The 110,714-nt window shown below is 70.8% G+C and carries 123 protein-coding genes and 2 pseudogenes (1 of these 125 only partly in view); 51 read left to right on the forward strand and 74 right to left on the reverse strand.

Annotated features, from left to right (window positions below; all coding sequences use genetic code 11):
* The 3 genes from N553_RS0103945 to N553_RS0103955 form a co-directional block, all read left to right on the forward strand.
* Positions 1–270: the 3' portion of a hypothetical protein gene (locus tag N553_RS0103945; protein ID WP_028045457.1), read on the forward strand. 1,842 nt of this gene lie to the left of the window's left edge; the window shows 270 of its 2,112 coding nt (coding positions 1,843–2,112); its start codon lies off the left edge, out of view; its stop codon occupies positions 268–270.
* 116 nt (positions 271–386) lie between these two features.
* Entirely contained in the window at positions 387–3,575 is a 3,189-nt protein-coding gene (locus N553_RS0103950; RefSeq protein WP_028045458.1) for a BTAD domain-containing putative transcriptional regulator, read from the forward strand.
* A gap of 41 nt (positions 3,576–3,616) precedes the next feature.
* Positions 3,617–3,946, forward strand: coding sequence for a YbjQ family protein (locus N553_RS0103955; protein WP_028045459.1), 330 nt, complete (start codon positions 3,617–3,619; stop codon positions 3,944–3,946).
* A 49-nt stretch (positions 3,947–3,995) separates the two neighbouring features.
* Here N553_RS0103955 and N553_RS0103960 read toward each other — a convergent pair whose 3' ends face one another.
* The 3 genes from N553_RS0103960 to N553_RS20955 form a co-directional block, all read right to left on the reverse strand.
* Positions 3,996–4,829, reverse strand: a complete 834-nt coding sequence (locus N553_RS0103960; protein WP_028045460.1) for an ABC transporter permease — start codon at positions 4,827–4,829, stop codon at positions 3,996–3,998.
* Complete coding sequence (locus N553_RS0103965) at positions 4,829–5,812, reverse strand: daunorubicin resistance protein DrrA family ABC transporter ATP-binding protein (RefSeq protein WP_028045461.1); 984 nt, start codon at positions 5,810–5,812, stop codon at positions 4,829–4,831. The genes N553_RS0103960 and N553_RS0103965 overlap by 1 nt, the downstream gene beginning before the upstream one ends.
* Before the next feature lie 90 nt (positions 5,813–5,902).
* A complete protein-coding gene (locus tag N553_RS20955) occupies positions 5,903–7,117 on the reverse strand; it encodes an MFS transporter (RefSeq protein WP_051639805.1) in 1,215 nt (404 codons plus the stop codon).
* A gap of 71 nt (positions 7,118–7,188) precedes the next feature.
* Here N553_RS20955 and N553_RS0103975 point away from each other — a divergent pair, with 71 nt between their 5' ends.
* Entirely contained in the window at positions 7,189–8,121 is a 933-nt protein-coding gene (locus tag N553_RS0103975) for a DJ-1/PfpI family protein (protein WP_028045462.1), read from the forward strand.
* Positions 8,122–8,169: 48 nt separating this feature from the next.
* Here the strand turns inward: N553_RS0103975 and N553_RS0103980 are convergent, their stop codons facing one another.
* From N553_RS0103980 to N553_RS0103990, 3 genes are read right to left on the reverse strand one after another with little or no spacing between them, the layout of a single operon-like run.
* On the reverse strand, positions 8,170–9,348 hold the full coding sequence (locus N553_RS0103980) for a hypothetical protein (RefSeq protein ID WP_051640002.1): 1,179 nt from the start codon (positions 9,346–9,348) through the stop codon (positions 8,170–8,172).
* A 26-nt stretch (positions 9,349–9,374) separates the two neighbouring features.
* The gene (locus N553_RS0103985; protein ID WP_028045464.1) at positions 9,375–10,016 is read right to left on the reverse strand and encodes a flavin reductase family protein; all 642 of its coding nucleotides are present in this window, start codon (positions 10,014–10,016) and stop codon (positions 9,375–9,377) included.
* Positions 10,009–11,094, reverse strand: a complete 1,086-nt coding sequence (locus N553_RS0103990) for an urea carboxylase-associated family protein (protein WP_028045465.1) — start codon at positions 11,092–11,094, stop codon at positions 10,009–10,011. Before N553_RS0103990 ends, N553_RS0103985 begins: the two co-directional genes overlap by 8 nt.
* Positions 11,095–11,211: 117 nt before the next feature.
* On the opposite strand from N553_RS0103990, the gene N553_RS0103995 reads away from it, so the two are divergent.
* Complete coding sequence (locus N553_RS0103995) at positions 11,212–11,892, forward strand: GntR family transcriptional regulator (RefSeq protein WP_028045466.1); 681 nt, start codon at positions 11,212–11,214, stop codon at positions 11,890–11,892.
* 30 nt (positions 11,893–11,922) lie between these two features.
* On the opposite strand, the gene N553_RS0104000 is transcribed toward N553_RS0103995, so the two are convergent.
* The 5 genes from N553_RS0104000 to dnaK form a co-directional block, all read right to left on the reverse strand.
* A complete protein-coding gene (locus N553_RS0104000; protein ID WP_028045467.1) occupies positions 11,923–13,089 on the reverse strand; it encodes an aminotransferase class V-fold PLP-dependent enzyme in 1,167 nt (388 codons plus the stop codon).
* A gap of 29 nt (positions 13,090–13,118) precedes the next feature.
* Complete coding sequence (locus tag N553_RS0104005; protein WP_028045468.1) at positions 13,119–13,535, reverse strand: heat shock protein transcriptional repressor HspR; 417 nt, start codon at positions 13,533–13,535, stop codon at positions 13,119–13,121.
* A gap of 2 nt (positions 13,536–13,537) precedes the next feature.
* Positions 13,538–14,506 carry a DnaJ C-terminal domain-containing protein gene (locus N553_RS0104010; RefSeq protein ID WP_028045469.1) on the reverse strand — a complete coding sequence of 323 codons (969 nt, stop codon included), beginning with the start codon at positions 14,504–14,506 and terminating at the stop codon, positions 13,538–13,540.
* Positions 14,507–14,576: 70 nt separating this feature from the next.
* On the reverse strand, positions 14,577–15,137 hold the full coding sequence (gene grpE / locus N553_RS20960; RefSeq protein WP_081844344.1) for a nucleotide exchange factor GrpE: 561 nt from the start codon (positions 15,135–15,137) through the stop codon (positions 14,577–14,579).
* A complete protein-coding gene (dnaK, locus tag N553_RS0104020) occupies positions 15,134–16,999 on the reverse strand; it encodes a molecular chaperone DnaK (protein WP_028045470.1) in 1,866 nt (621 codons plus the stop codon). The genes grpE and dnaK overlap by 4 nt, the downstream gene beginning before the upstream one ends.
* Positions 17,000–17,223: 224 nt before the next feature.
* Here dnaK and N553_RS0104025 point away from each other — a divergent pair, with 224 nt between their 5' ends.
* From N553_RS0104025 to N553_RS0104045, 6 genes are all read left to right on the forward strand, one after another.
* Positions 17,224–17,466: a hypothetical protein gene (locus N553_RS0104025; RefSeq protein ID WP_156043684.1), complete on the forward strand. Its 243-nt coding sequence runs from the start codon at positions 17,224–17,226 to the stop codon at positions 17,464–17,466.
* A gap of 269 nt (positions 17,467–17,735) precedes the next feature.
* Positions 17,736–18,206: a GNAT family N-acetyltransferase gene (locus N553_RS0104030; protein WP_197029901.1), complete on the forward strand. Its 471-nt coding sequence runs from the start codon at positions 17,736–17,738 to the stop codon at positions 18,204–18,206.
* Positions 18,207–18,480: 274 nt separating this feature from the next.
* Positions 18,481–18,834: a hypothetical protein gene (locus tag N553_RS24945; protein ID WP_156043685.1), complete on the forward strand. Its 354-nt coding sequence runs from the start codon at positions 18,481–18,483 to the stop codon at positions 18,832–18,834.
* 897 nt (positions 18,835–19,731) lie between these two features.
* Entirely contained in the window at positions 19,732–20,550 is an 819-nt protein-coding gene (locus tag N553_RS24090; RefSeq protein WP_051639806.1) for a DUF2599 domain-containing protein, read from the forward strand.
* 17 nt (positions 20,551–20,567) lie between these two features.
* Entirely contained in the window at positions 20,568–20,807 is a 240-nt protein-coding gene (locus tag N553_RS0104040) for a hypothetical protein (protein WP_156043686.1), read from the forward strand.
* Positions 20,808–21,252: 445 nt separating this feature from the next.
* On the forward strand, positions 21,253–21,738 hold the full coding sequence (locus N553_RS0104045) for a hypothetical protein (protein ID WP_028045474.1): 486 nt from the start codon (positions 21,253–21,255) through the stop codon (positions 21,736–21,738).
* Between the two features lie 80 nt (positions 21,739–21,818).
* On the opposite strand, the gene N553_RS0104050 is transcribed toward N553_RS0104045, so the two are convergent.
* Positions 21,819–22,028, reverse strand: a complete 210-nt coding sequence (locus N553_RS0104050) for a hypothetical protein (RefSeq protein WP_028045475.1) — start codon at positions 22,026–22,028, stop codon at positions 21,819–21,821.
* 425 nt (positions 22,029–22,453) lie between these two features.
* Positions 22,454–22,726 carry a hypothetical protein gene (locus N553_RS25290; protein ID WP_197029903.1) on the reverse strand — a complete coding sequence of 91 codons (273 nt, stop codon included), beginning with the start codon at positions 22,724–22,726 and terminating at the stop codon, positions 22,454–22,456.
* Between the two features lie 570 nt (positions 22,727–23,296).
* On the opposite strand from N553_RS25290, the gene N553_RS20975 reads away from it, so the two are divergent.
* From N553_RS20975 to N553_RS20980, 3 genes are all read left to right on the forward strand, one after another.
* The gene (locus N553_RS20975) at positions 23,297–24,142 is read left to right on the forward strand and encodes a CPBP family intramembrane glutamic endopeptidase (protein WP_051639807.1); all 846 of its coding nucleotides are present in this window, start codon (positions 23,297–23,299) and stop codon (positions 24,140–24,142) included.
* A gap of 166 nt (positions 24,143–24,308) precedes the next feature.
* Positions 24,309–24,458: a hypothetical protein gene (locus N553_RS24950; protein WP_156043687.1), complete on the forward strand. Its 150-nt coding sequence runs from the start codon at positions 24,309–24,311 to the stop codon at positions 24,456–24,458.
* Between the two features lie 86 nt (positions 24,459–24,544).
* The gene (locus tag N553_RS20980; protein WP_034620595.1) at positions 24,545–24,868 is read left to right on the forward strand and encodes a hypothetical protein; all 324 of its coding nucleotides are present in this window, start codon (positions 24,545–24,547) and stop codon (positions 24,866–24,868) included.
* 9 nt (positions 24,869–24,877) lie between these two features.
* Here N553_RS20980 and N553_RS24955 read toward each other — a convergent pair.
* The 4 genes and pseudogenes from N553_RS24955 to N553_RS25895 all read right to left on the reverse strand — a co-directional run.
* Positions 24,878–25,781, reverse strand: a protein-coding gene (locus N553_RS24955) for an IS5 family transposase (RefSeq protein ID WP_369796667.1) whose coding sequence is annotated in 2 segments (ribosomal slippage) — positions 24,878–25,417 and positions 25,419–25,781 — 903 coding nt in all. Because the reading frame shifts where the segments join, the coding sequence is not laid out codon by codon here.
* Between the two features lie 47 nt (positions 25,782–25,828).
* Positions 25,829–26,431, reverse strand: a complete 603-nt coding sequence (locus N553_RS24095) for a hypothetical protein (protein ID WP_156043688.1) — start codon at positions 26,429–26,431, stop codon at positions 25,829–25,831.
* Positions 26,432–26,522: 91 nt separating this feature from the next.
* A pseudogene (locus N553_RS24610) lies at positions 26,523–26,717 on the reverse strand (putative zinc-binding metallopeptidase); the annotation flags it as partial.
* Between the two features lie 94 nt (positions 26,718–26,811).
* A pseudogene (locus tag N553_RS25895) lies at positions 26,812–26,856 on the reverse strand (hypothetical protein); the annotation flags it as partial.
* A gap of 693 nt (positions 26,857–27,549) precedes the next feature.
* On the opposite strand from N553_RS25895, the gene N553_RS0104100 reads away from it, so the two are divergent.
* Positions 27,550–27,948 carry an MmcQ/YjbR family DNA-binding protein gene (locus N553_RS0104100; RefSeq protein WP_028045479.1) on the forward strand — a complete coding sequence of 133 codons (399 nt, stop codon included), beginning with the start codon at positions 27,550–27,552 and terminating at the stop codon, positions 27,946–27,948.
* A gap of 490 nt (positions 27,949–28,438) precedes the next feature.
* On the opposite strand, the gene N553_RS0104105 is transcribed toward N553_RS0104100, so the two are convergent.
* Positions 28,439–29,068, reverse strand: coding sequence for a hypothetical protein (locus tag N553_RS0104105; RefSeq protein ID WP_028045480.1), 630 nt, complete (start codon positions 29,066–29,068; stop codon positions 28,439–28,441).
* A 490-nt stretch (positions 29,069–29,558) separates the two neighbouring features.
* Between N553_RS0104105 and N553_RS20995 the strand changes: the two genes are divergently transcribed.
* Both N553_RS20995 and N553_RS0104120 read left to right on the forward strand, forming a co-directional pair.
* A complete protein-coding gene (locus N553_RS20995) occupies positions 29,559–30,233 on the forward strand; it encodes an ABC transporter ATP-binding protein (RefSeq protein WP_051639808.1) in 675 nt (224 codons plus the stop codon).
* Positions 30,233–30,919: a hypothetical protein gene (locus N553_RS0104120; RefSeq protein WP_028045481.1), complete on the forward strand. Its 687-nt coding sequence runs from the start codon at positions 30,233–30,235 to the stop codon at positions 30,917–30,919. The genes N553_RS20995 and N553_RS0104120 overlap by 1 nt, the downstream gene beginning before the upstream one ends.
* Before the next feature lie 550 nt (positions 30,920–31,469).
* On the opposite strand, the gene N553_RS0104125 is transcribed toward N553_RS0104120, so the two are convergent.
* The gene (locus N553_RS0104125; protein WP_081844348.1) at positions 31,470–31,883 is read right to left on the reverse strand and encodes a helix-turn-helix domain-containing protein; all 414 of its coding nucleotides are present in this window, start codon (positions 31,881–31,883) and stop codon (positions 31,470–31,472) included.
* A 79-nt stretch (positions 31,884–31,962) separates the two neighbouring features.
* On the opposite strand from N553_RS0104125, the gene N553_RS0104130 reads away from it, so the two are divergent.
* Both N553_RS0104130 and N553_RS0104140 read left to right on the forward strand, forming a co-directional pair.
* Positions 31,963–32,856, forward strand: a complete 894-nt coding sequence (locus tag N553_RS0104130) for an NmrA family NAD(P)-binding protein (protein ID WP_369796668.1) — start codon at positions 31,963–31,965, stop codon at positions 32,854–32,856.
* A gap of 291 nt (positions 32,857–33,147) precedes the next feature.
* A complete protein-coding gene (locus N553_RS0104140; RefSeq protein ID WP_028045484.1) occupies positions 33,148–33,837 on the forward strand; it encodes an NADPH-dependent F420 reductase in 690 nt (229 codons plus the stop codon).
* Positions 33,838–33,853: 16 nt separating this feature from the next.
* On the opposite strand, the gene N553_RS21000 is transcribed toward N553_RS0104140, so the two are convergent.
* Both N553_RS21000 and N553_RS0104150 read right to left on the reverse strand, forming a co-directional pair.
* Entirely contained in the window at positions 33,854–35,674 is a 1,821-nt protein-coding gene (locus N553_RS21000; RefSeq protein ID WP_051639809.1) for a sensor histidine kinase, read from the reverse strand.
* A complete protein-coding gene (locus N553_RS0104150; RefSeq protein WP_028045485.1) occupies positions 35,671–36,333 on the reverse strand; it encodes a response regulator transcription factor in 663 nt (220 codons plus the stop codon). Before N553_RS0104150 ends, N553_RS21000 begins: the two co-directional genes overlap by 4 nt.
* Positions 36,334–36,499: 166 nt before the next feature.
* On the opposite strand from N553_RS0104150, the gene N553_RS0104155 reads away from it, so the two are divergent.
* Positions 36,500–36,907, forward strand: coding sequence for a hypothetical protein (locus tag N553_RS0104155; protein WP_156043689.1), 408 nt, complete (start codon positions 36,500–36,502; stop codon positions 36,905–36,907).
* Between the two features lie 132 nt (positions 36,908–37,039).
* Here N553_RS0104155 and N553_RS0104160 read toward each other — a convergent pair whose 3' ends face one another.
* Positions 37,040–37,195 carry a hypothetical protein gene (locus N553_RS0104160; RefSeq protein ID WP_156043690.1) on the reverse strand — a complete coding sequence of 52 codons (156 nt, stop codon included), beginning with the start codon at positions 37,193–37,195 and terminating at the stop codon, positions 37,040–37,042.
* A 1,018-nt stretch (positions 37,196–38,213) separates the two neighbouring features.
* On the opposite strand from N553_RS0104160, the gene N553_RS24100 reads away from it, so the two are divergent.
* On the forward strand, positions 38,214–39,236 hold the full coding sequence (locus tag N553_RS24100; RefSeq protein ID WP_051639810.1) for a GNAT family N-acetyltransferase: 1,023 nt from the start codon (positions 38,214–38,216) through the stop codon (positions 39,234–39,236).
* Positions 39,237–39,465: 229 nt separating this feature from the next.
* On the opposite strand, the gene N553_RS0104175 is transcribed toward N553_RS24100, so the two are convergent.
* Together N553_RS0104175 and N553_RS21010 are read right to left on the reverse strand one after the other, a co-directional pair.
* The gene (locus N553_RS0104175; RefSeq protein ID WP_028045488.1) at positions 39,466–40,296 is read right to left on the reverse strand and encodes a deiodinase-like protein; all 831 of its coding nucleotides are present in this window, start codon (positions 40,294–40,296) and stop codon (positions 39,466–39,468) included.
* Positions 40,297–40,374: 78 nt separating this feature from the next.
* A complete protein-coding gene (locus N553_RS21010) occupies positions 40,375–40,968 on the reverse strand; it encodes a TetR/AcrR family transcriptional regulator (protein WP_051639811.1) in 594 nt (197 codons plus the stop codon).
* A 241-nt stretch (positions 40,969–41,209) separates the two neighbouring features.
* Here N553_RS21010 and N553_RS0104185 point away from each other — a divergent pair, with 241 nt between their 5' ends.
* The 3 genes from N553_RS0104185 (at position 41,210) to N553_RS21015 (ending at position 44,334) form a co-directional block, all read left to right on the forward strand.
* Positions 41,210–41,719 carry a hypothetical protein gene (locus N553_RS0104185; RefSeq protein ID WP_028045489.1) on the forward strand — a complete coding sequence of 170 codons (510 nt, stop codon included), beginning with the start codon at positions 41,210–41,212 and terminating at the stop codon, positions 41,717–41,719.
* A gap of 170 nt (positions 41,720–41,889) precedes the next feature.
* Entirely contained in the window at positions 41,890–43,122 is a 1,233-nt protein-coding gene (locus tag N553_RS0104190; protein WP_034620602.1) for an acyl-CoA thioesterase/BAAT N-terminal domain-containing protein, read from the forward strand.
* Positions 43,123–43,638: 516 nt separating this feature from the next.
* The gene (locus N553_RS21015) at positions 43,639–44,334 is read left to right on the forward strand and encodes a class I SAM-dependent methyltransferase (protein WP_231505156.1); all 696 of its coding nucleotides are present in this window, start codon (positions 43,639–43,641) and stop codon (positions 44,332–44,334) included.
* Between the two features lie 247 nt (positions 44,335–44,581).
* Here N553_RS21015 and N553_RS0104205 read toward each other — a convergent pair whose 3' ends face one another.
* Together N553_RS0104205 and N553_RS25765 are read right to left on the reverse strand one after the other, a co-directional pair.
* Entirely contained in the window at positions 44,582–44,968 is a 387-nt protein-coding gene (locus N553_RS0104205; RefSeq protein ID WP_028045491.1) for a hypothetical protein, read from the reverse strand.
* A 301-nt stretch (positions 44,969–45,269) separates the two neighbouring features.
* The gene (locus N553_RS25765) at positions 45,270–45,401 is read right to left on the reverse strand and encodes a hypothetical protein (protein ID WP_255346997.1); all 132 of its coding nucleotides are present in this window, start codon (positions 45,399–45,401) and stop codon (positions 45,270–45,272) included.
* Positions 45,402–45,683: 282 nt separating this feature from the next.
* Here N553_RS25765 and N553_RS0104210 point away from each other — a divergent pair, with 282 nt between their 5' ends.
* From N553_RS0104210 to N553_RS0104220, 3 genes are read left to right on the forward strand one after another with little or no spacing between them, the layout of a single operon-like run.
* On the forward strand, positions 45,684–46,025 hold the full coding sequence (locus N553_RS0104210; protein ID WP_028045492.1) for a helix-turn-helix transcriptional regulator: 342 nt from the start codon (positions 45,684–45,686) through the stop codon (positions 46,023–46,025).
* A complete protein-coding gene (locus tag N553_RS0104215) occupies positions 46,012–46,485 on the forward strand; it encodes an SRPBCC domain-containing protein (RefSeq protein WP_028045493.1) in 474 nt (157 codons plus the stop codon). The genes N553_RS0104210 and N553_RS0104215 overlap by 14 nt, the downstream gene beginning before the upstream one ends.
* Positions 46,482–46,931: an SRPBCC domain-containing protein gene (locus tag N553_RS0104220; RefSeq protein WP_028045494.1), complete on the forward strand. Its 450-nt coding sequence runs from the start codon at positions 46,482–46,484 to the stop codon at positions 46,929–46,931. The genes N553_RS0104215 and N553_RS0104220 overlap by 4 nt, the downstream gene beginning before the upstream one ends.
* 177 nt (positions 46,932–47,108) lie before the next feature.
* On the opposite strand, the gene N553_RS21020 is transcribed toward N553_RS0104220, so the two are convergent.
* Entirely contained in the window at positions 47,109–47,633 is a 525-nt protein-coding gene (locus N553_RS21020; RefSeq protein ID WP_051639812.1) for an SRPBCC domain-containing protein, read from the reverse strand.
* Between the two features lie 291 nt (positions 47,634–47,924).
* Between N553_RS21020 and N553_RS21025 the strand changes: the two genes are divergently transcribed.
* Together N553_RS21025 and N553_RS0104235 are read left to right on the forward strand one after the other, a co-directional pair.
* Positions 47,925–49,286 carry a ricin-type beta-trefoil lectin domain protein gene (locus tag N553_RS21025; protein WP_051639813.1) on the forward strand — a complete coding sequence of 454 codons (1,362 nt, stop codon included), beginning with the start codon at positions 47,925–47,927 and terminating at the stop codon, positions 49,284–49,286.
* A 101-nt stretch (positions 49,287–49,387) separates the two neighbouring features.
* Positions 49,388–50,995 carry a beta-1,3-glucanase family protein gene (locus tag N553_RS0104235; protein ID WP_028045495.1) on the forward strand — a complete coding sequence of 536 codons (1,608 nt, stop codon included), beginning with the start codon at positions 49,388–49,390 and terminating at the stop codon, positions 50,993–50,995.
* A 79-nt stretch (positions 50,996–51,074) separates the two neighbouring features.
* Here the strand turns inward: N553_RS0104235 and N553_RS0104240 are convergent, their stop codons facing one another.
* The 12 genes from N553_RS0104240 to N553_RS21035 all read right to left on the reverse strand — a co-directional run bounded on the left by N553_RS0104240 (position 51,075) and on the right by N553_RS21035 (position 60,428).
* Positions 51,075–51,530: a hypothetical protein gene (locus N553_RS0104240; RefSeq protein ID WP_028045496.1), complete on the reverse strand. Its 456-nt coding sequence runs from the start codon at positions 51,528–51,530 to the stop codon at positions 51,075–51,077.
* A gap of 84 nt (positions 51,531–51,614) precedes the next feature.
* Positions 51,615–52,070 carry a hypothetical protein gene (locus N553_RS0104245; RefSeq protein WP_028045497.1) on the reverse strand — a complete coding sequence of 152 codons (456 nt, stop codon included), beginning with the start codon at positions 52,068–52,070 and terminating at the stop codon, positions 51,615–51,617.
* The gene (locus N553_RS24105; RefSeq protein WP_051639814.1) at positions 52,051–54,060 is read right to left on the reverse strand and encodes a DNA/RNA non-specific endonuclease; all 2,010 of its coding nucleotides are present in this window, start codon (positions 54,058–54,060) and stop codon (positions 52,051–52,053) included. Before N553_RS24105 ends, N553_RS0104245 begins: the two co-directional genes overlap by 20 nt.
* Positions 54,061–54,062: 2 nt before the next feature.
* Entirely contained in the window at positions 54,063–54,356 is a 294-nt protein-coding gene (locus N553_RS0104255) for a hypothetical protein (RefSeq protein WP_028045498.1), read from the reverse strand.
* 7 nt (positions 54,357–54,363) lie between these two features.
* Positions 54,364–54,789 carry a hypothetical protein gene (locus tag N553_RS0104260; RefSeq protein WP_028045499.1) on the reverse strand — a complete coding sequence of 142 codons (426 nt, stop codon included), beginning with the start codon at positions 54,787–54,789 and terminating at the stop codon, positions 54,364–54,366.
* A gap of 328 nt (positions 54,790–55,117) precedes the next feature.
* Positions 55,118–55,909: a hypothetical protein gene (locus N553_RS0104265; RefSeq protein ID WP_028045500.1), complete on the reverse strand. Its 792-nt coding sequence runs from the start codon at positions 55,907–55,909 to the stop codon at positions 55,118–55,120.
* Positions 55,906–56,079: a hypothetical protein gene (locus tag N553_RS24960; RefSeq protein ID WP_156043692.1), complete on the reverse strand. Its 174-nt coding sequence runs from the start codon at positions 56,077–56,079 to the stop codon at positions 55,906–55,908. Before N553_RS24960 ends, N553_RS0104265 begins: the two co-directional genes overlap by 4 nt.
* Positions 56,080–56,195: 116 nt before the next feature.
* Positions 56,196–56,987: a hypothetical protein gene (locus N553_RS0104275; RefSeq protein ID WP_028045501.1), complete on the reverse strand. Its 792-nt coding sequence runs from the start codon at positions 56,985–56,987 to the stop codon at positions 56,196–56,198.
* Entirely contained in the window at positions 56,984–57,787 is an 804-nt protein-coding gene (locus N553_RS0104280) for a hypothetical protein (protein ID WP_034620605.1), read from the reverse strand. The genes N553_RS0104275 and N553_RS0104280 overlap by 4 nt, the downstream gene beginning before the upstream one ends.
* Entirely contained in the window at positions 57,784–59,160 is a 1,377-nt protein-coding gene (locus N553_RS0104285; protein ID WP_028045503.1) for a hypothetical protein, read from the reverse strand. The genes N553_RS0104280 and N553_RS0104285 overlap by 4 nt, the downstream gene beginning before the upstream one ends.
* Positions 59,157–59,438, reverse strand: a complete 282-nt coding sequence (locus tag N553_RS0104290) for a hypothetical protein (RefSeq protein WP_028045504.1) — start codon at positions 59,436–59,438, stop codon at positions 59,157–59,159. The genes N553_RS0104285 and N553_RS0104290 overlap by 4 nt, the downstream gene beginning before the upstream one ends.
* A 144-nt stretch (positions 59,439–59,582) precedes the next feature.
* Entirely contained in the window at positions 59,583–60,428 is an 846-nt protein-coding gene (locus N553_RS21035; RefSeq protein WP_051639815.1) for a helix-turn-helix domain-containing protein, read from the reverse strand.
* 174 nt (positions 60,429–60,602) lie between these two features.
* On the opposite strand from N553_RS21035, the gene N553_RS0104300 reads away from it, so the two are divergent.
* On the forward strand, positions 60,603–61,382 hold the full coding sequence (locus N553_RS0104300; protein WP_028045505.1) for an SDR family oxidoreductase: 780 nt from the start codon (positions 60,603–60,605) through the stop codon (positions 61,380–61,382).
* 80 nt (positions 61,383–61,462) lie between these two features.
* Here N553_RS0104300 and N553_RS24110 read toward each other — a convergent pair whose 3' ends face one another.
* A complete protein-coding gene (locus N553_RS24110; RefSeq protein ID WP_051639816.1) occupies positions 61,463–62,044 on the reverse strand; it encodes a hypothetical protein in 582 nt (193 codons plus the stop codon).
* 140 nt (positions 62,045–62,184) lie between these two features.
* Here N553_RS24110 and N553_RS0104310 point away from each other — a divergent pair, with 140 nt between their 5' ends.
* Positions 62,185–62,634: a hypothetical protein gene (locus N553_RS0104310; RefSeq protein WP_028045506.1), complete on the forward strand. Its 450-nt coding sequence runs from the start codon at positions 62,185–62,187 to the stop codon at positions 62,632–62,634.
* A 1,007-nt stretch (positions 62,635–63,641) separates the two neighbouring features.
* Here the strand turns inward: N553_RS0104310 and N553_RS0104315 are convergent.
* Positions 63,642–64,571 carry a threonine/serine dehydratase gene (locus N553_RS0104315; protein ID WP_028045507.1) on the reverse strand — a complete coding sequence of 310 codons (930 nt, stop codon included), beginning with the start codon at positions 64,569–64,571 and terminating at the stop codon, positions 63,642–63,644.
* A 98-nt stretch (positions 64,572–64,669) separates the two neighbouring features.
* Positions 64,670–65,584 carry an oxidoreductase gene (locus N553_RS0104320; protein ID WP_028045508.1) on the reverse strand — a complete coding sequence of 305 codons (915 nt, stop codon included), beginning with the start codon at positions 65,582–65,584 and terminating at the stop codon, positions 64,670–64,672.
* A gap of 95 nt (positions 65,585–65,679) precedes the next feature.
* Between N553_RS0104320 and N553_RS0104325 the strand changes: the two genes are divergently transcribed.
* The 6 genes from N553_RS0104325 to N553_RS0104355 all read left to right on the forward strand — a co-directional run bounded on the left by N553_RS0104325 (position 65,680) and on the right by N553_RS0104355 (position 70,299).
* The gene (locus N553_RS0104325; protein WP_028045509.1) at positions 65,680–66,258 is read left to right on the forward strand and encodes a TetR/AcrR family transcriptional regulator; all 579 of its coding nucleotides are present in this window, start codon (positions 65,680–65,682) and stop codon (positions 66,256–66,258) included.
* A 360-nt stretch (positions 66,259–66,618) separates the two neighbouring features.
* Positions 66,619–67,011, forward strand: a complete 393-nt coding sequence (locus tag N553_RS0104335; RefSeq protein ID WP_028045510.1) for a GntR family transcriptional regulator — start codon at positions 66,619–66,621, stop codon at positions 67,009–67,011.
* Positions 67,008–67,892 (forward strand): ABC transporter ATP-binding protein, encoded by an 885-nt coding sequence (locus N553_RS0104340; protein ID WP_028045511.1) that lies wholly within the window; start codon positions 67,008–67,010, stop codon positions 67,890–67,892. Before N553_RS0104335 ends, N553_RS0104340 begins: the two co-directional genes overlap by 4 nt.
* Entirely contained in the window at positions 67,889–68,905 is a 1,017-nt protein-coding gene (locus N553_RS0104345; RefSeq protein WP_028045512.1) for a hypothetical protein, read from the forward strand. Before N553_RS0104340 ends, N553_RS0104345 begins: the two co-directional genes overlap by 4 nt.
* Positions 68,906–68,963: 58 nt before the next feature.
* Positions 68,964–69,515, forward strand: a complete 552-nt coding sequence (locus N553_RS0104350) for a hypothetical protein (RefSeq protein WP_028045513.1) — start codon at positions 68,964–68,966, stop codon at positions 69,513–69,515.
* Positions 69,516–69,618: 103 nt separating this feature from the next.
* The gene (locus tag N553_RS0104355) at positions 69,619–70,299 is read left to right on the forward strand and encodes a YdeI family protein (RefSeq protein WP_231505157.1); all 681 of its coding nucleotides are present in this window, start codon (positions 69,619–69,621) and stop codon (positions 70,297–70,299) included.
* A 184-nt stretch (positions 70,300–70,483) separates the two neighbouring features.
* On the opposite strand, the gene N553_RS0104360 is transcribed toward N553_RS0104355, so the two are convergent.
* From N553_RS0104360 to N553_RS0104370, 3 genes are all read right to left on the reverse strand, one after another.
* On the reverse strand, positions 70,484–70,798 hold the full coding sequence (locus N553_RS0104360) for a hypothetical protein (RefSeq protein ID WP_156043693.1): 315 nt from the start codon (positions 70,796–70,798) through the stop codon (positions 70,484–70,486).
* The gene (locus tag N553_RS0104365; protein ID WP_156043694.1) at positions 70,795–71,616 is read right to left on the reverse strand and encodes a hypothetical protein; all 822 of its coding nucleotides are present in this window, start codon (positions 71,614–71,616) and stop codon (positions 70,795–70,797) included. Before N553_RS0104365 ends, N553_RS0104360 begins: the two co-directional genes overlap by 4 nt.
* A gap of 109 nt (positions 71,617–71,725) precedes the next feature.
* Entirely contained in the window at positions 71,726–72,199 is a 474-nt protein-coding gene (locus N553_RS0104370; RefSeq protein WP_028045517.1) for a MarR family winged helix-turn-helix transcriptional regulator, read from the reverse strand.
* Positions 72,200–72,290: 91 nt separating this feature from the next.
* Here N553_RS0104370 and N553_RS0104375 point away from each other — a divergent pair, with 91 nt between their 5' ends.
* Positions 72,291–73,172: an alpha/beta hydrolase gene (locus N553_RS0104375; protein ID WP_028045518.1), complete on the forward strand. Its 882-nt coding sequence runs from the start codon at positions 72,291–72,293 to the stop codon at positions 73,170–73,172.
* A 141-nt stretch (positions 73,173–73,313) separates the two neighbouring features.
* Complete coding sequence (locus N553_RS0104380) at positions 73,314–74,276, forward strand: NAD-dependent epimerase/dehydratase family protein (protein WP_028045519.1); 963 nt, start codon at positions 73,314–73,316, stop codon at positions 74,274–74,276.
* 85 nt (positions 74,277–74,361) lie between these two features.
* Here N553_RS0104380 and N553_RS0104385 read toward each other — a convergent pair whose 3' ends face one another.
* The 6 genes from N553_RS0104385 to N553_RS0104410 form a co-directional block, all read right to left on the reverse strand.
* Entirely contained in the window at positions 74,362–75,084 is a 723-nt protein-coding gene (locus tag N553_RS0104385; protein WP_051639817.1) for a phosphatase PAP2 family protein, read from the reverse strand.
* Positions 75,081–75,758: a phosphatase PAP2 family protein gene (locus N553_RS21050; protein ID WP_034620609.1), complete on the reverse strand. Its 678-nt coding sequence runs from the start codon at positions 75,756–75,758 to the stop codon at positions 75,081–75,083. The genes N553_RS0104385 and N553_RS21050 overlap by 4 nt, the downstream gene beginning before the upstream one ends.
* 157 nt (positions 75,759–75,915) lie before the next feature.
* The gene (locus tag N553_RS0104395; RefSeq protein WP_028045521.1) at positions 75,916–76,248 is read right to left on the reverse strand and encodes a YciI family protein; all 333 of its coding nucleotides are present in this window, start codon (positions 76,246–76,248) and stop codon (positions 75,916–75,918) included.
* Between the two features lie 52 nt (positions 76,249–76,300).
* A complete protein-coding gene (locus N553_RS0104400) occupies positions 76,301–76,759 on the reverse strand; it encodes an SRPBCC family protein (RefSeq protein WP_028045522.1) in 459 nt (152 codons plus the stop codon).
* Positions 76,752–77,102 (reverse strand): helix-turn-helix transcriptional regulator, encoded by a 351-nt coding sequence (locus N553_RS0104405; RefSeq protein ID WP_028045523.1) that lies wholly within the window; start codon positions 77,100–77,102, stop codon positions 76,752–76,754. Before N553_RS0104405 ends, N553_RS0104400 begins: the two co-directional genes overlap by 8 nt.
* A 148-nt stretch (positions 77,103–77,250) precedes the next feature.
* Positions 77,251–78,228 carry a YafY family protein gene (locus N553_RS0104410; RefSeq protein WP_081844352.1) on the reverse strand — a complete coding sequence of 326 codons (978 nt, stop codon included), beginning with the start codon at positions 78,226–78,228 and terminating at the stop codon, positions 77,251–77,253.
* A 33-nt stretch (positions 78,229–78,261) separates the two neighbouring features.
* Here N553_RS0104410 and N553_RS0104415 point away from each other — a divergent pair, with 33 nt between their 5' ends.
* Complete coding sequence (locus tag N553_RS0104415) at positions 78,262–79,269, forward strand: alpha/beta fold hydrolase (protein WP_081844353.1); 1,008 nt, start codon at positions 78,262–78,264, stop codon at positions 79,267–79,269.
* A 26-nt stretch (positions 79,270–79,295) separates the two neighbouring features.
* On the opposite strand, the gene N553_RS0104420 is transcribed toward N553_RS0104415, so the two are convergent.
* On the reverse strand, positions 79,296–79,637 hold the full coding sequence (locus N553_RS0104420) for a YciI family protein (RefSeq protein ID WP_028045526.1): 342 nt from the start codon (positions 79,635–79,637) through the stop codon (positions 79,296–79,298).
* Positions 79,638–79,907: 270 nt separating this feature from the next.
* On the opposite strand from N553_RS0104420, the gene N553_RS0104425 reads away from it, so the two are divergent.
* Positions 79,908–80,450 carry a hypothetical protein gene (locus N553_RS0104425; protein WP_156043695.1) on the forward strand — a complete coding sequence of 181 codons (543 nt, stop codon included), beginning with the start codon at positions 79,908–79,910 and terminating at the stop codon, positions 80,448–80,450.
* 88 nt (positions 80,451–80,538) lie between these two features.
* Here N553_RS0104425 and N553_RS0104430 read toward each other — a convergent pair whose 3' ends face one another.
* Positions 80,539–81,381: an HAD hydrolase family protein gene (locus tag N553_RS0104430; protein WP_028045528.1), complete on the reverse strand. Its 843-nt coding sequence runs from the start codon at positions 81,379–81,381 to the stop codon at positions 80,539–80,541.
* A 53-nt stretch (positions 81,382–81,434) separates the two neighbouring features.
* Positions 81,435–81,986, reverse strand: a complete 552-nt coding sequence (locus N553_RS0104435; protein WP_028045529.1) for a putative glycolipid-binding domain-containing protein — start codon at positions 81,984–81,986, stop codon at positions 81,435–81,437.
* A 182-nt stretch (positions 81,987–82,168) separates the two neighbouring features.
* On the opposite strand from N553_RS0104435, the gene N553_RS0104440 reads away from it, so the two are divergent.
* Positions 82,169–82,729 (forward strand): hypothetical protein, encoded by a 561-nt coding sequence (locus N553_RS0104440; RefSeq protein ID WP_028045530.1) that lies wholly within the window; start codon positions 82,169–82,171, stop codon positions 82,727–82,729.
* 31 nt (positions 82,730–82,760) lie between these two features.
* Here N553_RS0104440 and N553_RS0104445 read toward each other — a convergent pair whose 3' ends face one another.
* Entirely contained in the window at positions 82,761–83,048 is a 288-nt protein-coding gene (locus tag N553_RS0104445) for an isoamylase early set domain-containing protein (protein ID WP_231505158.1), read from the reverse strand.
* Positions 83,049–83,185: 137 nt separating this feature from the next.
* Positions 83,186–83,836 (reverse strand): hypothetical protein, encoded by a 651-nt coding sequence (locus tag N553_RS0104450; RefSeq protein WP_156043696.1) that lies wholly within the window; start codon positions 83,834–83,836, stop codon positions 83,186–83,188.
* A 208-nt stretch (positions 83,837–84,044) separates the two neighbouring features.
* Between N553_RS0104450 and N553_RS0104455 the strand changes: the two genes are divergently transcribed.
* Positions 84,045–85,181: an epoxide hydrolase family protein gene (locus N553_RS0104455; protein ID WP_028045533.1), complete on the forward strand. Its 1,137-nt coding sequence runs from the start codon at positions 84,045–84,047 to the stop codon at positions 85,179–85,181.
* A gap of 34 nt (positions 85,182–85,215) precedes the next feature.
* Here N553_RS0104455 and N553_RS0104460 read toward each other — a convergent pair whose 3' ends face one another.
* Complete coding sequence (locus tag N553_RS0104460) at positions 85,216–85,920, reverse strand: MBL fold metallo-hydrolase (RefSeq protein ID WP_028045534.1); 705 nt, start codon at positions 85,918–85,920, stop codon at positions 85,216–85,218.
* A gap of 177 nt (positions 85,921–86,097) precedes the next feature.
* On the opposite strand from N553_RS0104460, the gene N553_RS21055 reads away from it, so the two are divergent.
* Entirely contained in the window at positions 86,098–87,204 is a 1,107-nt protein-coding gene (locus N553_RS21055) for a DNA glycosylase AlkZ-like family protein (RefSeq protein WP_034620613.1), read from the forward strand.
* A 37-nt stretch (positions 87,205–87,241) separates the two neighbouring features.
* Here N553_RS21055 and N553_RS25900 read toward each other — a convergent pair whose 3' ends face one another.
* The 5 genes from N553_RS25900 to N553_RS0104490 all read right to left on the reverse strand — a co-directional run bounded on the left by N553_RS25900 (position 87,242) and on the right by N553_RS0104490 (position 91,430).
* Positions 87,242–87,637, reverse strand: a complete 396-nt coding sequence (locus tag N553_RS25900) for a DUF1232 domain-containing protein (protein WP_028045535.1) — start codon at positions 87,635–87,637, stop codon at positions 87,242–87,244.
* 187 nt (positions 87,638–87,824) lie between these two features.
* On the reverse strand, positions 87,825–88,946 hold the full coding sequence (locus N553_RS21060) for an NYN domain-containing protein (protein ID WP_156043697.1): 1,122 nt from the start codon (positions 88,944–88,946) through the stop codon (positions 87,825–87,827).
* A gap of 132 nt (positions 88,947–89,078) precedes the next feature.
* On the reverse strand, positions 89,079–89,735 hold the full coding sequence (locus tag N553_RS0104480; RefSeq protein WP_028045536.1) for a response regulator transcription factor: 657 nt from the start codon (positions 89,733–89,735) through the stop codon (positions 89,079–89,081).
* The gene (locus N553_RS21065; protein ID WP_051639819.1) at positions 89,732–91,006 is read right to left on the reverse strand and encodes a sensor histidine kinase; all 1,275 of its coding nucleotides are present in this window, start codon (positions 91,004–91,006) and stop codon (positions 89,732–89,734) included. The genes N553_RS0104480 and N553_RS21065 overlap by 4 nt, the downstream gene beginning before the upstream one ends.
* A 178-nt stretch (positions 91,007–91,184) precedes the next feature.
* Positions 91,185–91,430, reverse strand: a complete 246-nt coding sequence (locus tag N553_RS0104490; RefSeq protein ID WP_028045537.1) for a hypothetical protein — start codon at positions 91,428–91,430, stop codon at positions 91,185–91,187.
* A gap of 443 nt (positions 91,431–91,873) precedes the next feature.
* Between N553_RS0104490 and N553_RS0104495 the strand changes: the two genes are divergently transcribed.
* Entirely contained in the window at positions 91,874–92,698 is an 825-nt protein-coding gene (locus tag N553_RS0104495; RefSeq protein ID WP_028045538.1) for an SGNH/GDSL hydrolase family protein, read from the forward strand.
* 8 nt (positions 92,699–92,706) lie between these two features.
* Here N553_RS0104495 and N553_RS21070 read toward each other — a convergent pair whose 3' ends face one another.
* From N553_RS21070 to N553_RS25805, 7 genes are all read right to left on the reverse strand, one after another.
* Positions 92,707–94,383: a diguanylate cyclase gene (locus tag N553_RS21070; RefSeq protein WP_156043698.1), complete on the reverse strand. Its 1,677-nt coding sequence runs from the start codon at positions 94,381–94,383 to the stop codon at positions 92,707–92,709.
* A 188-nt stretch (positions 94,384–94,571) separates the two neighbouring features.
* Positions 94,572–95,243, reverse strand: a complete 672-nt coding sequence (locus N553_RS0104505) for a response regulator transcription factor (RefSeq protein ID WP_028045539.1) — start codon at positions 95,241–95,243, stop codon at positions 94,572–94,574.
* A complete protein-coding gene (locus N553_RS0104510) occupies positions 95,240–96,619 on the reverse strand; it encodes a sensor histidine kinase (RefSeq protein WP_231505159.1) in 1,380 nt (459 codons plus the stop codon). The genes N553_RS0104505 and N553_RS0104510 overlap by 4 nt, the downstream gene beginning before the upstream one ends.
* Before the next feature lie 73 nt (positions 96,620–96,692).
* A complete protein-coding gene (locus N553_RS0104515; RefSeq protein ID WP_028045541.1) occupies positions 96,693–97,535 on the reverse strand; it encodes an ABC transporter permease in 843 nt (280 codons plus the stop codon).
* Entirely contained in the window at positions 97,532–98,416 is an 885-nt protein-coding gene (locus tag N553_RS0104520) for an ABC transporter permease (RefSeq protein WP_028045542.1), read from the reverse strand. Before N553_RS0104520 ends, N553_RS0104515 begins: the two co-directional genes overlap by 4 nt.
* Entirely contained in the window at positions 98,413–99,330 is a 918-nt protein-coding gene (locus N553_RS0104525) for an ABC transporter ATP-binding protein (RefSeq protein ID WP_028045543.1), read from the reverse strand. Before N553_RS0104525 ends, N553_RS0104520 begins: the two co-directional genes overlap by 4 nt.
* A gap of 169 nt (positions 99,331–99,499) precedes the next feature.
* Positions 99,500–100,438: a cold-shock protein gene (locus tag N553_RS25805; protein ID WP_028045544.1), complete on the reverse strand. Its 939-nt coding sequence runs from the start codon at positions 100,436–100,438 to the stop codon at positions 99,500–99,502.
* A 274-nt stretch (positions 100,439–100,712) separates the two neighbouring features.
* Between N553_RS25805 and N553_RS21075 the strand changes: the two genes are divergently transcribed.
* Positions 100,713–101,312: an N-acetyltransferase gene (locus N553_RS21075; protein WP_051639820.1), complete on the forward strand. Its 600-nt coding sequence runs from the start codon at positions 100,713–100,715 to the stop codon at positions 101,310–101,312.
* Positions 101,313–101,323: 11 nt separating this feature from the next.
* Here the strand turns inward: N553_RS21075 and N553_RS0104540 are convergent, their stop codons facing one another.
* Both N553_RS0104540 and N553_RS0104545 read right to left on the reverse strand, forming a co-directional pair.
* Positions 101,324–101,563 carry a hypothetical protein gene (locus tag N553_RS0104540; protein ID WP_156043699.1) on the reverse strand — a complete coding sequence of 80 codons (240 nt, stop codon included), beginning with the start codon at positions 101,561–101,563 and terminating at the stop codon, positions 101,324–101,326.
* Positions 101,564–101,653: 90 nt separating this feature from the next.
* Positions 101,654–102,385: a ZIP family metal transporter gene (locus tag N553_RS0104545; protein WP_028045546.1), complete on the reverse strand. Its 732-nt coding sequence runs from the start codon at positions 102,383–102,385 to the stop codon at positions 101,654–101,656.
* A gap of 221 nt (positions 102,386–102,606) precedes the next feature.
* On the opposite strand from N553_RS0104545, the gene N553_RS0104550 reads away from it, so the two are divergent.
* The 3 genes from N553_RS0104550 to N553_RS0104560 are packed head-to-tail and all read left to right on the forward strand — an operon-like array spanning position 102,607 to position 105,262.
* On the forward strand, positions 102,607–103,437 hold the full coding sequence (locus N553_RS0104550) for a CPBP family intramembrane glutamic endopeptidase (RefSeq protein ID WP_028045547.1): 831 nt from the start codon (positions 102,607–102,609) through the stop codon (positions 103,435–103,437).
* 2 nt (positions 103,438–103,439) lie between these two features.
* On the forward strand, positions 103,440–104,591 hold the full coding sequence (locus tag N553_RS0104555; protein WP_028045548.1) for a sensor histidine kinase: 1,152 nt from the start codon (positions 103,440–103,442) through the stop codon (positions 104,589–104,591).
* Positions 104,588–105,262, forward strand: coding sequence for a response regulator transcription factor (locus N553_RS0104560; protein ID WP_028045549.1), 675 nt, complete (start codon positions 104,588–104,590; stop codon positions 105,260–105,262). Before N553_RS0104555 ends, N553_RS0104560 begins: the two co-directional genes overlap by 4 nt.
* 29 nt (positions 105,263–105,291) lie before the next feature.
* Here N553_RS0104560 and N553_RS0104565 read toward each other — a convergent pair whose 3' ends face one another.
* Positions 105,292–105,870, reverse strand: a complete 579-nt coding sequence (locus tag N553_RS0104565) for an isochorismatase family protein (protein ID WP_028045550.1) — start codon at positions 105,868–105,870, stop codon at positions 105,292–105,294.
* A gap of 109 nt (positions 105,871–105,979) precedes the next feature.
* Between N553_RS0104565 and N553_RS21080 the strand changes: the two genes are divergently transcribed.
* The gene (locus N553_RS21080) at positions 105,980–106,468 is read left to right on the forward strand and encodes a MarR family winged helix-turn-helix transcriptional regulator (RefSeq protein WP_051639821.1); all 489 of its coding nucleotides are present in this window, start codon (positions 105,980–105,982) and stop codon (positions 106,466–106,468) included.
* A 1-nt stretch (position 106,469) separates the two neighbouring features.
* Here the strand turns inward: N553_RS21080 and N553_RS21085 are convergent, their stop codons facing one another.
* Entirely contained in the window at positions 106,470–107,069 is a 600-nt protein-coding gene (locus N553_RS21085; protein WP_034621065.1) for a TetR-like C-terminal domain-containing protein, read from the reverse strand.
* Positions 107,070–107,277: 208 nt separating this feature from the next.
* On the opposite strand from N553_RS21085, the gene N553_RS0104580 reads away from it, so the two are divergent.
* Positions 107,278–108,249 carry a DUF5692 family protein gene (locus N553_RS0104580; RefSeq protein WP_028045551.1) on the forward strand — a complete coding sequence of 324 codons (972 nt, stop codon included), beginning with the start codon at positions 107,278–107,280 and terminating at the stop codon, positions 108,247–108,249.
* Between the two features lie 87 nt (positions 108,250–108,336).
* Here the strand turns inward: N553_RS0104580 and N553_RS21090 are convergent, their stop codons facing one another.
* Positions 108,337–110,574, reverse strand: coding sequence for a helix-turn-helix domain-containing protein (locus N553_RS21090; protein WP_051639823.1), 2,238 nt, complete (start codon positions 110,572–110,574; stop codon positions 108,337–108,339).
* Positions 110,575–110,714 lie beyond the last annotated feature (140 nt).

Below are 110,714 nucleotides of genomic sequence, written 5' to 3' on the forward strand. Positions count from 1 at the left end.
CGCAGCACCAACAAGCTCGACATCTTCGTCACCGACGTCGCCGGCAAGACGATGAGCGCGGCCTGGGAGCCGGGCTTCGCCGACGGCTGGCACGGCTGGTGGTGGATCAACGGGGGCCGGGGCGTGCCGGGAGCTCCCATCACCGCCGTCTCCCGCAGCACCGACAAGCTCGACATCTTCGTGGTCGGCACGGACAACCGCGTGTACACGGCCGCCTGGGAGCCAGGGTTCGCGGACGGCTGGCACGGTTGGTGGCGCATGGGCGCGTGAGCGAACAGGGCGGGCGTCGTCCGACGCCCGCCCTCTCGCTGGCCGGACCCGACTGCGCGGTCGACACCGCAGGTGGGGGCGCGACCCGACGCCCCGACCTAGGGGATGCTGTGCACGTGCAGATCACCACCCTCGGGGCGCTGGCCGTCGACGGCCAACCCGTCCGCGGGGAGCGGCTGGCCGCACTGGTCGGTGCGCTGCTCGACGCGCGCGGCCGCGTCGTGTCGTCGGCGGCCCTCGTCGAGCAGGTCTGGGAGGGCCTCCCGCCCGACGACGCCGGCGGTGCGGTTCAGGCGCTCGTCTCGCGTGCGCGCCGGCTGGGACTGCCCGTCGCTGGGGCACCCGGCGGCTACCGGTTGCCCACCGACGACCTGGACATCGACGCCGCACGGGTGGAGCGGCTGCTCGGTGAGGCTCGTACGGCCCTGCGCGACGGCGACCCGCGGACCGCGTACGAGCTGGCCGGCCGAGCCCGCCAGATCCTTCCCTCGGTCCCCGACCCGACCGACCCCCTCACCGAGCGGTTGGTCGCCGAGGCGGTGACCGTGCGCGCCGAGTCGGGCCTCGCGCTCGGAGACACCAGCGACGTCGTCGACGACCTGCGCCTGCGCGCACTGGGCACCCCGCCGGACGAGCCCCTGGTTGCGCTGCTGGTGCGTGTGCTGGCCGCGCAGAGCCGCGACGCCGAGGCGCTCGAGGTGGTCGACCGCGTGCGCACCGAGCTGGCCGACCGGTACGGCACCGACCCGTCGCCCGTCCTCGCCCAGGCGCACCTGGCGCTGCTACGCGGTGAGCTGGCCGCGACGACGTCACGCGAACCGGCCGCGACGCCCCCGCGGGTGCACCTTCCGGCCGCCTGGCGACGACCGGCGACCGCTCTCGTGGGTCGCGACGAGGAGGTCGCCGAGCTCGAGGCAGCGCTGACGAGCAGCTCGCTGGTCACGATCGTCGCGACGGGCGGCGCCGGCAAGACGCGGCTCGCCACCGAGGTCGCGCGCCGGGCGGCAGCCGCCGGCCGCTCCGTGCGGGTGATCGAGCTGGCCGGTGTGCGCGCACCCGCCGAGGTGCTGCCGACCGTGCTCGCCGCGATCGGTGGCGCGGACGTGACCGCCTCGCGCGTGGAGCTCGCCATCCCCCGGCAGCTGCACTCGCCCGAGGACCGGCTGCGGCTCGCGATGCAGGACATCGACGGACTGCTCGTGCTCGACAACTGCGAGCACGTGCTGGACGCGGCCGCGAGCGTCGTGGGTGACCTCCTGGCCGTGGCCGCGGACGACGTCGTGGTGCTGGCGACGAGCCGGGCGCCGTTGGGTCTGGTCGGTGAGGCCGTGCACCGCCTGCGGATGCTCCCCGACACCGACGCCCTGACCCTGCTGGAAGCACGGGCTCGCGCCGGACGCGCGGGTGTCGGCTGGGAGCCCCAACGGGCCCTCGAGCTGTGCCACCGCCTGGACAACCTGCCCCTGGCGCTCGAGCTCGCCGCGGCACGGCTGCGGTCCATGGCGGTCGAGGACGTGCTCGAGGGCTTGACGGACAGGTTCTCCCTGCTGGACGACGCCCTGCGCGGGCTGCCCGAGCGGCACGCCAGCCTGTGGGCGATGGTCGACTGGAGCCGCGAGCTCCTGGAGACCGCCGACCAGGATCTGCTGCAACGCGTGTCGGTCATCCCCGCCGCGTTCACGGCCGAGACCGCGATCGCCGTGGCCGGGACCCAGCCGCACATCGTGCGTCGCGGGCTGGCGACGCTCGTCGAGCAGTCCCTGCTGTCGCTCGACGACCACGACTCTGGCGTCGTGCTGTACCGGATGCTCGAGACCGTCCGCGAGTACGGCGAGGCGCGGCTGGACGCCGCCGGCGAGCGCCCTGACGCGATGACCGGCCTCGTCCGCTGGGCCGGCATCGAGGCCGGCAAGCTGTCCGACAAGTTCGTCGGGCCCACCCAGGTCGCCGCGTTCGAGCGGTGCGCTCAGCAGCAGGAGTCGTTCCTCGCGGCCTTGCGCTGGGCGCTCGAGCACGACGACGAGGTCGCCCCCGTGCGGATCGCCGCCGCCCTGTTCCACCTGTGGAGCGTGCGCGGGGCGCACCTGGAGGTGCTCGAGTGGGCGCACCAGATCCTCAGGTCGTACGACCCTGCCGCGCGCAGGCGGTCCGCCCTGTACCTCGGCGCCGCGTCCGGACGCCCGCTGCCGGACGCCGACCGGGTCGCCATGACGTGCCTGTTCGCGGCCGTCAACGGCGGTGTCTCGGAGTCGTTCCGGATCGCGGCGCTGGCCGGGCGGGCCACCAAGCGGGTCATGACGGACCGCCCTGAGCAGGTCTCTCCACGCGCGAGCGCCTTGGCAGCGCTGCTGCCCGGCCTGGCGACCAACGACATGTCGCTCGCGCTCGGGGCGGCCGACCGGATGATCGCGAACGACGACCTGTACCTGCGAGGGCTGGGCCTGTTCATGCGGGCGGCGATCCGTGAGAACGCGGGTGACCCGAGCATGTCCAGCGACGACGCGCGCGAGGCGTACCGGGCGTTCGAGGCGGCTGGTGACCACTGGGGCATGGGGATGGCCGCGCAGGGCGCCGGACAGTGGGCCGGTGCACGCGGAGAGCCCGACGCCGAGGAGTGGCTGCTGCGCAGCGTCGACCACCTGGAGGTCGTCGGCGCCCAGCACGACGTGCGCAGCATCAAGGTCCTGCTCGACGTGCAGCGTGCGCTCGCGGGTGACGAGAGCGCGGTCGAGCGGCTGCGCGAGGTCACGTCGTCCGAGCAGGTCGAGGACATGGACATCGCCCAGGCCCACCTCGGGCTGGCACACGTCGCCTGGGCGGCCGGGGACTTCGACGACGCCATCGCGAACGCGGAGGCCGCCACAGCACTCATCGGCGCCGGGGCGGTCGGTCCGCCGCAGGCACGCATCCTGTTCCGCGTCGCGGCTGCCGTGGTGCACCTGCGCTCGATCGGCCTGGGCCGTGCCGACGACCGGGGTTCCGAGCAGCGCGCGCTCGAGCTGCTGGAGCTGGCGGGGCAGGACGCGCAGACCATGGTCGACATGCCCGTGCTCGGCTCGTACGCGCTGGGCGTCGCCGAGCTCGCCGCCCACCGTGGCCGGACCGCGGACGCTCGCGAGCTGTGGTCGCTCGGCATCCGGCTGGGCGCGAACCTCGCGATGCTGTTCCAGCTCGGGCTCGGCTCCACGCTGGCGAGCACCCTCGGCGACGACGACGCCCGCGAGGAGACCCTGGCGCTGTGGCGGGACCGCCCCGGTCCGGAAGTGGCTGCACGTATCCGCGAGCTCGGTCCCAGCATCGTCTGACTACGCTCGGCCCAACATCCGCTCGCCTCAAGGGGAACAGCATGAGCTTCCTGGTCTCGACGATGAACGACGCACCCGGGTACCGCGTCCAGACGATCCTCGGCGAGGTGACCGGCCTGACCGTGCGCGCACGGAACATCGGCACGCAGATCGGCGCCAGCTTCAAGGCGGTGGTCGGCGGTGAGCTGCGCGGCCTCACGAAGCAGCTGCAGGAGAGCCGGGACGAGGCGATGCAGCGGATGGTCGAGGCGGCGATGGCCCGTGGAGCCAACGCGGTGCTCGCCATGCGGTTCGACGCCAACGAGGTGAGCCAGGGCTACCAGGAGATCGTCGCCTACGGCACAGCCGTGGTGATCGTCCAGGCGGTCTGACAGCACGAAGGCGGCCACCCGAGGGTGGCCGCCTTCGTCGTCGGAAAGGTCAGACCTTCTTGCGGTACGCCCGCAGGGCCAGCGGCATGAACACCACGACCAGACCGAGGCACCACAGCAGCGTGTAGTAGACGCTGTTGCCCATCGGGGCCCCGAGGAAGAAGCCGCGCATCGCGGCGACCAGGTGCGTCAGCGGGTTCCACTGGACGAACGTCTGCATCCAGCTGGGCAGCGACGCCGTCGGCACGAACACGTTCGACGCGAAGCTCAACGGCATGATGATCAGGAACATGATGCCCTGCACGGCGCCGGACGTCCGGACCTTCATCCCGACGAAGACAGAGACCCAGCTGAGCGACAGTGCGAACAGGATGGCCAGCAGGCAGCCCGCAACGGCGCTCAACGGGTCGGTGGTGATCCGGAAGCCCATCAGGTACCCGACCACGAACGTCGAGACGATGACCACGACGTAGCGGACCACGTCACCGATGACGGCACCGACCAACGGCGACGCCCGCGGGATGGGCAGGGACTTGAAGCGGTCGAAGATGCCCTTGTCCAGGTCCGTGTTCAGGTTGACGCCGATGGCGATGGCGCCCTGGGCGATCGTCTGCGCCAGGATGCCTGGCAGCAGGAACTGCAGGTACGTCGTGGTGTCCCCAGCGACCGCGCCTCCGAAGATGTAGACGAAGATCACCAGGAAGATCGCCGGCTGGAGCGTGACGTCGATGAGCGCCTCGGGGGTGCGCATCGTCTTGATGAGGCTGCGCTTGGCCAGCGACATCGAGTGCCTCACCAGCGGCAACGGCCGCTTCTTGACGGCAGTCGCCGTCGACGGGGCATTCGGCGCGATGGCGCTGCGGGGAGTGGTTGCCGTGGTCATCACGCCACCTCCTTCTTGTCTGTGACGCTTGTGTCGTCCGCGGACGCGGTCCGACCGGTGAGTGTGAAGAACACCTCGTCGAGGCTGGGCAGGTGCAGGGAGAGCTCGGTGACGCCGATACCGACGCTCGCCAGGCGGGACACCGTGGCGGTCAGCGCGGAGTCGTCTGCCACGGGGACCGCGAGGACGCCCTTGCGGATCTCCTCGGCGCGGCCGTCGGAGGACACCTGCGCCAAGATCGTCGCGGTCTCCTCGAGGCGGGTCAGGTCGGAAGGGCGGACCTCGAGGGTCTGGCCGCCGACGACGCGCTTGAGGCCGTCGGGGGTGTCGTGCGCGATGACGCGACCGTGGTCGATGACCGTGATCTCGTCGGCCAGCGCGTCGGCCTCCTCGAGGTACTGCGTGGTGAGCAGGACGGTCGAGCCCTCGTTGACGAGCGTGCGCACGACGTCCCACATGTCCTCGCGCTTGGACGGGTCCAGGCCGGTGGTCGGCTCGTCGAGGAAGATCACGTCGGGCCGTCCGACGAGGCTCGCCGCCAGGTCGAGGCGGCGGCGCATGCCACCGGAGTACGTCTTGGCGGGCCGGTCGGCCGCCTCTGTGAGGTCGAACCACTCGAGCAGCTCGGTGGCGCGGGCACGGGCGTTCGCCTTGCCCAGGTCCAGCAGCATGCCGAAGAGCTGCAGGTTCTGGCGGCCGGTCAGGTCCTCGTCGACGGACGCGTACTGGCCCGTGAGGCCGATCGACTGGCGGACCTTAACGGCGTCCTTGACGACGTCGTGGCCTCCGATACGGGCGGTGCCCGCGTCGGGGGTGAGCAGGGTGGACAGGATGCGGACCGCCGTCGTCTTGCCGGCGCCGTTGGGGCCGAGCACGCCGAGGACGGTTCCGCGAGCGACGGCGAGGTCGACGCCCTGAAGCGCCTTCGTCTCGCCGAAGTGCTTGACGAGGCCGTGGGCCTCGATCACCAGGTCTGTTGTCATGCCTCGAAGCCTCACCGACGTCGCTGACAGCGGGCCGACACGGCGCTGACACGATCCCGAAGGTCCCGTGTCGGCCCGTGTCGGCGCGTGTCAGCCCGACACGGCACCGGCCTTCTGACGCGGCGCACGACGTGCGGCGAGCAGCGTCGCGGCGACGACAGACGCGACCGCGACCGCGATGCCCAGACCTTGCCAACCGCCGCCGGTGGCCAGCGCTCCGGCGCTCACGGCGCCGATCACCTGGACGGTCGTCGCCGTCAGCTCCGCGATCGGTTGGACGCGTCCGCGCTCGGCGGGGCGGTAGGAGGCGGTGACCAGGGCGCTCCCGCCGCTGGAGGCGAGGTTCCAGCCGACGCCGACGAAGAACATGGCGGCGAGGAAGGCCCAGGAGTCCATGCTCACGGCCGCGGAGAGCCCGGCCACCGCCAGCACCAGCGCGCCGATCAGGGCGATGCGGCGCTCGCCGACCCGGCCGATCCATCGGGCGACCACGAACCCCGGCGCGAACATGCCGACCATGTGCAGCTGGACGCTGAACGCCGCCTCGCCCTCGGAGTGGCCCATCGACATCCCGGCGATCGGTCCGGCGGTCATCATGGACGTCATCGAGACCGCCGCGAGCGCGACCGCGCCGACGCCGAGGAGCAGGCTTGGCTGACACCAGAGGACCTTCCGCGGGCGCGCGTCGCCTCCTGTCGTCGTCGTCTTCGGGGCGGCCAGCGTCGCGAGCGAGTCGGGCATGGTCGCGTTCCAGATCGCCGCAGCACCTCCTGCCAGCGCGACCAGGACGTACGACATGACGTACGGGGTGCTCGTGAACCCCCCGACGGCGGTGGCGAGGAACGGTCCGACGAGTGCTGCGACCAGTCCGCCGGCCAGCACCGTGCTGACCGCACGGGCCCGCTCGGTCGGGTTCGACTCCGCTGCGGCGTACCGGTAGTACCCCGCGCCGGCCTGGTACACGCCGATGAGGGCGGTGCCCACACAGAACAGCCAGAAGGCGTGCTGCTGGACGGCGAGCGCCGAGACGAGTCCCGCCGGGACCGCGACCGCGGCCGCGGCCGTGAACACCCGGCGGTAGCCGGCCCGACCGATCCAGCGGGACAACGCGAACGTCGTTGTCGCGGCGACCAGCGGGATGAGGCTGAACGGGAGCGTCGCGAGCGCGCGGGTGGGGGCGAGGTGCGCTCCGACGATGCCCGTGAGGGTCAGGTCGACCGACATCCCGAGGACGTAGAGGGCCTGGGCGGGGACGAGTCGCCGGGTGAGGGCGCGGTGGTCGGCTGCGGTAGCTGTCAGGGTCACGCGTTTATGCTCGCTGACCTGCACGTTCATGAGCCATCGGCAGGAATGCCAATATGCGATAGATTCCCGCCATGAAGGTGGCGGTGCTCGCTCTCGACGGCGTCCTGGCCATGGAGGTCGGGATGCCGTTCCAGATCCTCGGTCGGCTGCCGGAGCTCGGCTACGAGCTGACGCTCTGCGGCGAGCAGGCCGGTCCCGTCCTCACCTCCGGCGGCTACCCCGTGGTCGCGTCGGCCGACCTCACGTTCGTCGCGACCGCCGACACGGTGGTCGTCCCCGCGTTCCTCCGCCCGGAACGCGACTTCCCCGCACCCGTCCTCGACGCGCTGCGCGCGGCGCACGCCTCGGGCGGCCGAGTGGTCTCCATCTGCGCCGGAGCGTTCGCCCTCGCCGCCGCCGGGCTGCTGGACGGCCGGCGCGCGACGACCCACTGGGTGTTCACCGAGGAGCTCGCCGCGCGCTACCCGGCGGTGACGGTCGACCCGGACGTGCTGTACGTCGACGAGGGGGACATCGTTACCGCGGCCGGTGTCGCCGCGGGGATCGACCTGTGCCTGCACCTGGTGCGGGTGGACCACGGCGCGGCCGTCGCCAACGAGCTGTCGCGTCTCATGGTCGCGGCGCCCCACCGCGACGGCGGCCAGGCGCAGTTCATCGAGCGGTCGATGCCCGTTGCCGCCGACACGTCCCTGGCATCGACACGCGCGTGGGCGCTCGCACGACTCGCCGATCCGTTGACCGTCGCGTCGCTGGCCCGGCACGCGCACCTGTCCGAGCGCACGTTCGCCCGCCAGTTCGTCGCCGAGACCGGCACCACTCCCCTGCGTTGGCTCGTCGCGGCGCGCGTGGACCGCGCCCGTGAGCTGCTGGAGACCAGCGACTGGGGCGCCGACCGGGTGGCCGCCGAGTGCGGCCTGGGCACCGCCGCGAACCTGCGCGTGCACTTCCGGCGCGCCGTCGGCGTGAGCCCGTCCGACTACCGCCGCTCGTTCGCGGCGTCGTGACGCGCAAACGCCCGCACCCCGGGTCGGGGTGCGGGCGCCTCGCTCGGGCTACTCCGCCGGAAGGGCGATCGTCGGGTCGAGGAAGTCGTTGGTGTAGAGGTCGGTGGCCTTGAGGCCCTCGACGGGTGCGGTGCCGTCCTTGGTCAGGATCGGGGTCGTGATGTCCATGATCTTCTGGATCCGCCCCTCGTCGAAGCTGCCGAGGATCCCGTCCGGGGCGTTCGCCACGATGCCGAGGTCGATCTGCTGCTTGGTGCCGTCGTCGGCCTGGCCGGCGTCGTAGACCCAGCCGTTGTTGAACTCCGTCACGGTCTTGACGATGAGGGCGTTGACCGGTGCCGGGTCAGCGAAGTAGTCGACGGTGGACTGCTGGACGAGCGGGACCAGCTTCTTCAGGCAGTCCGCCTGCCCTGTGACGTCGGCCTCGCGCACGGACAGCGCGACCGCGTACAACGGGTACCCGGTGTCGGCGATGAGCTGGTAGTCGACCGGCTTGTTCCACGAGGGCAGCTGGTTGGCGTAGACGTACGGCTCGTCGGTGGCGAAGCCCTGCTGTGCGTCCTTGCCCTGCGCGGCGACGAAGTTGGCGGGCGTGCCGTCATAGGTCCCGTCGATCTGGTCCGGCCTCAGCTGGCCGGACCCCGTCAGGTACTCCATCCAGGTCGCACCCGCGAAGTAGCGGACGAACGCCTCGGTGTCCGCCAGGTCGCTGATCTTGTGGACGTCGGGGTAGGTCGCCGGGTCCCACATGATCATCCAGGGCGCCTTCTCGAATGTCGCGAAGACCGCCGTGGTGGGCAGCGCGGCCGAGTTCTGCACGGACTCGTCGGTGTTCACCCAGCCGAGCAGCACGTCCTTGTCCGCGTACATCTGCGACGGGACCGTCTGGAACCCGATCGCCGGGCCACCCGAGCGGATCTCCACGTCAACGCCCGTGTAGGCGCCCTCGGCGTACAGCGGACCGCGGACGACCTTCGCGTTGGCGTCGATCGTCGGGTCCGGTCCGAGCAGCTGGTACAGGCCGCCCTGCTCGGCCTGCGGGTTCCAGTCCGTCTGGATGACGACCTTGGCGGGACACACACCGCTGAGGTCGACCGAGCCGATCGGCGTACCGCTGCTCGCGGAGGACTCGGACTCGGCGGCTGTGGAGCCACCGCAGGCTGCGAGGGAGAGCGTCACGAGGCCGGCGAACACGGCCGCACCAACGCGCTGGCGGGAGGTTGTCATGGTGATGCTCCTCATTGTGGGGGTTGTCAGAGCTGGTCGATGTCGGTCGCCTGGACGGGGGTCCCGGTGGCGTCCGACGCAAGGGAGAAGCGGTTCTCGGTGGTGACGTAGAAGCTGGCGCCAAACCGGCCGACCGGGTGGAAGTCGGCGAGCGCCACACGCCACAGGTCGGTGTCGACGAGCCCGTCGGCGGCGTGCAGGTGGCGGATCCGGCCCAGGTAGAGCTGCCGGCTCGTCGTGAGGATCCGTTCGTGGACCGTGCACTCGAATGCGACGGGCGCCTCGGCGATCCGCGGGGGTCGCACCCGATGGGAGGGAGTCGCCGTCAGCCCGACGGTCGCGAGCTCGTCGACGTCGGACGGGTAGGACCGTCCGCACTCGTGCATGCGTGCGGCCATCGGCTGGTCGGGGATGTGCACGACGAACTCGCCCGTGGCGTCGAGGTTCGCTGCCGTGTCCTTCTGGGCGCCGTCCTCGAGCCGGTTGATGCTGATCATGAGCAGCGGCGGGTCCTCGCCGACCATCCCGAACATGCTGAACGGCGCGGCGTTGACGATGCCGTCCTCGCTCATGGTGGTCACCAGGGCGATTGGGCGCGGCACGATCAGCGACGCCATCAGCTTGTACCGCTGGTAGGACCCGAGGTCGTCGAAGTCGATCTCAGCCATGCGATGCCACCCACCAGCTGAGCAGGACGTCTCGCAGCGCGTCACCCTCGTCGGCGTAGCGCTCGCGGTCGTGGAGTGCTTTGAGACGAAGCACGTCGGTCTCGTCCAGCTCGACCGGCAGGTCGACGAGGCGCACCGGGGTCCGCGCGAAGGCGGGCTGGTAGTCCGGGTCCTTTGCGAGGCGCCGTTCGGTGCGGATCTCCGACTGGCGGAAGTCGGCGGGCGTGCGCTGCGTCGCATAGGACCGCAGGGGCGGGACGGCCGCGATCTCCTGCCGGGTGGCCGTCTGGACCGAGACCCGGACGGGGTTCAGTGAGAAGTTGCTGGTGCCCATGATGTCGTTGCCGCAGACGTTGGGGACTGCGAGCACGTCCACCAGGGCGAGCAGCTCCACGTGGTCACCGGGTGCCGTGGACTGGCGCAGGATCTCAGGCATACCGTCGACCACGCGCGTCGCCATGAACAGGTTGAACGAGTCGTGCACGTCATCCGGGGTGAGCCCGTACTCGCGCTGCGCCTCGGCCTGGATGTCCGCGCAGTTCGTGTGCTCTGCGAAGCCGTGGATCGACTCGTACATGTTCGCGCTGCACCGCGGGAACAGTGTGTCGTTGATGCCGGCCGTGTCGGTCTGCAGGTACATCAGTGCCCGCTCGCGCGGCGGAGCGGACCACAGGAACGAACCCGCGCTCGGGTTGGTGCCGTGCAGCGTCCGCGTCCGGCCCACATGCATGAACTCCCGGTAGTCGTGCAGGTTGAACACGTTGAGGTCGACGCACTGGTCGCCGGTGACCTGCTCCACGCGCAGCACCTGACCGGCCCGCACCTCGAATGCCTTGCCGGTCCCGGCCTCCAGGACGGTCTGCTGCAGAATCGTCGTCTCGTCGGCCGCGTCGATGCCGTCCCACCACTGCCACGGCTGGCCGGTCGTGCGTGGGTGTGCCCGGCGGATGACGCCGTCGGCGGTCTCGCGCAGAGCGAGCCGGACGAGCGCCGGTGCGTCGGGCGCCTCGTCGGCGCCGAGCGAGGCGGTGACGAGCTCGAGCTGCTGGTCCGTCAGGCGGAGGGTGATGTGCCGCATGGTTTCCTCTCGTATACGGAAGTGACGCTAGTTCGTATACAAAGAGTCGCGGTTTCGTATCCGTCAATTGTTCGTTGCCATCGCGTTTCGTCGGCTGAGGACGTATACCGTGACGACATGGACCGACCCGCTGACCGCGCCAACGCCGCCTTCCTGAGCCTGCGGTCCGCGATCGTCGAGGCCGCGCTGCCTCCGGGCACCCGGCTACCTGAGGATCTGCTCGCGCAGCAGTACGGAGTCAGCCGCACCTTGATCCGGGGCACGCTCGCACGCCTCACGGCGGCAGGCCTCGTCGAGACGGGCAAGGCGAAGTCCGCCCTGGTGGCCAACCCGTCCCTGACCGACGCGAAGGAGACGTTCGAGGTGCGGCGCTGCCTCGAACGGGAGGCCGTCCGCCGGATCGCGCAGGGCTGGCAGCCCTCGATGGGCGACGTGCTGGGCGCGCACGTCGCCCGTGAGCTCACGGCCACAACGTCGCCCAACCCGCAGGTCTCCGGGCGGCTCGGGGCCGAGTTCCACATCCTGCTCGCCAAGCTCAGCGGCAACGCGCTCCTCGAGCGCTACCTCAGCGAGGTCATCTGGCGCTGTGCGCTGATCCTCGCGGTGCACGGCCGCGACCACGACCAGCGGGGCTCGGTCGACGAGCACCAGCGGTTGGTCGACCTCATGGCGGCCCGCGACGCCGACGGCGCCGAGGTGCTGATCGTCCAGCACGTCGCCGCCGTCGAGGAACGCACCCTCGCGGGCGTCGGCCGGGACGGCCACCTCGACCTGACCGCGGTGCTCAGCAGGTACTGAGCACCGTCCCGCGGCTGGATGGCGTCACCATCAGCGCAGGACGTCGAGCAACCGGTCCAGCTCGTCGTCGCTCGTGTAGTAGTGCGGCGACGCACGGACCACCTCGGTCAGACCGCGGGCGCCGAAGTCGAGCTGGGCAGACGACACGCGAGTGACGCTCACGTTCACACCTGCGCGGGCACCGGCCGCGCGCACCTCGTCGGCGGCGCGGCCGTCAACCGTGAACGTGACGATGCCCGAGCGGCGCAGGCCCTTGTCGCGGACCGTCACGCCGGGGATCGCCGCGAGGTCCGAACGCAGCCTGGCGGCGAGGGTGGTGACCCGCTCCTCGATGGCCGACATGCCCACCGACAACGCATAGTCGGCGGCCGCCCCCAGGCCCAGGACGTCCGCGATCGACCGCTCCCACGTCTCGAACCGCAGCGCGCTCGGCACGGGGGCGTACGTGGTGGGAGACGTCCAGACGGCCGCACCCAGACCGAGGACCGGCGGCACGAGCCGCTCGGTGACCGCACGCGACGCGTACAGGAACCCGGTGCCACGCGGGCCCCGCAGGAACTTGCGGCCCGTCGCCGCGAGCAGGTCACAGCCGATGGCCGTCACGTCGAGGTCCAGCTGGCCCACGGACTGGCACGCGTCGAGCAGGTAGACCGCGTCCGTCTGCCGGGTCAGCGCACCCACCTCAGCCGCAGGGTTGACCACCCCGCTCCCCGTCGGCACGTGCGTCAGGGCCACCAGGGCGACGTCGTCGTCGAGCGCGTCCTCGAACGCGTCGAGGTCGATCTGCCCGTGCTCGTCGTCCTCGATCACCTGGAGCCTCGTACCGCTGCGCTCGCACGCCTGCAGGAGCGCGATCGCGTTGCTGACGTACTCGGTGCGCGCGGTGAGGATGCGCTGGCCGGCCTTCAACGGCACCGACGAGAACGCGACGTCCCAGGCCACCGTCGCGCTCTGCACGAGCGCGATCTCGTCGCGGTCGGCGTGGAGCAGCCTCGCGACCGAGTCGTACACCGCCTCGACGCGTTCGGTGGCCTCGGCCTCGGCCTCGTACGGCCCGATCTCGGCCTCCCGGCGCAGGTGGGCGACCACCGTGTCCGTCACGACCTGCGGTCGCAGGGCTCCGCCCGCGTTGTTCAGGTGGGCGACGTGCTCGACGCCGGGGGTGTCGTTGCGGACTCGGTCCAGATCGATCGTCACACGGGGATTCTAGGAGGCGTGACCAGCGGTTACGCACGCCCGGAGGGACGCCACAGGACGACTGCGGCACGCTCCGACGGACCCGCCGGGCGCCGGCTGCGGGCCCGGTTGACGGCGACGTCGCCGGTCGGGTCGGCGGTGAAGACGCGTCGACCGGGGTCGACGAACGCCCGCAGGTACTCGACCTGTCGCCGTAGCCCGTCGATCTCCAGCTCGAGCTCGAGGATGCGCTTGATCCCCGCGAGGTTCACGCCCTCGTCCTGCGACAGGCGCTGGACCTCGCGCAGCGTCGCGATGTCCCGCAGCGAGTACCGCCGCCCCCGTCCGCTCGCGCGGCTCGGGGTCACCAGACCGAGGCGGTCGTACTGACGCAGCGTCTGCGGGTGCATCCCGGCCAGCTCGGCGGCGACCGAGATCACGTAGACCTTGGCGTCGTCCGCGGCCACGGCTACTTCCTCGCCGCGTCCAGCAAGCCGGCGCGCACGTCCTCACCCGAGGTCGCGATGCCGAACGCCTGGACCGCCTCGCGTGCGGCATGGGAGAGCCGCTGAGGTACCACGACCTGCACCGTGACCAGCAGGTCGCCGGTGCTCTTCGACGTGACGACACCCTTGCCCTTGACGCGCAGCACGCGCCCGGAGGGCGTGCCCTCGGGCACCTTCACGCGGACCTTGCCACCGTCGAGCGTCGGAACCTCGATCGTCGCGCCAAGCGCAGCCTCGTCGAACGCCACCGGCACGGTCAGGCGCAGGTTGTCGCCGTCGAGCGAGAAGACGGGGTGCGGCGTGACGTTGACCGTGACCACGAGGTCACCGGGTCCCAGATCGCCCGGCCGTCCCTTGCCGCGCAGCCGGATCTTCTGACCGTCGCGGACGCCTGCCGGGATGCGCGCGTTGACCGTGCGCCCTTCGACGTTCAACGAGACCTGCGACCCCTCGACGGCCTGCCGGAACGGCATGGTGACCGACGCGGACAGGTCGGCACCGGCCTGTGCACGCTGAAAACCGGCACCGCCACCGTTGCCGAACAGCCCGCCCAGCAGGTCCTCGAACCCGCCGCCGCCACCCTGCGAGTACCGGACGCGGCCACCACCTGGGGCACCGCCGCCCCCGAACATCCCGCCGAACACGTCCTCGAAGCCGCCGTTGGCACCGCGACCGCCCGAGGTGAAACGGGCACCGCCGGCCATGGCACGCAGCTGGTCGTACTGCCCACGCTGCTCAGGGTCCGACAGGACCGCGTACGCCTCGCCGACGTCCTTGAACCGGGCCTCCGCCTTGGCGTCCCCGGGGTTGTGGTCCGGGTGCATCTCACGGGCGAGCTTGCGGTACGCCTTCTTCAGCGCGGCAGCGTCAGCGTCCTTGGGGACGCCGAGAACCGCGTAGAAGTCCTTCTCGAGCCAGTCCTGACCAGTCACGACGCCTCCTTCCAGATGATCCGTAGCGCCCGAGCAGACACACGGTCTGCTCGGACGCTACAGGCGGGTTTTACGCCTCGGGGTCCACCACGGCGACGCGGGCCGCGCGGAGCACCCGGTCGGCCGTGCGGTAGCCGGGCTGGAGCACCATCTGCACGGTGGGCTCGCTCACCTCGGTGGAGTGCGAGTGCATGAGCGCCTCGTGCACCGCCGGGTCGAACGCTTCACCGGCCGCGCCGTAGCGGGTCACCCCGAACCGACCCAGGGTCGACTCGAGCTTCTCCGCGATCGACGCGAACGGACCCGTCAGGTCACCGTGCTGGCGGGCCAGCTCGATGTCGTCGAGAACCGGGATGAGGGCCTCGACGATCGTGTGCGCACCCCGCTCCTGTGCCGCCAGGGCGTCGGCCTTGGACCGCTTCACGAACGACGAGTACTGCTGCTCGAGGTTGTAGTAGGCCGCCTTGGACCGCTGGAGCTCGTCAAGACGCTCCGCGGCGATCCGCTCGGCCTCGACCAGCCCCTCCAGGACGACCTCCTCCTCCGCGTTCTCCGCGATGGACTCGGCCTCGGCCAGGACCTGCTCCTCAGGAGTCAGGTCCTCGCCGTTGCCCTCGGTGGACGACGTCACTTCGCAGCCGCCTCGTCCTCTTCGTCGACGATCTCGGCGTCGACGACGTCCTCGTCGCTCGCGGACGAGGTCGGGGCCTCGTCGGACGACGGGGTGCCGTCGGCCGTGTTGTTCGCCGAGTACAGCGCCTCGCCGATCTTCTGGCTCGTGGTGAGCAGGGCCGAGTGCTTGGCCTTGACCTCGTCGAGGTCCGTGCCCGCCAGCGCGGTCTTCAGCTCGCCGACGGCGGCCTGGACCTCGGTCTTGACGTCGTCGGACAGCTTGTCCGCGTTGTCCACGAGCAGCTTCTCGGTCGAGTAGACGAGACCCTCGGCACCGTTGCGCACCTCGGCCTCCTCGCGACGCGCCTTGTCCTCGGCGGCGTGCTCCTCGGCCTCGCGCACCATGCGCTCGATGTCCTCCTTGGGGAGGGCCGAGCCGCCGGTGATCGTCATCGACTGCTCCTTGTTGGTGCCGCGGTCCTTGGCGGACACGTGCACGATGCCGTTCGCGTCGATGTCGAAGGTGACCTCGATCTGCGGGACGCCACGCGGAGCCGGCGCGATGCCGGTCAGCTCGAACGTGCCCAGCGGCTTGTTGTCCCGCGCGAACTCGCGCTCGCCCTGGAACACCTGGATCAGCACGGACGGCTGGTTGTCCTCGGCCGTCGAGAAGATCTCGCTGCGCTTGGTCGGGATGGCCGTGTTGCGCTCGATGAGCTTGGTCATCACGCCGCCCTTGGTCTCGATGCCGAGGCTCAGCGGGGTGACGTCGATGAGCAGGACGTCCTTGCGGTCGCCCTTCATGACGCCGGCCTGCAGCGCGGCACCGACGGCGACGACCTCGTCCGGGTTGACGCCCTTGTTGGGCTCCTTGCCGCCCGTGAGCTCGGTGACCACCGTCGTGACGGCGGGCATGCGGGTCGAGCCGCCGACGAGCACCACGTGGTCGATCTCGGAGAGCTTGATGCCCGCCTCACGGATGACGTCGTTGAACGGCTTCTTGGTCCGGTCGAGCAGGTCCTGCGTCATCTGCTCGAACTGGGCGCGGCCGAGCTTGGTGTCCAGGTGGACCGGGCCGTTCTCGCTCATCGACAGGTACTGCAGCGAGATGTTCGTCGTCGTCGCCGACGACAGCTCCTTCTTGGCCTGCTCGGCAGCCTCACGCAGACGCTGCACGGCGATCTTGTCCTTGGCCAGGTCGACGCCCGTGGAGTTCTTCACCTCGGCGACCAGGAAGTCGACGATGCGCTGGTCCCAGTCGTCGCCACCGAGGCGGTTGTCACCGGACGTCGCGCGGACCTCGATCGTCGAGAAGCCGTCGTCGTCCTTGCCCACCTCGAGCAGCGACACGTCGAACGTGCCACCACCGAGGTCGAAGACGAGGATGAGCTCGTCCTCCTTGCCACGCTCCAGGCCGTAGGCCAGGGCGGCCGCGGTGGGCTCGTTGATGATGCGCAGGACGTTGAGGCCCGCGATGGCGCCTGCGTCCTTGGTGGCCTGGCGCTCGGCGTCGTTGAAGTACGCCGGGACGGTGATGACGGCCTCGGTGACGGGCTCGCCCAGGTAGGCCTCCGCGTCACGCTTGAGCTTGGAGAGCACCCGCGCGCTGATCTCCTGCGCGGTGTACTTCTTGTCGTCGATGCTCGCGGACCAGTCCGTGCCCATGTGGCGCTTGACGGACGTGATCGTGCGGTCGACGTTGGTGACGGCCTGGCGCTTGGCGATCTCGCCGACCAGAACCTCACCGGTCTTGGAGAACGCGACCACCGACGGCGTCGTGCGCGACCCCTCGGCGTTGGCGATGACCGTGGGCTCGCCGCCCTCGAGGACTGCCACCACGGAGTTCGTGGTGCCCAGGTCGATGCCGACTGCTCGTGCCATGTGAGTGCCTTCTTTCGTGTGCTGCTGGGGTGTGCTGGGTGCTCGCTCTTGAGTCCGGCTCGCTCAAGTCTGCGCCTGCTTGGAGGCTTGCGCAAACTCAGATAGTCAAACTTGAGTCTGCATGGCTCAACTCTGCGCGGCGCAGATCCATTCCCAGCAGCGACACCCGGGGCTCACACCGGATGGTGTGGTGTGGGTCCGCTCGGAGGCGCCGCCCTCCCGCCGTGATGAGTTCCTGCTGCGGCCAGTCCCTGCTGCGGCGGCTGCCGCCCGCCGCAGCGACGCTCGGGGCGCTCGGGGCGCTCGGGGCGCTCGAGGCGCTCGAGGCGCTCGAGGCGCTCGAGGCCGGCATGACGCGCGCCGGGGCCGACGTCGATCGTCTCCTCGGCCGCAACGTGAGCCGGAACCGCGCCTTCGACACCGCGCTACTCGCCACCGTCGACGACACTGCCGGTGGGCCGATGTAGGGAGGGCGCCCGGCCGGGTGTCGGCCGTCCGGTCGCCAACGGTCGACGCCAATCGGGACCTACTCGCATCGCGCCCACAGCCGCAACTGGCGAGGGTCCGGACAACGCCCTGGTCGCGTGCGACCTGGGTCAGGTAGTCCGAGTAGGAGCTGTCACCGTCGGTCACCAGGATCAGGACCTTGGCCCGGCCGACGCCCGCGGAGGCCTCGAGCTCGAACAGCCGATCCGAAGCGACGCAGAGTTCTCCTGCAGACCTAGGGTTGGAGATCGTGTTCACCATCGAGGCCCTGACCCCCCGGGCGCCCAGCGCGCATGTGATCATCCGGTCCTACATGTTCGAGCTCGCATCCCGGCACTACGGTCGGCCCGCAACTCCGGCCGAGGTGGATCAGGCTCTCCGCGATGAGCCGTACGACGACCTGACTGGGGCGACCGGCGTGCTCCTTGTCGCGATGCACGACGGCGAGCCAATCGCGTGCGCAGGCGCCCGGTTCGGCGGCGCCATCGCTGAGCTGACCAAAGTCTTCACCCTGCCGGAGTATCGCGGTCAGGGGTGGGGAAAGCGCCTGGTTCGGGAGGCCGAAGATGTCTGCCGGGCTCGCGGCGCACACACGGTCCGTTTGGATACACGGCGTGATCTCGTCGAAGCGCACGCACTCTATGAAAGTCTCGGTTTCACTCGTGTGGAGGCTTTCAACGACGACGCGTATGCCGAGGTCTGGTACTCGAAGTTCCTTTGAGCGGGTGGCTTGTCATGAGCAAGATGGGACCCGAGCGTGGGGCGGGCGGGGGCGACGGCTCGACCACTCGCCGCCGCTCCGCACTTGCCCGCAGACAGCATCCGCGCCCCGCCACTGAAGTGACATCTAAGGGGGTCGCGACCGTGAAGCGCGCCACCGCCGGAAGCCTTCAGGCCGGCTGGATGCGACGGCTGGTCAATTGACGCCTGATAGCATCAAGAAACTGGATGCACCTCGCAAAGTCGCCTACCCCTGTCCTCAATGAGGTTAAAGAATGAGAATTTACAGCTCCAAGCCTGACGGAAACGAATCTGCAGATCTTGAGCCGGCCCGCTACTTCAATCTCGCGCTAACACAGATTAAAGAAATTAGCGAATGGATGACCACCGCCGATCAGGGTGCTCAACCATTGTTGGTTCATCTTGACATGTTTCTGCATATTTCAACGAAGTATCCAGATATGGCGGAGCGGCGGCTCCGAAACCTAGAAATCGCCGGAGTGAGGGAAGTATTCTTCGATTGGTATGAGCGATGCCAAAAGAAAATCCCAAGCCAATTCCGGTCCGAGATCAAGGAGTCCGCAACAGAAATCTTTGACAGGCTCGAGAAGGTTGCAAATGGCGGGTGATCAGTGCAGGAGCACCGAGTTGAGCTCGAGGATGGGGCGGTCATGAGGTTCTGGACCTGGTGAGCACATGCTGGTCGTGCGCTGGCTACCGACGATGCGCGCCCGGACGCGTTCAGCTCTGAAGTCGTGCCTGCGCTTGAGGACCTGGACCAAGCGTTCTCGACCGGCGTGATCATCGGTGTCGCCACTGGCGGCACAGCAGAGCGCACGATCGCCCTCTCGTACGACGCAGACCCGGAACGACGGGCACTCGGCGAACGCTGGCTCGCCGCCGCACCGGCCGCGGACGCCCAGGTCGACTTCATGGTGTTCCCCGGGTCCGCTTGGCGAACACCACGCCGGGGTGGCGAGTTCTCTCGCGTCCGCGCGGGAGAGTCGCCGAACTCGCTTGTCGAAACAGCGCGGACCCGAGGATCTGGACAACTAGGTGAGACAACACCGCTCTCGCCTGGTTGTCCGGCCGCAGGTGGGGACCTCGGAACTCGGACAACTCCGACGAGTTCCTACACCGGAGCCGTTCCAGCAGCGGTACGGCAGCAGGTGTGGTGGTGGTGGCACGTGACCAGACCGGACGGGCCGGCCAGCGAGGGCTGCAGCCACGCCCACTTGCATCTCGAAGCACGGACAGCGCCCCGGCCGTACGGCGCGCCCAAGGCAAGGTGTGCCGCCATTTCCCCTGAAAGAGGACATCCATACGTCGATCTGCGGTCCCCGCTGCAATTCCCTTCTCCCTTCTCCCTTCTCCCTTCTCCCTTCTCCCTTCTCCCTTCTCCCTTCTCCCTTCTCCCTTCTCCCTTCTCCCTTCTCCTCACGACCGCGCTGGCGTCCGGCGCGCAGGCGGACGCGACCGATGCGACCGACTCAGTCGCCGAAGCCGTCGCCGCCGTCGCGCCCGTCGTGGCCGACGTCGTCGTCCCGCATGCCGAAGGCACAGCGCTCGAGGCCACGTCCGCCCACGTCGACATCTCGGTGCCGGTGGAACCCGAGGCCCTGATCACGCTCGACGACGACTCTGTCGGCAGCTCGCCGATCGGTATCGCACTACCCGACGAGCTCGAGGTCTCGGCCGGTCTGGTCGCCGATGACGGAACCGTCGTCTACTCCGACGCCGACGGTGGCACGGAAGCCGCCGCCCAGATCCTCGAGGACGGGTCCGTGCGGATCCAGACGGTGATCCCGGACGCCACCGCGAGCCACGAGTACACCTACGAGCTCGACGTCCCCGTCGGCTCGTCCCTGACCGCGCAACCGGACGGAAGCGTCGAGGTGAGCGGCCCGGACGGTGCGTTCCTTGCCGGGATCGTCGCCCCGTGGGCGAAGGACGCGAACGGGAATGACCTACCGACGTCGTACCGGGTCGAGGGCACCTCGGTCGTGCAGGTCGTCGACTTCGATGCCACGACGGCATTCCCCGTCGTAGCGGACTCGTGGTTGTTCGTCGACCTGATCTCGAAGGTGACGCGCGTGAACACCACGTTAGGCGTGTCGTACCAGGTCGCCCCCACGGCCTACGGCCGCGTCGCGCCCGAGGCGGCTCTCTGGGCGACCTGGACGGAGGCCGTCAGCAAGGGTGTGCCGAACCGGCAGAACCTGCAGGAGCAGCTCATCTGCCACCCCATGACCTACGTTGCTCGGATCAAGTCCACCTGGAACGTGGATACCTGGCGCCCGACCGTGGGCCTCGCGCGGACCATCGCAGCGAAGTGCAACCCGTAGCCGTGGAGGAGACAACCGTGCCCGCACCTTCCCGAACTCGCCTGTTGCGAGCCACCGCAGTGCTGGTCGGGCTCGGCGGCCTCCTGCTCGTGATCCTCGCTGCCGTCGAGGGCTACCAGACCGGCGTGAGCGCCGACGAGCAGGGGACCGTCGGGCAGATCACGGCTCTCGAGGTCGGCAGTGTGCTGGTCGGTGGCGCGCTCGTCGTCGTTGCGATCATCCAGCTCGTGGCCCTTCGGGCGCCCGAGCACCGCTGAGCACGCGCCTCGGGGACCGCATCGTTCGTCGGTGCGGTCCCCGGGGGTCGGGGGCTCAGCGGACGTCGACGCCTTCGGCGACCCTGGGCACCGCTTTCCCACCGTCTCGTATCGGGTCGCTCACCTCGAAGACCTCGGCCTGCCCGACCACACGGCCGTCGGAATCTTGGCCTGTAGACCAGTTGAGACAAGTCGTTCCAGCTGCAGGCCACGGCGTCGCCCGCCGGACAAGTCTGATGAGTTCCTACAGCGTCCACAGCCCACACCGCAGCAGCCGGGCGGCGCGGGAGTTGTGGTCTGTTCCTCCCGTCACCGGATCAGGGCGTCGTCGGCAGCTTGGTGGGTCATTGCCAGCGTGATCCGGGAGACGCCTTCCGGCAGGCCGGATGTGAAGGTGCCGGCGGATCAGCCGGTGATGCGAGGTGCGCGACGCCATGATGAGGGCGTGACTGAGACTGCCCCGACGTTCGACACCCTCAGCCTCGAGGCCCGCCGTGATCTTCCGCCCCAGGTTGAGGCAGCAGTTCAGGAGGCCGGCCGATGTGTCGTCGTGTCGGCGTCCAGCGCGGAACGCATCATGGCGTACCTCGTTGCGGCGCCCGAGCACCGCTGGGTGGAGGTGTTCGAGCTCGGGGACCCGTCGACCGGGTGGGACGGCCCGACGGTCGCCCTCGCCAGGCGCTACCGCTTCCTCGCCGACCGCGTCTTCCACGACCGCACGAGCTACTTCAGCGAGGACGAAGACGACCCCGGTGTCATCACGGACTCCATCATCTATTCGGAGCCCCACCGGGGTACGCGCCGGATCGCGACGACCGCCCGAGGTGTGGTGATGGAACACGTCTCCGAGAACAGCGACACTTCTCAGCAGTACGCGCCGAAGCCGGGCGCGGGTGACTGGGCGTTCTTCCTGACCTTTGGACGGGACTGACGCGGGTCGGCCTCGGGCCTGCCGAACCTTGCGCGAACCGCCCGCGGGACGGGTCGGATGAGTTCCTACATGGGCCTAGGTCAGTAGCGCTGCGCGGGTGCTCGACGGGCGTCTCCCGGTTCGCCCCGCTGATCCCGCTGTCGCTCGACCCGCCGGCGCATCTGGGTTTCGATCCGGTCTGAGGACGGTGCGACGAGGCTGCCCCAGCCGTGTTCCGGTGCCAGCTCTACGGCCAGGTCGCACACCATGTCCTTGAACATCGCGTTGGCGGCGGCGTACATGGAGAGCATCTGGCGAAGTTCCCAGACCTGCGAGAGCGGTTCGGGAGCGGGATCCCCCGCAGAGCGCGCTGGGCATCTCGGTTCTGGGGAACCGCCGGCTCCCTGGACGGCCCCCGCGAGCCGAGCCGAGCCCCACCTGGCAGCGCGAGGCACGTAGTCCCGGAGTTCGCCGCTGGGGCGCCAGCGCCGGGTGAACGCTGCTCACCGGGCCCGTTGCGAGGATTTGGACAACTTCGTGAGACGAGCGCGGTCTCACCTACTTGTCCGATCGCAGGTCACCGCGCTGCGCGATGGACAACTCTGATGAGTTCCTACAGGAGCTCACATGGAATGGGCGTCGTCTCACCCCCGTGTCGAACCGCAGGTCGAGCGTCGCGACCGAGACCTTCCTCAGCTCAGCTCGGCGCCGGACAGGTTCTCGACCGCGCTGGGGGTCATCCCCTCGAAGCGAACCCGATTCCGAATGGGTCTGCCATCTCGAGGCTCGACTCAGCGAATCGCAGCATCCAGCTCCCGTCGGCCCAGATCACAGCCACGGGCTGGGCGAACAGCACCCCGGACGCATCCAGCGCCGAGAGCTCGGAGGACTGCAGACCGAACCGTGGTTCACGCAGCCGCTGTCGCAGGTAGTCGTCAGCGAGCTCGGCAAGCTCGCCGAACCGGGACACGATGGTTCCGGCGAGCTCGAGCAGCACCGGTCCCGGCATTGCCGCCGGCTCCATGAGAAAGGCTCACTACCTGGGTGTCATCGACATCCTCGGCATCCAGGGCCCAGGTCCAGCAGGCAAACGAATCATCCGAATCGACGCGCGAAAACGTCGTCCCGTCGATCACCACACGCTCCGGAAGGTCGGCCACGAGCGCAGTCAATCACCGTGCGTCAGCTGCCGGGCTGACGATTCGGAAGACTAGGTGAGACGCGGACCTTCTCACCTAGTTGTGCCGCCGCAGGTCAGAGCGTCGGGCCGCGGACAAGTTCGATGAGTTCCTACAACTTCTGTGGGTTCGCGTTGGGCCTGTCCGATTCGCGGTTGCGTGTCCGCGCCCTGTCCGGTGTCGCGATTGCGTGTCCGCGCACGCCGCAGTACATCGGCGCACACGCGGAGCCGCCCTCCCGCTCGGGTCAGCCGCGGCACCGGTCTCGCAGGTCCCCGAGTGCCTCTGGCGCGCCACTTCGATCCGAACGTCGTCCGGATCGAAGTGGCGCAGCCGCTCCAGGCCCCCGTCACAGCGGTAGGTTGCCGCCGTTGATAGACGAGTCGGTGGAGGTCACGTAGATGGACCTAGTGGGGGCGCCCAAGGCAGCCGATCGTGCGCGCGCCCTGATCACCCGGTGGCCCATCCTCATTGCGGTTGTGCTGACCCTGGTCTGGCATGTCGTGCTGTTCGCGCTGGCCGAAGCGCTAGCTCCTTTGCAACCGCACTGGTTTCCAGACCTCGGGTACACGCTGATCAATCTTGGTGCTGCAGCAGTTCCGGTCGGGCTGATTCTCTGGCTCGGCTGGACCCGTTCAGCAGCACTGATCTGGCGGCGTCCGGACCGGTCCTGGTGGCTTTTGACGCCGCTGGCGCTGGAGGCGGTCAGCTACTCGCTCGACGGCGTGGTGGGCACCGCCCGCGAGCTGCTCAGCACCGCCATCCTCTGCATCGCGATCGGGATCTCCGAGGAATCGCTCAGCCGCGGTCTGGTACAACGGGTCCTGGCTGTGCTCGGCCCGGCTCGGGCGGCAGTGGGGGTGGGCGTGCTCTTCGGAGCGGGCCACACGCTCAGCGGTATCTGGTTCTCGCGGCCCATGGGCGACACAATTTTCATCACCATCAATGCAGCGGCCTTCGGCTTCGCCTGCGCCGCGCTGCGTTGGCATCTACGGACGATCTGGCCACTGGCCGCAGTGCACGCTCTGGGCGACTTCTTCCAGCTTGTCAGCCCTGGCAACCTGCCGTTCGCTGTCCGTGTCGTGTATCTCTTGGGCTTTGCCGGCTACGGATGGTGGTTGCTCAAGCGACTACACGAAGGTGCGACCGGGATCACCTCAGCGATGGACGTCGGCACGGGAAGCCTGGCGGACCCGCCACCGGACGATCGCGAGGCGCACTTCACCACCCGCCAGCCACTGGAGTGAGGTCCAGCGGCGAGGCTCGCGGATGCACAACGGTCGCCCTGACTTGCCGGCCCTGAGGATCCGGACAAGTTCGTGAGACGCGGGCGGCCTCCGCGACCGGTCCGATGCCCGGTCAGAGCGGTGCTCTCCGGACAGATCCGCTGAGTCCCTACAACTACGCGGTGAAGTGTGGGATCGCGTTGAGTACGCCGACGCGGTCGGCACGCTGCGGTCCGAGGGCTGGCCGGCGGACTCCGAGCCCACCCTCATGACCGACGTCCCGACGACCGCCCGCATCGCCGCCGACGCGCTCGCCCTCGTCAAGGTCCTCCCGTAGCGACGCGCGGCGCGACCGCTGGGGCCAGAGCGACTCCCCCGACACCGCTAGGACATGTCTCCTAACCGACGTGGAACGATCAGCGGGTGGCGGTCCTGGAGCTATCTGAGCGGTGGTGGGGTCTCGGCGACGGAATGGATCCGTTGGCGGTAGCGAAGCGCGCGGCCGTTGGCGTCGAACTGAGCAAGGAGATCGCGCCGGGGCATCTTCTGCACGGACGGATCGACCGGATCGAGGCGTCTTTCGAGGCTAGCGACGACGTGATCGTTCGGCTGTCGGATGGGACCTTCGCGCTCGTGCATCCGACGTGGTCCGGGCGGCAGGAGTCACCCTCGTTCCCGACTTCGAGGCTGCTGGGTGAGGCGGAGGCCGCGTCTGTCGCGATCCTCGAGTGGGAGCAGGACTGGTAGTGCGTCGCGTCAGCTGCGCAGCCAGACGACGATCGCGGCCAGGACCGCGCCGGCACGGTAGACGGTCGCGTGCTTGTCGTAGCGGGTGGCTAAGCCGCGCCACTGCTTGAGCAGATTGAAGGATCGCTCAACGACATTGCGCCGCTTGTAGGTCTCGCGATCGAGCTTGGGTGGTCGCCCGCCCTTGCCGCCGCGACGTTTCCGGTTGGCCTGCTGGTCGGACGGCTCAGGGATCACCACCGCGATCCCGCGTCGGCGCAGCATCGACCGATTACCCCGCGAGGAGTACGCCTTGTCTCCGAGCACCGCGTCTGGCGTCGTCCGCGGGCGGCCCGCGCCGAGGCGCGGGACCCAGATGTCCTCGAGCACGAGTCCCAATGCGCGCCCATCGTGGGACTGCCCCGGGGTCACCACGACGGCCAGCGGCCGCCCGCGCCCGTCGACGGCATGGTGGATCTTGCTCGTCAGCCCGCCACGGGACCGGCCGATGCCGTGACCAGCAGGTTCACCGACACTGGTCCCGGGCTTCTTGTGATTCGACGTTGCCCCCGGTGTCCTGCTCGGGGCGGGTGGTGTTCGTCGCATGCTGGTGGGCGCGGTTGATCGTGGAGTCCACCGACACAGTCCAGTCGATCTGACCTGCCGCGTCGGCCTCGGCCAGGAGTTGGGCCAGCACGCGGTCCCAGGTCCCGTCGTCCGCGAACTTCTTGTGCCGCTTCCAGACGGTCTGCCACGGCCCGAACGCCTCACGAGGCAGGTCCCGCCATGGGATCCCGGTCCGGTACCGGTAGGCGATGCCCTCGACCACCGTGCGGTGGTCCCCGAACGGGCGGCCGACCTTGCCTGTGTTCGACGGCAGCAGCGGCTCGATCCGCTCCCACTGCTCGTCCGTCAGGACCTGAAAGCGAGTCACGGCTGCGAGTCTGCCGACCGCACCACCTCGGAGTTGGGAGACACGCCCTAGACGGAGATCGCCTCGTAGTACGACCGGAACTCCCGCGGAAGGTCGCGACCACAGATCAGGTCCTTGTCAGGATCGACGTTGCGCCCGAAGTGATGGCACAGGAAGAGTCGCTCGATGGTCTCCGGGTACACGCCCAGGGTGTCCAGCTCGTACGCGTCGATCTCGTCATGATGCGGCCCACGGAGGTAGGGCCCCACCGCCATCGCCCCGGGTGCCCCCGACGTCCCGATGTCCTTGACGACGACGCGCACCCCCTCCTCGCCCAGGGTCATGACGGTCATCTCGTCGGCGCTGCCCTGCCAGATCGTCAGAGCCTGGCTCCCTGGACCGACCTGCAACCAACGCGTCGGCGGGTCGATCGCTGGGGCGGTCGCCGGGGCGATCTCTCGGTGGACGGCGATGTCGCTGGATCTGAGCAGCTGCCGCGTCACGCCTCGGTAGAAGAGGACCGGCGTCGCCTCGAGGACGGCGTCGCCCCACTCGTCGTTCGCGCCGAAGCAGTCGAAGAAGACGAGGTACGGGGGCAGGAGCATCTGGGCCAGGCAGTAGAGGTCGTCGCGGATCTTGATGCTGACCACCGCGTTCTCTTTCCATCTCACGCGAGACACGTGCCTCCCTCCCTCAGACGAGCCGAGCCGACGCTCGCCCGCGGTGGCGCCGGCACGGTCCTCGCCCGGCGGTCCGACTCCGTCAGCCGAGCGGCCGCTCGACCCGCGACCCGGTGACCACCCGGTGCACGAAGTCGAGCTTGCGTGCCACGGGTGCGGCGATCGTGAACGGGTAGAGGTCGCTCTTGCCCATCGCGCGGTTGACCCGGTTGAGGAACGTCGAGACCGGCAGCCAGTCCGCGAGGACCTCCGCCATCGTCGCGTCCGCGTAGTTGCTGCGGGCTGACCTCGCCGTCGACGACCTCCGGCACGGCCTCCATCCGGACCGTGAGAGCCCCGGCCGCCGCCGTCTGCAGCGTGCCGGTCAGGTGCAGGTAGTGCGCGAAGCACTCCGCGACGTCCTCCCACGGGTGCATGGTGGCGTACTCGGAGATGAAGCTCTCCGCCCAGTCCCGCGGCGCACCGGACTCGATGAAGACGACGTTCCGGCAGCGGGGGCAACGAAAGAGGCGCACGGGCCGAAACTAGAGCACAGCGCGCGTCGCCGGGCCCACGCCGAGCCGTGCCACCTCCGCGAGGTCGTCCGGGAGGTCCACGTCCCGACGGAGGGTGGACGTCGGGCGGACCGCCATCGGGACGTGCCCCGCCCGCTCGTGCGCCGCCGCCGACCCGGACCCCGACCCCGACGCGACCCCTTGGACAAATAGGTGAGACAACACCGCTCTCGCCTAGTTGTCCGGCCGCAGGTCAGGACCTCGGAACTCGGACAACTCCGACGAGTTCCTACCGGAGCTGCTCTGGGGCCAAGGCCTTTGTAAGGCACGCCAGATCCCCCCCGGTAAGACGCGCGAATCCCTCGGCAAGATGCCCAGACCGCTCGGTAGGCAATCCCGCAGGTGCCCCTGACCCTCGGGAAGATCGCTCGGAAGGACCCGTCGATCGCTGAGGAAGACGCGTGGCGCAGCCCTGGGGTTGTTGAACATGCGGGACACAGGTCCTCCGAGCTGGGCCCGATAGTTCCGATGACGTCGGCGCGGTCCCGCCAACCCCGGAGACTCTGATGTGCTGATGTCCTACCCGGCGGGGAGGATGGGCGCGGGAAGGTACAGATGAGCGACATCGCGGACGTTCCACCCGCCGTTGTCGGCCGGCTCCGGGCGATCTGCAGGGAACTGCCCGAGGCGTACGCGGAGCCGGCGTGGATCGGCCTGCGGTGGCGGATTCGCCGGCGGACGTTCCTGCACGTCTACACCACCGACGAGAGGCGGTCGGCGTACATCGATCTGGATGGTCCGGCCATCTTGATGACCTTCCGGGCGCCGCCCGGGGAGTTGGCCGCGCTGGCGCATGCCGGCCCTCCGTTCTTCCGGGCCGACTGGGGTGAGAATGTCGTGGGACTGGTGCTGGACGACGAGACGGACTGGGTCGAGGTTGCCGAGCTGGTAACGGACAGCTATCGCGTGCAGGCGCCCCGCAGCCTCGCGTTCCGGCTGAAGGCAGGTGGATGAACCGCCGGCTCGTCCCAGTGGAACTCACCGGCGTGATCGGTCGGCCACGTGCTGCAACTCGCAGTCGCCGTCAGGAGAACAGCTGGACCTGGCGTTCGACGCCACTTGGTGGCTGGGCCAGATCAGCGAGACGGGCTCGGGCATCACGAGGTGCCGGGCTGAGGATTCGGACAACTAGGTGAGACGCGCGCCGGCTCGCCTATGTGTCATACGGCAGGTCAGGCCGTTGAGCGTCGGACAACAAGTTCGATGAGTTCCTCCAGGAGCTCGCCCCGCGACGGAGGACGGCACGAGGGCTCGCGACCCGCCCGCTACGGCAGAGCACGGCGATCTGCCCGACGCACGCCGACGGGCCTGCCACGGACGGGCGCCGTGCGCTCGACCGTGGCAGGCGGCGAGCACCCCTCTGCGCCTCACCGCCGCCATGCCTCGCTGCGACCGATCGACGCAATGCGCAACCAAGTGGAGGGTACGGGTGAGGAACGCGGCGTCAGTCGAAGGCAGCGACGAGCCGCACGTCGTCGGGGCCGTACCTCGCGGCGAGCGCTCGCATCACCGCGAGGACGTGGCCCCACGGCGTCCCCGGGCCCAGGTAGGTCCCGAGCGTCATCGGGGTGAACGTCCAGGTCCTGCCGTGCCGAGTCCAGTCCACCGGCCCGTCGAGGACCCGTGCGGCGAGGTCCGCTGGCGGCTCGCAGTGCGCCAGGTCCTCGGGCGTCCATCCCGCGCGCACGAGCTCGACGCGGTGCGAGCACCCGGACTGGGTCCCCGTGACCCAGGCGACGAACGGGCCGAACGGCCCGTCGAGGTCGAGGACCGCGAGCTCGGACCACGCGACCCACGACGCGGCGAGCTCGCCGGTGGCGAGGCCGGGCCCCAGCTCGCCGCGGACCGCCGACGACACGTCGTCCGGCAGCCCCCTCCCCTCGGCGACCGGGGTGAAGCCGTACGTGTTGCGCGCCCCGAACAGGAACGCGAACGCCGGGTACGCCCCGGCGGGCCCCCCGCCCGTGAGCAGCGGCCACAGGTCGACCGCCCGCACCCACGACTCACCGTCGTAGAAGTCGGTGTCATGGTGCGGGTGACGGAACTCGATGCCGCCGTAGATGTCGGTGACCACCCGGCAGAGTCTCGCATCGAGCTCGTCCGTGTCGCGTGAGCCAGGCCCCTGCGTGCCCGGCGTGCGCTCACGTGCCCGAGGCTCGCGGCCCGCGGCCCGCGGACGGTGACCGAGTTCATCGAGGCGATCGGTTATGACGCCTACGACGTCGGCCCGCTGTCAGAGGGCTGGCGTTTCCAGCGCGACACCGCGGCCCCCCGTCTCACCTAGTTGTCCCACCGCAGGTCAGAGCGTCGGGTTCACGACAGCTCCGCTGAGTTCCTACACCGGCTCGCTGCTGTGGTTCACGTGGCGGTCGCTGCGCCTGATCACCAGGCCGGCCTGTGGAGTCCGTCGTAGCGTGAAGGGCTGAGGAGTGCACTCCCCAGCGCGGGTCAAGCACGGCACGGCGGCACCCGACAAGCAGACGGCACCGGTGGTTGCTTGTCGGTGCGGGAGTGTGGCGGGAGCGACAGGCGACCTCCGGGCGGCACCGGGCTAGGGTCGCCACATGGCTGCCGACGACGCCGTCCACCGTTCCGTGCCCGCACCAGCGTCATCGCCGACCGTCCCCTCGCCCAAGGTCGGCGGCCTCGAGGTCCGCTCCGTGACCAAGTCATACGGGCGGCGCCGCGTCCTGACGGACATCTCGTTCCACGTCCCCGCCGGACGGTCGCTGGCCGTCGTGGGAGCGAACGGCTGCGGCAAGTCGACCCTCTTGAAGGTCTGCGCCGGCCTCCTCTCGCCCGACCGCGGCACGGTCCGCGTGCACGGCCGCCTCGGGTACTGCCCGCAGGAGATGGGGCTCGACGGGTTCCTCACCTCTGAGGACCACCTCGCCTGGTTCGGCCGCGGACGCGGGCTGTCCCGCCGGGCCGCGGTCGCCGAGGGCAGCCGGGTCGCGGCGGCGCTCGACTGGTCTGTCCCCCGCCGGCAGCAGGTCCGGCACCTGTCGGGCGGCACCCGGCAGAAGCTCAACGTCACGACGACGATGCTCTCCGACCCGGGTGTGGTGCTGCTCGACGAGCCGTATCAGGGCTTCGACCACGGCAGCTACCTGGACTTCTGGGGCCTCGTCGACCAGTGGTGCGACGAGGGCCGCGCGGTCGTCATCGTCACGCACATGCTGCACGAGCTGAACCGCGTCCACGACGTGCTCGACCTGTCGGGGACGGAGGTCGACTGATGCGTGGCCTCGGCGTCACCGCCCAGATGACCATCCGTGACCTCCTCGGCCGTCGCACCGTCGTCCTGCTGCTCGTCCTCGTCCCGCTCGTCTTCTACGCCGCCCGCCGCGACGACTTCCAGGGGCAGGCCATTCGGTTCGCGAGCCTGGGTCTCGCGTGGGCAGTCAGCACCGTGGCGCTGTTCTCCACGAACAGCGTCCGCGCGCTCGAGCCGCGGCTCCGTCTCGCCGGGCACGGCAGCGTCGGGCTCTACCTGGGCAGGCTGACCTCCACCGTGGGCCTGGGCGCGTTCGTAGCCGCCCTGTATGCCGTACTCGTCACGCTCGACCAGGAGACCGTGAACCCCTGGTCCGCCGTGCTCGCGCTGGTCGCGTCCGGGACGATCGCCGCGGTCCTGGGGCTGCTCGTCGGCGCAGTCATCCCCCGCGAACTCGAGGGCATGCTCGTCCTCATCACGATCGTGGGCCTGCAGATGATCATCGACCCCACCAAAGCCGTCGCCGAGGCGCTCCCGCTGTGGTCCACTCGCGAGCTAGTCGGCCACGCAGTCGACGGTGTCGGGGACGTCGGCGCCGCGATCGTGCACTGGGTCGCGTACGGCGTCGGCATGGCCGTCGTCGCCCTCGCGATCACCGCGGTGCGGCTGCGCCGGCGACGGCACCTGGAGTACGTCGGCGCCGTGTGAGCACCGCACCGCAGCCCTGGCACCGCGTCGCCCGGCAGGGTGGCAGCCGGGGCCGTGACCGCACGCCTGGCCTCCGTCGTCGATACCAACACCGGCGCCGGCGACGCTCCCGGATGCACGAGGTCGCCCCGTCTTGCTGGCCCTGAGATTCGGCCAACTCCGTGAGACCCGAGCCGCCTCACTGTCTTGTCCGATGCTTGGTCAGAGCAGTGCGCTGCGGACAGATCTGCCGAGTTCCTGCACCCGCCTGCCCGCCTGGGTCCTTCGAGGCGCTCGAGGTAGTCCGCACCGACGCGGGGATGCCGACCACGGGGTTCTGCGCGCTGCTCGGTATCCCGGAACGCTCGTATCGGCATTGGCAGGCCGAGCCTCGGGGCACCCACCAGGGGCCCGTGGCCGGCATCCGCGCGCCGGGCCTACCGGCAGGTCGTGTCGGCGATCGCCGCGGAGCACCCGGCGTAGGGCACCGCACGATCTGGGCGATCTCGACCGGCACCCACGCCGGCACGGGCCATCCTGCTGCAGACGCTGGGCACGCTGGCTCTGATGTTCAACGCGGTCTCGTGGCCCGCTCCTGGTATTGCTTGCGGGCGGTGAGGACGTCCTCGATGTGCTGCACCGACCAGTCCGTGAGGGCTTTCAGTGGGCTTCGCAGCGTCTGGCCGAGCGGCGTCAGCTGGTACTCCACACGGATTGGCGCGTCTGGGTACACCGTGCGCAGGACCATTCCGTCGCGTTCGAGCATCCGCAGGGTCTGGGTGAGCATCTTCTCGCTCACTCCCGAGAGCTGGTCCCGCAGCTGGGTGAACCGGCACGCTCCGTGGCGGCCGAGCTCGCCGATCACGAGCACCGCCCATTTGCTGCCGATCTGGTCGAGCACGTCACGTGAGGGGCAGCCCTGCACGTAGGGGTCCCGCGCCGGTGTGGGCTCGATCACATCATGAATGGTTGCCACGAGCGTCACCTCGAAACTTACGTCGCGGTGGCCACCTTACCGCGAAGTTGGTTCTTACCGAAAGAGAGTGACCAGGTCAGCATGGCTCTTGTGCTGCGGGACGTCCGCTGCAGAAAGAGGGATTGACATGTCGATCGTTGTCACCGCGGCCTCCTCACATCTGGGCCGGCTTACTGTCGAAGCGCTTCTGGCCCGGGGAGTGCCGGCTTCCGGCATCGTCGCGACCAGCCGCGATGTCCGCATGATCAAGGACCTCGCCGACCGCGGTGTCGTGGTGCGCCGGGCCGACTTCGCGGAGCCGGACGGCCTCCCCGCGGCGTTCGAAGGCGTGGAGAAGCTGTTGTTGATATCGACCACGGATGTGGACCAGCGCGTCGCCAACCACCGCCGCGCCATCAAGGCCGCGGTGGAGGCGGGCGCGTCGCTGGTCGCGTACACGAGCATGCTGCACGCGGACACGGCCACCTCGGTCCTCGGCGTCACCCACTACGCCACCGAGCAGGACCTGCGCGACCGTGTCCCCAACGTGCTGCTGCGCAACGGCTGGTACCTGGAGAACTACACCGCCCAGCTCCCGCAGCTGCTGCGCGCCGGAGCCCTGGCCGGGGCGACCGGACAGGGAAGGATCAGCGCCGCGACCCGCGCCGACTATGCCGACGCCGCCGCGGCCGTGCTCACCACCGACGGACACGCCGGGCAGGCGTACGAGCTGGGCGGCGACGGGGCGTTCACGCTGGCCGAACTGGCTGCGACGATCTCCGACGTCTCCGGCCGGCAGATCGCCAACATCGACCTGCCGGCCGACGGGTTCACCCAGGTGCTGACTGAAGCCGGCCTGCCCGCCGAACTGGCCAACGTCCTCGTCGACGCCGACCTCGCCATGGGCCGCGGTGAGTTGTTCACCGACTCAGGTGACCTGCGGCGCCTGATCGGACGCCCGACCGTGACCCCGGCCGAAGCGATCACCGCCGCACTCAGCTGACCGGCCTTCCCGAGGATGACGGGTCTCACCTACTTGTCCAGGTGCAGATCAGAGCGCTGGCCTACGGACGCCTGGTGGTGGAGAACCTCGTCGAGGGCATCGACTCGTCGGGGCCGTACTAGGTGGGACGTAGGTCCTCTCCGCCGCCTGTCCCGCCGCAGGTCCGGTCGTCAGGCTCCGGACAGGTTCACAAGTTCCTCCACCACGTCGAATCCCACCTGGTTGGCCCCACGCCGTGGCCGACGCTGGTCCGCTTCGGAATAGCCGCGGCGGTGTACGCGCTAGTCGGACGTGGCGACCATCGGACTCATCGGCAGTGGACACATCGGCAGCACGGTTGCGCGACTCGCGGTCGACGCAGGCTATGACGTCGTTCTGAGCAACAGCCGTGGACCAGAGACCCTCACGGACCTCGTCGAGCAGCTTGGTCCCCGGGCGCGCGCGGCCACTCCGGCCGACGCTGCCGTGGCCGGCGACATCGTCGTGGTGACTGTCCCCCTCGGGGCCTACCGCCAAGTTCCCGCCGAGCCGCTGCGGGGCAAGGTGGTCATCGACACCAACAACTACTACCCCGACCGGGACGGTCACATCGCGGAGCTCGATGACGAGTCGACGACCACCAGCGAGCTGCTCCAGGCACACCTGCAGGAGTCGCATGTCGTCAAGGCGTTCAACAACATCATCGCGAGCCATCTGGGCACGCTGCACCGCCGGGCGGGCGACCCAGAGCGGTCTGTCCTGGCGATTGCCGGCGACGATGACGCGGCCAAGCGGACGGTGACCGAGTTCATCGAGGCGATCGGGTATGACACCTACGACGTCGGCCCGCTGTCAGAGGGCTGGCGTTTCCAGCGCGACACCGCGGCTTACACCACGCCGTACGCCGTTCCCGGGACCGCCTACCCGTGGCCCGGTCGTCAGCTGACCGCGCATGGGCTGAAGGAGAAGTTGGACGCTGCCGTCCGTTATCGCGACCTGTGACGCGTCGCGCGATGTGTCATGAAGACGTGAGCGGGATCTCCACTCGCACGGTGCCGTCGCTCACGTCGAACGTCCCGCCGAGCAGCTCGGCACGCTCGCGCATGGACGACAGACCCACCCCGGGCACCCAGGGCTCCGGGTTCGGCCCGTGGTCGTCGACGTTGACGAGCAGCCGTCCGTCGAGTGCCCCGATCGAGACGTCGGCGACCGGCGATCCGGCGTGCCGGGCCACGTTGGTGAGGGCCTCCGTGACGATCCGGTAGACGGCGACCTCGGTCGCGGCCGTCAGCGTCGGCAGAGGCGTGACGTCGAGGTGCACCTCCAGGCGGGCACCCGAGGCCGTGAACAGGTGGGTGCTGTGCTGTTGCAGCGCCGGGACCAGCCCGACCTGGTCGAGCACCGGCGGCCGCAGGCCGTCGACGAGGCGCCGGATGTCGTCGATCGCCGCGGCGACGTCCGACCGCAGGGCGACGAGCAGCGCCTCGGCCTCGTGGGGGTCGGAGTGCACGAGGTTGCGGGCGGCGTCCGAGGCGTACGCGACGCCGGTGAGCGTGGGGCCGAGCCCGTCGTGCAGGTCGTGCTGGAGGCGTCGGCGGTCGTCCTCGACCGCGGTCACGACGCGCTCGCGCGACTCGCGCAGTGCGGTGGCCAGGGCGCGAGCGTGCACCGCCTGGGCGAGGGCCGGCACGACCATGCGCAGCACCGCGCGGTCCTGAGCGGCCGGACCCGTCTCACCCGGCCGCAGGCCGATGTCGAGGCTGGCGACCGCCTGGTCTCCCACGTTCAGCGGCAGCCGGTACGTGCCCTCGGGTGGTGCGGTACCGGACCGGGCGATCGGACCGCTCTCGTCGGACAACGCGGCATACGGCAGCCAGAGCACCTCGCGCAGGCCGCGGAGCGCGACGACCGGGTCGTCCGAGTGGGAGAGCTCCTCCGCGAACCGGGAGGCGGCCGACACGGGGTCGGCCCGCTCGCCCAGCATGAGCCGGTCGGAGACGTCGTCAAGGACGCGCCGCAAGGGCGCGAACAGGACGGCGCACACCACGGCCACGCCCCCCAGAGCACCGATCGTCGCCTGCCGTCCCGTGACGAGCTGGAAGCCTGCCGCCACGCCGTAGAAGATCGCCCCCGTCACCAGCACCGTCATGGCGTACGACGCCGTGCGGACGAGCACCGTCCGCACGGGCCAGGTCGCAGGGCCGTACAGACCGACGACGGCCGACGCCGGTGCCACGATCAGGGCGCCCGTCTGCAGGATCATCCCGGGACCGTCGCTGTTGTCGAAGGCCAGGCTCAGGAGCACGACCAGGGCCGTGCCGAGCCCCAAGGCGAACCACAGGACGCTCACGCGCTCCTCGAGCGGTCCGCGCTCGATCCGCCACCAGAGCACGACCATGACGACGAACGGCACGGTCAGCAGGGCGGTCTGGACGAACCACGGGCTGGTTCCGCTGCTGGCGCCGACCAGCCCCAACGCGGCCAGCACCGGGAGCGCGCCGACGCCGACCGGCCGGAGCGGGCCGTTCGGGAAGCACACGGTGGCGGCCGGCAGAAGCGTCACGACGGTCAGGATCGAGAGCGCGTCGGCCACGGCGACCGGGAGGAACAACCCGGCGCCGATCAGTGCACAGACGGCCGCGCAGACGCCCGTGGCGACGCTCAGGGCGCCGAACACGCGGGCGGATCGCAGGCAGATCACCCCGGCCGCGCTCCAGCCGACAGCGATGGCGGCGGCCGCCGCGCGCTGGTCCCTGGGCCACGACCCGTCGGCGACCAGCAGGCTCAAGCACGCGGCGAGGACGAGCAGGCCCAGCAGCACGACGCCGAGACGCCTCATGTGCGGCCCAGCCCGCCCTGGCGCGCCCGCACGATCGCCTCGGCCCGGCTGGCCACCGCGAGCTTGGCGAAGATCGACGAGATGTGGTTGCCGACCGTCTTGGGCGACAGGTGCAGCTGGGCGGCGATGGTCGCGTTCGACGATCCGCGCGCGATCAGGTCGAGCACCTCGCGCTCGCGGGCGGTCAGCTCCGGGAAGACGACGCCCGGCGCCTGCGGTGTCGACGACAGGTAGCCGAGCACCCGTCGCGCGACACCGGGCCCGAAGATCGCCTGGCCGGAGACGACCGCCCGGAGGGCGTGCGCGATGTCGTCCTGGTCGGCGCCCTTCAGCAGGTAGCCGCGGGCGCCCGCCTGCATGGCCGCGAAGACCGTGTCGTCGTCGTCGTGCATGGTCAGGACGAGGACGGCCACGTCGGGGACCGCAGCGACGATGCGACGCGTCGCCTCAAGCCCGTCCACCCCGGGCATCGCGATGTCCATGATCACCGCGTCGGGGCGCAGCAGCTGGGTCTCGCGCACCGCGGAGGCGCCGTCCGCCGCCTCGCCCACCACCTCCAAGCCGTCGATCGACGTGATCAGGGCCGCGAGCCCGCGCCGGACCACCGGATGGTCGTCGGCGATGACCACCCGGATCGGGCCGGTGGCGGTATCGAGCATGCCGCCATGATCCTGCGTCGACCCTGTTCAGGAGTAGGGCTGCGCCCCCACGACAATCGGGCGGTCTCCCCGCGAGGATGTGGGTATCGCCGGATCCAGCCGGGAGCAGACCGGCGGGAGCGTGTGGCTGTCGCGCTCGCCGAGCGCACCGTCCTCAGGAGAGATCATGACTGCCACCGCTGTTCCCCGGGCCGCCGCGGCCCCCCTGTTGATGCGCAACAGGATCGGCCTGGTGATCCTCGGGCTGCTCGGGCTCGTGGACATGTCCGCCTTCGCCTTCCCGATGGACGACGACGCCAAGGCCGGCCCACCGACGGGCATCCTCGTGCTCGACACGATCCTCGGCATCGCCACCGTGGCGTTCGTCGTCGTCGCACTCCGGACGCGCAGCCGTGGGGCGATCCGCATCGTCGCCGGTCTGCGGATCGTGTCGGTGCTGTCGGCGGTGCCGGCGTTCTTCGCGCCCGTTCCCCCTGCGCTCGTCACCGCGGCGGCGCTGGACGTCGTCGTCACCTTCGTCGGCATCGTGCTCGCATTGACGCCGCCTCGCCGGGCGCACCCGGTGCTCGACTGACACGGGGACCCCTCTCGCCTCAGGCGCCCCCGCGACCCCGCTGCTCGCGCGCAGCAAGGTCGGGCTGGTCATCCTGGGCCTCCTCGGCGTCAACGACGCGACGCGCTTCTTCGGCCCGACTCCGGCTCCCGGTCAGCCGGGGCCACCGGACCGCTGCGCGAGCGGCACCGTCCAGTCGAGCAGCACGGGCTCGACCGGACGGCGCGCCGACGGGTGGCGAGCGGCATAGTCCTTCAGCACCGGGGCGCCGTCCGCTTCCGGCAGGACCGTCGCGCCACCGAACGCCACGCCCCGTCGTCCGGCCGCGGTGCTCGAGCAGATCCGGCCGCCCCGTCGTTGGCCGAGCATCCGTCGTCGGCGACGACCATCCGGATCGGGCCGGTGCCGGATCGAGCTTGCCGCCACGATCCTGCGTCCACCCTGGTCACGAGTAGGGCTGCACCCCCACGCCAATCGGGCGATCTCCCCGCAAGGATGTGGGCGTCGCCGGATCCGGCCGGGTGCAGACCGGCGGGAGCGTCGGCTCATGACAACACACCCGCACGTCAGGAGCTTGATCGTCTTCGACGGTGAGCCCGAAACCCCGCCGCGGCACGGACCCGGACCCGGACCCGGACCCGGACCCGGACCCGCCGATAGTGCCCGCTCGTACCGGGGCGCGAGCGCGATCGTCCTGGTGGCCGCACTGACGGTTGCGGTGGCGCTCACAGCCCACCTGCCGTCCGAGGCGGCCGGTCCGGCACCGGCGCTTCAGGAGACACACATCGCGCGCCCGTGCCCGCCGCGTGGCTGGTGTTCGCTCCCGGCCGAGGTCGTCGCTCGTGAGGCACTCGGCCACTGGTGACCACGGCTGGGGGCAGACCGCGCATCGGCGGCTATCGGCACCTATGAATCCCGGCCTCTGGCACGGCCTGCGCGTTGGGCCCGACGTCCCTGCCGTTCCCGGAGCGTCGTGGCATGACCCCAGCGTGACCACGCTCCGCGACGACAGCCGCCGCGAAGCGCGCACACAGGCCTCGGGCTTGGGCTCGGCAACCGCGGACAAGTTGGATGAGTTCCTAGGACTGCGATGGCCTGCGGGTTCGCGTTGAGTGGATCCACCCGGTTCCGTGGCACGTGGCCATGTCCCACCCAGTACGGCACGGCGGAAGCCCTGGCACCGGGTCGGGGCCTTCGCCGTGCTGTGGACCGGGACGAGGACCCGCCACCCCGTGCCGTCGCGCCGCCGACCGCGCTTTGTCAGACTGGGCTCACGCCGGGCTCCGCGCCGCGGCGGAGGCAGCGCTCCCCAGGAATGGTGGGTCGGATGACCGTGAACGTCGAGGGTGACCTCGGCCCGGACCCCGGCGACGAGCCTGAGGTCGTCATCGCCCCGACACTCACGACCGAGCGGCTCGTGCTGCGCGCGTGGCTGGACGCGGACCGGGACGCCTTCGCAGCAATGAGCGCAGACCACCGCACCATGCGGTACCTGCCCGCCACCTGGTCCCGGCAGGAGAGCGACGCCTTCATCGATCGCGCCACCGAGGCCTTCGCGGCCGAGGGATTCGGGCCGTGGGCCGTCGAGGTCGCCGACGACGAGCGCCTCATCGGCTACGCCGCGCTCGAGCGCGTGAGCGAGGACCTACCGTTCGCGCCCGCGGTCGAGGTCACGTGGCGGCTGGCGGGCAACCAGCACGGCAAGGGGTACGAGACCGAGGCCGCCGTCGCGGTCATGAAGCACGGCTTCGAGGTGTGCAAGCTCGACGAGATCGTCGGGTTCTGCTCCGCCGGGCACGTGACCTCACGCCGCATCCTGCGCCGGATGCACCTGATCTACGACCCCGATGCCGACTTCGAGTTCGCGGACGAGAGCCGGCGCCTGCGGCACGTGCTCTACCGCGCGCGGCGCGGGAGGTGGCCCGGCCGCGTGATGAGCGAACAGGACTGGAACAAGGCAGTCATCGCCGAGTTCCGGGTCAGCAGGGGCAGGGTCGGCGACACCTACGAGTACGCCCGGCTCCTCCTGCTGACCTCCGTCGGGGCGCGGACCAAGAAGCGGTGGACCAACCCGGTGGAGTACCTGCCGGACGGCGAGAAGTTCGTCGTCTTCGCCACGGGCGGCGGCCCCAGCACCACGTTTCCCGGGTGGTACCACAACCTGAAAGCGCACCCGGAGGCCTCGATCGAGGTGGGCGACCTGACGTTCGGCGTCGTGGCCGAGGAGGTGACGGGCTCTCAGCGCGAGCGGCTCTACGACCGGCAGAGGGTCTTCGACCCCAGTTTCGTGCCGGTCAACGAGGCGACCAACCGCCCGGTCCCCGTCATGGTGCTCACACGGACGCGCTGACGGACCTGCCGGTTGCGACGAGAACTGCGGGAGTCGCTCCGGTAGCGCCAGGGCCGTCGCACGGCGAAGCGCCGCGGTCCCACCCGTGCCGTTGCGCGAAGCAGGACCGGCTGCGTCCGACTGCTACTCGGTAGCAATGGACGTCATCCCGCCTCGTCACGGCGTGATCGGACAGTTCCACCCGCCGCCGGCGCTGCGTGCCCGCGGTCCCTCGGGCTCGCGCGAGCACCTAGGTGGTGGCCGCGCCCCCGGCTAGGGCAAGCACGGACGCGAGCGCGGCGAGCGCGAGCATCGTGAGGCCCAACGCGGCCGTCGGTCCTCGCCGGTCCGTCGCCAGCCCGCGCAGGAGACCGGAGGCACGGCCCAGCACGGCCAGGGGCGGCGCGGCCTTCCAGACGTCACGCTCCGCCTTGCCGCCGGCGCGCCGCACCACGTCGGGCAGGTGCCCGACGGCCGTCAGCAGCGGGACGATCATCCTTCCTCGGCGGCTGCGCACGGAGTGTGTGCCGAGGGCGCCGTCGAGGCTCGCGCGGACCGCGGCGGTGTCGTTGGCCCAGTGCACGCGCGCGTCGATGGTCCCGTCGGGACGTACGAGGTAGGCCGAGTTCGGCTTCGGGCCGACCGCGCGGTGCAGCGTGCCGTCGATGTCGTCGACGGCGACCTCGAACGTCACGTGCAGGTCGTCACGCATCGACGCCGCGTGGGCCGACTTCTCCGCATACGTTCGGGGTTGCGGCAGGAGCTCACCGGGATGCGCCTCGCGGGTCTGGACCAGGACGAAGCGCACCCGGTCGCCGTAGTGCGTGTGCAGCTCGTTGAGCGGCGGCAGCGCGCTGCGCGTGACCGGGCAGGTCTGCGACCCGAAGACGAGGAGTACCGGCCTGTCACCGAGGTCGTCGCTGGCAAACCGGGCGCCGGAGAGCGTCGCCAGGTCGAAGGAGGGAATGCGGTCACCTGGTGCTGGATCCGTCGAGCGGTAGTGCATGTCGGCGACGATGTCCCTCGTCCGCAGGTCGTCGAACCGGTACTCGGACGACCCGTGCTCTGTCTGGGCGGTCATGGCGTTCCTCTCAATTCGGCTACTTGACCGAATGGTCAAGTGGTGGAGCGCGCGGGTGGTCGCATGGTCCGACCAGAGTCAGCGAGGTGCGGGGAGGAGCAGCCGCACGAGGGGCTGCAGCGCCTCGAGAACGCGCGGATCGCCGTCGGACTTGGCCAGGACGCTGAAGCCCTGGATGCAGGCCACCACGCTGCGCGCGGCAGCGGTCGGGTCCAGCATCGGGTCGACGTCGCCGCGAGCTTGACCGTCCCTGACGACGGAGGCGACGCGTTCGGTCCAGGCCGTCAGCACCTCGGCGACGCGGGCCCGCATCTCCGGGTCGTGTGCGGAGAGCTCTGCCGCGAGGTTGCCGAGCGGGCAGCCGGGCACGACACCGAGGCTCTGCTGCATGCTGCGCATCATCGACGAGTAGGCCGACAGGAATCGGTCGAGTCGATCGAGAGGTGGCGCCTCGGTGTCGAACGCCTCGTCGAGAAGGCTGCGCATGAGCATCCAGTTGCGCTCCAAGACCGCCAGCCCGAGAGCGTGCTTCGAGGGGAAGAAGTGGTACAGGCTGCCCTTGTTGACTCCCGCCGCCTTGCACACGTCCTCGACGCTGACGTCCGCGTAGGTAGACCCATGCACGAGATCGCGTGCCGTCGCGACCAGCCTCTCCCGGGTATCCGTTGGCATCCGTCGACGATACGAGCCTGTTGACCGATCGGTCAACTGGGCTCTCTATGACTCCGGCGCCGGCCCTGGGGCGCAGAGACCTCCTCGTCCGACTGCGACTGCGACTGGCGCAGTGACACCGTCGGAACTCGTCGGGGGCGGCTCTCGTCCAGGGCGCCCCAACCTTTCGTTTGATGTCTCGACCTGGGCGGCACGCGTAGCGTCGAACGATGACGCCTCGTGCCATCTCGAGCCGACGACCATGACCGACAGCGGCGCCCAGGGCACGCCTGCCGCCCGGACCGTTGGTGGGTTCGACCACGACGGCCGGCTCTGGGTGCTCACCCTCTGCGCGATCGTCGGCACCGCGATCGGCGCACTCCTGCCCCCGGTCGCGCGATGGGCCGCGGAACTGCCCTGGGCCCCATTCCAGGGGCCGCTGCGACTGCTCGGGTCGTTCGACGATCCGTGGTTGGGGTGGGGCCGTCCGGGCCTCGGGCTCGTTGCGGGCCTGACCTTCGGGGCATGGCTCATCGTCGACTCTGCAGTCCTGGAGATCGGCCCCGAGCGGATCAACGTCCGGCGGCGGGGGCAGGTCGAGCGAGTGATCGAACGCGACGTGGTCGCCTCTGTCCGCCCTCGCGGCTCCACGATCATCATCGAGACCGACCGCGGCCGGACGCTCTTCGCACGCGATGTCGAGGGCGACAAGGCCGTGGTCCGCAGCGCGTTCGTCGATCAGGGGTACCCGTGGGAGGGCCCCCGCGAGTAGTCCGGGCGCGCGTGGTCGCGCTCGAGGTCCGGCCACTCCTCTCACGGAGGTAGCCGCGACTGCGCCGACGGTCACGTGCCGAAGCCGCACAGCGGATCCCGCCGCGCCCACACTGTCCACTGATGGGGGATCCGTCACGGCCGGTGCCGGCGCTGGTGTTGGATGCGGTCATGTCGACCGCCCGCCGGACCCTGATCGGTGCGCTGCTGGCAGCGGCCACGCTCGTGCTCACGGCCTGCGGCGACGCGCAGCCCAGGATCGAGATGACACCGCCCGACGGCCCCTTCGCGCCAGTCGAGCTCCGCGTCACCGGCCTGCGGCCCGGTGCGGAGGTCACACTGACGGCGACGGCTCACGTCGATGACATGCGCTTCGAGTCCGCGGCCACCTTCGACGCCGACGTCGACGGGGTGGTCGACGTGTCCCGAACGGCGCCGACGAGCGGGTCGTGGTCGACCGCGGACTCGATGGGGCCGTTCTGGTCGATGACGGGTGTCAGCCGCCGTTCACCCTCGGTCTTCGACGAGCCTTACGACGTCGACCTCGCGGTCGTCGACGCGTCGGGCGATGTGCTCACCGACCTGACAGCAACACGGCCAGGGACGGCACCCGGTGTCGAGACACAGCCCGTCGCGGGGGTCGACTTCATCGGGGCGTACGCCCTTCCGGTGGGCCACGCGGGCTCGCCCCTGCCGGCAGCTCTGGTGCTGGGGGGTTCGGAGGGCGGTCTGGAGTCGGCCGCGATGACCGCGCGTTGGATCGCGGGCCTCGGCTACCCGGCGCTCGCCGTGTCGTACTTCGACGAGCCCGGTCAGCCGACGGAGCTCGAGAACGTCCCGGTCGACCCCGTCCTGGCCGCGCTCGAGTGGCTGCGCGCGCGCCCCGAGGTCGATACCGGCGCACTGTTCACCTTCGGCGTCTCCCGCGGTGGTGAGCTCGCGCTCTGGCTCGCGGCGGAGCACCCGGACCTTGTCGCCGGTTCCTTCGCACCGGTCGGGTCGGGCTACCTCGTCTGCGGCTACCCCGATCTCAGCGTTCCGGCGTGGACCCTCGGCGGGCAGCCGCTGAGCCCCGCGTGCGCCGGGGACATCGGCGCAGTGCCTCCGGCCGGCTCGCAGATCGACGTGGCCGCGATCACGGGTCCGGTGGTCCTGGCCTGCGGCGGCGACGATGCGGTCTGGCCGTCCTGCTTCTTCATGGACGACATCGTGACTCGACGCGGCGCGGCGACGACGGTTGCGGTGCCCGGCGAGGGCGCCAGCCACTACGTCGCGGTCCCGCCGGGGGTGCCCGGGCTGGATGCGGAGATCCCCGTCGACGTCCAGTCGGCGACGCACGCTGTGCGGACGGCCTTCTGGCGTGCCACGGCAGAGACACTCGCGGGGGCCGCCGAGCGGGACTAGCGCGTTTGCGGTGCAGAAGCTCAGCTCCATGCCCGCCCGCCCCCTCGCGAGCAACGCGAGTCTGCGTCCCTTCGAGGTGTGAGGCTCGCGCCGCGTGGGGGCGACGTCCCGCCGCTTCGCCGTCGCGGACAAGGGCGGCTCCACGGCACCAGATGCGTCGGCGCGAACTCCCTACCCGATCATGGAGCAGGTCGAGGCATCGTCTCGACGCGATGGTGATCGCCTCGGCGGCTTCGTCGGCATCGACTCGCCCCCAGGCACGTCGCCTGGACGTGGACGCGGCTCATCGCTCCAGGGCCCATCGGAGCTTGAGGATTGGGACGCGTGAGTGCGACACCTCGGTTCGCACTGACGTGTCCCCTCGCAGGTCACCGGCACCGGCACCGGCACCGGCACCGAGCGAGCTCGACGCGCCCTCCACGTCGTGTGGGATCCCGCTTGAGTTGGCCACATCCGACGGAGCTGGCCACGGCGTGTTCGAATCCCACCGAGTTGGCCAAGCGGGATGCTCGCCGTGTGGATCCACACGCTGTTGAGGCCGCGTTCGCTACCGACGAGGGCGTCGAGCAGAAGGTGGGTGCCGACCACCATCCCTCGAGCTCGGCACCGACGGACGACGTCGTGCGAACCGCCTACTCGGCGAGAGCCGACGAGTACACGACACTGCTCGGCTCCACGGGAGCCATGGACCCCGCCGACCGGCGGTTCATCTCGACGTGGGCCGCGCGGTGCGGGGGCCCGATCGTCGACGCCGGCTGCGGTCCTGGGCACTGGACCAACCTGATGGCCGAGCTCGGCGCAGACGTCGAGGGCGTCGACCTCGTCCCGGAGTTCATCGAGCTGGCCAAGAACCGCTTCCCCACCGTCGCCTATCGGGTCGCTCTGCTCGACGACCTCGGCGTCCCCGACCATGCGGCCGCGGGAATCTTGGCCTGGTACTCGCTCATCCACCTCGAGCCCGGGAGGGTGTCCACCGTCCTGCGCGAGCTGCGGCGCTGCCTGCGCGGCGACCGCACGCTCGTCGTCGGGTTCTTCGCAAGCGAACGGCTGGAGCCCTTCCCACACGCCGTGACGACTGCCTACTCATGGCCCGTCGGCCAGCTGAAGCGGCTCGTCGAGAACGCCGGGTTCGTCGTTGAGGATGCGCACGTCCGACCGAACCTCGATCGTCCCGACCGCCAGCACGGCACGATGCTGGCGAGGCGGGTGTGAGGACGAGGTCGCCCGCTGTCATCAAGCTGGCCTGATCCCCCCGCCGATTTCGTCGCCGAGCACCCACCGCAATCCAGCCTCGTCACCACCACGCGTCGCCCTGTGATCCGGCCGTGTTGAGGACGTGGTCAGGTTGGTGAGAAACAGGCCTTCTCACCTACTTGTCCAGTCGCAGGTCAGCGGGGCGCGCGCCGACCACCTTCGAGGAGTTCCCCCACTTGTTGGCCCTGTGAAGAGCCCCACGTCGTCAGCCTGGCGCGTCGAGCCAACGGGCCGCGGCGTCGAGAGTGTCTGTCGGCGTGCTGTTGAAGGCGATAGCGGCCTGGGGCGCGTGCCGGTGCACGCAGTTGATGATCCGCTCGAACAGCTCGAGCTGGTCGTCAGGCTTGCGGATCCCGCCCCCGACGACCACCACCTCCCAGGATCGGCTGCGCAGCGCCTTGGTGACGACGGCTTCGATGTCGTCACTCCCGTCCAGCCCCACCAGGCAGCTGGCGACGCCGATCCCGGCGTCGACGAACCGAGCCAGGCCCGTGGCGGTCGCCTCGGCCACGGGTGCAGGATCCCAGGGGCCCGGCACACGGTACGGATCCAGCCCGATCACCAGGACGCGCGGTAACGCTGGCGTGCTCACCGCTCCGACGATAGCCAGAGCGGAGCGGCCTCGGGCGCGGGCCGTGTGCCCGGGTGGGGCGCCGACGCGGGACTCGTCGCACTCGCGCCGGGATCGGATGGGCAGGGCAGAGCTCGGCGGCGAGATCGCGGACGGGACGGTCCGCTTCTGGTCGGGCGGTCGCGATGTGCCGGCCCGTGGCGCTCGGCGCCCTCGCAGCGGTCCACCGCAGGCCCGGTCCCGTCGCCGGTCGGAGCCTCGCGCTCCGGCCATCTCGGACGGGTTCTTGCATCCGGTCGTGCGCAGCAGCTCCGATGCCGTCTCAGTCGCTCAGCGCCCCGGAAGCAGCGGCGAGAGTCAGCAGGCATGCGAGGACCACTGCCCACACCAGGGCCTCAGAAGCGAGCACCGCGGCGACACGGTGGCGGAGCGAATGGTGAGCGTCCTGCCGCATGTGAGGACGGTAGATCGGAGACTCCCCGCACGGAAGGGCAGGCACGGAGACACGGCATCGAGGGTGCGCTCATGGAGACCGCGACGGCACGTCGTTCACGGTCACGGGGCGCCCGTCACCCTCCGGTGTTCTCATCTGCTTTGTCCGGCCCGCAGGTCATGACACTGCACCCGGGAAGGTCTGATGAGTTCCGACCATGCTCACCCTTCCTCCGCCTTGACGGAACGGCCGCACGACGAGCACCATGAAACCAACCGGTTTAGCAACTGATTGGTTTAGTACGTGGATGCGCTGAGCACGACATTCGCTGCCCTCGCCGACCCGACCCGCCGCGCGATCCTCGCCCGGCTCGCCGACGGCGAGGCGACGGTCGCCGAGCTGGCGGAACCGTTCGACATGACGACGCAGGCGGTCTCCAAGCACCTCCGGGTGCTCGAGGACGCCGGTCTGATCACCCGGGGCCGGCGCGCGCAGTGGCGGCCGAGCCGTCTCCGTGAGGACGCGCTGGACGACGCCACCGACTGGCTCGAGCACCACCGGACCGCGTTCCGGCAGCGCTTCGAGGCCCTGGACCGTGAGATCGCCGCGCTGCGGCACGAGGGGAGTCACGATGGGAACCACTGAGCTGATCGTCGAGCCCGGGCGGCAGGACGTCGTCGTCGTGCACGACTTCGACGTTCCGCCGGAGGTGGCGTTCCGCGCGTACACCGACCCGGGCCTGATGCCTCGGTGGAAGGGGTCGGAGCGGTTCACCGTGGTCGTCGACGAGCACGACCTGCACGTCGGTGGCCGCTGGCGACTCGTCATGACGCGCACCGACGGCGTCGAGTACCCGATGCGTGGGGTGTTCCACGAGGTCAGCGCACCGCACCGCCTGGTGTCCACATACGAGTTCGAGACGGGCGGCCCGGGGGCCCTGCAGCTGGTGGTGGAGACGTTCGAGCCCATTCCGACCGGATGCCGACTGACATCCGTGTCCTTGTTCGCCTCCGTCGAGGACCGTGACCGATGGGTGCCCTCGGGCGGCCTGGAGTCCGGGACGCGGGCGATGATGGCCCTGCTCGACGAGGTGCTGGCGTCATGACCGACCTCGAGGTACGGCGGGCGTTCGACGCCCCGGCGAGCGCCCTCTGGGCGGCCTGGACCGAGTCCGACGCCGTGCGGGCCTGGTGGGGGCCGCAGGGATTCACGTGCCCCGTCGCGCGGATGGACGTGCGGGTGGGCGGCGTGTCCCTGGTCGCGATGCGCACGCCCGACGGGGTCGACCTCTGGAACACCTGGACGTACACGAGGGTCGACGCCGGGGAGCGGCTGGAGTTCCTGCTGGGCTTCAGCGACGCCGACGGCGGCTCTCACGACCCGCAGGACCTGGGGTTCCCGCCCGGCATCCCGCGCGAGGTCCCGCACCTGATCACCGTGCGCGACGGGCTCCTGACCGTGATCGAGCGGGGTTACGCCGACGCGCAGGCCGCCGAGCTGTCCCGGCTGGGCCTCGAGTCGTCCTTCGACAAGCTCGCCGCGGTGCTCTGACGCCTACGCGTGCTGGTCGCGCAACGCCGTGGCCATGCGCTCGACGAGGGCGGTCGCGCCCGCGGTCCCGGCTGTTCCCGTGCCGCGCGAGCCAGAACGCTCGGTGTGCGGTCGTCGACGACAACGGTCAGGTGTGCCCTGTGCCGCCACGGCGGTACGCCGGCCCACGTCGGCGCATCACGGATGGAAGGAGCGCCCTCGGCGAAGGGACCCGAGCTGCTGCCTGTCGTAGAACTGGACGAGCTCGTCGTACTCGGTCCAGAAGTCGTCGATCGGAAGGTCGCCACCCCGGAGGTGCGCCTCCAGGTAATGGAGGTGACGGTGCCAGCCGGCAGCGTAGGAGACCGCATCGTCCAGGCCCTGATGGTGCACAGAAAGCGTCGCGGCGGACGAGCCCGCCTCGGCCAGTGCGAAGGCGACCTGACTCACCCGCTCCTCAGGAAAGTCCCACGTCAAGGTCAGCAGGCGTGGAGGCCGCCACTGCAGCACGGCGTGCCGAGACCGGACCTCGTCGTCGTGCCAGAGATCGAACTGCCCGCCGCTGGCCACGGCGTCGACCTCGATGCGTCCCAACCACTTGGCGGTGTGGTCACGGTCTGTCAGCGCTTGCCACACATCCTCGACAGGTCTCGGCAGCGCAACATGCATCCGGACTTCTCCACGGGCCTTGTCGGCATGGCCGACTATCGCGGGCGCCTGCACGCGCCGATCGTACCCAGAGCGGCCGGGAGATCCGCTTCTTGGACCGTGTGACCGGTTGATCGGAGGAATTCCGGGCTGATCGCGGCCCAGATGCCGGGCCAGCGACATACGTGTGTTGACTGGAGTCAGCAGCGCCAATACGTTGTCGTCCGGCGAACGTGACATCGCGGCTGCGTTCGCCAGATGTCGACACGGCGCCCCCTCCACCGTGGCTCAGCGACGAGCCCCGAACGAGAGCAGCCGGCACGCCGACCGACCATGCCGCCCACCCCAGAGAGTGATGGTCCCTCCATGACGCACGCCCTGATGTCAGGACGTCGGCTCTCCCGAGTCACCCTGGTCGCCGTCGGCGTCGCCGCCCTCGCGTTCGCCGGGGCCGCCGATGCCGACGCCGCCGCGCCGCCCACACCGTCTGGCTGGACGCAGCAGTTCGTCGACGACTTCAACGGCGCTGCGAACACCGGCCTGAACACCGGGAACTGGCTGTACGACATCGGGACCGGGTATCCCGGGGGCGCGCCGAACTGGGGCACCGGTGAGATCGAGACGATGACGAGCAGCACCTCGAACGTCTACCAGGACGGCGCGGGCAACCTCGTCATCAAGCCGATCCGGGACGGCGCCGGCCGCTGGACCAGCGGCCGCGTCGAGACGCAGCGCACCGACTTCGCCGCACCGGCCGGCGGCAAGCTGCGGTTCGAGGCGAGGATCCAGCAGCCCAACGTGAGCGGAGCCGCTGCCGCGGGCTACTGGCCCGCATTCTGGGCGCTCGGCGCCGGCGCGCGCGGCACGGGCGCATCGGGGTGGCCCGGCATCGGGGAGATCGACATCCTCGAGGACATCAACGGCCTGAGCTCGGTGTTCGCGACGCTGCACTGCGGCACGTCCCCCGGCGGGCCCTGCAACGAGACGACCGGGATCGGCAGCGGCCAGCGCGCCTGCTCCGGGTGCCAGACCGGGTTTCACACGTACGCGATGGAGCAGGACCGCAGCGTCTCGCCCGAGCAGATCCGCTTCTACCTCGACGGGTCGAACTACTTCACGGTCAACGCGAACCAGGTCGACGCGACCACCTGGAACAACGCCACCCACCACGGCTTCTTCCCGATCCTGAACGTGGCGATCGGCGGCGGGTTCCCCGCCGCGTTCGGTGGCGGACCGACCAGCGCGACCCAGTCCGGCGTCCCGATGGTCGTCGACTACGTCGCGGCCTACACCTCGGGCGGCTCGACCGGCGGTGGCGGTGGCGGCGGTGGCGGCACGGCAGGTGCCGGCTCTATCACCAACGCGAACGGCCTGTGCCTGGACAACAACGGCGCCAGCACGGCCAACGGCAACAAGGTCCAGATCTGGGGCTGCAACGGCACCGTCGCGCAGCAGTGGACCTTCGTGCAGGCCGGCACCACCCTGCGGGTCCAGGGCAAGTGCCTGGACATCGCCGGCGCCGGCACGGCCAACGGAACCAAGGTCCAGCTCTGGGACTGCAACAGCACCGGCGCTCAGGTCTGGATCCCGCAGTCCAACGGGTCCTACTGGAACCCGCAGTCCAACCGCTGCCTCGACGATCCGAACGCCTCCACCGCCGCGGGCACCCAGGTCCAGATCTGGGACTGCAACGGGACCAGCGCGCAGAAGTGGACCCTGCACAGCTGACCCATCGGCACACCGGCACCGGGGAGACGACTCCCGGTGCCACCCGTGCGCGGACACTCCGGTCCACGCACCCCGAACGCTTCACGCAGAGGAGCAGGTCGATGAGGACCAGATTGTCCGGGGCGCTCGGTGCGCTCGTCCTGGCGGCGTCGGCGATGTTCGCCGACGCCGCCGCAGCGCAGGCGGTGGGCCCTGACCGGCTGCCCTTCACCATCACGAACTCGAGCGGCCGGGCGGAGGCGGTGTACGTGTACGTGCTCGGCACGAACCTCAGCACCGGCAGGCTCGGGTACGTCAACGCCGCGGGAGCGTTCACGCCGTGGCCCGCCGGAGCGAACCCGCCGTCGCCCGCACCCGACGTCGCCATCGCCGGACCTGCCAACGGCGGCAGCACCACCATCCAGGTGCCGCGCGGGATCTCCGGACGGGTCTACTTCTCGCTGGGGCAGAAGCTCACGTTCCTCCTGACGCCCGACGGGCTCGTCCAGCCCGCGCCGTGGTCGTCCGGCGACGCCAACCACGACACCCTGTTCGACTGGAGCGAGTTCACCTACAACGACTCGGGGCTGTGGCTGAACAGCTCGCAGGTCGACATGTTCGCCGTGCCGCACACCGTCACGGTCACCGGCGCGTCCGGTACGCGGAAGTCCGGGGAGCTGGTCGCGAACGGTCGCGACGCCACGATCAACGGGATCGCCGCCCAGTCTGGCTGGGCGAAGACGGTGGTGCGTCGGGCGGACGGGACCGTGCTGCGCGTGCTCGCACCCGGCAAGGCCGCCGGCGCCGGGTTGCTCAGCACCACCTACCTGGACCCGTACATCGCCTCGGCGTGGAGCGCGTACGCGAACAAGACCCTGACCGTCCAGCCCTTCGCCGACCAGCCGGGCACCAAGTACTTCGGGCGGACGTCCGGGACCGTGATGACCTTCACCAACGCGTCGGGCTCCCAGGTCGCCTCCTTCAACCGGCCGAGCAGTGCGGACGTGTGGGGCTGCGACGGCGCTCTGCTCGCGCCGAACGACCAGGTCGTCGGTCCCATCGCCAGGACGCTGTGCGCGGCGCTCAACCGGGGGACGCTGGGTACCGTCGACACCCAGCCGAGCACCGACGCCTCGGCGTTCTACAAGAGCAACCCGGCCAACCAGTACGCGCGGATCGTGCACGCCAACATGGCCGACGGGAAGGCGTACGCGTTCGCGTTCGACGACGTCGGCAACTTCGAGTCGCTCGTGAACGACGGTTCGCCGTCGGCCGCAGGCCTGGTGATCCAGCCGTTCACCGGCGGCGGCCCGGGCGGTGGGGGAACGACTCCGCCGCCGGCCGGGGCCCACGCGTTCACCAATGCGAACGGTCTGTGCCTGGACAACAACGCCGCCAGCACGGCCAACGGCAACAAGGTCCAGATCTGGGGCTGCAACGGCACCGTCGCGCAGCAGTGGAGCTTCGTGCAGGCCGGCACCACCCTGCGGGTCCAGGGCAAGTGCCTGGACATCGCCGGCGCCGGCACGGCCAACGGAACCAAGGTCCAGCTCTGGGACTGCAACAGCACCGGCGCTCAGGTCTGGATCCCGCAGTCCAACGGGTCCTACCTCAATCCCCAGTCCAACCGCTGCCTCGACGACCCGAACGCATCCACCACCGCCGGCACCCAGGTCCAGATCTGGGACTGCAACGGAACCAGCGCGCAGAAGTGGACGCTGACGAGCTGAGACCAGCCTGGGGCGTCAGCTTCGTGGCTGAGCATCGTTCCTGCATCGGGGACGTGAACACAATCGGCGCCGCGCGTCGTCAGCCGGCGAGACGTTCGAGCTCCTCGCGGTTGCGCTCGAGGTACTGGTGGATCGGCTTCCAGGTGGCCTCGTCGCGCATGCCGTCGAGCACCCTGACCTCGTTGCTGGTGACCGAGACCGAGTAGCCGTCGCGGTCGATCACCAACACGAAGGTGATCATCTGCGTCGGCGACGCCGCCGCGAGCTCGTCGAGCAGGTCGACGACGACGAAGAACAGCTCGCGTGGCGCGCTGTAGTACTCCTGGACGAGCCCGTCAGCGGTCTCGACGACGACGACCTGGACGCGGACGTGACCTGCCGACTCGTTGGACGTGGCGGCCTCTGTGCGGGACACGATGCGCAGCCATCCCTGCGGAGCGGCCGCTGCGTAGCCGCTCGCGATGCGCGCGGCGGCCGCTGCCTGCTCCGCTGTGAGTTCGACCGGCGCCGAAGAGTCACCGTGGTGGCTGGGCACCGTTCCTCCAAAGTGTCTCGAAGAGCTCCGTAGGCGGCCGAGGACCATGTGGCCGATGTCGGAGAACGTTCGCACCGGCCGCAGTCAGCCGACGAGACGCTCGAGCTCCTCGCGGTTGCGCTCGAGGTACTGGTGGACCGGCTTCCAGGTCGTCTCGTCGCGCATCCCGTCCAGCAGGTCGACCTCCTCGTTGGTCACCGTGGCCGAGTAGCGGTCCCGGTCGAGGACGAGGTCGAAGACGATCGTCTGCGTCGGGGAGGCCGCGGCCAGCTCGTCCAGCAGGTCCGCGACGACGAAGTAGAGGTCGCGCGGGGTCCGGAAGTAGTCCTGCTCGAGGCCGTTCGGCGTCTCGACGACGACGACCTGGACGGCGACCCGGCCCGCGGACTCGTTGGACGTCGTGCACTCGGTGCGTGACACGATGCGTAGCCAGCCCCGTGGTGCGGCGGCGCCGTAGCCGGTCGCGATCTTCGCGACTACCGCAGCCTGCTCCGGACTCAGGTCGACCACGGTCGCGGCGTCAGCTTCGTGGCTGGGCATCGTTCCTCCATTGGGGCGTGAACAGCTCGTCGTCGATCTTCACCTCGACGGCGAACTCGTCCGGCCGCGTCGACAGGTTCCCGTCGCGGTACATCGGCTGGATGTGGATCTCCACGTTAGCGGGGGTCGCGCGCCCCAGCGCATCCCGGATCTTGCGCTCCATGCGCGCCCACTCGCCCTGGTTCAGGTTCACCAGGCCGTCGTAGGGCTTGCCGTTGCCGGGCAGCACGTTCAGGCGGTTGGTCGGACCGCCCAGCGAGTCGGCGATCAGGTGGAACCCGATGTCGGTGTCCAGGCCCTCGTTGCCGATCTGCGTGGTCAGGGCACTGTTGCGGCCACCGGCGCCCAGGCTCAGCTTGCCGCTGCTCACGCTGCTCGTGCGCCCGAGCGAGTCGGTCTCGTACGCCACGCCCTTGAACTCGTAGATCGCGTTGGGGTGCGGAACGTTGGCGGCGCGGTTGAACGCCTCCAGGTTGTCGAACTTCAGGAGCGGGATCGGCACCCCGTCGGCTCGCGCGACCACCTCGAACGTCGCCTCGAGCGCGCGCAGCTTCTCGACGTCCACGCCGCGAGCCACCAGGGCCGCGATCTCCTCGGCTTTGAGCGCTCGACGGGTCCACTTGGTACCGGCCGCGCCCCAGCCGAGGAACGGGATCATCGACGCAGACGAGAGCGCCGCGTCGACGCCGTTCCCCTCGGCGAGGTACCAGACGGCGCTGACCGCGTCGAAGGCCTCGCCGACCACAGGGACCAGACCCAGGCCGTCGAGGACCATGTGGCCGATGTCGGAGAACGGGTTGGCGTTCTTGCGCCGCTCCTCGATCTCCGCGGCCTGGATGTCGAAGATGTCGCGCGCATCCTGGGCGATCGACGTGCTGATCGTGTCGCCGCCCTCGTACGGCGTGATGGCCGCGGCGATGGCAGCGTTCGAGCCGGCACCGTCGTCGACGGGCCAGCGGCGCTCGGCCAGCACGTAGTTGAGGAACTCGTTGGTCTGCGCGGTCTTGCCGGCGCCCTCGATCGTGATGACCTGACCGGTGCCGAACAGGTGCTGGGCCGCCTCGGGGGTACGTCCGACGGCCGCCATGATGCCGGCGAGCGGGTCGTAGTACTCGGTGTACCCGGTCGGCGCGCCCTCGTCGTCGCCCTGCACGGGGTCGACCGCGCCGAACCCGTCACTGAAGCTGTGGGACCGCTCGTACCACATGTCGCGCGTGTCGACCTGGCGCTCGTAGTCGTAGACGTCGGTGGCCACGACCTCCAGGAAGTTCGCCGAGAACGTCCCGCGGGAGATGACGAGCCCGAGCGCGCTCGCCTGGCCCAGGGTCTCGGGGTACTCGTCGATGATCGCCGCTGACCACCTCTGGGCGTACCCGGAGGGCAGGGCGTGGTCGCCAGTGCCCTGCGTGGCGACGCCGTACGTCGTACCCAGCCCGTCCAGCAGCGATTCGTAGGCCTCGTCGAACGTCTCGACGTCGTCGATGTCGGTGCCCATGCTGTTCGCGGCGAGGGTCCGGCGGGTGTTCGACGCGTCGATCACCAGGTCCGCGACCTGCTCGGGCGAGACCTTGAGTGCCAGCTCGTACGCGAAGTAGGGGTCCGTGCCGTTGGCCGCCAGGAGGTCGACCAGCTCGTCGGGCAGGTCCTCGCCCGAGCCGTACTCCTCGATGAGCTTGGCCGCCCGGTCCGCTAGCTCGGCAGCCTCCGCCGGCGTGGTCGTCGGCAGCTTCGCCTCGTCGAGCTGGACGTAGGCCTGGAAGCCCGGGACCTGCGCCTCGATCGCGCGCGCCAGCGCGAGCCGCCGCCGCACGCCGGGCAGCTGGTCGGCCACCCAGTGCTGCACGGCGTCGAGGCGGTTGAGGTCCTCTGCAGAGAGCATCACGGACTCGAGCCCGGACCGCAGCGCCGACCGGTGCGACGACACGTCGTGCGACGCGTTCTCCAGCGCCTTCTGGAGCGCGGCCATCTGGGCCAGGTCGATCGACGCCATGCTCACCGCAGGTTCCTCCAGCGGGTCTGCCAGGCACCGGGCTCGACCGTGTCCGGCTGGCCGTGGACGGCCTGGTCATAAGTCGTGACGACCCCGTCCGCGGCGGTGCCCAGCGCGTGGCGATGGCCGACGAGATCCGTGTAGAACGCGTCCGCCACCGAGCTGATCCATGCGCCCGCGTCCATGGCGGCGACCACCGCGTCGAGGTCGTCCCGCAGGTCGGCCACCGTCGGGACCGCACGCGAGCGCTGGTACTCGATCGACGCGAGGTACGGGTTGGGGATCTCCTCCGTCACGATCGGCTCAGGCGTTCGCGGGGACCGGACCGCGCTCGGCCACCCATGTGTCGAGGTACGTTTCGTAGCGCCCCAGCGACTGCTCGTCGTAGATGCCCTGGCTGCGCTTGGGCGGCTCGTAGCCCACGTCCATGCGCATCGCGCCGTCAGCGTCCAGGAGCAGCTCCATCGTGGTCCAGCGCGTGCCCTCGGCCGACAGCTCGTTCAGCCGAACGACCTCGTCGTAAAGCTGCTCGTCGAACCCGAGCTGGCCGTAGAGCCAGCGGTCGCCGCCGTTGACCACCGCGGTGGTGATCCAGTTGAGCGAAACGGTCCCGGCGTCGTCGACCGTCGCCTCCCAGCTGCCGACGAGCCGCGCCCACCCGGTGGGCGCGACCTGCGCGAAGCGTCGCGCGACCGTCTCCAGCTGCTCCTGCTGTTCGGCGAGCCCCATGGGACGACATCTCCCTCGTCGAGTAGGTGCACTCATGATGCCAGCCGGACCAGGATGGCGCTCCAGCGGCGGCGAGCGCGCTTCCCTGGGAGGGACCAAAACCGTCGGGTACGACGTGAGTCAGGTAGGGCCGCTGGACTGGTACCTCGTCAACGCAACCAACGCCGTCGGTCCGTAGCAGCCACAGCACCCGGCATCGTCGTACGTGAGCATCGCCCGGAAAGCACCCTCGGACCTGTACTGAAGCGGTGCTCGCCGACGCGCTGGTACGACTGACCGAGACAGCGCACGACGTGGCCGGACCGGTAGCGCCGTGCTGTGGACGGGCTCAGGGCTGTGGTGAGCCGTGCACGCCGACCACGCCGTCGGTGCCGGCACGCGCGGGGAACGGGTTCCAGCTTCCGGGGTTGTAGCGCAGAGTGCAGCCCTGGGCGACTGCTCGTGCCGCCAGGCCGTGCGCGGGGTAACCGTCGGCGACCATCGCATCTTCGATGGCCTGCGCAAGCCGTTCCGGGTGCCGACCGCCCAGCACCCACCACACGAACGGGGTGCGGCGCACGCGCGAACCGAGACGCACGGCGTCGGTGACCTCGACACCGGGCAGGTGCCGCCAGCCGGTCAGGGCCGTGTCCAGACCGTTGAGCGCCAGCGCGGTGCCAGACGCCGCACCATGACGGAAGTGCGGCGAGGACGGGGAGACCCCGGGCAGACGCCCCAGCAGGTTGGAGCGGCGCACCACCCGGACCCGACCCGGGTCGATCGTCGACCACGGGATGACGAACGGCGACTTCGTGCGCATCCCCACCACCAAGCCGTGCTCACAGACCCGGTGCCGCTCCGCCACCCCCACACCGATCAACAGGGCGAGGAAGAACCCGAACGTGCCGGCGACGGCCAAGGTCACCAGCCGGCCCTGGGCGTCGGGGCGGGTCGCGGCCAGCGCGAGCGATGCGACCATCACGACAGCGGTGATGATCCAGAAGATGTTGCCGGGCCAGGACCGGAACACGGCCCGCACGGCCCCCATGTCCCGCCAGTCCTGGTCGGCTGCAGCGAGCAACCGGTCCAGGGACGCCTCGGTAGGCTCACCCAGCTCAAGGAACTCCCGGTCGCCGCTCACAGCGCGCCCACCATCCGACGCCAGTGCGCCACAACGGCCTGACGGTCCACGCCGCGGTAGCCCACGTCGTCACCGACCTGCGCCGCGTCGCCCGCCAAGTCCGACGACACAGCATCACGCCCTGCCGCAACGAACCCGAGCGCGTGCGGATCGCCTCCCACGAAGTCCATGCCACCCCTCAACCGGTCGCGCGCGACGCCCTGAGGTCTGGATCTCGCCGACGCCGACCCCGGCGAAGCGGAACCAGGCTACGACGAGGGCCCGACGCCCTGTGACGTGGACGGGCTCAGGGCTGTGGTGAGCCGTGCACGCCGACCACGCCGTCGGTGCCGGCGCGCGCGGGGAACGGGTTCCAGGCGCCCGGGTTGTAACGCAAGGTGCAGCCCTGGGCGACGGCTCGTGCGGCCAGGCCGCGGGCGGGGTAACCGTCGGCGACCATCGCGTCTTCGATGGCCTGCGCAAGCCGTTCCGGGCGCCGTCCGCCCAGCACCCACCACACGAACGGGGTGCGGCGCACGCGCGAACCGGGTCGCACAGCGTCGGTCACCTCGACACCAGGCAGGTGCCGCCATCCGGTCAGGGCCGTGTCCAGACCGTTGAGCGCCAGCGCGGTGCCAGAGGCCGCACCATGACGAAAGTGCGGCGAGGACGGGGACACCCCGGGCAGACGCCCCAGCAGGTTGGAGCGGCGCACCACCCGGACCCGACCCGGGTCGATCGTCGACCACGGGATGAAGAACGGCGACTTCGTGCGCATCCCCACCACCAAGCCGTGCTCACAGACCCGGTGCCGCTCCGCCACCCCCACCCCCACCAGCAGCACGACGAAGAACAGAAAGCCACCGGCGGCGACCAATGCCACCAGCCGGTCCTCCGGGTCGGACTGGAGTGCTGCCAGCGCGACCCATGGGAGAACCATGACGGCGGCAATGATCCAGAAGATGTTGCCGGGCCAGGACCGGAACACGGCCCGCACGGCTCCCATGTCCCGCCAGTCCTGGTCGGCTGCAGCGAGCAACCGGTCCAGGGACGCCTCGGTAGGCTCACCCAGCTCAAGGAACTCCCGGTCGCCGCTCACAGCGCGCCCACCGTCTGACGCCAATGCGCCACAACGGCCTGACGGTCCGCGCCGCGGTAGCCGACGTCGTCACCGACCGGCGTGGACAGGTAGGCGCCGTGCGGGCCGGTGAACACCCCGCTCCAGGTGTCGCTGACCGTGTCACCCACGTCCAGGCGGGTGACCGTCAGGGCCGCGGTGCTGAGCCCGACCTCTTCGAGCGCGGGGTGCTCGGCCGCGACTTGGTCCCTGGTGAGCACGACGTCCAGGGCGGGCGCCGGCACGTCGGGCAGTGCACCACACCAGGTGGTGAGCGCCTCGACGGTGTCGCTCTCTCGGGCGAGGGTGAAGTGGTGCTGGCCGACGTGCGTGACCACCTCGGTGAGCCACAGGCCGTCGCGCTGACCGTAGAGCACCGCCCAGTCCAGCAGGTCGGCGGTGCGCCGTTCGGCCACCACGAACGTGGCCGTGTGGCGGCGCATCGTGAGCAGCGCCAGGACCTGCGGGTCCGCCTCGAACTCGAACGCCCCCGTCTCGACATCCAGGGGGGCTGCCCGGTAGATGCCGCGCGCGCTCAGGCCGCGCAGCGCCGCGGTGAGCGCCGTGACCTGCTCGGCCTCCGTCAGCGAGGAGTACCACGGGCTCGGTGCCAGCGGCTCGCCGCCGGGCTCGTCGAGCCCGACCAGCTCCTCGTCGGTGAAGCACCCCAGAACCTGCGGCGAGTCGAGGGCCGCGGCGAACAGGTCGAGGCGGGCGCCGACAACGGCGTCCGACTGCGGTGTGGCCAGGTCGAACAGGTCCTCCATGGACGGCACGCTCACCCGAACAACCCCTTCCACACCTTCTTCGCCCCGTCGGCGACAGCGCCACCGACATCCTTGGCTGTGTCCCCGACCCACCCGGCGGCCTTGGTGGCTGCGTCGGCGATCGCCTCGCGGTTCTCATAGGCCCAGCACCCCACGGCGACCACCCCGGCGACGGCGACGACAGCCGCCCCGACCGGCGTCACCATCGCCCCGAACGCCATCGCCGTCATCAGCCCACCACCGACGACGGTCGCGAGGCCACCGAGCATATGGGCGCTCCGGTCACCCGCTGCCAAAGTGTCGTCGGTCGCGGCCGTGTACATGTCGTACCCGCCCGACACGACTCCGAGCGGGCCGAGCACCTTGGACGCGAACGGCATGACCGCCCGGATCGGCCGCATGGCCGACTCGAAGCGGCCGACATTTCCCACGATCTGCGCGGCGTTGGCCTCGGGGGCGAACGCGGCCGCGCGTTGCAGCGCGGTCGTCTCGCCGACGAAGCCGCGTGACTGCTTGTAGATCCACTGAGCCCTGCGCAGCTCGGCCGGGACGTCCTTGCCGATCGCCTTGCCCAGCGCCTTCTCCGCCGCGGAGAACTTCGTGGCCAGCGACGGGTCGGTCGGGTTCGCCAGGGAGTTGATCTCCTGGTAGATCCCCCGGGCCTTCAGGTAGTTCTGCTCGGCCTTCAGCGCGAGGGAAGGTGCTCGTTGGTACTTCAGGATCCCGTAGATCCCGTACGCCTTCACACCGGCCTTGACCGCCTTGGTCACGACGGCCGTCGTGAGCGCCACGTCCGGGTTCTTGTACGCGTCGACCAGGTCGCCCGCGTCCAGAGCGAGACCGCTGGGCGCGTTGCCGACAGCGGCGCGGCGCCAGGCCTCGACGGGCCCCAAGGTCGCGGCGCCCGGGGCCCACAGGTCGACCTGCCCGGCGAGCGCGTCGACGACCCGCCGGCGCGCTGCCTCGAGCGCGTCGTTGGCGTGGTCGGCCGCCCTGCTCGCGGCAAGCATGTCGTCGTGGTGCTGGTCCTGGAGCTCGGCCTCGCCCATCGAGCGGGCGCGCCGCCACGACGTCTCGGCCTGGAAGTGCTTGCTCGACTCCGACCGGATCGTGTCCTGCGCGGCCTCGAGGGCGTCGGCCCAGTCGGCCAGCGCCCCGCCGACCGTCACCAGCGACAGGCCCACCGCGCCCGTGCCCGCGGCGGCGTCCGAGCGGGCGGCGGCGAACGCGGCGACCCGCGCCGTAGGCAAGGCGCCCGCGGCCTGGCCGCCAAGCGTGCTCAGGCGGCCGCTGCGGGTGTCACCGACGGCGCTCGAGAGTGTCGCGACGCCCGAGACCACCCGACGGAGCGCGTCCGGATCGCCGGTCGGAACCGAGAACGTGCTCACCGCGGCACCGCCCCGGTGGCCTGCAGCAACTGCGCACCGGCCGTCGTCGACCCCTCGGCCAGTCCCTGCACGACCGTCGCGGCAGCCACCACCACGCCGCCGATCGCAGCCAACGCCGACTCCGCAAGGTCAGCCACGTGGCCGTCCCCGGCGGCGGCACCGGCCAGCTTGCCCTGCCGCGCGATCTGAGTCGCGTCTCCGGCCAGGTCCGACGACAGAGCGCCGAGCCCTTTGCCCACCACCTCAAGCTGGTGCGGATCGCCTCCTGCGAAGCCCATGCCCACCCCTCAGCCGATCGTGCGGAACGTCCCTGACCCGTGAGCGCACACCATACCGAGCGAGCGATCTCAGGTGAGTAGGGCCTACCGCCGCACGAGGGCAGGCCGACCGACACATGGGCGGGATGGTGGTCATCTCGCGAGTCAGCGACGACCCGCGCCCAGGCCCGTTGTCGTGAAGGACGCGAGGACCTGGAGCTTGTCGGCGCTGTCGGAGCCGAGATCCGGGTGGTAGATCGCCAGGGCGAGGCCGTGGGCCGTGTCGCCGATGATGAGCTTCTCGCGGTTGAGGGTCAGACTGCCGACCAAGGGATGGTCGAGGGTGATGGGCCAGCTCTGCCGGGCTTGGACGTCGTTCTGGGCCCACAGCGTGCGGAAGCGATCGCTGGTGAGCGACAGCTCGCCGACGAGGTCGATGAACCTGGCGTCGTTGGTGTCCGCGCCCACCGAGCGGCGAAAGCCCGCGACCAGGCGGGCGGTGGTGTCGTCCCAGTCCGGGTAGAGCGCTCGTTCGCCGGGGTCGAGGAAGACGGCGCGGAGGCGGTTCTCACCCGCGGTGATGCGAGGTGAGAGTGCGGTGGCGAGGGGGTTGGCGGCGAGCACGTCGAGGTAGCGGCCCTCGACGAATGCCGGCAGCTGCACGCTGCCCAGGAGCTTGCGGATGCCCTCGGGGACGTCCTCGCGACGCGGCCGCCGCCGGCTGCGTGGTCGATCCAGCTCGGTGAGGGAGAGAAGGTACGCGGTGCCTGTGGCGTCGAGCCCGAACACCCGGGCGAGGGCTTCGAGGATGTGCGCGGACGGTCGCCGGTCGCGGCCCTGTTCGAGCCTCAGGTAGTAGTCAGGGCTGATCCCGGCGAGAAGCGCGACCTCCGCTCTGCGTAGGCCCGGCACCCTGCGGCTGGTGCCCGCGGGCAGGCCCACCTGCTCGGGACGTACCCGCGCGCGTTGCGCGCGAAGGTAGTCGCCGAGCAGGTTCTCGTAGGGGGCCACTCCCGCAACGTAGACCGCCGAGCCAACGGTGACAGTGGTCCTGCGGGCACCACTATCGCTGAGGCGTACCTGCCAGTGCGCGACGAGGGCCACCGTTGACGGCAGAGCGCAGGCGTGACTGCCCGGAGCGCGTCCGGGCGCCGCGGTGGCGGTGCGAGTCGAGGGAGTACGAGCATGGGTGGACTGGCTGTCGTCACAGGTGCGTCATCAGGGATCGGCCGGGAGTACGCACGGCGTCTGGCGTCGCACGGCATGGACCTGATCGCTGTGGGTCGTCGCCAGGAACGCCTCGACGAGCTCGTCGCGGAGTTCCCGGCCGTGAGCGTGCAGACCGTCGTCGCGAACCTGTCTACCTCCGAAGGCATCGCGAAGGTCATCGACGCGGTTGGGAACCAGCCGGTGACGATGCTGGTCAACAACGCTGGCGTCGCGCACTACCAGCCGTTCGTCGAGCTGCCCGCAGACCAGGCGGCGGAGGTCGTCGGTGTCAAGGTGCTCGCACCGACGCTGCTGAGCCGCGCGATCGCACCCGGCATGGTCGAGCGTGGGACCGGGCAGATCGTCAACGTCGCCGGCATGATCGCGTTCAGCGGACCGGCGAGCGTGGAGCAGGTGCCGCTACGCCGGGCGGTGTACGCCGCAGCCCTGGCCTATGCCGTCGCCCTGTCCCAGACGCTGCACGCCGAGCTGTCCCCCGCCGGCGTGAACGTGCAGGTGCTGTGCCCGGGTGTGGTCGCGACAGAGTTCCACGAGCGGCAGGGCCTGGACCTCTCGGCCGTCCCCAGGATGAGCGCGGCCGACGTCGTCACCGCGAGCCTGCGCGGCATCGAGCTCGGCGAAGTCGTCACCGCCCCTGGCGTCGAGCAGCACGGCCTTCTGCACGACGTGTTCGCGGCGGACCTCGCGGCATTCGGTGCACAGTCGCCGGAGCTGGCGACCCGCTATCGGACCTGACGGCGGTCGGCCGGCCGCACCTCGACCAGCGGCGGCCTGGTCGGAAGGGGCGCGAGCACACCAACTACTCGATGCCGGGTTCAGCCGCCGAGAGGCGTCGGGCCGCTCTGCTGTACCTCACCGCCCTGCTCCAAGTCGGGGCGTTCGACCGGGGCCATCGGCGTCGGGAGCTCCGCGAAGAGCTCACTGAGCTCATCTGCCCTGGGCACCCGGACGGAATCGGCCGCGGTGCGCAGGACCGCAGGGTCGACGCCCTCGCCTTCAAGCACGATGTACGCGTCACCGCGCTCGAGGGAGCACCGCAACACCGCCTCCGAGGCGTCCGGCAACTCGGCGCACGGGGCGACCGACGGATCTGCCAGACGATCGATCCTCAGCAGAACGGTGCTGCCGTCGTTCCTGCCATACCCCACCGACATGCCGTCGTCGCCTACGACGCCGACGTACATCGGCCAGAGCTCGAACCCGTCGACCTCGGTGACGTACACGAGGTCGGGCGCGATCCCGGCGTACTCCGTCCAGATGGCGATCTCGTCGGCCGTCGCCGGACCCATGGCCGTCGGCGAGGTGGTTCCTCCGGCAGCGCTGGCGCACGCTGCCAGCGTGAGGGCGAACATCACGGCCGGAGCCGCGACGGCCGCGACACGTCGAGTGTGCGTCATTGCGGCAACCTACCGATCCGTGCGGATCAACCTCGTCCCGAGCCCGTGATCGAGTCCTCCGGCAGCCCACGGCCCGGCGGTCGTCAGGCCGATTTCGACCCCCGTGCCCGGAATGTACGACGTGTCCTAATGTACCGAGCGTGACTTTCTTCCTCTTCATCGTCGCTGCCGGTCTGACCATCGGTGGGTACTTCTGGGACAGCAGCACGGCCACCACCGCGGGATGGGTGGTCTGGATCCTCGGCCTGATCAGCGCCTACTTCGGGTGGGTGAGACGCCGCAACACCTTCGGGTCGTTGGAGGAGGCACAGGCGGCCGCCGAGGCGGGCAACCCGAAGGCCATGCGAGCGGTGGCGATGGTTGCCAAGGTCAGCGGTGATCTCGACGCCGCTGAGCGGCTGCTGCGGGGGGCGGTCGAGAAGGGCGACGTGGAGTCGATGTGGGAGATGGGCCGGCTGGTCGAGCAGCGAGACGGGCTCGCGGAGAGCGAGCCGTGGTTCCGGATGGCCGCCGAGCGCGGGCACTTCGTCGCCAAGCGGTTCTTCCGGCAGGGCAGCGCACTCAACCTCGACGGCACCAACCCCCTCTGATCCACGCTCCCGGCACTCCCGACCGAGGGGCACCTTCGCCGTGCTCCGTGCGCGAGAGGCCGAGAAGAACTCGAAGCCGACCTCTCGGCCGTCGTCACGATGTCGCCGATGGTCCGAGCAGCGCCGCGACCCTGTCTGCGTCGGATGCCGTCCCGAAAGCGAAGGCGATCGGGCTCGTGGCGATGGGGCTCTGGACGGTGGCAGCAGAAAGCACCGTGCCATCGAGGAGGAGCGCCAACTCCCGCCGACCGCCTGACCACTGACGTCCGCGAGCGTCTTGGTGTCTGCTTCGTCGAACTCGACGACGACGGTCTCGCCCCCGCCCTGGCTCTCACGCACGACCGAGGTCGGAGTCACGACACCGAGCGTCTCAGCCAGCTCGCAGGGCGTGGCGCCTTCGATGTCGCAGGCCATCCCGGGGCCATCTGCCGTCAGGGGTGGGGCGCTGCAGGGTCCTGTGTCGGACGAAGTGACGAGACGCAGCTGAAGCGGCGGCGCCGTCGAGCCGCCCGGTCCCTCGGCACCGTCGACTGACGCGCACCCGGCGGCAGGGTGAAGAGGGCGAACGGCAACACCACGGCAGCGCCCGCCAGTACTGGCAGCAGCTGCCAGCGGATCCCCGACCACGGCCAGCACGATCGCGGACAGCATGAATACCGCCCCCGCCGTGATCGTGGCGCGTCGACGGACGGCAGCTGGGAGCCAGCGCGCCACCACCAGCGTGACGGCACCCAGCACGACAAGGACTTCTAGAGAGGACATGGTTTCCGTCACCCGGCCATGCTGTGCGCCGGGCACGTGCTGCCACATCGCCCGAGGGTGGCCCTCGTGTGCAGCCGGAGTCCCACCCGAGCCATGCCCATGTGATGGGCCTTGCGCCCGTGGGGGCAGCCGGGCTACGCCTGTGGTCGTACGTCCGCTCGATTCCTCCAGGCTGAGTTTCTGCGACCACCAGCGGGCTCGCGAGCACGCTCCGGAGGAGATCCGCTCGCGTACGGCTGTCGCAGCTACACCAGCGTCGTCGGGTCCGTGTTGGCGCCGCAGATGACGACGGCGACCCGCTCATCCGGTGCGGGCTGGTAGGCGTTGCTAGTGAGTCCCGCGTAGGCGGCGGCTGCGCCGTACTCGACCGCCATGCGGTAGTCCTGCCAGAGCGCTGTGCGTGCTGCGCGGATCGCGTCGTCGTCGACGAGGACGCTCGTCGGCCCGGTCCGCCGGGCGACGTCGAAGGCGATGCTGCCGATGCGCCGCGCCCCCAGCGCGTCCGCCGCAATGCCTGAGACAGCGACGTCGACCGGCTCCCCGGCTCGCAGGGCGCTGTGCAGGGTGGGGATCTGCGTGGGTTCCACGGCAACGACTCGGGCGCGCCCCTCGGCGGCGGCAGCGATGCCGGCGAACAGCCCGCCACCGCCGACTGCCACCACGATGGTGTCGACGTCGGGGATGTCGGTGAGGATCTCCTCGCCGATGGTGCCGGCACCGGCCGCGATCTCGAGCTGGTCGTAGGCGTGGCAGAACAAGGCGCCTGCGGCGTCGGCGAAGTCGATGGCTGCGAGGTACGCCTCGGCGTACTCCTGGCCGACCTGCTGCACGGTTGCGCCGTACTCGCGTAGCCGAGCGACCTTGACCGCTGGTGCCGTCTCGGGCACGAAGACGGTCGCGGGGACACCGACCTGCGCGGCCGCGTAGGCGTTGGCAAGCCCGGCGTTGCCGCCGGACGCGGCGACGATGCCCTTCACCGGGTCGAGGGTGCCGGACTCGAGGCCGGCGAGGATCCGGTTGAACGCGCCGCGGGTCTTGAACACGCCCGCCAGCTGCAGGAACTCGCACTTGAGCCAGAGGTTGCTGGTGGTGGGGTCGACGGCGATGACCGGTGTGCGGCGGACCCGCCCGTGGATGCGTTGCTGGGCGGCGAGCACGTCGTCACGGGTGATCATGAGGCCTCCGGTCGGGCGGCTTGTCGCAGGTCTGCGCCGCGTCAGTTTCGCACCGGGCGTGCGGAACGCGCGGCTCGGTGACCACCCCGAGACAGGGGTCACGTTCCCCTGGGTGCGAAGGACCAGCGAACGCCTGTCAGTCGCTCCGACTCGGTCCAGAGCCGGCGCTGCGCGTCGGCGTCGCGCGACGCCTTGCTCGGCTCGATCAGGACGGGATGGCCCGCCGCGTTGAGCCGACCGTGCGGTGCGACGTAGTCGGCGCCGTGCACCGTGGGGTCGGTGGCCGCGCGCAGGGTGGCGAGCGCGCCGGCCGCGGCGGTCGGCTGTCCGACGAGCCTGACGACGGCTGCGATGGCCAGACCTCGCGCGCGTCCGGTGACGTGACCCTGCAAACCCGTAGAGACGATGCCCGGCTCCACGGCGACGGCGATCGTCGGAGCGCCGTCCAGTCGCCGCTGCAGCTCGAACGTGAACAGGACGTTCGCGAGCTTCGACTGGCCGTACGCCTTTGCCGGGCTGTACGCGCGGCGCTCGAACTGCAGGTCGTCGAAATCGATCCGGCCCTGTCGGTGCGCGGAGCTGGCGACGTTCACGACGCGAGAGCCAGGCGTACCGACGAGCGTGTCGAGGAGCAGGCCGGTCAGCGCGAAGTGGCCCAGGTGGTTGATCCCCAGCTGCTGCTCGAAGCCGTCCTCGGTGCGCCCGAGTGGAGGCATCATCAGGCCGGCGTTGTTGATGAGCAGGTCCAGGTGGGGGTGTCGCGAGCGGAGCTCGTCGGCGGCGCGACGGACCGAGGCGAGCGAGCTCAGGTCCAGCTCGACCGTCGACACGTCTCCCCCGACCATGGCCGCTGCGGCCGTCGCCCTGCTCAGGTCGCGGCAGGCAAGAACGATCGAGGCACCTCGAGCCGCGAGCACCTTGGCTGCCTCGAGGCCGATGCCGCCGTTGCCACCGGTGACGACGACGGTGCGCCCGCTCTGGTCCGGCACGTCGTCGACGGTCCACTCAGCCATGGTGCCCTCCGGGAGCCTACAATCGGGACGACCATCCCGATTAACCACGATACGGGACGCCTGTCCCGCTTGTACACCCGGAGGTCGATCCGACGATGACGGGCCAGCCGGGTCGAGCACCCCGCGCCGATGCCCGACGCAACCGGGCGCTCGTGCTCCAGGCCGCCGCCGAGGCCTTCGCCACCGACGGGCTCGGCGTTCCGGTCCACGAGATCGCGCGGCGAGCGGGCGTGGGCACCGGCACCGTCAGCCGTCACTTTCCGACGAAGGACGCGCTCTACGCCGCGGTCTTCCTGGACCGCATGGCGGTGCTCAGCGCCCGTGCGGACGAGCTGGCGGCCACGCAGGACCCGGGCAGCGCGTTCTTCACGTTCTTCACCGAGCTGATCCACGAGGGTTCGGACCATCGCGGCCTGGCCCAGTCGCTGGCGGGTGCCGGGTTCGACATCGAGGCGGCGGCAGGCGATCCCGGCACGGGCGCGTCGGTCCGGCTCGACCGCCTGCTGAAGTCGGCCCAGCACTCAGGTGCGGTGCGTCCGGAGATCACGTTCGCCGACGTCAAGGCGCTGATGAGCGGCTGCCTGGCGCGAGAGCTCGACCCCGCCGACGCCGGTGCCCTCGGCCGCGTGGTCACGGTCGTCTGCGACGGGCTCCGCGCGAGGGCCGACGGCTGATCGGTGAGCCCGGTGTTCCTCATCCCGTCGCAGCCGGGGCGGTCAGTTCCGCCTCTTGTTGCGAACGGCGTTGATGGTCAATCCGATGACAGCCGCCACAACGACAACCGCGATCACTCCCCACACGCCGCCCGTCTGACCGATGGTGACCAACCTGGCTACCTCCTGAGACGCCAACGCCACGGCGAGCACACCCGCCGTTGACTCACGTCGACACCGTGAATCCAGGTTCTCTCAGGCTCTGCCGCGCTGACCACCGCTGAGCCCGGTGCTACAGGGATCTGGGCGGAGCCTTGCCCGGCATTGTCTCGAGGTCTACGTTTGAACCATCACACTAGTCTCCTAGTGAAATGACTTGCCATGCTCGAGTTCTACCTCGAACCTGCCTCGGGACTGCCGCCCTACCTGCAACTCGTCCGGCAGGTCCGCCAGGCTCTGCAGCTCGGCGTGCTCCGTAAGGGCGACCAGCTGCCGACGGTCAAGGAGGTCGTCGCCCGCCTGGCGATCAATCCCAACACCGTCCAGAAGGCGTACCGGGAGCTGGAGCACCAGGATCTGGTCGCTGCCCGACCCGGCGTCGGCACCTTCGTGACGCGATCCTTGGGCTCGACCTCGCTGGCCGCTCACAGCGCGCTCCGCAGCGAGCTCCATGACTGGCTGGCACGGAGCCGACAGGCCGGGCTGGACGACGAGAGCATCGAGGCGCTGTTCGTCGCGGCGGTCCGGGCGCAGGCCCGAGGCGACGTCGCGTGACCTCCGCGCTGGTGGCAGACGGGCTCGGCCTGCGGTACGGGCGGTCGTGGGCGCTGGCCGAGTGCACGCTCGACATCCCGGCGGGCTGCGTCGTCGGGCTCGTCGGCGCGAACGGCGCCGGCAAGACCACCCTGCTGAGCCTGGCGAGCGGTCAGCTCACCCCGTCGGCCGGCAGCATCTCCGTCCTCGGCGGACGACCCGGCTCGGGTCGTGCCCAGCTGGCGAAGGTCGGGTTCGTCGCACAGGGCACCCCCACCTACGCGGGACTGTCGGTGCGAGACCACCTGCGGTTGGGCGCGAAGCTCAACCCGGCCTGGGACGACGCCCTCGCACAGGCCCGCGTCCGGCGGATGGGCCTCGATCCACGTCGCCACGCGCGGCATCTCTCCGGTGGCCAGCGCGCCCAGCTGGCACTGACCCTCGGCCTCGCCAAGCGCCCCGAGCTCCTGCTCCTCGACGAGCCGGTTGCAGCGCTCGATCCGGTCGCTCGTCGGGAGTTCTTCGGGTCCCTGATGGAGGCCATGGCGGAGAACGACCTCACCGTGATGCTCTCGTCGCATCTCGTCGCGGACCTCGAGCGCCTCTGCGACTACCTGGTGGTGCTGGCCGAGTCCCGGGTGGTCCTGGCCGGCAGCGTCGACGAGCTGCTCGCGACCCATCATCGCCTCACCGGCGCCAGGCGCGAGGGCAGTCGAATCCCGCGGAGCCACAAGGTGATCTCCGCGAGCCACTCCGAGCGCCACAGCACCCTGATCGTGCGGGCGAAGGCGCCGGTCCTCGACCCGGCGTGGACGGTCAGCCAGCTCACGCTGGAGGACCTGGTCATCGCGTACATGGTCGCGGCTCCGCCGGACCGAACGCTCCTCGGGGTGGCGCAGTGACCTGGCTCGCTCTGCGGCAGTTCCGCACCGCGGCCTACGCCACGACCGCCGCGCTCGCCGTGATCCTCGCGCTGCTGGCCGCCACGGGCGTGGGCCTGCGCGACCGCTACTCCGTCCTGCGGCCCGCGTGCGGCGGTGGCGGGCCCGAGTGCTCCGCGGTCGCCCAGGCGTTCTTCCGGGAGAACAGGTCCGCGTGGCTGGCAGCCACCGCCCTCGTGCTCGTCGTGCCCGCGCTCGTCGGCACCTTCTGGGGCGCCCCGCTGGTGGCGCGCGAGGTGGAGACGGGCACGCACTTCGTGGCCTGGAACCAGAGCACGACGCGACGCCACTGGCTACTGGTCAAGCTGTGCGTGCTGTCGCTCGCCGCCATGCTGACCGCCGCTCTCTGCACCGCGGCCGTGTCCTGGTGGTCGTCCCCGCTCGACGAGGTGGCGACCGGGGACTTCCCGCTCATGGATCCCCTGATGTTCGCCGCCAGGGGCGTCGCACCCGTGGCCTACTCCTTGTTCGCCTTCGTGCTCGGCGTGACGGTGGGCATGTTCGTCCGACGCACGACCGCTGCCATGGCCGCCACGGTCGCGCTCCTGGTCACTGCACAGGTCCTCTTCCCGGTGCTCGTCCGCCCTCACGTGGTGGCGCCCGGGGAGACGACGACCAAGATCAGCGACCACAGGAGCGACGGCTTCACGGTCGAGCGGGTCGGCCCGGACAGCGCCGCCCTGCTTCCTGGCAGCAGCGGTGCGTGGTTCCTGTCCAGCACCATCGTCGATCCGTCCGGCACCGTCGTCGACTCGATCCCGGTGTCCGCCTCGGGTCCGTGCGTGTCGCGGGTGAACCAGGACCGCGCCGCATGTCTCGCCGAGATGGACGGGCTCGGATACCGGTTCCAGGTTCGCTACCAGCCGCTGAGCCACTTCTGGTCGATGCAGGCGCGGGAGTCGGCCGTCTACGTGGGGCTCAGCCTCGCGCTCGCCGGCCTGTGCCTCTGGCGCATCCGCCGCAACCTCGGCTGACCATCCGCCTCGCGGCTCGATTCGGTGAGCCGTCGTCACTCAGATCGGGAGACACACCATGGCAGAGGGGTTGGCGACCGGCCACGGGCTCGCGCGAGCGATCTGGGCGTCGTCGCTGTGCGCGTGCAGCGTGGTCCTGCTCGTCGCGGGGAAGACCACCGCCGGTCTCGCGTTCGCTGGCATGGCCCTGATCCTCGTCAGCCCGCTCCGACGCCTCGTAGCGAACGAGCGTCGCAGGGTGTGGGTGCGTGCCCTCGCGATCGCTGCACTCCTGGCGGTTGCCGCGGTCGGCATCGCAGGGACCGACATCCGGCCCGACCAGCACAGAACCGGTGTCGTCCCCGTCGACAAGGTCGCCGCGATCGTCGAGGACTTCGTCGATGTCGTCACCGGCCGCAGTGGGACACCGGCTCAGGGAACGATCACGCAGGAGATGGCAGAAGAGTTCGTCGGCTGCCTGCGTGAGGCTGGGCTGGCCGACGTCCCCGATCCCGTCGTCAGCGAGGACGGCATGTCCGTCGACTACTCACGGACGAGCGCGACACAGGATGCGATAGACACCGCGTCAGCCGCGTGCCGCCACATCCTCGAAGACGACGAGGACGGGTAGCACAGGAGCGCCCGTCCGATTCGCTCCACCGTTGGCCAGTCGGCTGGATCTCTGGTCGCACGCAGTGGCGATGTCGACGCACCTCGGGCGGCAAACTCGTCGTATGACACGTGACCAGGCTGAGTCCGAGACACCGGGTCGGATGGGCGGCTCACCCGAACGACCGGCGCGCTTCTTCGACAGCCCTGAGGAGTTCGGTGCTTGGTTGGCACTGAACCACGACACCGAGACGACGCTGTGGATGGGCCTGAAGAAGAAGGGCGTGGCTGATCGAGGCCTGACCTGGGAGCAAGCGGTCGTCGAGGCGCTGTGCTGGGGATGGATCGACTCCGTCTCGCAACGCATCGACGACGAGTCGCGGCGGCAGCGCTGGACCCCCCGCAAGAAGGCCTCCCACTGGAGCCGGGTCAATCTCAACCTCGTCGAGAAGCTGCGCGCCGAGGGACGGATGCAGCCGAGCGGGCTGGCGATCTGGGAGCAGCGCACCCGCGAAGAGGCGCCCTACAGTCACGAGCGACCATGGGCCGGACTGCCCGACTCGTACGCCGAGGAGCTGGCTGCGTCGCCGGCGGCCACCGCCTTCTGGGAGGCGTCGACCGCGAGCTACCGCAAGGTCTGTGCCGTCTGGGTCACCTCGGCGAAGCAGGACGCCACCCGCGCCCGCCGGATGGCACAGCTGATCGAGTGCAGCGCCGAGGGCGAGCTCGTGCCCAACCAGCGCTACGGCGACGTTCCGGCGTGGTTGGCGCGGGCCGCGGCGGCAGCAGCGGCAGCGGCACGATGACGGCGCCTGATCACGCGGCGAAGGTGGCGCCTGGCGGTTTCCGGCCATCACGTGGCTCGGCTGGCTGACGCGGTCAGTCCTCGACGGGCACGTCGGCGATGCGAGCGCTCCGGGCACGGCCGAGGGAGCCGTCCGCGCCCGGTGGCAACCAGCTGGAAGCCACCGGGCCGGAGCTCTCGAGGAGCTAAGGGTGAGTCAAGCCGAAGAAGCCGACCAGGACGACGGCGGCCGCCAGGGCTGCCGCGAAAAGCCACGAGACCTGCGGGCGAACTGAGAAGCCGAGCGTCGGTAGCGCCGCGACAGGTGCCGCCAGCGCGGCGCCGGCGACTATCCACAGCATGAACGACGGGACCGGCTTGGCGGTGTTGCTGGCCATGAAGTCACTACCGACGAGGATCGCGGCGAACCCGACGCAGCCGGCGATGATCAGCGACACCACGACCAGGGCGACGGTGAGCGCCCATCGTGGGGAGGCCGTGCGGGGCACTGTGGGCGTCATGCTCCTCCCGTCGCGTGCACGGTTACCGCGCCGGACGTCACCAACCGGGACGCCCGGATGGTGCCCGTCAGGTCGGTCGATCCGTCGATCTGCACCGTGCCTGAGGATGTCAGGTTCGCAGTGACCTGCGGGTCGATGCTCGTGGGGCCGACCAGCCTGATGAGCGAGCCCGAGCCGCTACCGGCCACGATGGTGAGCTTGTGCGGCCGTCCGTCGGATGCGGTGACCTTCAGCCCGTTGGTCGAGCCCAGCGCGTTCACCTTGAGCGTCAGGTCTGCCTTCAGGTCGATGGCGAGTCCCTGCAGCGTGACTGTCGGGCACGCGGCACCTGTCGCGTCGACGACCGTGTTCCCGGTGACCGTCAGCTTCGCCGTTCCGACGGTCGACGTCGACAGGACGCAACCCGGCTTGGTCTGCAGTGCTGCGGACCATGACGGCGCACCCGCTCCGACGGCAATGGACTTCAGCCACGCACCCCACGACGTCTCGGCCCCTGTTGTCTCTGGAGTCGGGACTGCCGGTGCCGCGACCGCCGGCAAGGGCAGTGTGCTGGCCGCGGTGTAGATCTCCCCGTGGACGGTTCCGATGGTCTTCAGGTTCGCGACACTCTTACCGTCCAGGACGGTCAGGCCGGCGGCGGTCGCCAGGTACCCGCTGATCCGGACGGTCGACTGGATCGTGACCTGCCCCCCGGACTGGAGGTTTCCACCGATGTGCGGGCTCGAGTCAGCCTTGACGGTGCCCCCTACCCAGAGCGTCCCGTCGATCCGGCAGTTGTTCGTCAGCGACGCGTTCCCCGTGACGGTCACGTCGCCCACGACGTGAGCGTTGCTGTTGCATGTGAAGTCGCCGTTGACCAGGAGGTTTCCGCCCGGGCCGCCGATCGTCGTCGTGTTCGTGAGGACCACCGACGTGGCCGGACGACTCCTAGGTGGCAGGGGCCTGGCCGACCCAACCGGGTGCGTCCGGTTTCACCGTGGCGTCGCCGACGAGCGCGGCGAGTGTCTCCTCGAGGTGCGCGATCTCGGCGGTGCCCAGCTTCGCTTCCCACCTGGCGCGCAGGTCCTCGAAGATCGCTTCACCCTCGCGCAGGACGTCGAACCCGCGGGCGGTGACCTGCAGCCGGTTGCGCCGGGCGTCGGACGGGTCGGGGTCGCTCGACACGTAGCCGCGCTCCACGAGTACCGCGACGGGCTTCGCGGCTGCCTGCTTCGAGACGGAGAGGCGCCGCCCGACGTCGGACGTGCTGTCGGCGCCGGCGATGATCGCGCGCAGCGCGAACTCGTGGGTCGAGCGGAAGTCGTCGTAGCCGCGAGCGGCCAGCTCGGCCGTCGCAGCATCCACAAGCGTCCGGAAGCCGCTGAGCAGCAGGAGCGCGAGATCGGCGCCGGATCGGGGCATGAGGAGCAGCCTAGGTCTCCTTCTGGCGGACGACAACCATGTTGTCTATGATGGTAGACAACCAAGTTGTCTATCCAAGGAGCTCACCACGATGACCACCACCAACGCGACCATCCCCGACATCGCGCACCACACCGCGCAGATCAACGGCGCGGAGCTCCACTACGTGACCGCGGGCAGCACCGGGTCGCCCATCCTGCTCGTGCACGGTTTCCCGGAAACCTGGTGGGCCTTCCACAAGGTCATCCCGCTGCTCGCCGAGGACCACCAGGTCGTCGCTGTGGACCTGCGCGGCTTCGGTGACTCCAGCACCGCGAACGACGACCACGACAGCACGACCGCTGCGGAGGACCTGCACGGGTTGATCCAGCACCTCGGCCTGGGACCTGTGCACCTGACGGGGCAGGACATCAGCGGGGGGACCGTGTTCCGGCTCGTTGCCACGCACCCGCAGGACGTCCTCAGCCTCACGGCGATCGAGATGGGCCTGGCCGGGTTCGGCCTGGAAGGCCTGGCGGAAGTAACGCACGGCGGCTCATGGCACATCGGTGCTCTGGCGGCCCCCGGCATCCCCGAGCTGCTGTTCGCCGGCCGGGAGCGCGAGCTCCTCGGGCAGTGGGCGTTCCCGAGCATGACCGCCGTCGCCGGGTCCATCACCGACGCCGACGTGGACGAGCTCGCCCGCACCTACGCCCGTCCCGGGGGCTGGCGCGGCGCCGTCGGCCTCTACCGCTCGATGCTGACCGAGGGTGACGACCTCAGGAACCTGGCCGCGTCGCGCCCCCTCGCCGTGCCCGTGCTGGCGGTCGGCGCCGGCGGTGGACCGTTCACTGCCGCGACGCTCGATCAGGTCACGGCCGGTGAGATCACAGCCGTTCAGCTCGACGGCGTCGGTCACTACGCCGCCCTGGAAGCTCCCGCCGCACTCGCAGCGCAGATTCTCGACTTCGTCAGGTCGGTCGACTCGGCGTGACGACGGCGCGCCGGGCCCAGCCGCGTGAGGACGGCTCCAAGCAAACCGGCACGTCAATGACCTGGGCCAGTCCCTGGTGAGGGCGTTCTTCCGTCAGCAGAACGCGCCGCCTGACACTGCCGTCCATGGTCGACTGACGCCATGCGACGGGTGCTGGTGCTCGGTGGGACGGCGTGGCTCGGGCGCGAGATCGCGACGTGCGCAGTCGCGAGCCAGGCGCAGGTCGTCTGTCTGGCGCGCGGTGAGTCGGGTGCTCCCCCGGACGGCACCCGCCTCGTCCGCGCCGACCGCGACAAGCCCGGCGCGTACGACGAGCTGGACGGTGAGTGGGACGAGGTCATCGAGCTCGCCTACGAGCCCGCCAAGGTGGGTTCGGCACTCGACGCGCTCGCCGAGCGTGCTCACCACTGGACGCTGGTCTCGTCGGTGTCGGTGTACCGCCGGAACGACGAGCCCGGCGCGGACGAGTCTGCAGAGCTCGTCGAACCAGAGGACCTCACTGACTACGCGCACGCGAAGGTCGCCGCAGAACGCGCCACGACGTCCCGCCTCTCCGATCGACTGCTGATCGTGCGGCCGGGGTTGATCGCCGGCCCTGGCGATCTCAGCGACCGGTTCGGCTACTGGATGGCACGGCTCCACCGGGGCGGCCGGGTCCTGACACCGGCCGGCGAGGGTCGCCACGTGCAGGTGATCGACGTGGCGGACCTGGCGACCTGGATCGTCCACGCGGGCGCCACCGCCCAGACGGGCACCGTCAACGCCGTCGGCGAGAGTCAGGAGTTCGACGACTTCCTCGGCGACGTGCGGTCGGTCACCGGGTTCACCGGGGACCTGGTCGACGTCGACGACGCCTGGCTTCTCCAGCGGGCCGTGAACTACTGGGCCGGGCCCCGCTCCCTGCCCCTGTGGCTCCCGGGCGCGGACGCAGCGTTCGCACAGCGGAGCAACAGCAGGTACCTCGCGTCCGGCGGCTCCCTACGCCCTCTGCGCGCGACCATCTCCCGGGTGCGCGACGACGAGGTGGCTCGCGGCGTCAACCGGCCGCGGCGTTCCGGGCTCAGCATCGAGGAGGAGACCGAGCTCCTCGACCAGGTGCGCTGAGGTGCCTGACCGGTCCGGGCGCGCCCTCACGGGCCTGGCGGCCTGCCGGTCGCATCCCGCTCGAGAGCTCGGAGCGGTTCGGCGCTCAGGCGTCCCGGCGCAGGTACCACCACGCGAGCAACGCGCACACCACGCCGTTGACCAGGCCGACGAGCACGTCCGTGGGGTGGTGCATGCCGCGGTACAGGCGTGCCGTCGCGACGGCGACGGGGACGAGGAGGCAGGCGACCGTGAGCCCCCACCGCAGCCAGGGCCGGGTGATCCGCTGGCACAGGAGCGCGAGCATGACGTAGAGCGCGGCGGACGCGCTCGTGTGGCCACTGGGGAACGCGGTGGTCGGCGGGGAGTCGTCGAGCAGGGGGACGTCGGGCCGCTCGCGGCCGACCAGCAGCGACGAGGTGAAGAAGAGGACGGCCTGGAGCCCGATCGCGATCAGGGGGACGACGGCAAGCCACCACTGTCGGGTGCGCCACCAGAACACCGCCACCACGAGCAGGCAGACCGCGATGACGAACTGGGTCTGCCCGAAGTCCGACAGCACCAGCGTGAGCGAGCTGAGGCCCGCGGTCCGACGTGCCTCGAACCACCGGTTCACACCGGTCTCGGCCGGCAGGTCGCGCAGCGGGCCGACGATCAGGAGACCGAGCCCCACCATGACGAGCCACCACAGCGTGGCCGGGAGGAGCGCCCGCTTCGCCAGGTCGCGGCACGCAGACCCGAACGTGGGTCTGGACGTGTCGGTCTCGTAGCGGTGCACGTACGAGTGGACGCTGCTGCGGCGGTGTGTCTCGCCGACGAGGAGGGTCATGTGACCTCTTCTGTGCGGGGCTGTGTTCTCCAGCCGTGGTACCCGAGGGACGAAGCGCCGACCATCGCGGTGCCGAGCAGGATGCCGGCGACCACGTCGGACGGGTGATGCACGCCGAGCATGACCCGGTCCGCGGCGGTGAGCAGCGTGACCGTGCCGCCGGCGATCGCCACGGTGACCTTGCCACGCGTTCCGAGAAGCGGCCACAGGAGGATCGTCGTCACCAGCGCGGCGGCAGCGGCGTTGGTCGCGTGACCGGAGGGGAAGCTGGAACCCGGTGCGTGCTCGAGGGCGTCCTCCACCTCGGGTCGTGCCCGGTGGACCAGCCCCTTCGCTCCGACCTGGAGCGCCCACGCCGCCAGGAGCGTCACGATGGCCCACAGCGCGCGGCTCCCCAGCCCGCGCCGCCGCCAGACCAGCAGGCAGAGCACTCCCACGGCCAGGTTCACCCAGATGGGCCTCAGCAGCTCCTGCCAGATGAGCAGGCCGCGAAAGAGGGCGGGGTGGTCACGGGTGAACGAGGTGAGCGCAGCGATCGCCTCGTCGTCGAGCCGCGCCAGCCCTGGCGCCTCCACGCGCACGAGGTAGGCGAGGACGACGACCGGCAGGGACACCCCGACACCGAAGGCCGTGGCTCGTAGGAGCGCGCGCTGGCGCGGATCGGGCGGGGGCATCCCCGCAGGCTAGGAGAACGTCGCGTGCTCGGCGCGCTGAGCGGTCGCGCGGGGTGCACGGACGAGACGGACCAAGGCGCCACGTCCCGTCCGTGCCGCTAGGCGATCGCCGCGCGAGCAGCGCCGAGCAGCAGCGGGCGGCATGGGGCAGAGAACGTCACGCTGTCGTCTGCAGCGGCCAGACCTCGACGACGCCGTGCGCGACGGCGCAGGGGTTCTGGGATGCGAGGGCGACGGCCTGCTCGAGGGTGTCCGCCTCGATGACGGCGAAGCCCGCGAGCGGAAGCTCCGACTGCAGGAACGATCCGTCCGTCGTCGCGACTCCGGCGCCGTCGTGGTTCCGTACCTGGGTCGGGGCGCCGGCGACGCCCATGACGACGCCGCTCTCGCGCAGGCGTGCATCCGACCGGTGTGCCTCGTCCCGGACGGCAGGATCGGTCCGGTCGTAACCGGCGCGGTCGCCGTATCCGATGGTGATGAAGGTGGTCATGGTCCTCTCCTACTCCTTGTGCTCCTGATGCGGTTCTGGTGATGTGCGGGCGTCAGCTCGTGCCGGTCGCCAGCTCGTCGGCGAGTGCGGCGAGCTGACTGCGCGTTCCTTGCTGGCGCCATTCGGGCTGCTCATGGCCGTCGAGGTAGGCCGCGTGCTCGGTGAGCACCAGGGTGGTGCCGTCTCCATGGGGTTCGAGCAGCACGGTGGTGAGCGAGATCGTGACCGGGGTGCCGTCGACCGACAGGGTGGACGAGTAGACGATCCGGTGGTCCGTCACGATGTCGTGATAGCTGGTCGCGAAGGTGAGGGTCTGGCCCTCGTTGTTGCGGCCACGAGTGGTCTCGGAACCGCCCGCGCGGAAGTCGAGCTCGTGGTGCTCAGCGGCCTTGCCCCCGAACCAGCGAGCCTTCGTCGCCGGATCGGCCCACGCTGCGAAGACCCGGGCCGGGCTGAAGGCGTAGTCGTGCTCGAGGGTGAACGTCGAGTTCACGACGGACGGGTCAGTCATCTGCTTCTCCTTCCGAGGGCGCGCTGGTCAAGATCTGGTCGAGCCGGTCGAGCCGGTGCTCCCACTGCGTGCGCTGGAGACCCAGCCAGCCCTCGGCGCGTCGGACGACTGCCGGTTCGATGGTGCAGGTGCGGACCCGCCCGGTCTTCTGCGAGGTCACCAGACCTGCATCCACGAGGACCTGGAGGTGCTGCATGACCGCGGTGAGCGACATCTCGAACGGCTCGGCGAGCTGGCGCACGGAGGCCGGTCCGCGGACCAGCCGCTCGACGAGGGCGCGACGTGTCGGATCGGCGAGGGCATGGAAGACCCGGTCCAACGTCGGTTCCTGGTCGTTCGGCACGTCTTCGACGCTAGGAGCCGTCGACCCAATAGTCAAGCAGTTGCTTCACTATTGAGGTGCTGCCCTGCTCGGTGCTTGATCGAGGCGGACAGCACGGATGACCCGCTGGAGCAGCGGTGTCGTGAAGGAGCGCATCGCGCTCGCGGCCTCAGCCGTAGCGCTCGACGAGCGCTTGGCCCATCGACGCCAGGTGGGCTCGCACACCCGGAGGCCCAGTGACCTCGAGCCACTCCCCCAGCCCGGCAAGCTCACCAGCGAGCGTGTACTCGTCGTAGCCGCGGATCACGACGTCGATGCGGCCGTCGGTGCCGGCACCTCCCACCTCCAGCCGACCGCCGAACCCGATCCGGAGCAGCCCGATCCCGTGGGGCACGCACACCGCCTGCACCTCGACGGGCGTTCGCCTGCGGTCGACCTCGTCGGCGATCTCGCGCCAGCTCTCGGCGAGGTCGAAGTGCTCGGGTCGGGCCACGGGCTCGTCGGTCGGTTCGGCGGACGACACCCGGTCGATCCGGAAGGTCCGTCGGCCCGCGTCGGTGTGGCACACGAGGTACCACGACAGCCCCTTGGCGACGATGCCCAGCGGGTCCACGGTCCTCACGGTCTCGGCGCCTGCCCGGTCGACGTAGCCGAGCCGCACCTGGACGCCGCGGATCACGGCGTCCTGGAGCTCGTCCAGGAAGCGCGGTGGCCGGGGGTCGACGCGACCCGACCCCCACCGCCGCGGGTCTACGACCAACGACGACGCTGCCGCCTCGGCCTGCACCCGGAAAGGCTCTGGCAGGGCACGGACGAGCTTGCGCAGCGCTGCTTTGACGGCCGGCGTCGCAGCCGAGGCGGGGCCGGCAACCAGGAACAGGGCGCGGGCCTCACCTGCCGTCAGCCCGGACAGGTCCGTGCGGGCGCCGCCCACGAGGCGCCAGCCGCCGCCTCGTCCCTGCATGGAGTAGACGGGCACGCCGGACATGGCCAGCGCGTCGAGATCGCGGCGGGCGGTGCGCTCGGAGACCTCCAGCTCTCGGGCGACCTCCCCTGCGGTCACGTGCTCGCGCTGCTGCAGCAGCAGCAGGATGGCCATCAGTCGGTCGGCTCGCACCCTGTCAAACTCCCACACCAAACCGGTCATGAGGTGACCTGTTCAGGTCCGCAGGATGGCGACATGACCTCATCGACGAGCCCGACCACCCCCGCCCACATCGACCCTCGGCCCGTCGGGGCTGCACCGCTCGATCCAGCCGAGTTTCCCGAGCCCACCCTCGTCTCGGTCAACGGCGTGACGCTCGAGGTCTTCGAAGCAGGGAGACGCGACGCCGGCCGACCCGTCGTGCTCTGCCACGGCTGGCCGGAGCATGCGATCACCTGGCGCCACCAGGTGCCCGCGCTCGTCGCGGCGGGCTACCACGTCATCGTCCCGAACCAGCGGGGCTACGGGAGGTCATCCCGTCCGACCGAGGTGACGGACTACGACATCGAGCACCTGACGGGTGACCTCGTCGCACTTCTCGACCACTACGGGTACGACGACGCCACGTTCGTCGGGCACGACTGGGGTGCCATGGTGGTCTGGGGCCTCACCTTGCTGCACCCGGATCGCGTGAACAAGGTGATCAACCTGAGCCTGCCGTACCAGGTCCGAGGTGACGTGCCGTGGATCGAGCTCATGGAGAGCGTGCTCGGCGACGACTTCTACTTCGTCCACTTCAACCGGCAGCCCGGCGTCGCCGACGCGGTGCTCGACGAGAACACGGCCCAGTTCCTGCGCAACCTGTACCGGAAGAACGAGCCCCCCGCCGAACCTGCGCAGGGGATGGCGATGATCAACCTGGCCCGAGCGGAGACGCCGCGCGGCGAGCCGGTCATGAGCGACCTCGAGCTCGCCGTGCTGGTCTCGGCCTTCGAGTCATCGGGGTTCACGGGCAGCATCAACTGGTACCGGAACCTCGACCGCAACTGGCACCTTCTCGCGGACGCGGACCCGATCATCCGTCAGCCCACCCTCATGATCTACGGCGCCCGGGACGCAATCGCCAGGTCCGAGAACCTGACGGAGTTCGTGCCGAACGTGGACGTGGTCACCCTGGACTGCGGTCACTGGATCCAGCAGGAGAGGCCGGACGAGACGACCCAGGCGATCCTCACGTGGCTTGCCCAGCGGGATGCCACCTAGGGCTCGGACCGACGCGTGCCGGTGACCTACTTGATGACCCGGACCTCCTGGGGCCAGCCGCACCCCTCGGCGACCCTGCCGGCCCACATCTTGGCCGTCTCGACGTCGGGCACGTCGATGACGGTGATCCCGCCCAGGTACTCGGTGGTCTCGGCGTAGGGACCGTCGGAGACCACCACACTCCCGCTCGTCGCGTCGGCGCTGAACGCGTCGGCCATGTCCTCCTCGAGCCCGCCGGCGAAGACCAGGACCCCCGCCGCGTCCATGTCACGGACGACCGCGTTGCTGGGCTCGGCACGGGTCTGGAACCACTCGGCGGGGTGGTCCCCGACCCACTGCTGGTTGAAGTAGATGGCGTACTGCGTCATGTCGTTCCTCCTGTTCGGCTGCTCCTGCGGCCTGTCACCACTCTGACGGACGAGCCGCGCCGGAATCGACATACAGCTTCGGCCAGCGGCACAGCCGGTGGGTGGACCGAGGCCCTCCTGGTAGAGCCGCTCGCGCAGATCGCCGGCAGTGAGCGCGTCCACGTCGGCGACGTCGGGTTCGACCTACCCACCGGGTGGACCATCGGCCACGAGGACATCGAGCACGGCAGCGCTGCGCGCTTGTTCGACGGTCAGACGCCGGTCGGAGGCGTGAGCTTCACCGGAGAGAGTCCAGCCGATGCCCATGCCGTGCAGAAGGCGTTGGACGGTGCCGCTGCCTCCTGGGGCGACCTGGCTCTGGGTCTGCGGCGACTCCCAGTGGCTTGGTCCGGGATGCCTGACGCGGGAGCGCTGGAGTTCTCCTTCGCCGACCCCAGCGCGGGCGGTGCCGAGATGGACGTGCTCGTCGTCGCGGCGCACGCCCCCGGGCGGACTGGTCTCGCTGTCGTACTCGTCACAGCCCCCGGTGGGACACTGGACGCCTCCCCGGCGTACGAGGTCCTGCGGACGATCCGCTTCGAGGGCGGCGACGAGGGCAGCGCGGAGCGGACCGACATCTACACGAGCAGCTACGCCATCGGCGCTGCGACGGGTCCCCTCCTGATCGTGGTGCTGATCGTGTGGCTCATCCGGCGGGCGATGCGCAAGCCGACGCGACCCGACGTCGCGTTGCCCGCAGCGGCGCCCTTGCCATTCGGCCCAGGCACCACCGACAACGTCAACTCCCAGACCGCACCGGGGGCGCCGCAGTGAATGGCGGCGAGCCGCTCGGCACGAGCGCCAGGATCCGGCGGCGAGTCCTCGGAGCTCGCTGGAACGCTGCTGCGAGCGCGGATGGACGTCACGCCCTTCGGTAGAGGCCCAGGTCGTCGAACGACGCCACGAGACCCTCGAGGTGCGGGCCTCGTGCTACCGCGTCCGCGACAGCGAGGACCCTGTCGTCCGACCCTTCGATCGCGACGCCGACCCCGGCGTACTCCAACATCTCGAGGTCGTTGAGGCCGTCGCCGAACGCGATGACGTCGTCTCGCTCAGCCATGAGGTGTCGCTGAACCAGCTCGATCCCGAGCGCCTTGTGCACGTCGGCCAGGTACAGCTCGCCCGCGAAGTCGTGCGCCTCGACGATCGAGCTGGGCACGAACCCCACGCTCGGCCCGAGCGAGCTGAGCAGCTCGGTCCAGGCTGTCGCTGCCGCGAGGTAGGTGACCTTGGCGAACGAGACTCCCGAGAGGTCCGCAGGCATCCGGAGCACGCGGAGGAAGTCATCGGCGCCGTGCTGCTCCTGGCTGCCGCCTGCTCCGAGCAGAGCCCGGAACCGGTCGTCGACGCCGGGCGGTCCGTACAACGCCTCCGGCGCTTCGAGGACGAACGCCGCGTCGTGCTCGATCAGGAGCGACACCACCCGCCGCGCGAGGTCATCGGGGAAGCGTCGATCGGCGAGCACGTTCCCGCCGACCTCGACGTAGCACCCTGCTGACGCGACCACGCCGTCGAAGCCGACATCGAGGATTCGGCTCGGCAGCATCGCCTTGGAGCGGCCGGTGCACAGGAACACGCGGTGGCCGGCCGCCCGAGCCCGGCGCACGGCGACCTCGTGCCCCGGCGGCACGACTCCGCGCTCGGCGTAGGTGCCGTCGATGTCGAGGAAGACGAGCTTGCGACGAAGAGGGTTCCCGGCTGGCACTGACCCATGCTCGCAAGAAATCACTGCCGGCTCATGAGATCCGGTCCGGACGTCTACACGAAGCGGACAGCGATGCCCGGGTAGTCGAGCAGCAGCCCCGCGTCGTCGTACGTGAGCGTCGCCCGAAAGCCACCCTCGGACGCGTAGTCGAACCGGTGGTCGTCGAGACGCCGGTACGTCTGGTCCAGCCGGCGGACGAGGAGGTCGGACGCCTGCACGTAGACGGCGGAGGTGGCGACCACCTCACCGACGGGCATCGTCCGCCGGTGAACCGGCAGCGTGTTCGTACAGGCCGACGCCTCCAGGTCGACGTCGACGAGCCCGTCCAGGTGCGGCGCCGGAACTCCGTCCACGGTCCAGCTGCCTGCCCCGTCGGAGTGCAGCACCGTGCTGCGTGGCCCGTCCACAGTGTCGGACGTGACCCGCACCTCCCGGGTGATCCATTCCTGGTCGAGCCTGATCTCGTACGAGACGGCGTGCGCTCGCCCGTCTTCGACGGCGGACGTGTGCCCGCGCAGCCGGCCGGGACCGAGGTAGACCACCTCGAACCCGTCGACCGCGTCGACGAACCGCCACGCGGCGAACGGCGGCACGGGTCCGAACACGAGTCCAGGCAACCAGATCGACAGCCACGCGAGAAGACGTCGGGGACGTCGGGCGGGCACGGGCACGGACCGACGACGTCACCAGTGCGACAACTCCTCCCGTCTGGACGCTCGACGTGCTCGCACCGCGTGGATCAGGCTTGCGGTGTGTGCGCGAAGCATGCGCGACGACAGGGGGACACGTGAGCGATACGACCGAGGCGCTTGCCACGTTCGACTTCCCAGCGTTCTTCGCTGCCGTCGACGAGGCACGCCGGAGCCAGGGCCTGCACTGGTACGCGTTCGCCGACGAGCTGTGGGACCTCTCCGTGCAGCTCAATGCCGAACGCGACGACCACCCGCTCTGCGGCGGTGCCGTGTCGCGGCTCGGTGCGCGAGGTGAGACGTCGTGCCAGTACGCGCTCTACCTGCTGCGCTGGCTCGGTGACCCACCCGAGACGTTCCTCGTCGGCCCCGCTGCGGACGTCGGCGACACGCGGCTCCCGGAGCCGGGACCCGGCAGCCGGCTCCGTTGGGACCTGGCCCAGCTCCACGCCGCGGTCGACGAGCAGCGGCGGGATCAGGGGCTGACGTGGGTGGGGCTGGCCGACCACATCGGCTGCACCCCGGCTCGGCTGACCGGGCTGCGCCGCGCGCGCATGGCCGACCTGGCTCTCGCGATGCGCCTGACCCAGTGGCTGCGCAGACCGGCCGCCGACTTCATCCATCCGGCCAGCAACGGGCACCGGGCGGAGCTGCTGTGACGACACGTCGACGGCTGGAGGCTGGCGCTGGTCAGACCAGGACGACGGACCCTTCCACGTCGATCTCGTCCGCGTCGGCGTCGTCGAACCAGAGGCCGTTCTCGCCCAGGTAGCGGAACCGCACCGTCGTGCCGGCCGGGACCTTCACGGACGCGCTCGCGGTCCCGTTGGAGCGGCGACGGAGCGGGTGCGCCCCGGGGGTCCAGTCGTTGAAGGTGCCGACGACGCTCACGGTGCCGTCGACGGCGGACGTCGGCAGCGAGAAGGTCAGCGTGCAGGTGGCGGCGGAACGGGACTTCTTGAGCACAGGCGGGTCCACTCTTCCCTCGGTCGGAACATCAGGTACCCCGCATCGTGGCGTGCTCGTGTTACCGGGAGGGCATCGATCAGATGAGCACGGTGTGACGTGTAGGGCAGGAGATGACCGGCGGGTGTCGGACCGTCGGACCTTGACCGTCAGAGCGTCAGAGCGATGGCCCAGTCGCTCGCCTCGAGGTCAGCCCTCGAGTACGTGACCTTTCCACGGTGCGCGACCTCGACCGACAGGAAGTCCTCGTCGGGGATGCCCGCGATGGTGAAGTCGTACCCGCAGACCCCGTAGTCGACGTCCACCATCGGGGCGCTCTCGAGCCGCTCGTTGTACTCGTCGCTTGCGGTCATGTACGCGGACCATGCCGCGTCCCACGCCGCATCGTCGTCGATGTCGACATCGGGCATCATCGGAGCGTCCCCCACAGCACTGTCGTCCCTCTCAGGGATCGCGGTCGTCTTGATGAAATGGCCCTCGTCAAGGTTGCCCGTCGCCACGATGTCCCCTGAGGCGTCCGTGACCGTGACCTGGGCACCGGGTTCCATGTCGTCGTACCCGCCGCCGTAGTCGCTGCGCGAGACCAGGCAGCCCGGACCCGTCGGCACCCGCAGGAGCGCGGTGACACTGATCGAACCGGACAGCTCGAACGTCTGCGCGGTAGGGGTGGGCGTCGGTGCGGGCGTGGACGCCGCGATCGCAGCAGGCTCCGCGCCCGTGCCGCCCGGCGCAGCGCACCCAGCGGCCAGCAAGCACGTCAGGGCCGCGACAGTCGCAGCCGCTCTCGGGTGAGCGCGCATCGGAGTTCCTCCTGGTGGTCTTTCCCGAGCTCATCGGCATTCCGGAGCCCTCCGTGAAGGATCGACGGGCGCGACGCCGGCGCAGCTGTCGAGGCGAACCCGCACGTGGGTGCTGAATCCGGCGCGAATGCGCGCTTTGGGTCCTTCCGTGCGCGAGCTCCAGGAACGACGCTTCTCCTGTACACCGGCCGCTATCGGAGGTTCGCCTGTGTCGCACGACGTGCACGACTTTCGGATCAGCGTCACGAACGCGGAGGTCGACGACCTTCGGAGTCGTCTGGAACGCACGAGATGGCCGGAACGGGAGACGGTCGACGACTGGTCCCAGGGCGTTCCACTGGCTGTCGTCAAGGAGTGGTGCCGCGCCTGGTCCGACGACTACGACTGGTTCCGCACCGAGCGTCGGCTCAACACGATCCCCCAGGTGACCGCGGTCATCGACTCGGTACGCGTGCACGCGCTGCACGTGCGCTCACCCCGCACGGACGCGATACCCCTGGTCCTGACCCATGGGTGGCCCGGCACGTTCCTCGAGTTCGAGGCGGCCGTCCCGTTGCTCACCGACCCGCCCGCGGGTCAGCCGGCCTTCCACGTCGTCGTGCCGTCGGTGCCCGGCTACGGCTTCAGCGGCCGCCCGACAGAGCCGGGGTGGACCATCCACCGGGTCGCCCGCGCGTGGGCCGAGCTCATGACGCGGCTGGGGTACCCGCGCTTCATGGCGGCCGGCAGCGACTGGGGGACGAGCATCTCGACCTCGATCGCCCTGCAGGTCCCCGAGCGGCTCGTGGGCATCCACCTGGTACCGCCGTTGGTCGGACCGCCGCACGCCACGGTCGAGCTCACCGCCGACGAGCGCTCGGCGCTGACCGATCTGGACGAACGCAGCCGGGCCGGCTCCGCGTACTCCGAGGTGCACCGCACACGACCCCAGACCCTCGGGTACGGGCTCACCGACTCCCCCGCGGGCCTCGCCGCCTGGATCGGGGAGAAGCTCTGGTCGTGGCCCGACCGCACCTCGGGCGGGCTGCGGACCGACCAGATCCTCGACAACCTCAGCGTCTACTGGTTCACCGCCACCGCTGCGTCGTCTGCCCGCCTGTACTGGGAGAGCATCGCGGAGGTCGGCGAGTGGTTCACCGTCGGGACCAGCGACACGATCGCGGTTCCGACGGGGTGCAGCGTGTTCCCTGCCGAGGTCCCGCGACCCTCGCGGCGCTGGGCTGAGCGACGTTTCACGCACATCGTCCACTGGGGCGAACCCCCTCGCGGCGGGCACTTCGCCGCCTGGGAGCAGCCGGAGCTCTTCGCAGCGGAGCTCCGGGCGACGGCTCAGGCGCTCGGCTGACGGCCGCCCGAACGATCCCGGCTCGGCGTCGTGGTCAGCTGCGCACCCGACGGACCGCCTCGGCCGCGCCGCCGTCCCACGGTGCCCCGTGGCCGGGGAGGACCCAGCGCACCCCGACGCCCGCGAGACGGTCGAGCGACTCGAGGGCAAGGGCCGGGTCGTCGGTGAACGGGGCCGGAGCAGGACCGGTCGCGCCGGTCAGGACGTGTCGGGTGGTCAGTCCGTCGCCCACGAAGACCGCGTCGACGCCGGGCACGACGATCGCGATGCTTCCCGGGGAATGCCCCGGCAGGGCCATCACGCGCGGGGACCCCGGCAGGTCGAGCACGTCGCCGTCGTCCACCGCGACCACCTCGTTCAGGTAGTGCGTCCGCAGGCCGCCCTTGGCTGAGGCGTAGGCGACGAAGCGCATCGTCGGGAGCAGCCGGATCCGACCCCACGTGGGCGAGGTCTTCTCCTCACCGCGGGCGCGGGCCACGTCCGCACGCCCGGCGAACACCGGGATGCCCTGCTGACGCCGCAGGCGCTCGGCAAACCCGATGTGGTCGCTGTCGCCGTGCGTGAGCACGATGCCGCGGATGTCCGTGAGCGGACGCCCCAGGACCGCGAGCTCGCGCTCCAGGTCCTTCCAGTGGCCGGGCAGTGCGGCGTCGACGAGGGTGATGCCCTGGTCGGTGACGACGAGGTAGCAGGCGACGACGTCGTTCCCGACACGATGCAGGCCGGGCGCGAGCTGCATCGTGGTCTCCCGGCTGTTCGGTCGCGGTGGGGAACGCTCCGCGGGGCGGCGTTCGATCACGATAGCCAACCGTCAGAGCAGCAGGGGCGGGGAGCTGTCGTCCGGGAGCGCGCACCGGCTGTGGTTGGGGGCAACCTGAGATGTCACGATGAGTGCGTCACCTCGAGGGAGCCGCCGATGCCGTCGACCACCTGGGCGCAGGCCCTCGCCTGGCGACTTCACCGTCACCTCCTGGAGCCCTCCGGCGCAGCGGGTGTCGACGACGTCGTGCGCCGGCTGGGGGCGGTCCCGGCCGGCAGCGAGGCTGGACAAGACCTCGCGATCGGGCTCCGGCGCCGCGTCCACGCAGCCGGCGACGTCGCCTCCAGCCTGGCCGACGGACGCGTCATCCGGACGTTCGCCTTCCGTGGCGCCGTCCACCTCCTCACGCCCGAGGACGGCGCCTCCTTCCTGGCGCTGCGGGCGTCCAGCCGGATGTGGGAGCTGCCCAGCTGGGTCGAGTACTACGGGCTCGCTGCCGACGACTGGCCCGCGTTCCGCGCGACGGTCCGCGACGCCCTCGCCGACGGGCCGCTGACCTACGACGAGCTCGCCCACGTGGTGACGGCACTGCCGCGGTACCAGCACCTGGACGCGGTGTTCACGGAGGGCGCCTGGACCCTGATCAAGCCGCTGGCCTGGCAGGGGGACCTCTGCTTCGCTCCGGCGCCGGAGGGACAGGCGGCGTTCCAGCGGCTCGACCACAACCCACGGTGGCACGGCATCCCGGACCTGGACGACGCAGGGCCGCGTGCCATCGAGACGTACCTGCGGGCGTACGCGCCCACGTCAGCGGAGCAGGTGCAGTACTGGCTGGGCGAGGGCCTGGGTGCTGCTCGCAAGCGGCTCCGCGCGTGGCTGCACGGACTCGGCGACCGGCTGGTGCAGGTGGACGTCGACGGTGATGAGCGGCTGATTCTCGCCGACGACCTCGACGACCTCCTCACCGCGACCGCGTCCAGCGCCGTGCACCTCCTGCCGGGCCATGACCAGTGGGTGCTGGGCCCTGGCACCAAAGACCGCCGCATCGTCCCGCCAGCCGCGCGGCAGCAGGTGTCTCGCGGCGCAAACGTCGTCGTCGTCGGTGGAGTGGTCCGCGGCACGTGGACCGTGCGCGACGGAGAGCTGAGGGTGATGTGGGCCGACGATGTCGATGCCCGGTCGGTACGCGCGGAGGTCGAGGCCGGCGCTGAGCGGCTCGCACGCACGCTCGGCGGCCCCGGCACGATCACGGTCCCCGACTGAGCGGTTGCGAACGCCGGCGGAACCCGACGGGGACCGATCAACCGGGCGCGCCGCCCAGGAGTCGTTCGAGGATGCGCGGGTCGCCGGGCCACGCGTCGAGCAGGACCGCTCTGGGCACTCGACGTGCGGCGTACCGGAAGGCCAGTGCGACGACCACGACGTCATCAAGAGGGCCGATGACCGGGAGGAACTCGGGGATCAGGTCGATCGGCGACAGCACCCACAGGCCCGCGATGACCACAGCGATCTTGGCACCGCGTGGGACCGATGGGTGGCGGCGGAGCCGGCGCACCGTGGTCACGCAGTCGGGCAGGAAGGAGGCCAGCTCCTTGAGCGTGCCCTCCGGCAGCCGACGGGCGAGGACGATCAGGACCGCCCACGTTGCGACCATCACGATGACCGCGATGCCCACGGCTCTGAGCCAGGCAGTCATCGGGAGAGGCTCCACAGTCCTGGACGGTGTGCAGGAGGCCGGTCGACCTGGCCGGCGGAACGGACGACGCTCGGTGACCAGCGCACGTCAGCGACTCTAGCCGTGAGCGGCTCGGTGGCAGGCGTGGGCGCACTGACGGTGCGAGGCTCCGGAGAGGTCGACGCGAGGGACGCATCGAGGGCGAGCGTCATCGGCTCCCGCACCGGCCGCACGGTTCACGGCGACGCACGGCGTACGCGTAGGTGGCGAGCGCGAGCGCCGCTCCCCACAGGGGCCAGAGCATCTCCGGCAGCCAGGCGGCCACGTTGGCGTCGCCACCCGGGACCGCGTCGCCCAGCGTGCCGTCGAGCCAGAACCTGAGCAACATGAGCCCGGCCGAGGTCACCAGGAGCGAGACGACCGACGCCGGAACGATGGCGAGGGCCGGCGGGACGCGGCGGCCCCGCGCGCCCGGGATCCACCGCGGGAAGACCTCGCCCCAGCGCTGCACGAGCCCGAGCGTCAGGACGGCACCGCCGATGCCGAGAGCGGCGAGGCCCGCGCCGAGGACAGCGATGTCGCTGATGTCGTCGAGCATCTGGCGGCTGATGCCGAACGGGATGCCGAAGGCCCAGGCCAGCCGGGTCATGGCGTAGCCGACCGGTACGGCGACGGCGACGCCGACCGCCCAGCGCGCGTGCCGCACGGCCCACGCCGCGAACCCGCCCGTGCCGCGTCCGCACGCCGTGCACGGTGCGGCGAGGCGGACGTACTCACGCGCCGCGACGAGGAACGCGATGCCGCCGACCGTCGCCAGCGCCATGTGCACGACCGGCCACGGCCACACCTGCACACCGTCCGGCATGGTCCCGGCAACGGTCATGACCGCGATGATCGGCAGGTAGGCGACCCAGGCGAGCAGGCGGTAGTCGGGAAGGACCAGCGCCAGGACCAGTCCGAGGGTCACGGCAACACCCGCGACGACCCGGCGGGCCGCCGCCGAACCGCCTCGTCTGCGCTGCACGAGCATGGCGACGACGACCGCGAGGCCGAGAGCCCCTGCCCCGGCGAGGGCGGCGGCACCGGCGGTGGGACCGGCCAGGTCCAGCACGGAGAGGCCCGACGTCTCCCCGGCGCGCGGCACGGCCGGGTTGCCCCCGCTGCCGCGCAACCAGGCGATGCCCGCGACGAGCTCGCCCGCCGACCAGAGGGCCGCCACCGGCAGGGCCCACGCCGCCCACCGGCGGTCGGCCGGCACACGCGTCGACGGTGCGGCCGGGCCTGTGGCGAACGTGTCCTGCGATCCACGCAGGCCAGATGGTGCGGTCATGGTCTCTGCCACCTCCTCGGACGCCACCCCTGGGCATCACCCAGCCAGGTTCGGCGGCGGCCACGGGTGCGGTCGTCGTCCTCGAGGGGACGGCACGTACGCCGCAAGGCTGACGAGCCAGGGCTCCTCGGCTCACTGGCCGGGGCGGACCAGTCCTGTCTCGTACGCCAGCACCGCGGCCTGGACGCGGTCGCGCAGCCCGAGCTTCGCGAGCACCCGACCCACGTGGGTCTTGACCGTGGCCTCCGACACGTACAGGCGGCGGGCGATCTCCGCGTTGCTCTCGCCGGTCGCGATCTCCACCAGGATCTCCCGCTCCCGCTCCGTGAGGCGTGCGAGCGGGTCGGGTCCGGTCCGCGGTCCCGGTAGGTCCCGGGCCACGTGCGCGATCAGACGGCGTGTCGTCGTGGGAGCCAGGACCGCGTCACCGGCGTGCACCGTCCGGATCGCCGCGAGCACGTCCTCGGCCGAGGCATCCTTCAGCAGGAAGCCGCTCGCACCTGCCTTGAGCGCAGCGAACGCGTGCTCGTCGAGGTCGAACGTCGTCAGCACGAGCACCCGAGCCGCGTCACCGCGCTCGACGAGGCGCCGCGTCGCCTCGACGCCGTCCATCCGAGGCATGCGCACATCCATCAGCACGACGTCGGCTGGTGTCGTCGCGAGCAGGTCGAGCGCCTCGATGCCGTCCGCGGCCTGCCCGACGACACGCATGTCGTCCTCGGACTCGACGACCATGACGAGGCCCGTGCGGACCAGACGCTGGTCGTCGACGATCACCACCCGGATCATCGGTTCCCCCCGTCGAGGCCCCGCAACGGTAGGTCTGCCACGACCGCGAACCCCCGGTCACACGGTCCGGCGACCAGCGTTCCCCCTGCGAGCTCGACGCGCTCGCGCATACCGGGTAGTCCGTGCCCTCCACGTCGGACGTCGACCGCCGCACGTCCCCGGCCACCGTCGTCCACGACTTCAACGCGCACCGCACCGTCGGCCCAGGTGAGCTCGACCCGGGCGCGCGCCTCCTGCCCGGCGTGCTTGACCACGTTGGTGAGCGACTCCTGGACCACGCGGTACACCGCGAGCGCCGTCGCGCGCTCGACAGCACCGGGTGTCCCGTTCTGCTCGAGGGTCACGTCGACCCCGCTCTGGCGCAGCCGGTCGACCAGCGTCGGCACGTCGTCCACCGTGGGCTGCGGGGCTGCTGGAGCCGACACGTCGCGGGGGCGCAGAGCGTCGACGAGGCTGCGCATGTCACCGAGCGCCTGGCGGCCGGTGTCCGCGACCACCGCGAGCGTCTCGACCGCTGCCGCGGGATCGCGCCGCGCGGCCATCCGCCCGCCTTCGGCCTGGCGAACGATGACGGCGAGGGAGTGCGCCACCACATCGTGCATCTCCCTGGCCATGCGCTCACGCTCGCTCGCGACCGCGCGGTCCGCCGCCGCGGCACGGTCCGACTCGGCGCGCAACGCGCGTTCCCGCAGCGCGTCCACGTCCGCATCGCGCATCGCGCGGAACCGTCCGAGACCCCACGCCGCCAGCACGATCGCGACGAGAGCCGCGGGGAGAAGCAGCCGCCACGGCGCCGTCGGCACCGCCCCGCCCACCCACTGCTCGGGCTGCCAGAGCCGTGCGGTGGCGAGCGCACCGCCGACGAGCCCGGAGCCGAGCGCCAGCTCGGGCCACGGGCGCCGGGTCCGTGAGGCGATCGAGTAGAGCAGGACCGTGTAGGTGAGTGCGGAGGGCAGGAGCACGGGCGGCACGCGCTGCGCAGCCGCTGCACCCGAGTCGCCGCCCGGCAGGTCGGGCATGGCGATCAGCACGAGCATCGCGGCGCAGGCTGCCGCGTAGGCGGACCTGGGCCAGGTCCGCCTGGCCGCGACCGAGCTGTGCAGGACGAGGATGGCGGCCGTGACGGCCGCGGCGGTGACGGCCGGCGCAGCGGCGGCGTAGGCGAGCGACGTCGGGCCGAGGACGAGGGCCAGGGCCACCGCGAGCAGGACGTCAGGCACCCACGGGCGTGCGCGTGCCCACGAGTCCCAGCGGTTCGTCAGACCGGCCACCCGCCCGATCGTAGGGGCGTCCGCATCTCCACCCGTCACCCTGCAGGATGACGTGCGTACGCCGCCGGAGCTGACGTGAGCCTTTGAAGAAAGGTCCGGGCCCGGCATCGGCGGCCTGGGCAGAACGACGAACAGCCTCGCCCTCGGAAGGGGGCGAGGCTGTTCGATCGACGCGGGGCTAGACCTTGATCCTCTCCGCCTGGAGCACGTATGCGCTGCCGGCGAACGGCGCAATGCAGTCGGTCTTGATGTGCCAGAGGCTCTGGCGAAGCTCGATCGCGACGCTCTTGCACAGAGCGCGGTTCGAGTACGACTGACTGAAGAGCTCGAGGCTAGATGCCTGCGCGGCGCCCGCGCTGGCAACCCCGATGCCGCTCGCCAGAAGGACCGGCAGCGCGGCAGTGGCAAAGATCTTGAGCTTCAACGTCTTGTCCTCCGATGGGGGCGTGCGTGGTGGGACATTGCCGACGTACGTGACACACGCGTGGACGCGGACGCAGGCCCTCGTCCACGGGCGTCACTGGGCAGCGGGATGAACGTGCTGTGCCGACACGACGGTGCCGGTCGAGGAAGACGCGTGAGCTACCAATGCGCTGCTTGCCGAGGCAGCTCCAACAACGAGCGCGGCGGCCACAGCGCCGACGGCGAACAGGTTCTTGGTGTGCATATCCACTCCCCTGGGTTGTGCCAACACTCGCGATCCGGCGAGTCATCGTGGACATTACTACATTAAATTCCATGTTGACTCCCCTCGTGACCGGATCGAGACCGGCCTGACCTTGGGGGACGGCACGGCGGAGCCAGACACCGCACTCGAGCGCGTCATCTCGTCCGGTGCGCTTCGGGTGATGTGGTTACGGTGCAGAGATGAAGCGCACGTTGCGGACGGCGCGGTCCGCCGTCCTGGCCCTGGTTGCCGCGACCGCCCTCGTCGGCTCCGTCGCAACCGCGGCGCCTGCCGCCCCCTCCCGCGTCGTCTACGACGCCCTCGGTGACTCGTACGCCTCGGGGTACGGCGTTCCGCCCTACGCCGACTGTGGCCGCTCGCAGAGCGCCTACGCCGTGCAGCTCGACGGGCGCCAGCGACTTCGACTCGACGACTTCGTCGCCTGCGCCGGCGCCACCACGAGCTCGCTGGTGACTGGCGGTCAGCTCACGGCGCTCGACGCCGACACCGACCTGGTGACGTTGACCATCGGCGGCAACGACATCGGATGGTCGGGTGCAGTGACGGCCTGCCTCGGCGACACCGACGCCCAGTGCTCGGGCGCGGTCGCCATCGTCGACGGCCGGATCACGAGCGAGCTGCCGGCCCTGCTCGACGCGGTCTACGCCAAGGTCGCCGAGGCAGCCCCGAACGCCCACGTCGTCGTGACCGGCTACCCGCGGCTCTTCTCGCCGGAGTACGGCGCCTATCTCGCTGCCTCGTCGGCTGAGCTCGGCGCCCTCAACGCCGCCGCGGACACGCTCGACGCCGTGATCGCTGCCGCGGCCACCCGTGCCGACTTCCAGTACGTCGACGTTCGCAAGCGTTTCGACGGTCACGGCGCCAACTCGCCGGATGCGTGGATCCTGGGGCCGACCGACCCTGGTGCGTTCCACCCGACGGTCGAGGGCTACAAGGCCTACACGGCGGCCGTGAACTCGGCCCTGGGTCCGGTCAAGCCGGGCTGCGGCGGACACCACCGCTGAGGCGGGGATCAGACGTCGGCGACGACGATCTGGTCCCGGCCCGCGTCCTTGGCGGCGAGCAGCGCGAGGTCGGCGACGTGCAGCGGGTGGTCGCCGGCAACGAGAGGGCCCACGCCCACTGAGACGGTCACCGCGAGGCCCGGGGCGAGCTCACCCCACGCGCGGCGTCGGACGAACTCGTTGACGCGCCGGGCGACCGCCTGCGCGGCCACCGCTCCGTCGCTGGGCAGGATGACGAACTCGTCCCCGCCGTAGCGCGCGACGACGTCGCTGCTGCGCGAGGCAGCCCGCAGGATCTCCGCGATCGTCTGCAGGACCAGGTCTCCGACGGAGTGCGACAGGTTGTCGTTGATGGCTTTGAAGTTGTCGACGTCGATGAACACGGCCCAGGCGCCGTCCGGGGCCGAGGCGAACGCCGCCGGCAGGACGCTGCGGTTGGCGAGCTGGGTCAACGGGTCCTGCCCGGCCGCACGACCGGCGCGGTCGGTCTCTGACGCCAGGCGGCGAAGGTCGTGCCGGTCTCGCAGGGCGGAGTAGCGCGCGTCCCGTTCGGCCCACGCTCGTCCGAGCGCTGCCCGGGCGGTCTGTCGCCACAGGTCCATCGCGGGGTGCGGTCCGTGCTCGGCGAGCATGACGTCGGCCAGCTCGGCGCGGGCTGCGGCCGCCCACACCTCCCGGCTCGTGCTGCTCGTCGCCTCGAGAAGGGCGTGCAGCAGCTCGGTCGCTGCCGCGTAGTTCTTCTCTGCGCCGTGGGCGCGGGCCAGGACGAGGTGCAGCAGGTGCGTCTCGAGGAGCTCCGGGCGCGCCGAGAAGCGTTCAGCCGCAGCGCGGGCGCGGCTGAACGCCAGCTCCGACTCGCCCAGGTGCAGCAGCGCGTACGCCTCGATGACGTCGGCGCGGGCCTCCATCGACGGCTGCGCCGTCTGCCGCGCCAGCCGCCGCACCAACGTCGCCCGGCTCGCGGTCCGCACCAGGTGGGCCGCGGCCTCGTCGGGCCGCCCCTGGGTGAGCAGGGCGGTCGCCCAGTGCGCGCTGAGCACCGCTTGCTCCTGCGCGACGTAGATCAGCAGCTCGGCATCGTGGTCCTGGGTGATCGCCGCGAAGGCGGCCTCCGCCTGCTCGACCAGGTGTGCCGACCGCATCGCGATGGCGACGGCCATGCTGGCGGACAGGTGGCCGTAGGTGTCGGTCGGGATGTCCTGCAGCAGCCAGTCCGCCTCGGCCATCGTCGCGATCGACACGCTGTGCTCGCCGAGGTGGTTGCTGCCCTCGGCCACCGCGCCGAGCGCCTTGGCACGCCACACCGGAGCCGGTTCGTCGCCCAGCCTCGCGAGGAGGTCCTGAGCGGTCTCGACGGCCGCCCGGTGCTCACCGAGCTCCAGCAGGGCGCACGCCTGGCCGTAGAGCAGGTACAGCGAGGTGGCCCGGTCGCCGATGGCGTCCGTGACGCACACCCACTGGCGGCACCGGGCCACGGTCCGGATGGAGAAGCCGTCGATGTAGCTCTGGTGCGCCACCACAGCCAGGTGGTGCAACGGGCCGAACTCGGACACCAGGACCAGCTCACGCGACACCGCGGGTCGGCTGGTCGCTTCGGCTACGGGCAGCGCGAGCACGGCGGGCGGACGCGGGCTCGAGTTCGGGTTCGGGGAGGCCTGGTAGGGCTCCGCATCGGCGAGCAGCACGAGCCTCCCCCGGAGACGATCGAGACGGACGGCGCGTCGGCCGACACCCCACCGACCCATCGGGTGCTCGGCCCGACTTTCCAGCGTTCTCCGACATGCTGTCCCGGGCCGAGCAGAAGGTCCCTGGTCAGCTCGGCCTCGGCGACCGACGTCGCACGGACAACCAGCGAGCGGTGGAGCGGACCTGCTCAGCGGCTGCCTGCGAGGCCGCACTCGTACGCGATGATCACCGCCTGCACCCGGTCGCGGGCCCCGAGCTTGGCGAACAGGTTGCCCACGTGCGTCTTGACCGTGGCCTCGGAGACCACCAGCTCGGCCGCGATCTCGAGGTTCGACGCGCCCTCGGCGATGAGGTGCAGGACGTCGAGCTCACGCCGCGTCAGCCCGCTCAGACGCGGGTCCTGTCCTTCGCGGGGCAGGGCGTCACCCGCAGCCGGCAGGTGGGGCGCGAACAGGTCGAGCATGCGGCGCAGCACGCGCGGGGCGACGACCGCGGTGCCCGCGGCGACCGTGCGGATCGCGTCGACGAGCTCGTCCGGGCGTGCCGACTTCAACAGGAAGCCGGAGGCGCCGGCGCGCAGGGCCGCGAACGCGAGATCGTCGACGTCGAACGTCGTGAGCACCAGCACGCGGGACCCGGGGTGGTGCGCGACGATGCGCCGGGTCGCCTCGATGCCGTCCATCCCGGGCATCCGGATGTCCATGACCACCACGTCGGGCTGGATCGCTGCCACCTGGTCGAGCGCCACCCTGCCGTCGGCAGCCTCGCCGACCACCTCGAGGTCCGGCTCGGACTCGATGACGAGCCGGAACCCGCTCCGCAGCAGGGCCTGGTCGTCGACGAGGAGCACCGTCGTCATCGTGCCTCTCCCCCGTCGTCGGACCACGGCAGGACCGCGTGCACACGCCAGCCACCACCCGACACGGGCCCGGCCTCGACGCGGCCGCCGAGCAGAGCCGCTCGTTCGCGCATCCCGACGATGCCACGGCCCGTGCCGCCGCCGCTGCCGGCACGTGTGCCGCCCGCGTCCACGACGTCGACCTCCACGGCCGTCGGGGTGCGCCGCACCGAGACCTCGACGGAGGGCGCACCCGGCGCATGGCGCAGGACGTTGGTCAGGGCCTCTCCGAGGATGCGCAGCACCGCCAGACGCACCGCCGTGTCCTGGGGGAGCGCAGTGTCCAGGCCGGTGGCGGTCACGGGGATGCCGGTGACAGCGAACCTCTCCACGACGGTGGGCAGGTCGACCTCCGTGGGCTCCGTGCCGTCACCGCCCGCCGGCCCCAGCGCACCGAGGACTCGCTGCATGTCGGCCAGCGCGGAACGCCCGGTGCCCGCGACCTGGCGCACCGCTTCCCGGGAGCGGTCCGGTGCGCGCTCGAACGCGGCGTCGGCGCCGTCGGCCAGCGCGACCATCACGGAGAGGCTGTGGGCGACCACATCGTGCATCTCACGAGCGATGTGGGCACGCTCCGCCGCACGCGCCATCGCGGCGCTGTGATCCCGTTCCCGCGCCAACGAGCGGTAGCGCTCGACGAGGTCCGCCGCGTGCAGGCGACGCGCGCGCGCGGCGGAGCCGAAGGCGACGCCCAGGAGCAGGAGCACGAGCAGCAGCAGCACGGAGCCCATGCGTCGCCCAGGCGAGAACAGCGGCTCCTGCAGGTCCTGCCCGAACTCCGAGGGGCTCAGCAAGGAGGCGCCAGACCAGAGGATGATCTCGATGATCCCCAGGTCCTGCCACCGCCACAGCGCGACGGTGACCACGGTGAACACGCCGCCGAACGCGGCCCAGGCAGCCGTGGCGCCGCGCTCCGCCGCGACGCTGTAGAGGGCGCACGCGAGGCACGCGCCGAGGACTCCGAGCACGCCGGCGGCCAGCAGCGACGCGAGGGCCGCGACGGTCAGCAGCACCGTGACGGTGATCGGCCGAGTGCGCCGCAGGAGCAGGAGCCCCGCACCCACCGCCGTTCCGACCAACCAGGCCGTGGTGACCGACTGCACGATCCCGGCGTCCGGCGGGTACAGCCCGAGGGCCACGGCACCCGACGCCGTCTCCTGCACGAACATCGCGCCGACGAGGCCGACCACGACGATGGCCCCCGCGACGGCGACGTCCTGGACCCACGGTCGGGCGGTGACGAGGCGGGCGACGGGGCTGGCGCCGCGGACCTGCTCCTCGGTGAGCGGCTCGTCGTCGGTGCGCACTGCCCGCACGACCGCGCGTCGGATCACCACGGGCCCACTCTCCCATCCGGAGCCGTCGGCGCGGCCGCCCTCCCGGGGCGTCGTCACCGGGGACCCGTTCCCGTCAGCGGACGTCATGTCGCCGCAACCGGTACGCCGCTGCGACGAGCACCACGACCACCCACGCGGCGGCGACGCCGCCGCCGCCCCACGCCCCGAGCCGTGGCCCCAGCGTCGTGGCGTCCAGCGCCGCGAGCGCGGCATCGTCCTGCACGAGCCGGGCGCCGGACGACGGCAGGAACGCCCGGACCGTGTCCGTGACCAGTCCCGGGTTCGCCGCGAGCACGTGGTCTCCGACGCTCGTCAGGAGCACCCCGACGACGAGCGCGTCCGCGGGACGGCGGAGCAGAGCGCCGAGCCCCGTCCCGAGCAGCGCGACGGCGACGCAGGCCACGGCGAAGCCGAGCAGCGCACGGGATGCCCCCGGGACGGACAGGTCAAGAGCGGGCGCGTCGCCCGAGCGAGCCGGCGCCGTCGCCAGCACGGAAGCACCTAGCGCGACCAACGCCACCGCGAAGGCGGCCGCCGCCGTCACCAGCACCTGGGCCGCAAGCACGGGCAGCCGCCGAGGCACGGTCGCGAACGTCGTGCGCGCCGTGCCCGTCGTGTACTCCCCGGCCCCCACGAGCGCGCCCAGGACCAGGAACCCCAGCTGGGCGAGCACGAAGCCGGAGGTCACCACCCACGAGCCCGACCGGCCGTCGCCGGGACGCACGAACAAGCCGAGCGCGTGCGCGGTGCCGGCCGCGGCCACGACCGTGCCGAGCGCCAGCCAGGCGTTCGACCGCACGCTCGTGAGCTTGGTCCACTCCGCGCTGAGCACCCGCGGCATGGAGACGCCCCTGCGGTCCGGGGCTCCGCGCACGGTGCGCTCGTTCGTCCGGGGTCCCGCCGGGACGGTCGTCATCGCACGTCCCGGGTCCGCAGCCGCAGCGCCGCCGCGGCCAGGAGGACGAGGACCCAGGTCGCGAGGACCAGTCCACCACCCACCGGGCCGAGGTCGGGCGCGCCCTCCATGCCGCCGGCGGACGCAGAGGTCGTCATCAGGCTCCCCGCAGCACCGGGCAGGAGCACGCCGAGCGTCCCGACGACGGTGGTTGCCGGCGCGTCGGCAGCGGCTGCCATCGTCGCCGCGTCGCCGCCGCCCACCAGGGGGTCGCTCGCCAGCATGAGCACGATGGGCAGGACCAGGACGAGAAGCAGCGCGGTCACCAGGGCGGGGACGGTCCGCCGGAGCAGCGCGCCCAGCGCCAGCCCGAGCAGCGCCATCCCGACGAGGAACAGGACCATGCCGAGCAGCATCCCGGGGCCACCGTCGGCGGTCAGGTCGACCGTCATACCGCGTGACATCGCCGAGGGCAGGATCCCGACCACGCCGGCTGCCGTCGTCAGCACGCCCGTCACCAGCGCGAACGCCGCGACGGCGAGCGTCTGCGCGACGAGCACCGGCCACCTGCGCGGGACCGTGGTGAACGTGCTGCGGAACGCGCCCGTGCGGAACTCTCCCGCACCCACCAGCACGCCGAGGACGAGCGGCCCGACCTGCGCCAGCACGAGGCCGGCGGTCAGGGAGTCGAGCGGCTCGAACCCGGGGTCCACCGACGACGCCCGTGCGCTGAGGTAGGTGATCGCGCCACCCACGAGCACCGTCACGGCTGCCGTCCACCACGCGGAGCGCAGCGACGTCAGCTTCGTCCACTCGGCGGCGGCCACGCGCGCGACCGTCGGGCCGGAGCGGACGTTCGATGCCGTCCGGGCGGCGTGCGGCGCCGTGGCCGCGGCGCTCATCGCACACCACCCGCGGCGCGGTACTCGACGGCGTCGCCCGTGAGCTTCAGGTACGCCTCCTCCAGCGACCCCGACTCGGTTCCGAGCTCGAGCACGGTCGCCCCGCACCGGAGCGCCGCGGTGCCGACGTCCTCGACCGTCACGGCACGCACGTGGAGCACCCCGCCCTTCTGCGGCGTCACCTGTGCGCCGGCGGCGAGGAGCTCGCGCGCCAGCGGCTCCGGGTCGGTCGTGCGTACCCGCACGACGCCCGCACGCTCCGACCGGTCCGCTATCTCCCGCACCGACGCGTCCGCGAGCAGGCGTCCGCGGCCGATGATGACCACCCTGTCGGCGCACAGCGCGAGCTCGTGCATGAGGTGCGACGAGAGGAGCACCGTGCGGCCCTCGTCCGCGAGCTCGCGCACGAGCCGCCGCACCCACAGCACGCCGTCGGGGTCGAGACCGTTGACCGGCTCGTCGAGGATGAGCGTGGCGGGGTCGCCCAGCAGCGCCCCGGCGATGCCGAGCCGCTGGCTCATGCCGAGCGAGAAGGTGCCCGCCCGCCGGTGCGCCGCCGGCTCCAGGCCCGTCTGCGCGATGACCTCACGGACCCGGGCCCGACCGATGCCATGCGTCTTCGCCATCGCGACCAGGTGCGCATAAGCCGTGCGTCCCGGGTGGACCGATCGGGCGTCGAGCATGACGCCGACCGCGTGCAGCGGCGCGGGGAGGTCGGCGTACCGGCGGCCGTCGACGGTCGCGGTACCCGACGTCGGGCGCTCGAGCCCCACGACGACGCGCATGGTCGTCGACTTCCCCGCGCCGTTGGGTCCGAGGAACCCGGTGACCATCCCGGGCCGCGCGGCGAACGTCAGCCCGTCCACCGCCGCCGTGCTGCCGTAGCGCTTGGTCAGCGCTTCCACCTCGATCATCACGTCTCCTCGTCGTCCCGTCGGCGCCCCGTAGGAGGCGTCTGTCGGCGACGCTACGAAGAGCGACGGGGCGCGCGGCACCGACCGTCGGAGGAAACCGGTTCATGCGCCGTCTCCTCCCACGGGAGGAGAACGGCCCTCGGGGCCAGGTCGAGTGGACGTCGGGGGGTCAGACCCGTTCGACGCTGTCCGCCTGCGGTCCCCGATCACTCTGGCGCACCTTGTACCGGACCCGGTCGCCCTCCTGCAGCCCGTCGGCGCCGCGCACGACCGACACGTGCACGAACAGGTCGGCGCCCCCGGCATCGGGGGTGATGAAGCCGAAGCCACGATCTGCGTCGTAGCGCGCGACCACACCCTCACCGCCGCGCACACCGGCTCCGGACTCCCTCGGCGGGCCCGATCGGCCCCGGCCCGGCGCCACAGGCCCACCTCGGCGGGCGGAGCCGCCGACCAGCCGGACGTTGCGTGCCTGGGGCCCCTTGTCGCCCGCGGCCAGGTCGAAGGTCACGCGATCCCCCTCGGACAGCTCCGCCAGCCCGCCGAGCAGCTCGCGGACGTGGGCGAAGGCGTCCTCACCACCCGCGTCAGGCGTGACGAACCCGAATCCCTTGTCGACGTCGTACCAGGACACGGTGCCGTCCGCCCCGTCCGGGGCCACAGCCCGGGCGGCCCGTGCGCCCAGCGGCAGCAGATGGTCCGCCTGCGGCCCCTTCTCCCCGTCGACCACCAGGAACGCCACGCGCTGCCCGTCCGAGATGACGCCGCCGCCCACGATGGCCGAGCTGTGCACGAAGATCTCCACGTCTGCGCCGTCGGGCGTCACGAAGCCGTACCCCTTGCCCGGCTCGTACCAGGAGACGGTGCCGAGGACGCCGACGACGGCGTCGGGAGCGTGGTCGCCCGTGACCCGGACACGACGGGCCTGCGGGCCACGGTCCCCCTCGCCCACCTCGAACTCGACGACCTGCCCTTCGCGGAGCAGCTTCGTCCCGTCGCCGCCGACGATCTCGGACGCGTGCACGTACAGGTCGTCGGCCCCGTCCCCGAAGGAGAGGAAGCCGAAGCCCCGCTCGGTGTCGAACCAGCGGACAGTTCCTTCGGGCACGGTGACTCCTCGTCGAAGCAAAGGTTGCTGTACCCAGTCTCCCCCCGACGGGCCCGCGAAGAGGCATGCCGCGTGGACGGCCAGGTGCGGATGCGGCAACCCGCGGCTCGTCTGCCGTCACGTCCCGTCCGTTCCTACACTCGCGAAAGGACCAGCCGGCGCCCCTGTCGCGGGTCACGAGGCTGTCGCGGACGTGGGACGTGCCGGAACGAGGAGGTGAACGAGTGAGCAGGCTCAGCGCGTTCGTGCGATTGACCCCGGAGCGGGTCTGCCCATGACGGGCGCCCGCGCGCGGATCCGCGTCGAGACGGCCACGCCCGATCGCTGGTCGGACGTCGTCGCCGCGTTCGGCTTGCGCGCGTCCAGGCCCGACTCGTGCTGGTGCCAGCGTTTCCGAACGCACGACCAGCCGAGCAACCGCGACGAGCTGCACCGCGAGGTCCAGGCGGCCGACATCCCCGTGGGTCTCGTCGCCTACGTGGACGACCGGCCCGCCGGGTGGTCCCGGGTCGTCCCCCGCGCGACGCTCCCCGGGGTCATGGGGAACCGAGCACTACGCCGCGTTCTCGACGATGACCGGACCGTGTGGTGGGTGACCTGCTTCGCGGTGCGCACCGAGCACCGCGGCGGGGGCGTCGGGACGGCCTTGCTCGTGGCGGCCGTCGAGCACGCCCGTCGGCACGGGGCGTCGGCCGTCGAGGGCCACCCGGTCGACGTCGACAGGCTGCAGGCGGCCAAGGTCTCGGGATCGGCCCTGTTCACCGGCACGCTCGCCATGTTCGAGGCGGCGGGGTTCCACGAGATCGGCCGCACCTACCCGAGCCGGCCGGTCATGCGTCTCGACCTCGGGACCCGCAGACCGGTCGACGAGTGATACCGCGACCGTCAGGCGTCCTGGTCGGGCCTCCGCGGGTCCGCTGCGGGCCGCCCGGGCCGTCGTGTCCGCCAGAAGTGGAAGTACGCCACTGCCAAGGTGCTGTACGCGACGAGCAGCAGCCAGTTCGCGAGTCCTCCACCGTCGTCGACCAGGAAGAACAGCTGCGCACAGGCGAGGAACGCCCACACACCGCACGCCGCGACGTACAGCCCAGGCGGTGCGACTCGACCTCCTTGTGCCTGCCTCACCCATGGACCGTACGTCCGGCGCGCCGGACGTGCAGGACGACGTGTGAGACGAGGAGTGCGTACGGCCGCCGGGAGCCTGCTCGGCCTGCCTCAGTCGACCAGGTGGATCGCGTACGCGACCGCGAAGCCGAGGGTGGTCGCGACGCCGACCCACCGCCCACCCTCCTCGTAGGCCTCGGGCATCATCGTGTTTGCGAGCATGGTGAGGATCGCGCCGGCCGCGAAGGTCAGCACGAAGGCGACGACCTCGGGCGACGAGTCCTGGAACAGGCCGTAGCCCGCGGCGGACGCCAGGGCGGACACCACCACGATCACCGCCCACATCCACAGGATGCGTGACCTGCGCCAGCCAGCGGCAAGCAGACCTGTCGTGGAACCGATCGCCTCGGGCAGGTTGGAGATGAACACGGCCACCAGGTAGGCGGCTCCGACCTCCCCGCCCTGGAAGATCGTCAGGCCGATCACCACCGACTCCGGGATCCCGTCGAGCACGGTTCCGAGCACGATGGCGAGGGGCGAGCCGGCCTCCTGGTCACCGCCGGTGTCCTTCCGGGATCCGCCGCCGAACCGTTCGATGAGCACGTCGCCGCCGAAGAAGACGAGGCACCCGGCGAAGAGCCCGCCGATGAGTGCTCCCTGTCCCGTGGACTTGCCGGACGCTTCCTCGACGAGGTCGAACGCGACGGCGCTGATCAGGACGCCGGACCCGAACCCCATGACGAGGCCGATGAGCCGTCGGCCGGCCCGGAAGGTCAGTGCGACGACGGCACCGAGCAGCAGCGAGCTGGCGGCGAGGAGCCCCCACCCGAAAGCACCGGCCATCTCGCGCTCCCTTCTCGACGGACGCGTCCGGTCCATCCGAGGCTGGACGACGCACGGGGTCCTGCTTACCAGCACCACGCCCACGACGTGGTGGCCCCGTGTCCCCCGAGCGAGCTACACACGAGTGCCCACCGAGCGGTGACGCGCCAGAGGCGTCCCCCTTCCTAGCGTTCCCGTAGGAGCCGCAGCACCCCGCCGCGGCCCTCGAGGAGGGACACGTCATGCGTCTTGTGAAGCAGTTCGGAACGGTCGCAGTGATCGCGTTCGTCGGCAGGCTGGTGCTCGGTGCCGTCGGAGGGAGCTGGGTGCTCACGCTCGCGCTGGGGCTGGCGACGGCTGCGCTCGCGCTGCTGGGCTACGCATGGGTGGTGCGCAGGACCGAGCACCGGGAAGCCACAGAGGTCGGGCGCCCCGGAGCATGGTCGGCCGTAGTCAGAGGGCTGGGGATCGGTGCGCTCATGTTCGTGGCCGTCATCGGGAGCATCGCGCTCACCGGCGGGTACACGATCGAGGGCTGGGGCTCCGTAGGGGTCGCGGCGGCCTTGGCGGGCGTCACGGCTGCCGCCGCCGTGACGGAGGAGCTGCTGTTCCGCGGAATCGTGTTCCGGATCCTCGAAGAGCGCACCGGCACGGTCGTGGCGTTGCTGCTCACCTCCGTGCTGTTCGGTGCCATGCACCTGGCCAACCCCAAGGCCACCATCTGGGGAGCCGTCGCGATCGCGGTCGAGGCGGGCGGGATGCTGGGCGCCGCGTACGTCGCCACACGCACGCTCTGGCTCCCGATCGGCATCCACTTCGGCTGGAACTTCGCCGCGGCCGGCATCTTCGGCACCGTGGTCTCCGGCAACGTCACCCCTCAGGGCCTGCTGCTGGGCGCCACGTCGGGCCCCGCCCTGCTGTCCGGCGGCGCGTTCGGCCCGGAGGGGAGCCTGTTCGCCGTGCTCGCGGGCGTGCTGCTGACAGCAGGTTTCCTGCGACTGGCTCACCGGCGTGGACGTCTGGTGCCGATGCGGCGGCGCGCCTCGCAGTCCGCGTCGACGGTTACGGTCTGACGGTGATCGACCTGAAGCGAGCGTCCACGGCGTGGCAGTCGTATGACGTCGTCGTGCGGGACCTCCCGCTCGCCGTGGCGCTCGCGCTCGGGTCGTTCGTCGGGGCCCTGCACGACCAGGGGACGCGGCTCGGTGACGTGCCGACCCGTCCGATGGATGCGCTGGCGTACGCGGCCGTCGCGCTCGAGTGCCTCCCCCTGGCGGTGCGGCGCCGGCTGCCCGCGGTCTGCCTGGCGCTGGTATCGCTCGGCTTCGCGATCGACCAGCTCCGCGGCTACCACACGGTCGCCGGTGTCGCACTGCCCGTCGCGGTGCTCAGTGCGGCAGCGCACACGGAGCGCCACCGGCGTTCCGTGGTCGTCGTCGCCTCCGCCGCCTACGCGGTGCTGGCGCTCGTCCTGGGCCGCGATGGGTCGGCCGAGGGCGTGGCGGGCTTCGTGACGTTCTACCTGCTGCTGGCCATCGCGTGGGGCATCGGGGCGTGGCTCCGGCAGACGCGGTTCGCCGAGGCCGAGCACCGCCGCCACGCGGCCGAGTCCGCCCGTGTCGCCGAGCGGACCCGGCTCGCCGCCGAGCTGCACGACGTCGTGACCCACCACGTGACGGCGATGGTGGTCCAGGCCGAGGCGGCGCGGTACCTGACGGCTCAGCCCGACCGCCTGGACCAGAGCCTGACAGCGGTCAGCGACACCGGCCGGCAGGCCATCAGCGACCTGCGGCACCTTCTCGAGGTGCTGGACCCCGACGGCCCTCGCTCGCGTACGCCGACCGTGGGCGAGCTCCAGGGCCTCATCGAGCAGACGCGCCAGGCCGGCCAGCCGGTGGAGTACGTCGAGGAGGGCCGGCCGTCGCAGGCGCCCGGCAGTGCCGAGGTCGTCGCCTACCGGGTGGTGCAGGAGGGCCTGACGAACGCGCTCAAGCACGCGCACGGCAGCCGCACCGTGGTCCGCGTGCAGCACGAGCCGGACGGCGTCACGGTCGAGGTCCGCACCGACGGTCCCTCCTCGCCGGGCGCGTCTCCCGGGGGCAGCGGCCGGGGCCTGGCCGGCCTCCGGGAACGGGTGGGCCTGCTGGGCGGCGAGCTGAGCGCAGGACGCCAGGTGGGCGGCGCTTTCGTCGTCCGCGCTCGCATCCCGGGGACGGTCCAGCCGTGACGGCGGCTCCGACCGACGCGCCCGTCCGCGTCCTGGTCTGCGACGACCAGGCCCTGATCCGCACCGGCTTCGCGACGATCATCGACGCCCAGCCCGACCTCGAGGTCGTCGGCGAGTGCGGGGACGGTCGCGCTGCGGTCGACCTCGCCCGCCGGGTACGTCCGGACGTCGTGGTGATGGACGTGCGCATGCCCGTGCTCGACGGGATCCAGGCGACCCGGCTGCTTGCCGGGGCCGGTGTCCCGGACCCGGTCAAGGTCCTCGTGGTGACGACCTTCAACCTGGACGAGTACGTCTACGAGGCGCTGCGTGCCGGTGCGAGCGGGTTCCTCCTCAAGGACGCCCCACCGGCGCAGCTCCTGAACGGCATCCGTACAGTCGCAGCCGGTGCCGCACTCCTGGCGCCCGAGGTGACGCGGCAGCTCGTCGGTCGGTACGCCAGCCGGATCAGCCCTCCTCCGTCGGCGCCTGAGGAGGACAGGCTGACCCCGCGCGAGCTCGAGGTGCTCCGTCTGATCGCGGGTGGGATGTCCAACAGCGAGATCGCCGCGGCGCTGGTGCTCAGCCCGGAGACGGTCAAGACGTACGTGTCCCGCATCCTGACGAAGCTCGACCTGCGGGACCGGGTGCAGGCCGTCGTGTACGCGTACCGACGGGGCCTCGTGGCCTGAGCGGGGCCAGCGCGACGCGGCGAGTGCGGTCAGCGAGACCCGGCGAGCTGCTCGGCGAGCACCTCCGCCCACTCCAGCCGGGCGATCCTCGGCAGGATCACGTCGAGGCTGTTCGCGTGCGCCGAGGCGACCAGATCGGTCACGGCATCGTGCGCGACGACCACCTCGTACCCGAGCTCGCGCGCCGTCCGAGCGGTCGACTCGACGCCGATGCTCGTCGCGATCCCTCCGATGACGACCGACCGCACCCCCCTCCGGCGCAGCCGCGAGTCGAGCTCGGTACCGGTGAACGCATCCCACCCCCGCTTGGTCACGTGCAGGTCGTCGGGCGCCCCGGGCACCCGAGGGTCGAGGTCGGCGAAGTCGGCTCCGGGCGCGATGGCAGGCCCCGGGGAGTCGGTGCGCCCACGGAGCAGGTCCCCGCCGTCCGGCGAGAACCGGACGCGGACCCGCACGACCGGGCGCCCGCCACGGTGGGCGGCGTCGGCGAGAGCGGCTGCTCGGGCGAGGACCGTCGCCGTGTCGTGAACGGTCGGCAGGGCGGTGATGCCCTTCTGCAGGTCCACGAGGACGAGTGCGGTCGAGGGGTCGAGCGTGTCGACGGGCATGGAGAGCTCCTGGGTCGAGGCGAGAAAGACAGCAAGACTGTCCATCCGGCCGCGACCGATGTCAAGCCAAACTGCACAGTCTGGCTGTGCTATCCCGTACGCTCTGCTCATGGACGACGCCATGCTCGCGGCCGACCTCCGCCTCCAGCTCGGTCGCCTCGTTCGGCGCGGGCGAGCCGAGGATCCCCAGCCCCACGCCGTCACCGCCGTGCTCGGCCTGCTCGGTCGCGACGGCCCGCTGACCACCAGCCAGCTCGCCGCAGCGCAACGGGTCCGACCGCAGTCGATGGCTCGCACGGTCCGCACGCTCGAGGCAGCGGGGCTCGTGGAACGGGCTGCCGATCCGCACGACGCCCGCAAGTCGCCGCTCGCGCTGACCGCCGAGGGGCGGGCGGCGCTCGAGCAGGAACGTCGGCGCAGGACCGACTGGCTGACCCTGGCACTGGCCGAGGCCCTCGACGAGGACGAGAGGGCGACGATCGCGTCGGCCGTGCCCCTGCTGGCCCGCATCGTCGCCTGGGACGAGCGCCGCTCTCCGGGACGACGGGATCCACGCGACCTCGCGCTCGACGCGCCCCCCGAGACGTCGGGTGGGTGAGCTACACCCGGCCCTGGGGAGTGCGGGCCCGGGCGTCCAGCCGCGCGACAGACTCCTGCACGGCCCCGTGCAGCATCAGCTCCACGTCACCGACGAGGCGGTACGGGTCCGCGACCATGCCGTCGGACACCCACCGCAGGACCGCCGCCAGCACGGCTGAGGTGTAGAAGTCGACCACCATGGCCCTGTCGTCCGGGCTCGCCGGACCGCCACCGCCGACCTCGCGGACGACCGCCTCCGTCACGGGGCGCATCTGCCAGAAGAGGAAGCGCTCGAGACCCGCACGGCCGAGTCCGTCGAGGACCGCGGCCGTCGACGACTGGTTGCCCCTGAGGTACTTCAGCAGCCGGACCAGCCCGTCCGCCCAGGCGTCCTGCCGGGCCGAGACGCGCACCGCCTCGGCGACCTCGTTCTCGAACATCCAGACGGCGAGCTCCTGGACGTCGCGGAAGTGGTAGTAGAACGCCTGCCGGGTCAGCCCGCAGTCCTGCACCAGACCCGTGACCGTGACCCTGTCCAGCGGTTCCGACTGCAGCCGCACCTTGAGCGCGGACGTGAGGGCCTCACGCGCGTCGGAACGGCGCACGGTCGGACTGTCCACGATGCTCACTCTCAGTCCATCGGTCGGTACACCCTCATCGCCAGAGGTCGACGGTGGTGACTTACGGCTGGGTCACGCGCACGAACACACTGCACACGGCCCGCTTGACACATCACGCAAGGTGTCCAGTGCGCTGACCAGCGCGTGTCCCTACCGTAGGGGCCCCCGGAGCCATGCAGGTCACGGGCGGTCCGCGCGGAGGTTCACCTTGTTCCTGTTCGACTCCATCCCCTGGCAGACGTGGGTGATGTGGTTCGTCGTCCTCGGCGCCCTCATCGGCCTGAACGAGGTCACCCGTCGCTGGAAGTGGGCCGCGATCGCGTTCTTCGTCGCCCTGCCGCTGGTCCTGACCATCTTCGTCTGGCCCACCACGTCCGGCCCGGGAACCTCGACGGGCACCTGGTTCCACTGGGTGAAGGTGTACTCCGCGCTGGCCGGCTGCCTCGGCTTCATGGCGCTCCGGTACGTCGGGAAGCTGTCGAAGAGCCGCTGGATGCTGCTGTTCCCCCCGGTGATCCTCGTGCTCAACGTCTGCGAGGCCGTCGCCCGCGACATCCAGGTCGCGGGTCTGCAGGGCATGCACGACGGCGTGTTCATGGTCGGCGGCGTGTGGAACTACATGAACGGTGCGGCCGGCATCCTCAACGCGCTGTGCGTGTGCGGCTGGGCCGGGATCATGGTGTCGCGCGACAAGTCCAAGGACATGGTCTGGCCGGACATGCTCTGGTTCTGGTTCATCGCGTACGACCTGTGGAACTTCGCCTACGTCTACAACTGCGTCGGCGACCACGCGTTCTACGCCGGTGCCGCCGTGCTCATCTCCTGCACGCTTCCCGCGTTCTTCCTCAAGAAGGGCGCCTGGCTCCAGCACCGCGCCCACACGCTCGCCCTGTGGATGATGTTCACGATGGCGGTCCCCGCGTTCGTCACCTCGTCGCGGTTCGCCGTGCAGTCCTCCCACAACGAGACGGCACTGTTCGTGGTGTCGGCCGTATCGCTCCTGGCCAACGTCGCGCTCGCCGTCTACCAGGTGCGCACCGTCGTGACCCGGCGCCGCAACCCGCTGCGCGACCAGGTGTTCACGCACCTCAAGGCGTACCGCGTGGTCGTCGAGGAGAACGCTCCGCTCGACGCCACGACCGGCGCCGTCCGCGAGGACAGGCCGCTGGCTACCGTCTGACCGCACCTCCGGAAGGGCCGGCCGCTGGCGAGACGCCGCGGCCGGCCTTTCTGCTGCCGGTACCAGGGTCGGGCCGAGCCGACGGGTTCACCGCAGGAGCGCTTCCAGCTGCTCGCGCTCGGACACCACGTACCGGCTCGTCGACTCGGAGTCGAGCTTCCCGAGGGCGAGGACGACGTCTGCGGCAGCGGCGTCGGTGCCTCCGGCGGCCAGGTGCGCGGTCGCACGCAGACGCAGCATCTCCGCCACGCGCGTGGGAGAGCCGACCGCTTCCGCAGCGGCGAGCGCGGTCGTGGCGGACCGGACGGCGTCGGTCGCCCTCCCGAGCGCCAAGAACGTCTGGCACATGCGCTGGTGGAGGCTCAGAGTCGTGATGGTGTGAACCAGGTCGTGCGTCCTCGACCGGTTCACCTCGAGGTGCTCGAGCACCCGCTGGTACTCCTCGATGGCACGCTCGTCGTCGCCGGAGCTGTGGAGCATCTGGCTGAGCATGATCATCGCCTGCGCCGCTCCGTCGGAGTCCTCAGCCAGCTCGAACTGCACCAAGGCCTCCCGGCACGCGGCCAGACCCGCGTCGAGGTCCGTCCTGGTGAGCATCCAGGCGAGGTAGAAGTGCGCCCATCCGCCCTGCTGGTGGTCGCCGGAGGCCTCGGCGGCAGCAACGGCGAGGCGAGCGATCCGGAGCCCGACCACCCGGTCGCCCGTCTCAAGGTTCGTCGCCCACACGAGGTACCCGAGGTGCATGGCCTCGAGGCGCGTGTCGCCGAGGGCACGCGCGGACTCGACGGCCAGGCGGAAGAGCTCGAGCCAGCTGCCCCACTCCAACCACTTCTCGGAGTACCAGTGGAGGGCATCTGCGACGTCGACGACGACCGTGTGCTCGCCGGCGTCGGCGGCCGCCTGCATCGCCGACCACCACTGGTGGTCCTCGAGACGGATCCACGCATCGGCGGACTCGGCGTCCGGGAACGCGATCCCCGCCGCACCGGGTTCGGTGGGGGTGCGCCCGGGTTCGCACCAGGCGCCTGCTCGCTCGAGCGTGCCCAGGAGCCAGGCGCGCAGTCGAGCTCGACGCCGCTCGACCGCCTCGTCTCCCTCGATCGTACGGAGGCGTCCATGAGCGAACAGTCGCACCAGGTCGTGCAGCTGATAGCGGTTTCCGCCGCGCGCTTCGACGAGCCCGAGGTCCACGAGGTCGTCCAGCCGGAGGTCGACGTCAGCGTCGTCGTGATCCAGGGTGGCGGCGGCGGCACGGGCGTCGAACGTGCCGACGTCGATCACCGAGATCGACCGGAACAGGGCTGCCGTGTCCGGTTCGAGGTCGTCGTACGAGAGCGCGAACGCCGCCTCGACCGCGAGGTCCCCCGCGACCAGGAGCCGCAGGCGGTTCTCGCTCGTGCGCAGCCGGTCGATGAAGTCCGCCGCCGACTGCCCCGGACGGCTCGCGATGCGGTTCCCGGCGATCCGCATCGCGAGAGGCATGTGATCGGCGAGCTCCGCCAGCTCGCGCAGGTCGCCGGCTTCTCGCTGCGCCGCGGGGATCAGCTTCGCGAGCAGAGCGACGCTCTCCTCGTGGCTCAGCGGCCCGAGCGTCATCCGGCGCACACCCTCGAGTCCCGCAAGGGTCCGCCGCGACGTCACGACGACCGCCGTGCGGGCGTCGGCAGTCAGGACCGGTCGGACCTGACTCTCGTTCGCCGCGTTGTCGAGCAGGACGGTCACGGGTCGCTCCGCGACGGTCGAGCGCCACAGCGCCGTGGCCGCCTCGAGGTTGGCCGGCACCTTCGCTTCTGCACCCGGCAGCTGGCGCAGCAACGCACGGATCACGTGCAGCGGAGAGAGCGGGACCGGACTGAGTCCGGCGAGATCGACGACGAGGATCGGCCGCCCGGCGGCGATGCGGTGCGTCGCCTCCAAGGCGCTGCTCGTCTTGCCGACACCTGGTGGGCCGCAGATGACCACCGGCGACGGGTCCTCCGTCGACGTCCGGGCCAGCAGGGCAAGGATCTCGACAAGCTCACGCTGACGCCCGGTGAAGTCCGAGACGCGGTGCGGGGCTACCGCCGACGACTCGCGGGTCTGTGCCGATGCCGCCCGACGGGCGCGTACCTCGCGCAGGACAGCCGCGCGTTCTCGCGGTTCCAGGCCGAGTCCGTCGAGGATCGCCTCGACCGTCCGGCGCTGCGGCGTCGCACTGACGCCACGCTCGATGTCGCTGAGCGTCCGGACGCTGACGCCCGACCGTTCCGCCAGACCCTCCAGCGTCAGGTCGGCGGAGAGCCGGAGCTCTCGCAGTCGTCCGGCGAACGACCCTGATGTGCTCACAGCGGCAGGACCTGCAGTTCTGCCTGCTTCCTGCCTGGTCCGGCGGCACCTCCCACCGATGCAATGGGACGCGAGCGCAACCCCCGGCCGCAGTCGAGGGTTGCTGGCCGCACACGTGGGCTCCCGGCAGGGACGTCCGC

This window comes from Cellulomonas sp. URHE0023 (assembly GCF_000688475.1).
Lineage (GTDB): Bacteria > Actinomycetota > Actinomycetes > Actinomycetales > Cellulomonadaceae > Cellulomonas.

What these genes read in the sequence shown, in the direction of transcription:
- N553_RS0104355 (WP_231505157.1), top strand. Translation starts at nt 69,619, where the DNA reads ATGACACGTGACCAGGCTGAGTCCGAGACACCGGGTCGGATGGGCGGC.
- dnaK (WP_028045470.1), bottom strand. Translation starts at nt 16,999, where the DNA reads ATGGCACGAGCAGTCGGCATCGACCTGGGCACCACGAACTCCGTGGTG.
- N553_RS0104370 (WP_028045517.1), bottom strand. Translation starts at nt 72,199, where the DNA reads ATGCCCCGATCCGGCGCCGATCTCGCGCTCCTGCTGCTCAGCGGCTTC.
- N553_RS0103985 (WP_028045464.1), bottom strand. Translation starts at nt 10,016, where the DNA reads ATGGCTGAGATCGACTTCGACGACCTCGGGTCCTACCAGCGGTACAAG.
- N553_RS0104315 (WP_028045507.1), bottom strand. Translation starts at nt 64,571, where the DNA reads ATGATCACCCGTGACGACGTGCTCGCCGCCCAGCAACGCATCCACGGG.
- N553_RS21050 (WP_034620609.1), bottom strand. Translation starts at nt 75,758, where the DNA reads ATGCCCCCGCCCGATCCGCGCCAGCGCGCGCTCCTACGAGCCACGGCC.
- N553_RS0104325 (WP_028045509.1), top strand. Translation starts at nt 65,680, where the DNA reads ATGACGGGCCAGCCGGGTCGAGCACCCCGCGCCGATGCCCGACGCAAC.
- N553_RS0103965 (WP_028045461.1), bottom strand. Translation starts at nt 5,812, where the DNA reads ATGACAACAGACCTGGTGATCGAGGCCCACGGCCTCGTCAAGCACTTC.
- N553_RS0104235 (WP_028045495.1), top strand. Translation starts at nt 49,388, where the DNA reads ATGAGGACCAGATTGTCCGGGGCGCTCGGTGCGCTCGTCCTGGCGGCG.
- N553_RS0104525 (WP_028045543.1), bottom strand. Translation starts at nt 99,330, where the DNA reads ATGATCGAGGTGGAAGCGCTGACCAAGCGCTACGGCAGCACGGCGGCG.
- N553_RS0104290 (WP_028045504.1), bottom strand. Translation starts at nt 59,438, where the DNA reads ATGGGCTTCGCAGGAGGCGATCCGCACCAGCTTGAGGTGGTGGGCAAA.
- N553_RS0103960 (WP_028045460.1), bottom strand. Translation starts at nt 4,829, where the DNA reads ATGACCACGGCAACCACTCCCCGCAGCGCCATCGCGCCGAATGCCCCG.
- N553_RS0104400 (WP_028045522.1), bottom strand. Translation starts at nt 76,759, where the DNA reads ATGACTGACCCGTCCGTCGTGAACTCGACGTTCACCCTCGAGCACGAC.
- N553_RS0104360 (WP_156043693.1), bottom strand. Translation starts at nt 70,798, where the DNA reads ATGACGCCCACAGTGCCCCGCACGGCCTCCCCACGATGGGCGCTCACC.
- N553_RS0103955 (WP_028045459.1), top strand. Translation starts at nt 3,617, where the DNA reads ATGAGCTTCCTGGTCTCGACGATGAACGACGCACCCGGGTACCGCGTC.
- N553_RS0104385 (WP_051639817.1), bottom strand. Translation starts at nt 75,084, where the DNA reads ATGACCCTCCTCGTCGGCGAGACACACCGCCGCAGCAGCGTCCACTCG.
- N553_RS25765 (WP_255346997.1), bottom strand. Translation starts at nt 45,401, where the DNA reads ATGCGGCAGGACGCTCACCATTCGCTCCGCCACCGTGTCGCCGCGGTG.
- N553_RS0103975 (WP_028045462.1), top strand. Translation starts at nt 7,189, where the DNA reads ATGAAGGTGGCGGTGCTCGCTCTCGACGGCGTCCTGGCCATGGAGGTC.
- N553_RS0104415 (WP_081844353.1), top strand. Translation starts at nt 78,262, where the DNA reads ATGACCTCATCGACGAGCCCGACCACCCCCGCCCACATCGACCCTCGG.
- N553_RS20995 (WP_051639808.1), top strand. Translation starts at nt 29,559, where the DNA reads ATGGCTGCCGACGACGCCGTCCACCGTTCCGTGCCCGCACCAGCGTCA.
- N553_RS24110 (WP_051639816.1), bottom strand. Translation starts at nt 62,044, where the DNA reads ATGACGCACACTCGACGTGTCGCGGCCGTCGCGGCTCCGGCCGTGATG.
- N553_RS21025 (WP_051639813.1), top strand. Translation starts at nt 47,925, where the DNA reads ATGACGCACGCCCTGATGTCAGGACGTCGGCTCTCCCGAGTCACCCTG.
- N553_RS0104215 (WP_028045493.1), top strand. Translation starts at nt 46,012, where the DNA reads ATGGGAACCACTGAGCTGATCGTCGAGCCCGGGCGGCAGGACGTCGTC.
- N553_RS21080 (WP_051639821.1), top strand. Translation starts at nt 105,980, where the DNA reads ATGGACGACGCCATGCTCGCGGCCGACCTCCGCCTCCAGCTCGGTCGC.
- N553_RS25900 (WP_028045535.1), bottom strand. Translation starts at nt 87,637, where the DNA reads ATGACTGCCTGGCTCAGAGCCGTGGGCATCGCGGTCATCGTGATGGTC.
- N553_RS0104100 (WP_028045479.1), top strand. Translation starts at nt 27,550, where the DNA reads ATGAGCGACATCGCGGACGTTCCACCCGCCGTTGTCGGCCGGCTCCGG.
- N553_RS25290 (WP_197029903.1), bottom strand. Translation starts at nt 22,726, where the DNA reads ATGCCGGGACCGGTGCTGCTCGAGCTCGCCGGAACCATCGTGTCCCGG.
- N553_RS0104335 (WP_028045510.1), top strand. Translation starts at nt 66,619, where the DNA reads ATGCTCGAGTTCTACCTCGAACCTGCCTCGGGACTGCCGCCCTACCTG.
- N553_RS0104550 (WP_028045547.1), top strand. Translation starts at nt 102,607, where the DNA reads ATGCGTCTTGTGAAGCAGTTCGGAACGGTCGCAGTGATCGCGTTCGTC.
- N553_RS0104260 (WP_028045499.1), bottom strand. Translation starts at nt 54,789, where the DNA reads ATGGGGCTCGCCGAACAGCAGGAGCAGCTGGAGACGGTCGCGCGACGC.
- N553_RS0104410 (WP_081844352.1), bottom strand. Translation starts at nt 78,228, where the DNA reads ATGACCGGTTTGGTGTGGGAGTTTGACAGGGTGCGAGCCGACCGACTG.
- N553_RS0103995 (WP_028045466.1), top strand. Translation starts at nt 11,212, where the DNA reads ATGGACCGACCCGCTGACCGCGCCAACGCCGCCTTCCTGAGCCTGCGG.
- N553_RS0104515 (WP_028045541.1), bottom strand. Translation starts at nt 97,535, where the DNA reads ATGACGACCGTCCCGGCGGGACCCCGGACGAACGAGCGCACCGTGCGC.
- N553_RS0104380 (WP_028045519.1), top strand. Translation starts at nt 73,314, where the DNA reads ATGCGACGGGTGCTGGTGCTCGGTGGGACGGCGTGGCTCGGGCGCGAG.
- N553_RS0104120 (WP_028045481.1), top strand. Translation starts at nt 30,233, where the DNA reads ATGCGTGGCCTCGGCGTCACCGCCCAGATGACCATCCGTGACCTCCTC.
- N553_RS21075 (WP_051639820.1), top strand. Translation starts at nt 100,713, where the DNA reads ATGACGGGCGCCCGCGCGCGGATCCGCGTCGAGACGGCCACGCCCGAT.
- N553_RS0104520 (WP_028045542.1), bottom strand. Translation starts at nt 98,416, where the DNA reads ATGAGCGCCGCGGCCACGGCGCCGCACGCCGCCCGGACGGCATCGAAC.
- N553_RS24105 (WP_051639814.1), bottom strand. Translation starts at nt 54,060, where the DNA reads ATGGCGTCGATCGACCTGGCCCAGATGGCCGCGCTCCAGAAGGCGCTG.
- N553_RS0104495 (WP_028045538.1), top strand. Translation starts at nt 91,874, where the DNA reads ATGAAGCGCACGTTGCGGACGGCGCGGTCCGCCGTCCTGGCCCTGGTT.
- N553_RS0104505 (WP_028045539.1), bottom strand. Translation starts at nt 95,243, where the DNA reads ATGACGACGGTGCTCCTCGTCGACGACCAGGCCCTGCTGCGGAGCGGG.
- N553_RS0104185 (WP_028045489.1), top strand. Translation starts at nt 41,210, where the DNA reads ATGACCGACAGCGGCGCCCAGGGCACGCCTGCCGCCCGGACCGTTGGT.
- N553_RS0104050 (WP_028045475.1), bottom strand. Translation starts at nt 22,028, where the DNA reads ATGCTCTCCATGTACGCCGCCGCCAACGCGATGTTCAAGGACATGGTG.
- N553_RS21060 (WP_156043697.1), bottom strand. Translation starts at nt 88,946, where the DNA reads ATGACCGCACCATCTGGCCTGCGTGGATCGCAGGACACGTTCGCCACA.
- N553_RS0104175 (WP_028045488.1), bottom strand. Translation starts at nt 40,296, where the DNA reads ATGACCGCCCAGACAGAGCACGGGTCGTCCGAGTACCGGTTCGACGAC.
- N553_RS0104320 (WP_028045508.1), bottom strand. Translation starts at nt 65,584, where the DNA reads ATGGCTGAGTGGACCGTCGACGACGTGCCGGACCAGAGCGGGCGCACC.
- N553_RS24945 (WP_156043685.1), top strand. Translation starts at nt 18,481, where the DNA reads ATGAGAATTTACAGCTCCAAGCCTGACGGAAACGAATCTGCAGATCTT.
- N553_RS0104565 (WP_028045550.1), bottom strand. Translation starts at nt 105,870, where the DNA reads ATGCCCGTCGACACGCTCGACCCCTCGACCGCACTCGTCCTCGTGGAC.
- N553_RS0104480 (WP_028045536.1), bottom strand. Translation starts at nt 89,735, where the DNA reads ATGATCCGGGTGGTGATCGTCGACGACCAGCGTCTGGTCCGCACGGGC.
- N553_RS0104545 (WP_028045546.1), bottom strand. Translation starts at nt 102,385, where the DNA reads ATGGCCGGTGCTTTCGGGTGGGGGCTCCTCGCCGCCAGCTCGCTGCTG.
- N553_RS0104220 (WP_028045494.1), top strand. Translation starts at nt 46,482, where the DNA reads ATGACCGACCTCGAGGTACGGCGGGCGTTCGACGCCCCGGCGAGCGCC.
- N553_RS24960 (WP_156043692.1), bottom strand. Translation starts at nt 56,079, where the DNA reads ATGGACTTCGTGGGAGGCGATCCGCACGCGCTCGGGTTCGTTGCGGCA.
- N553_RS20975 (WP_051639807.1), top strand. Translation starts at nt 23,297, where the DNA reads ATGGACCTAGTGGGGGCGCCCAAGGCAGCCGATCGTGCGCGCGCCCTG.
- N553_RS0104155 (WP_156043689.1), top strand. Translation starts at nt 36,500, where the DNA reads ATGACTGCCACCGCTGTTCCCCGGGCCGCCGCGGCCCCCCTGTTGATG.
- N553_RS0104190 (WP_034620602.1), top strand. Translation starts at nt 41,890, where the DNA reads ATGTCGACCGCCCGCCGGACCCTGATCGGTGCGCTGCTGGCAGCGGCC.
- N553_RS21000 (WP_051639809.1), bottom strand. Translation starts at nt 35,674, where the DNA reads ATGAGGCGTCTCGGCGTCGTGCTGCTGGGCCTGCTCGTCCTCGCCGCG.
- N553_RS0104245 (WP_028045497.1), bottom strand. Translation starts at nt 52,070, where the DNA reads ATGCCCAGCCACGAAGCTGACGCCGCGACCGTGGTCGACCTGAGTCCG.
- N553_RS0104350 (WP_028045513.1), top strand. Translation starts at nt 68,964, where the DNA reads ATGGCAGAGGGGTTGGCGACCGGCCACGGGCTCGCGCGAGCGATCTGG.
- N553_RS0103990 (WP_028045465.1), bottom strand. Translation starts at nt 11,094, where the DNA reads ATGCGGCACATCACCCTCCGCCTGACGGACCAGCAGCTCGAGCTCGTC.
- N553_RS0104300 (WP_028045505.1), top strand. Translation starts at nt 60,603, where the DNA reads ATGGGTGGACTGGCTGTCGTCACAGGTGCGTCATCAGGGATCGGCCGG.
- N553_RS21055 (WP_034620613.1), top strand. Translation starts at nt 86,098, where the DNA reads ATGCCGTCGACCACCTGGGCGCAGGCCCTCGCCTGGCGACTTCACCGT.
- N553_RS0104375 (WP_028045518.1), top strand. Translation starts at nt 72,291, where the DNA reads ATGACCACCACCAACGCGACCATCCCCGACATCGCGCACCACACCGCG.
- N553_RS0104460 (WP_028045534.1), bottom strand. Translation starts at nt 85,920, where the DNA reads ATGCAGCTCGCGCCCGGCCTGCATCGTGTCGGGAACGACGTCGTCGCC.
- N553_RS0104450 (WP_156043696.1), bottom strand. Translation starts at nt 83,836, where the DNA reads ATGCGCGCTCACCCGAGAGCGGCTGCGACTGTCGCGGCCCTGACGTGC.
- N553_RS0104420 (WP_028045526.1), bottom strand. Translation starts at nt 79,637, where the DNA reads ATGACGCAGTACGCCATCTACTTCAACCAGCAGTGGGTCGGGGACCAC.
- N553_RS0104395 (WP_028045521.1), bottom strand. Translation starts at nt 76,248, where the DNA reads ATGACCACCTTCATCACCATCGGATACGGCGACCGCGCCGGTTACGAC.
- N553_RS24100 (WP_051639810.1), top strand. Translation starts at nt 38,214, where the DNA reads ATGACCGTGAACGTCGAGGGTGACCTCGGCCCGGACCCCGGCGACGAG.
- N553_RS21010 (WP_051639811.1), bottom strand. Translation starts at nt 40,968, where the DNA reads ATGCCAACGGATACCCGGGAGAGGCTGGTCGCGACGGCACGCGATCTC.
- N553_RS0103980 (WP_051640002.1), bottom strand. Translation starts at nt 9,348, where the DNA reads ATGACAACCTCCCGCCAGCGCGTTGGTGCGGCCGTGTTCGCCGGCCTC.
- N553_RS0104150 (WP_028045485.1), bottom strand. Translation starts at nt 36,333, where the DNA reads ATGCTCGATACCGCCACCGGCCCGATCCGGGTGGTCATCGCCGACGAC.